Origin of the sequence: Rhizobium sullae (genome assembly GCF_900169785.1) — a bacterium.
In the GTDB taxonomy this organism is placed as follows: Bacteria; Pseudomonadota; Alphaproteobacteria; order Rhizobiales; family Rhizobiaceae; genus Rhizobium; species Rhizobium sullae.
Genome location: NZ_FWER01000008.1, coordinates 54,992 through 150,736, shown reverse-complemented (window position 1 = coordinate 150,736; position 95,745 = coordinate 54,992). Strand labels below are relative to the sequence as shown.

Below are 95,745 nucleotides of genomic sequence, written 5' to 3'. Positions count from 1 at the left end.
GCATCTCCGATGGCGACACCGACGAGGAGGTTCTGAACTACATCGTCTCGCGTTACGGCGAATTCGTGCTGCTGAAGCCAAGGCTCAGTCTTCGGACCATCCTGCTGTGGGGTGCCCCGGTGCTCTTGGTGGCCGCAGGCGGCGTCGCGCTCACGGTCTTTGCGCGGCGGCGGGCCGGCAAGCCGACCGGCAGCCGCCTGACAGCGGAGGAGCAGGCAAAGCTCGACGAACTGCTCGGCAAGTGAGCCGGCCTCGTCCCCTGACAGCATAATGGCTTCGCCAATCAACCTGCGGTAAGATGCCCGAGCGGACCATCGCAGATGCGGGGATGACATGGAGCGCCGTCTTGCAGCAATTCTGATCGCTGACGTCGCCGGTTACAGCCGTTTGAGCCAGATCGACGAAGAGGGCACGCGTCGCCACTTCCAGGCGGATATGGACGACATTATCCGGCCCAAGATTACCGAACATCATGGCCGGCTGGTCAAGACCATGGGTGATGGCCTGCTGGTCGAATTTCACAGCGTTGTCGATGCTTTGCATTGCGCAATTGACGTACAGCGCGAGAAGGCGGCGCGAAAGAAATCCGGCGATGGAGCGATGCGCCTCGATTTCCGCATCGGTGTGAATCTTGGCGATATCATCGTCGAAGGCGATGACATTCAGGGTGACGGCGTCAATATCGCTGACCGCATACAAGCGCTGGCCGAGCCGGGCGGGATCGCGATCTCCGGCACGACCTACGATCAGGTGAAAACCAAACTCGACGTCGGCTATACGTCACTCGGCATGCAGAAGGTGCGCAGCATCGTAGAGCCGATCCGCGTCTACCAGGTCGTGCTCGACCCGGTCTCGGCGAGAGCAGCGCCGAAGCGCTTCAAGCGCCTGTTGCGGAAACCTGCCGGCCTTACGGCTGCCATTGCCTTCCTGTTGCTGGCCGCTGCCGTAGCCTACTGGTTACAGCCGTGGGAGCTTGGCCAGACGCCAACGCTGGTCGAGCGCTTCGCCTATCCTTTGCCGGACAAGCCTTCGGTGGCGGTGCTGCCCTTCATCAATGTCAGTGGCGATACGGAGCAGGATCACCTGGCCCAGGGGCTGACCGACGACCTAATTACCGAGCTATCCAAGGTTTCAGGGCTTTTCGTCATCGCCAGACATTCGGTATTTGCCATCCAGAACAGTGCGGGCAAGATTCAGGACGTGGCGGCGGAACTCGGCGTGCACTACGTGCTCGAAGGCACGTTGCAGCGCGCGGGGCCACAGCTGCGGATCAACGTCAAGCTGATCGACGCGCTGAGCGGGCTTTCGGTCTGGGCTGAGCGCTACGACCGCCAATATGTCGATCTGTTCGCCATTCAGGATGACGTCACCGGTAAGATCATCTCTGCGCTTTCGGTTCAGCTCAGCGAAGGCGAGCGCACACAGCTGGAGCGGATACCGAGCGACAACCTGGAAGCCTACGATTACTACATGCGGGCGGAGCACGAGGGCATTGCCTACAGCGACGTGGATACCTATCGCCGGACGCTATCCTATTATCAGAAGGCCATCGACCTCGATCCGAACTTTGCCGATGCGCATGCTGGCATCGCGCGCGTTGCCGTCGACGTCTGGCGCAACGACTATAACTTCCTCTGGTCGGCGGCGGTGGCACGCAAGATCGCCTATGACGCCGCCGGACAGGCGCTCAAGCTCGACCCCGACAATGCGCGGGCCCACACCGTTCTCGCCCTGTTGCAGCTGGTGGACGGGCGCGCCGCCGAGGCACGGGATTCGGCAAACCGCGCGGTCGAGGCGCAGCCGAACAGCGCGGAGGCCTTCGGCAACCTGGCCTTGATCCTTGCCCATACGGGAAGCCACGACGAGGCGGTCACCGAGATGGAAAAGGCCCTGCGGCTCGATCCCGAGCCGCAGCCGAGCGTCCGGCTGCTGGCGGGGATCGTCTTTTACACGGCGCGGGACAACAGGCGCGCAATCCCGCTCATCGAGGCGGCACGGGATGCGCTGCCGAATGCGGAGCCTGCGCGCGAGTACCTGACGGCTGCCTATGCCTATGAAGGGGACCGGGTTCGCGCCGAGCAGGAGAAGGGCAAGCTTTTGGAGCTGTTTCCGGACGCCAACCTTACCTACTACAGCTATCTCTACGACTACTGGCGCGAAGACGACCTGGAGCACCATCTGAGCGGATTGCGCGCGGCCGGGATTCCGGAGTGGCCCTTCGGGTTCGTGGGCTCGGAGGTCGATCGACTGGACGTGGACGCCCTACGCGACCTGATCAGCGACAAGACGTGGAGCGGAAAACACAAGAACGGAACTGTGTTCGTCCAGTATTTCGACAAGGCGGGCAATACCGCCTACCGCAGCGCCAACACCAATATTACCGGCACGGTCGAGGTGCAGGGAAACAGGCTCTGCGAGCGGTTCGGCGGCTATTTCCTCGACCGCATGGTGTGCGGGCAGGTCTACAGAAGCAAGGACGCCGGACAAGCCGGCGCCCAGTATGTTCACGTGACCCCGCAGGCGCTGAAGTTCTTCTCGTTGGCGCCTTGAATTCACTCGGCCGCGATATGCTGCCAGTCCTTGTGCAACTTGTCGGAAATCAGGGTGCTCTGCACCTCCGACCAGTGCTTTTGGGAATCGACGACCTTGGTAGGTTTCTTTTCGAAGCCTTCCGCGGCACCGGGATCGTAACTGAGATAGAGCTTGCCATCGATGATCCGCCATGCCTTCGGGTCGATATTGGTCGTGACCGTCCCGAAGGACACGCCGTCGGCGCAATAGCCGCCGTATTGAGGCGCATATTTGCCGGGGTCGGCGATGAATCGGTCGCGGTTTTCGGAACTGGTGAAATGCCATTCGGCACCCAGCCACCGATGCGAATAGACCGGAGATCCTTCCACGGCCTTGTTTTCGGTGAAATAGGCCACCGGATCGTAGCCCTTGATCGCCACGTCCCCGAAATAGCCGGTATTCACCGGTTCTTCCGCCGATGCCGGCTGCGCGAACGCGAAGAGGATCGCGGCACCAGCGATAATGGAGGCGGCAGCGCCGCCTGTCTGCTTGCGATATGACATGTATCCATTCTCCCAGTTCGGGCGATGAGATGCAGCCAGCGCTATTTCCGCTTCGTGCACTCGCCGTACAGCCAGTCGCCGACCAGGTCGGCTTGCTGGCAAACAGCGCCCGCTTTCAACAGCAGGTCGGCGGCATCCCAGTGGGATCGCCATCCGGCCTGCGTCAACGGCGTGTAGCCGTTGCGTTCCTTTGCCTCTATGTTCGCCTTGTGTGCGACGAGAAAGGCGACGACATCGGCGTGACCTTCTTCGGCTGCAGCATGAAGCGGCGACATTTGGTAGAAGTTCTTTTCATCATTGATCAGCGCACCCTTCGATACGAGCAGTTCGACGACATCGAGATGTCCGCCATAGGCGGCTGCATGCAATGCCGTCAGCCCGCCCTTGTTTCTAATCTCGATATCGGTGCCTTTTTCGAGCAGAAGCGTGACGGTATCCGTGTTTCCGGCAAGTGCCGCGATTAGCAGAGGCGGCTCTCCCGACGCATCCGGCTCGGCGATGTTCGCGCCCTGATCGATAAGCTCGCCGACGCGTTCGCGATTGCCGTCCCTTGCCGCATCGTGCAGTGGACCGGCCCAGGCTGTCGAAAGCCCGAGCAAAATTCCCAGCAGAGATATGCCGACGACCCTCATCGCATGCCCTTGCCGCATATGCGGTCCCCGTACGAGCGGAAGGAATATTTAAGATATCATGAATATATCTAGGGGAGCAAGGATTACGGTGTTCAACCTGCTCAGGGTTGCACTGAAATTTATAGAGCGATCGTTCCTACATTACGAATTTTTCATTGTGCGGAAAGTTCGCAGTAAGGTGCGGCATCCTATATCTTCATTCATCGACCGAACCGGCAATGGCCGGGACGAAGACAAGTAGAAGAGAAGGTGCCGAAAATGTTCAAGACTCCATCCCTCAACACGATGCTGAAGGCGTCCACTGTCGCAGGTCTCGCTGCCGCCGTGTTTGCAACCGGCGTGCCGCTGGAGATCACGCGTTCCTACGCCGAAGCCGTCAATGTCCAAGCTCCGTCGGTCCCGAGTTTTGCGAATGTCGTCGATGCCGTTTCCCCGGCCGTCGTCTCCGTTCGCGTCGAATCCCGCATCAATCCGGCTGCCGACAGCACCGATGGCTTTGCCTTCGATTTCAACGGCCGCGGTTTCGACGATCTGCCGGACGACCACCCGCTGAAGCGCTTCTTCAAGCAGTTCGGCGAACAGGGCCCGAACGGTCCGCAGGGCGGCCCGAACAGAAGGTTTGGCCCGCCAGATGGCAAGGGCCGTCTGCGCCCGGTCGCACAGGGCTCCGGTTTCTTCATTTCCGAGGACGGCTATGTCGTCACCAACAACCATGTCGTTTCCGATGGCTCGGCTTTCGTTGCCGTCATGACCGACGGGACCGAGTTTGACGCCAAGCTGATCGGCCGGGATCCGCGCACGGACCTTGCTGTGCTCAAGGTCGATGGCAAGGGCCGCAAGTTCACCTATGTCAATTGGGCCGACGACAACAATGTCCGCGTCGGCGACTGGGTTGTGGCGGTCGGGAACCCCTTCGGTCTTGGCGGGACGGTGACGGCAGGTATCATTTCGGCGCGCGGCCGCGATATCGGCTCCGGTCCTTATGATGACTACCTGCAGGTGGACGCAGCCGTGAACCGCGGCAATTCTGGTGGTCCGACCTTCAACCTCAGCGGCCAGGTCGTCGGTATCAACACCGCGATCTTCTCGCCGTCGGGCGGTAGCGTCGGCATCGCCTTCGCGATCCCGGCTTCGACTGCCAGGGACGTCGTTGCCGACCTGATGAAGGACGGTGCTGTTTCACGCGGCTATCTCGGCGTGCAGATCCAACCGGTCACCAAGGACATCGCCGATTCGCTTGGCCTGTCGGAAGCGAACGGTGCGCTGGTCGTCTCCGCGCAGGACGGCACGCCGGGCCAGAAGGCCGGCATGAAGGCTGGCGACGTCGTGACCGCCGTCAACGGCGAAACGGTCAAGGATGCTCGCGACCTCAGCCGCCGCATTGGCGCCATGCAGCCGGGCAGCAAGGTCGAAGTGTCAGTCTGGCGCGATGGCAAGGCGCAGTCCCTCACCGTCGAACTCGGCACCTTGCCGGTTGACCAAAAGGACGCTTCCAACGGCGACGACGGCGGTCCGGCGCAGCCCGAGGCACCGGCATCCGAGAAGGCACTTGCCGATCTAGGCCTGACCGTCGGTCCTTCGGAAGATGGCAAAGGCCTGACGATCACCGGTATCGACCCGGACTCGGATGCTGCCGACAAGGGCATCAAGCAAGGCGAAAAGATCACCTCGGTGAACAACCAGCAGGTCGCGAACGCCGATGATATCGTCAAGGTTCTGAACCAGGCGAAGAAGGATGGCCGCACCCGGGCGCTCTTCCAGATCCAGTCCCAGGACGGCAGCCGCTTCGTTGCGCTGCCGATCAACGGCCAAGGCTGATCCTCCCACCTTGGTCTGAAAAGGGGAGCCGCGATCCGACCTCTCGCGGCTCCCTTTCTCCATCCTTTACAAGGACGACTGCGATGACCCCACTGCAACAGGACGACGCTTTGAGCCTTGCCCAAACGCAACCGGCAGGTAATGTCGGCCGCATGAAGATTCTCATCATCGAAGACGATCTTGAAGCCGCGGCCTACCTCACGAAGGCCTTTCGCGAGGCGGGCATCGTCGCCGATCATGCAAGCGACGGCGAAAGCGGCCTCTTCATGGGGTCCGAAAACAGCTACGACGTGATTGTCATCGACCGCATGCTGCCGCGCCGCGACGGACTTTCCGTCATCAGCGAGTTGCGGCGCAAGGGTATTCATACGCCGGTTCTCATCCTGTCCGCCCTTGGGCAGGTCGATGACCGCGTGACCGGCCTTCGCGCCGGCGGCGACGATTATCTGCCGAAGCCCTATGCCTTCAGCGAGCTTCTTGCACGCGTCGAAGTGCTCGGACGCCGCAAGGGCACGCCGGAGCAGGATGTGGTCTACCGGGTCGGCGACCTCGAACTCGACCGGCTTTCCCATGAAGTCCGGCGCGGTGGCAGGGAAATCCCGCTCCAGCCGCGGGAATTCCGGCTTCTCGAATATCTCATGAAGAATGCCGGGCAGGTAGTCACGCGCACCATGCTTCTCGAGAATGTCTGGGACTATCATTTCGATCCGCAAACGAATGTCATCGACGTGCATGTCTCGCGTCTGCGCTCGAAGATCGAAAAGGACTTCAGCCAGCCGCTGCTGAAGACGATCCGCGGTGCGGGTTACATGATCAAGGACGAGGGATGAACCGCTTCTGGTTTCTCTTCAAGTCCACCGCAGTCCGCCTTTCGGCACTATACATCCTGCTTTTTGCAATCTGCGCCGCAACGCTCGTCTTCTATGTGACGGCGATGTCTCAACGGCTGCTCAACGGGCAGATACGCGAAGCCGTCCAGCAAGAAGTCGACGTGGTCAGGCGCGCCTATGATCTGGGCGGCATTAACGCGCTGTTGCGCGCGATGGAGCGCCGCACGCGCCAGCCGGGCGCCAATCTCTACGTCATTGCCGGTCCGTCGGGCGATATCCTTGCGGGCAACGTCGCCTCGGTACAGGCGGGCGTCTTCGAGGAAACTGGCTGGACGTCTGTTCCCTTCTCCTATCAGCGCTACACCGACAGCGGCGGCGGCGAACGCCGCCATATGGCGATCGCCAATATCTTCGTGCTCGACAACGGCCTGCGCATTCTCGTCGGCCGCGATCTCGGCGAACCGGAGCGCTTCCGCGTGCTGGTGCGCCAGGCGCTGATGATCGCGCTGGCGATCATGGGCCTCGGCGCGATCATCATCTGGTTCGGTATCGGCCGCAACGCGCTGAAGCGGATCGATCGCATGTCGGCCGCAAGCAAGAAGATCATGGCGGGCGACCTCTCGCAGCGCCTGCCGGTCGGCGTGTCGGGTGACGAGTTCGATCGTCTGTCGGTTTCGCTGAACACGATGTTGGAGCGCATCGAAAAGCTGAACGAAGGGCTGCGGCAGGTTTCCGACAACATCGCCCACGACCTCAAGACGCCGCTGACACGCCTGCGCAACAAGGCTACGGATGCGATGGACACGGCCGATGAAGACCAGCGCCGCGCGGCTCTTGAGGGGATCATCTCGGAATCCGATCAATTGATCCGAACCTTCAATGCACTTCTGATGATCTCGCGCGTGGAAGCGGGCTCAGTCGCAGCGGAGATGTCGCCAATCGAACTGTCGGCGATCGTTGCCGATAGCGCCGAGCTCTACGAGCCCGTTGCGGAAGAGGCCGGGCTGGCGCTGACATGCAGCATCGAACCCGACATATGCGTGCAAGGTAACCGCGAACTGGTCGGCCAGGCGATTTTCAATCTGATCGACAACGCGATCAAATATTCCGGCGATGCCAAGGGCGGTGAAATCAGTCTGAAGCTGCTGCGCCGGCCCGACGGCATCTGCCTTTCGGTCACCGATCACGGGCCGGGCATTCCGGCCGACAAGCGCGCGGACGTCGTCAAGCGCTTCGTGCGGCTTGACGAGAGCCGGTCGAAGCCCGGCACAGGGCTTGGCCTTTCGCTGGTCGAGGCGGTGATGGAGCTGCATGGCGGCACGCTGGAGCTTTCAGACGCCGATCTGGAAAAAGAAGACGGCCGTGGCCTCACCGTCAGCATGATTTTCCCCGTCAAGCCTGCTTAGGGTTGGCCGCTCCAGATTGTGACCCTAGGTTAGGGGCTGGTACGGCGGCGCTGATTCCGGGTGCTGCCGTCCCCGGGGAGGTGGAATGCTGACGAAATCGACACATAGCCTGAAGGTTGTGCGCAGCGGCCTGCTGCGCCCATTGAACCAATCCGAACTCAAGCTGGCGCTCGCCCACCTTCAGGATATCGGCAGACACGAACCGGCGGTCGCGGCGATGCTGCAGGCCGGTGGCCCGATGTGCGATTTCATTGCTGCGGTGCTGACGCTTTCGCCCCATCTTCGCGACGTCGCGAATATTGACAATGCAGTTCTCGCTGCTGCGATTTCATCGCCGCTCGAGCCGCAGATCGACGTGCTGATCGCCGAAGCGCGCGGCTGCTGGAAACCGGAGGCCGGGATTTCGCCTTCCGAGTCTGCCGTCATGAGCCGGTTGCGGATCATCAAACGGAAAGTGTCCTTCCTTATCGCGCTTGCCGATCTCGCCGGGCTCTTCGATGGGCGGCAGACGACGGCCTGGCTGAGCGCTCTGGCCGAGGCCTCGGTCAAAGCGGCGATCGACCATCTGCTGCTGTCCTCCCATGAGAGCGGCAAACTGCAGGTGAAGGACATCGAGAATCCCAGCGAAGGCTCCGGCTTGGTCGTGCTCGGGATGGGAAAACTCGGCGCATCGGAGCTGAATTATTCGTCCGATATCGATCTTGTGATTTTCTTCGACGAGCAGGCCGGCATCGTGCCAGATCCCGAGGATGCGATCGACATCTTTCCGCGGCTGATGAGGCGGCTCGTGCGGATCCTCCAGGAGCGGACAGCCGACGGATATGTCTTCCGAGCCGATCTGCGCCTGCGCCCCGATCCAGGCTCGACGCCGCTTGCGATCCCGGTTGATGCGGCGATGGTCTATTACGAAGGACGCGGCCAGAACTGGGAGAGGGCAGCCTTCATCAAGGCGCGGCCCGTCGCCGGGGATATGAAGGCGGGCGAGGCGTTCGTGCGCGGGCTCGCCCCCTTCGTCTTCCGCAAATATCTGGACTATGCGGCGATCGCCGACATCCATTCGATCAAGCGGCAGATCCACGCTCACAAGGGCCACGGCGCCATTGCGGTGAAGGGGCACAACGTCAAACTCGGCCGCGGCGGCATCCGCGAGATCGAATTCTTCGTTCAGACGCAGCAGCTGATCGCCGGCGGGCGCATGCCGGCGCTGCGCAGCCGCGGTACGGAGGAGACCCTTGCCGAACTCACCAAGGCGAAATGGATCGATGCGGAAACACGTGACGAACTGACGGAGACCTACTGGTTTCTCCGCGATGTGGAACACCGCATCCAGATGGTGCGCGACGAGCAGACGCATCTGCTGCCGGAAACGGAGGCCGACCTGAAGCGCATCGCCTTCATGATGGGCTTCACCGATACGTCGAGTTTCGCCGAGCGGCTGGTGGAGGTGCTGCGGACCGTCGAGCGGCGTTATGCGCGGCTCTTCGAGCAGGAAACCAGACTGTCGACCGAGACCGGAAATTTGGTGTTCACCGGCCAGGCCGACGATCCGGATACGCTGGAGACCCTGAAGAAGCTCGGCTTCAAGCGTCCGTCCGACATTTCCCGTATCATCCGCACCTGGCATTACGGCCGCTATCGCGCGACGCAATCCGTCGAAGCGCGGGAGCGGCTGACGGAACTCGCGCCGGAGCTGCTTCGCGTGTTCGGTGAAAGCAAGCGGGCCGACGAGGCGCTGCTGCGCTTCGACAGCTTCATTTCCGGCCTGCCTGCTGGCATCCAGCTTTTCTCACTGCTCGGCAGCAATCCGGCGCTGCTTTCGCTGATCGTTAACATCATGTCCTCGGCGCCGAAGCTTGCTGAGGTGATCGCCGCCAAGCCGCACGTCTTCGACGGCATGCTCGATCCGGGACTGATGGCGGAGCTGCCGACACGCGACTATCTCGGCGAACGCCTGAAGGCATCGCTGGGGCAGGCGAGCCATTACGAGGAGGTGCTGGATCGGCTGCGCATCTTTGCCGCCGAACAGCGCTTCCTGATCGGCATCCGGCTGCTGACCGGCGCGATCAACGGGCTGATGGCGGCCCGCGCCTTCACCCATCTGGCCGATCTTGCGATCGAAGCCGCCCTCGAAGCGGTGAGGCAGGAAATGCGCGCGGCGCACGGCGATTTTCCCGGCGGAAGGGTCGCCATTGCCGGCATGGGCAAACTCGGCAGCTTCGAGCTGACGGCGGGCTCCGACATCGACCTCATCCTCCTCTACGACTATGACGACGCCGCTTCCGAGTCCGACGGCGCGAAGCCGTTGGACGCGACAAGGTACTTCACCCGTCTGACGCAGCGGTTGATCGCGGCGTTCTCGGCGCCGACTGCCGAGGGCGTTCTCTATGAAGTCGACATGCGGCTTCGCCCCTCGGGCAACAAGGGCCCGGTCGCCACGCGCATCAGGTCCTTCGAGAAATATCAGCGCGACGAAGCCTGGACCTGGGAGCATATGGCGCTCAGCCGCGCCCGCCTGATCTGCGGCGATCGGAGCCTGGTGAGCGAGGCGGAGCGGATCATCGGCGATGTGCTTTCAAAGAGACGTGACGTCACAAAGGTAAGCCGTGACGTCGCGGAGATGCGCGAACTGATCGACAAGGAGAAATCGCCGGACGGCCTTTGGGATCTGAAACTTATTTCCGGCGGCGTGATCGATATTGAATTCATCGCGCAGTATCTGGCGCTGATTGCTCCGGCCAGGGACGTGACTGCGAAGATGGGTGGAATGAACAATACCGGCGATGCACTGAAGACGCTTGGCGGCAACTTGATGCCGGCAGCCGACCTCGATCTCTGCCTGGAGGCGTTCACGCTCTACACGGAATTGTCGCAGCTGATCCGGCTTTGCATCGACGGGCCATTTGATCCGAAGGATGCGCCGTCCGGCCTGACCGAGCTGGTGTGCCGGGCCGGAGATTGCCCGGACATCAAGACGCTTCAAGGCGAGGTCAAACGGCTTTCCAAGGCTGTCCGGAAGATATTCCAGACGACGGTGAATTCTTAGCGCGCGCCGTCCGGAATGCGGAACGAGACGACAGTGCCGATCGCCTCGCGCGAGCGGATGCGCATCTTGCCGTCGTGAAGCGCCGTCAGCGAGCGGGAGATCGCGAGGCCGAGACCGGAGCCGCCCTTGCTCTTGGCATACTGGTTCTGCACCTGCTCGAAGGGCTGGCCGATCTTGGTGAGCGCTTCGTAGGGGATGCCGATGCCGGTGTCGGCGATCGTGACGACGACGCCTTCCGCATCGCGACGGGTGCGGAGCGCGATACGGCCGCCCTCGTTCGTGAACTTCACCGCATTGGAGAGAAGGTTGAGCAGGATCTGCTTCATGGCCCGGCGGTCTGCCGTCAGCGTCATGCCTTCGCAAACCCGCTGTTCGATAATGATGTTCTTCTTGGCCGCCGGAATGGCGGTGAAGCGCAGGCTTTCCTCGATGAGCGGCGCAAGATCGATCTTCTCGCGGTGCAGTTTCATGTGCCCGGCCTCGATCTTCGACATATCGAGTATATCGTTGATGACATTGAGCAGGTGCTTGCCGCTGTCATGGATGTCTCGGGCATATTCGTCGTATTTCAACGAGCCAAGCGGGCCGAACATCTGGTTCTGCAGGATTTCGGAGAAGCCGAGGATGGCGTTGAGCGGCGTGCGCAGCTCATGCGACATGTTGGCGAGGAATTCCGACTTTGCCTTGTTGGCTGCTTCTGCACGCTCCTTTTCGGCCTGATAATTGGCGTTCGCGACCGAGAGAGCCGCCTTCTGGCTTTCGAGCGTCTGACGAGATGCCTTGAGGTCGCCGATGGTCGCGATGAGGCGCCGCTCGGATTCGCGCAGGCGCTCCTGGTTGCGCTTCAGAAGCGTGATGTCAGTGCCGACGGAAACCATGCCGCCGTCGCGGGTGCGGCGTTCGTTGATTTGCAGCCAGCGCTCGTCGGCAAGCTGGACTTCTGTCGTGCGAGAATGGCCGGCGCCATCGGCATCGGCCATTCGGCGCTCGATGACCGGCCGGGCGGCGGCGGCGTTGACCACGCTGCGCTCAGTGCCTGGAACGAGGACGCTATCGGGAAGCCCGTAGGCCTGCTGGAAGTGGGCGTTGCACATCACCAGGCGGTCGTTCTTGTCCCATAAAACGAAGGCTTCCGACGTGCATTCGATGGCGTCCGCAAGGCGCTGGTCGGCCTCAGCGTAGCGCTGCGCGAGACGGTGCTGCTCGGTCACGTCCATCGCGATGCCGATCATGTGCACGCGGCCGGAATTGCTGCGGATCATCTGGGCGCGGGCACGCATCCACACATAGTGGCCGCCGGCATGGCGCATACGGAAGACCTGGTCGACCTGGCCGGAACTGCCCTTGGCGATCGAGCGCGCGATCTCGTGCAGCCCGCCGTCCTCAGGATGCATGAGCCGGGCCGCATCGCCGAAGGACATCGTCTTGTCGGAAGCCGGCAGACCGAGCATGTCGTACATTGAGCGCGACCAGAAGAATTCGCGGTTGTCGAAATCGAAATCCCAAAGCCCGCAGCGGCCGCGCGAAAGTGCCGTCTCGACGCGCTGGTTCGATTCGACGAAGATCTCGTCGGCGTCGCGGGCGCGCTTGACCTGCATGTAGTAGGCGTAAAGGATCACCAGCAGGATCGAGGAAATGCCGGCAAACAGCGTGACGTTAAGGGTCAGCTCTTCGCGCCACAGCCTTCCGATCTCGTCCAGCGAGGTTGCGGCGATGATATAGCCGCCGGTGCTGCCGACCAGGGTGATTTCGGCATAGTGCGGATCGCCGCCGATCGTCGTTTCGATGACGCCAGCGCGATCTCCGAAGCGGCGGATGGCGGAAACCTCGGGAAAGAAATCGCCAGCATTCGATCCGACATATGCAAGACCCGCGGTCGATGCTGCGAAGACCTTGCCGCTCGTCTGGACGAGGAGAACAAAGGAGCCGCGGCCGAGGCGGTCCTGCGGCAGGAATTTCGCCAGCTTCGCCTGCGCCTGCTCGGCGTTTCCGCTTTCGAAGAGGTCGGTCGAGTCGGCGAAGACGGCGGCTGCGGTCGCGGCCGAAAGCGCGGTCGCGTGCCGGGCGGCTGTGCCCATGCGAGCATAATCCGACATCATCCCGAAAAAATGCGAGGCCGCAACGACGGTCAGGAAGGCGACGATCAGAGCCGGGATGGCCCGTTTCAGGATAATCTCGGCTTGCGGAAGACGGTTAGCAATCGGCTTGGAGATCGCCGCGGTTCGCTTGGAGGCATTGCCGTGCCAGGCACGAAGCCCCTCGAAATCGACACGCAGCCGCCCTTCGGCCGCAGTTGCCCGCCGCACGTTCATCATCACCAGCTTTGATCCCTCGTGTGATTCGCGACGCCGCTCGCCCGAACCTGACTCAATGAATCACTACTGATTCGTCGTGTCCAGAGGGAAAGGTAAAAATCTATTAACCATTTATAAGCGCTGATTTTTTTGCCGAGTCATTTCGAAGCGCCGCAGGGTCGTGCGGCGTTCCTGGCGGGCAAATCACCCCTTCAGCGTGCGCTCGACAATGTCGCGCACGTCCGTCGAAAGGGCAGGTGCCTGTTCGATCTCCGTCAGGGCCGCGCGGGCGAAACCGGCGCGCACCGGTTCCAGTGCGCGCCAAGAACGCATGGAGGTCAGGATTCGGGCGGCGAGCTGGGGGTTCCGCTGGTCGATATCGAGGATCTCGCGCGCCATAAAGCGGTAGCCTTCGCCGTCGGCCCGGCCGAAGCCGGTGGGATTGGTGAAGGCAAAGGTGCCGACAAGGGCGCGCACGCGGTTCGGGTTGGTGCGTTTGAAAAGCGGGCTTTCCATGAGCTTGCGCACCCGGTCGAGCGTGGCCGCGCCCGGGATGGTCGCCTGTACGGAGAACCACTTGTCGATGACGAGCGCGTTCTGCGCAAAGCGGTCCCGGAACGCCGAAAGAGCGGTAATCGCTTCGCCGCTTTCGGGAAAGCGATGCGCCAGGATCGTCAGCGCGTGCAGCAGTTCGGTCATGTTGTTGGCAGCGTCGAAAGCGGCCTTGGCGTGTCCCGGGCTGCACTGGGCGTAGGAAAGGTAAGTCAGCGCGGCATTGCGCAGCGCGCGGCGGCCAGCGCTCCGTGCATCCGGACTGAAATCGCCGGGCGTGGTCATCGTCTCGAAGAGCTTGGCGAAAACCTCGGCGCCCTGATCGGCAATCTGCTTCATGACGGCCTGACGCCCGGCATGGATCGCGTCGGGATCGTTGTTGCTGCCGAGTTCGCGGGCAATATCGGCTTCGCTCGGCAGTGCGAGCGCCTGAGCGCGGAAGGCGGGTTCAAGGTTTTCGTCGGCAGCGGCAGCGAGCAGCGCATCAATGAAGGTCCGTTCGCAGACGATTGCTTTACCGTCGCGTGCATGACGCGCCGCTTTCAACAGGTTCGGCAATGCCAGATCGGTCAGCGCCTGCCAGCGGGCGAAGTGGTCGGTTTCGTAACGGGCGAGCAGCGCAAGGTCGGCGGGGCTCTGGTCGAAATGCAGGTTGATCGGCGCAGAGAAGCTGCGGTTGATCGAAACGACCGGCCGGGAGCCGACGCCATGGAAAACAGCGGTCTGCGTGCGGCCTGTCAGATGCAGCACTTCGCCTGCATATTCCGCGCCTTCGACGGAGGCCGGTTCGATCTTGCCGCCGTTTTCGCCGAAGAGAGCGAGGCTGAGCGGGACATGCATCGGCTTCTTGTCGGTCTGGCCCGGTGTTGCCGGAACCATCTGTTCCAGCGACAGGCTGAAGGTCTTGGCGGTCGCATCGTAGCTGCCGGAGGCGGTGACAAGCGGCGTGCCGGCCTGGTGATACCAGAGCGAGAACTGCGCAAGATCGCGGCCGCTCGCATCCTCGAAGCACTTGACGAAATCCTCGATCGTCACGGCCTGGCCGTCATGGCGATCGAAATAGATGTCCATGCCCTTCTTGAAGGTCTCCCTGCCGAGCAGGGTGGCGATCATGCGCGTCACCTCGCTGCCCTTCTCGTAGACCGTGGTCGTATAGAAATTGTTGATTTCCCGGTATTGCGTCGGTCGGACCGGATGGGCGAGCGGACCGCCATCCTCCGGAAACTGCTCCGACTTCAGGTGCCGGACCTCGGCAATGCGCTTGACCGGGCGCGAGCGCTGGTCGGACGAGAATTCATGGTCGCGATAGACGGTCAGGCCTTCCTTGAGGCAGAGCTGGAACCAGTCGCGGCAGGTGATGCGGTTGCCGGTCCAATTGTGGAAATATTCATGCGCGATGATCGCCTCGATATTGGCGTAGTCGGCGTCCGTCGCGGTTTCCGGGTCGGCAAGAACGTACTTGTCGTTGAAGATGTTGAGGCCCTTGTTCTCCATCGCCCCCATGTTGAAGTCGGAAACGGCGACGATCATGAAGATGTCGAGATCGTACTCGCGCCCGAAGACCTCCTCGTCCCACTTCATGGAGCGCTTCAGTGCATCCATGGCATAGGCGGCGCGCGGCTCCTTGCCGTGCTCGACATAGATCTTCATCGCGACGTCCCGGCCAGACATCGTCGTGAATGTGTCTTCGATGACGCCGAGATCGCCAGCGACGAGCGCGAAGAGATAGCTCGGTTTCGGATGCGGGTCGAACCAGGCGGCGAAATGTTTGCCCTCACCATAGCCTGCGCCGCCGAGGAAGTTGCCGTTGGAAAGCAGAAGCGGATTGGCGGCCTTGTCGGCGATGATGTTGACGGTGTAGGGAGCCAGAACATCCGGGCGGTCGGGGAAATAGGTGATGCGGCGGAAACCCTCGGCCTCGCACTGGGTGCAGTAGATGCCGCCGGTGCGGTAGAGGCCCATCAGCTGCGTATTTGCTTCCGGATTGATGATCGTCGTGATCGTCAGTTCGAAAGGCTCGGCTGCCGGGAGGTCATAAACGGTCAGGCTCTCGGCCGTTGCTGTATATTGCTCCGCCGACATTTCCACCTGATCGAACAGCAGGCCGGCAAGCGAAAGCTCGTCGCCGTCGAGAACAAGCGGCGCCTTCGGATTAGCACCTTCGCGGCGATGAAAGATCAAGCGCGCTTCGACTTTTGTTTCCGTGGGATCAAGCTCGAAGGTCAGGTCCACACGTTCCAGAACGAAGTCGGTGGGGCGGTAGTCTGCCAGGTTGATGACCTGGCCCGTGTCTGTACGCATAATGTTCCCTGAAGACCTTTATCGATATGGGCTGGGACAGACGCGAATGCTCTGCCGTAAGTTTTGCGGCATCATTACATTAAAGTCTGAACTAAACTTAAAGCGAAATGGAGGGAGCGCAAGTTTTGATGGCGCAATTGGCGGAGATGCTTGGCTGACGCGCGTGCACTATCTGAGATTGAGGGCGGCCCTAATGGCAGCATCGTCTTCTGTGCGCTGGACGACGACGCCGTGCCATCCGAGACCGTCGTAATCCTCGTATCCCAAAGTCTTTGCATAGGCGACGATCGACCCGTTATTGTCGTAGTAGCTGCCGCGGGATTGGCCTGCCTGATTTTGCAGCGCGAAGTGCGTGAAGAGAAGCGCCGGATTGCTTGCCGCGATGATCCTGTTTGCTCCATCGAGCAACATCACGGTCGTCTTTTCGGCGACCTGCGCCGGCAGGTTGGCCTCTTTCTCGACGATCGCCTGTCCCTGGTTCTGCCAGTCGAAATAAACGCCGAGCGTCCCGACGAGTTTGCCGTCGACTTTGCCGCCTTCGCGAACGCCTGTGGCGTAGACAAGGGCGTTCCTGCCGTTGTGCAGCGGGCTGGGCCGCACCTCGTCGACGATGTAATCGTCGCCGGACTTGCAATGGGCTGCCGCCTGGAACCAGGCGTCGCCGGCAAGCGAACGGCTGGTGATTTTGCGCTGGAACTCGGGATTGGCCGAGGCGACGACACGCCCGGAAAGATCGGTCAGCACGAGGTCGAGATAAACCGTATAGAAGCGGTTTATCATGCCCAGCCGCTCGGCCGCAAAGCTCGCCGTGCCGCTGCCCGGCCCCTGCACCGCCTGCCACAGCGCGGTATCGGTCGCCCACCACCGCACGTCAGCCGTCCGTTCGAAGAGGTTGCGCACGATAAGCTGGACGAGGGTTTGCGCAAGGTCCGTCAGCCTCACCCCCTCCATCTCGTTCACCAGCGATACCGCCATCGTCCGCGAAAGCCCGATGCGGCCAAGAACGTTGCTCTCGAATTTTCCAGCAATATCGCTGGCAACCTGCGCCAGCCGCTGCACTTCGTTGGCGACGACCGCAAAACCTTTGCCGGCTTCGCCCGCGCGGGCGGCCTCGATCAGCGCGTTGATCGCCAGCAGCTTGATCTGCTTCACCACATGCGTGTTGGCCGCGCTGAAATGCTCAAGATCGGTTCCGATCCCCTCCGTCACAACCCGCATGGAGCGTGGCGTTGCGTTCTGCTGCGTTCGATCGCCATCACTTGATTTAAGCGGCAACATGCAAATGATCCTGGCAATAATTCACGTGACTGTGAAAATGACGGCAGCGGTGCTGCTGAAAATCAATGCGAGCTTATGGTTTTCAAAAGATTAAGAGTTGAAATAGTCAGGCGAACATTTTTGGGCATATCCCTCATATGATGTTTTTTTGTGCAACTTTGAGCCGAAAAGCGTGGGAACTGAATCGGCTGGCGCCTTTTTTCACTTTTGGCCTGTTCTTCGAGCGCAACGCCTGCCACAGTCAGGTTGCGTCGAGTCTGACGTATTTCCCCCGCTTCAAACAACTGACGCACGAGTTTCTGACATGCAGTCGGCTTTCGAAAATCCGATGAGAGGAATCCTGATGAAGGTCTCATCGGTGGTGGTCTTCCTCGGCATGCAGACCTTCATCAAGCTCGCCGGTTCCGACATCGCGCCGGGGCAGGTGACCTTCTACCGCTCCTTCTTCGCGCTCTTCCCGATCATGGCCTATCTTGCCTATCGCGGACAGTTGCGGACGGCCTTTTATACGGCAAACCCGCTCGGCCATCTGAAGCGGGGCACGATCGGCATCCTTTCCATGGCCTTCGGCTTCTACGGCCTGCTACATCTGCCGTTGCCGGAAGCGATTGCACTTGGCTATGCGACGCCTTTGGTCGCGGTCATTTTCGCGGCGGTATTTCTTGGGGAGACGGTCAGAGCATATCGCTGGAGCGCGGTTTTCTTTGGTATCATCGGCGTTGCCATCGTCTCGTGGCCCAAGCTGACGCTTCTCAGACAAGGCGGCATGGAAGCGGAGCAGGCGGTGGGGGCGTTGTGCGTCCTGACGGCCGCCGTGCTCGCCGGCATGGCGATGATCCAGGTACGCAAACTTGTCGAAGAGGAAAGGACGGCGACGATTGTCCTCTATTTCTCGATGATTGCATCGCTTTTCTCGCTCGCGACGCTGCCGTTCGGCTGGGCCTCACTCGATCTCAACGCGGTGCTTCTGCTGGTCGGTGCCGGCTTCTGCGGCGGCGTCGGGCAAATCCTTCTGACAGAGAGCTACCGTCACGCCGACGTGTCGACGGTGGCGCCGTTCGAATATACGTCGATCCTGCTTGGCGGCGTTATCGCCTATTTCGTGTTCGGTGATGTCCCGGGCGTCCATATGATGGCAGGAACGGCGATCGTCGTCGCAGCCGGCATATTCATCATCTACCGCGAGCATCAACTCGGATTGGAGCGCCGCAAAGCCCGGAAAGCCGGCACGCCGCAGCCCTGATCGGATCAAGGCGGAAATCTGTCTGCTGATTGTGCCGCCCGTTGGCGAATGCACTGGCGAAATTTAAGGATACCAATCGGCCCCCAAATGTGGTTTCTAAATATGACGAAACTTCATTTATTCAAAGCCTTGCATGTCTGATTGGCCGCTAACGCCAGACTTTGGTCCCCGTGCTTAGCTGCTCCGAACGCTGGCTTGCGAGCGGGACGCCTATGGAATTTACGGCAGAAGAACTGGCGCGGCACCCTGATTTTCTGCTCAGCATCCGTCATCTGGCCGGGACTTTGCGCGGCATGTTCCAAGCCGGTCCGCGCCTTGCCCGTCTGCTCACCTCGCACCAGCGCTGGCTGCTTACCCAGACGGCCTATGCGCTCGCCATGCAGTACGATCCCGGCGATCCCTCTTCGGGTTTTTCCGCGGTTTCGCTGACGACGCTGATAACGCAGCACAAGGTCGCGAGCCGCAACACGGTTTTGAACTTCATCGAAGAACTCTTCACCTATCGCTTCATCGCCCACGCGCCGGGTGAGGAGCGCCGCCGCCCGCGCCATTTCGAACCGACCGAAGTCAGCAATCAGGCTATGTACGGCTGGCTTCTCGCCAATCTCGCCGCCCTCGACATGCTGGACGGCGGCGACCGCGCCGGCTGCCTGCAGGCCCATCCGGAGCTCCTTCGGATCGCCCAGCCGCTGGTTGCCCGCAGTTGCCTCGAAGATGTGGCCTGGCGGGAGCCGCCAGCGCCGATTGCGCTCTTCCTATGGACGGAGGCGGGCGGTCTGGTGGTGGACCATCTGATGGCCCGAATTGACCTCAGCGGCGCCGACACCAAGAGATTCGACGTCGGCCGCGTCGAAACGCGCAATCTCGCCGGCGATTTCATGATGTCGCGAACGCACCTGCAGCGCCTCTTTGCAAAGGCGGCGCAGCAAGGCTGCCTCGGCTGGCGTGATGAGCCCAAGAAGACGCAGTTATGGATATCGCGCGATTTCGTGAGGGAATATTGCGGATGGCAGGCGGTCAAGTTTGCCTATGTCGAGCAGGCCTTCCATTTCGCCAGGGCAACGCTCAAGGGTGTGCCGGCCAAAGTGCCCGCGGAAGCTTAGTCTCTAAAGCGCGATCGCCGCGATGTCCTTGAGCAGCGAAATCGGCTTGGCGGAGGAAAGCTCGCGCTGATACTCCTTTGCGGCGCAGACGGCAGCGCGGATATGCTCGATGGTATCAATGTTGCGCAGAAGCGAAATGAGAACTGCAGACATCACAAAACTCCGGTCGCGCGCCCGAAGCCGGGCTGCGCGCTCATCTCAGTATTCCTGGAAATCGACGAAGATTGCCGAGGGCCGCGTCGTACGTCCGCTGATGCCGGTCCCACGCGCGATCATCTGCTCGTTGGTTGCAAAGCCCAGACGGCTGTAGCCTTGCGTAGTACGAGCCGGATCGCCTGCCAGGCGGAGGGTTTCAAACCCGCAGTGGATAGGACGAAAACGTGCGTTCATTGCCTTGGTTCCTGTCACATTCCTCCCAAGACAAGACTATATATTGCAGTGCAGCATCGATTCTGCAATGCACCAAAATAGGATACAGCCATGCGATGAGCGCATGGGTTGTTTCATAAGAACTTAACATTTGTCTATTTTCTAATCAGGCCGAGCGACTTGAGCCGTGCCTGAAATGCCAGCAGGTCACTCCAGGCCAGCCGCTTGTTGATCGGCGCGGTCAGAAGATCCTGCGGGTGGAGCGTCGCGATCGCCGGTATCGTCAGCGGCCCGGCGCCGATTTCCTTCCATTGGCCACGCAGGCCGTGAATGGTGTCGTTCTCGCCGAAGAAGAAGCGGGCGGCGAAATTGCCGAACAACAGAATGGCTTTCGGTTCGGCAAGCGCGATCTGGCGTTCGATGAAGGGACGGCAGATTTCCATTTCGGCAGGCGAGGCGACCCGGTTGCCCGGCGGGCGCCAGGGGATGACCTGCGTCAGGAGAATGCCCTCGCGGTCGAGGCCGATCGCCATCAGCATCTTGTCGAGCAGTTGTCCCGCCCGCCCGGCAAAGGGCATGCCCTCGCGGTCGTCGTCGGCGCCCGGCGCCGAGCCGATCACCATGATGCCGCTTGCTGCGTTGCCCGTCGCAAAGATCGTCGAACGTGCGCTGTGCTTGAGGTTGCAGCCGTTGAAGGCTTCGATCGCGGTCTTGAGCTCGGCAAGCGATCGCGCACTCTCGGCCGCAAAGCGTGCCTGCTGCACAGCTTCGCCATCCGGAATGGCAGGTTGCGGACGAGGGGCTGCGCGCTCAGCCGGCGCTGCCGCCTGATGTTGCGCTGCCGGTTGGGCTGGGCTTTGCGGAGCAGCGGTGGCGTTGCGCCGGGCCTGCTTCATCGCCTCGAACTCGGCGAAGCGGTCGACCGCCTCCTCCTCCAGCAGCCATTCGACGCCGGCGTCCGCATGGAAATGCAGAAGTGCGGCAAGCTCGGCCGGGGAAAGTTCGTTGACGGAGACCATGCGGCGACCTTAGCGAAGTGGCGGCGGCAATGAAAGAGTGGGCGGCGTGGCCTGTGGCTATTGCACAGTCCATTGCGCGATGTCGTCGCGCTCGCCGATCAGGGCAAGACCGTGGGCGATCGAGAGAAGCTCGCCGCCGGTCTCGATCTTGCCGCTGTCGAAGCGTTCGTTGAAGATGCGGCGGACGGCGGGCACGAAGGACGTGCCGCCGGTCAGGAAGACCTTGTCGATCTCGCTGGGTCGGGTCTCCGTCCTTTCCAGAACGTTGTCGAGCGCGCCTTCGATACGAGCCAGGTCCTCCGCGATCCAGCTTTCAAAATCCTTCCGGCGAACGATGTGATGGCCGCCGCGGCCGAGCGGGCCGAAATCGAAGGGCGCTTCGTCTGCTGACGACAGCGCCATCTTGGTGGCCGAGATCGCCTGATACAGCGGATAGCCCTCGTCATGATCGACGAGATCGATGAAGATTTCGAGCTTCTCCGGCTCGAGCGCCGTGCGGACCAGTTTCTTCAGATCCTCGAATTCGCGCGAGGTCTTGAAGATCGAAAGCTGGTTCCAGCGACCGAAGCTCGAATAATAGTTCGACGGCACCTCAAGGATCTTGTCGAAGCTCCTGAAATAACTCCCCTTGCCGATCTGCGGCGCGACGATGTTGTCGATCATCCGGTAGTCGAAATGATCGCCCGCGACACCGACGCCCGAGTGTCCGATCGGCGCTGCCGTGAGCTTGCCGGCAACGGTTTCGAAGCGGATCAGCGAATAGTCCGTCGTGCCACCGCCGAAATCGGCAACAAGCACCGTGGCGTCTGACTTCAGGTTCTGCGCGAAGTAGAAGGCGGCGGCAACCGGCTCGTAGACATAGTGGATTTCCGGAAAGCCGAAGCGCAAGAGCGCTTTGTTGTAGCGTTCGGTGGCGAGAGCCGGGTCGGGATTGGCGCCGGCAAAGTGCACCGGCCGCCCAGTGACGATGCGTGTGACATCGCCCGACCAGTTTTCGCCCGCATAGGCGCGCAGCCGCCGGATGAAGATTTCCATCAGGTCTTCGAAGCTGTGGCGCTTGGCGAAGATCAAGGTGCCTTGGAAGAGGGTGCTTGCCGCAAATGTCTTGATCGACTGCAGGAAGCGGCAATCGCCGGGATTGTCGATGAACTGACGGATCGCCGCATGTCCGGCCTCGACTTTCGGGGTCGACGCGCCGAGCCGCGGATCCTTCATGAAGGACAGCGCCGTGCGCATGCTGTCGGCCGTGCCTTCCGCGTTTGTGAACGCCATCGAATGCGTTGTCCCGCCATTTGCCGTGGCGAGAACCGTGTTTGTCGTGCCGAAGTCGAAACCCAGCGCCTGAGCCATGCCCGCACCTCTTCATGCCGATTGTGATTGAGACCGGAGCCATGCTCCGCATGAAGGGCGCCCGCGCGCCCAGAATTAGGAGGGCGCGTGATGCCATAGAGGGACCACACATTCAAGGGGGCGCAGGATTGAGTGCAGGCGGAAAGTGAGAGGTTTTTGTGGTCTGAACGAGGATGGCGGGTGACGCGGCGGTTTGTTTCTTTTCCTCATTTCTGTGCTCGTCACAGAGATCCAACCACGGCGCGTCCGCGTCGTGAATAAGTCATTTGCCTTGAATGAGTCTCCTGCGCCCAAGGATTTTGGCGCTGCTGCTGGGTTCCTGCGACGAGCACAGAAATGAGGAAAGGATATATGGCGGCGCCAGACGGCAACCTCATGTCTGCCGTAGCCTTACCTAATCGAAGCGCCCGGAATGTTCCCCTCAACTGGCTCTGCGAGGGAAGGAGATAAGCCAACCACGACAGCAATTGCGCGTGTGCCGGCGCGCGTAGCGGATCTTCCGGCCAGCCACGCACCACCGACCGCTGCTTCGTCCTTACTCCGCCGCGATCGCCGTCGGTTTCTCTTCCTCCCGGACCGGCTTCCTTTGCCGTCCAAGGGTCTGGAGCCAACTGCTCAGCCGGTCCATCTCGATGAAGATGACGGGGGTGATGAAGAGCGTCAGAGCCTGGGAAACAATGAGGCCCCCGACGACGGCGATGCCCAGGGGCTGGCGCAGTTCCGAGCTGGCGCCGGTGCCGAGCGCGATCGGAAGGGCCCCGAGCAGCGCGCAGAAGGTCGTCATCATGATCGGCCGGAAGCGCCGTACGCAGGCCTCGTGAATGGCCTCCATGGGCGACATCGACGTGGAGCGCAGGTTCTCCAGCGCCACGTCGATCATCATGATCGCATTCTTCTTCACAATTCCGATCAGCATCAAGAGGCCGATGAGCGCGATGATCGAGAGGTCGAAGCCCATCACCTTCAAAGCCAGCAGCGCCCCGAGAGCGGCGGCCGGTAAGCCGGACAGAATGGTGAGCGGGTGGATGAAGCTCTCGTAGAGGACGCCAAGCACGACATAGATCGTCAGGACTGCAGCGAGGATCAGAAGCGGCGTATTGCCCTGCGACTGCTCGAAGATCTGTGCCGTACCGCCATAGGACGTAAAGACGTCCGACGGCATGTTGATGTCCTTCTTGATCTGGTCGATCGCGGCTGTCGCATCGCCGAGCGCCTCGCCGGCGGGCAGGTTGAAGGAGACGGTCGTCGAGACGAGCTGCCCCGTCTGATTGATCGTCACCGGACCGGTGTTGCGCTCGACCGTTGCGAAATTCGACAGCGGAACGAGCGTGCCGTTGGTGGAGGCGACGCGGATGTCCTGGAGCTTCTGATCATCCCAGGGCCTATTGGTATCGTATTCGACGATGACGTCGTAGCTGTCGCCGGTGGATTGGATTTGCGCTGCCGTATAGCCGCTGAACGACTCCTGCAGAGTGGTGCGCAACTGGTTGTTGTCGATACCGAAGGCGGCTGCCTTTTCGAAATCCACGACGACATTGGCCTGGAGCGCGTTGTTCTGCGCATCGGTCGTCACGTCGGTGAAACGCGGATCGCTGCGCATTGCCTGCTGGATCTTGTTGGCCCAGAGATTGGTCTGGTCGGCGCCGAGCGCCTGAACGACCAGCTGATACTGGCTCGCGGTCTGGCGGCCACCGAAACGCAGGCTCTGCTGCGGCGTAATAAAGGCCTGCAGGCCTGGTACATTGGCGATGCTTGCCCTGAGTTCGCGCAAGGTCTGGTCGAGCGGCGGACGCTGCTCCTTGTCTTTCAACTCGACAAACATCGTGCCGTTGTTGAGCGGGCTGCGGGCATTGCCACCGACGATCGACATGACGTGGCTGACGGCGGGATTCTGTTTCACGATCGCCGCCGCCTGGTTCTGCAAGGCTTCCATCGCCGGATAGGAGATATCCTGGCGTGCGCGTGTCGAGATGTTCAGGCGACCGATGTCTTCAGACGGAAAGAAGCTCGTGGGCAGCGCCACGAACAGATAGGCCGTCAACCCGACTGAGGCGAGGAACAGGCCGAGGATCGTAGGCCGGTGGCTGAGGCACCAGCCAATCGCCCGGTCGTAGCCTCTGAGCGTGCGTTCAAAACCTACGTCGAACCAGCGGATGAAGAAGGGCGGCTCGCCGTGACCGCTGGAAAGCCGTGAGCTGAGCATCGGCGTCACTGTCAGCGAGACGATGGCGGAAGCGGCGATGGCGATCGCAACGACCATGCCGAACTCGTTGAAGATGCGGCCGACGACTCCGCCCATCAGTAGGATCGGGATGAAGACCGCAATCAGCGACACCGACATAGAAATGATCGTGTAGCTGACCTCGCCCGCGCCTTTGATAGCTGCATCGAGGACCGGCATTCCTTCTTCGATATGCCTAAGAATGTTTTCCAGCATCACGATCGCGTCGTCCACCACCAGGCCGACCGCGAGCGTCAATCCGAGCAGTGAGATATTGTCGACACTGTAGCCGAGCACGTACATCATACCGAAGGTCGAGATCAGCGACAGCGGAACGGCAAGGCCCGGAATGATCGTTGCGGTCAGGTGGCCGGTGAAGAGATAGATGACGAGCACGACGAGGCCGATCGTCAGCAGCAGGGTGAACTTCACGTCGGAAATCGCGTCCCGGATCGGCGTCGCGGAATCGTTCATGACCTTGATCGTGACCGATGCCGGGATCTCGGCATGAAGCGTCGGCAGCTTGGCGTTGATCGCATCCACGACCTCGACCGTGTTCGCATCTGGCTGGCGTTGGATCGCAAGGACGATGCCGCGGTTTCCGTCGTACCAGCCGCCGGTGTACTGGTTCTGGACGCTGTCTTTCACTTCGGCGATGTCGCCGAGATGGATCGGCGCGCCGTTCGGATTTGCGATAACAAGGGAGCGGAATTCGCTCGCGTTGGTGCGCTGCGTGTCGGCATTGATCGTCATGCTCTGCGAGCTGTTCTGCAGCGTGCCGACAGGCACCTGGCTGTTTGCGGCGCTGATTGCCTGGTTGACCGTATCGATGCCGATGTTGCGGGCAAGTAGCTTGTTCGGATCGACCTCGACGCGGACCGCATAAGTCTGCGCGCCGAACACGGACACTTCGGCCACGCCGGGCAGGGTGGAGAGCGACGGTGATATGATGTTTTCGGCAATCGCGTCCAGTTTGGCGCGGGGCATCGTATCGCTCTGCACCGAAAGCAGCATAACCGGCGCGTCGGCCGGGTTCGTCTTGCGATAGCTCGGCGGCGTTGTCATGTTGTCCGGCAATTGCCGTGTCGCATTCGAGATCGCCGCCTGAACGTCGGCCGCAGCCGCGTCGATGTTGCGGTTGAGGTCGAACTGCAGGACGATGCTGGTATTGCCGAGCGAGTTGGTTGCGCTGATTTCGCTGATGCCGGGGATGGTCTCGAACTGCTTTATCAGCGGGGTGGCGACCGAGTTCGCCATGGTTTGCGGCGAGGCGCCGGTGAGCGCGGCCGAGACGTTGATCGTCGGGAAATCGACCTGCGGCAATGCCGCGACGGGCAGGAGCCGGTAACCGGCGAGGCCTGCAAGGATCACGCCGATTGCGAGAAGTGTCGTTGCCACTGGCCGCCGGATGCAGAAGTTCGGGATCATTGTTCCGCCCCCGCCAGGGTTTCGGTTTGATGGGCCGGCTGGATGGCGGAAGCGACTTTCAGCGCCTTATCGTCGAACTGTTCTTCGACCGCCTGCTGGTCGGCAAGCTGGGCCTGTCCCTCGATGACGACATGATCGCCTTCCGAGATCCCGGCGGAAACAGCGGTGAAACCGCCGTTCTCGCGGGCGACCGTGACGGGCGTCATCTTCACCTTGCCGTCTTTCACGACATAGGAAAAGAAGCCATCCGCGCCGGGGCTGACCGCGACGGTCGGGACGACGATCTGCTCCTCTTTGTTGTTGAAGTGAACCACGAGATTGACCGATTGGCCGGGCCAGAGTGCGCCGGATGCGTTTTCGAAGCGCGCTTTTGCGAGAATCGTGCCCGAGGCAACATCGACCGTATTGTCGTAGAAGCTGATCGCGCCGTGGCGCACGCTGCCGTTTGCCGAATCCGGCGCAGTCGTGACATCGACGGGGCCCGTGGCGAGCGACTGCTTCAATTGGTGCAGGTCGCGCTCCTGCAGATGGAATTTCACGTAGATCGGATCGTACTCGGCAATCGTCACGATCGCCGATCCGGCATCGAGGAACGCTCCAGGGCTGACGGTGATATCGCCAAGCCGGCCATCGAACGGTGCACGGATTTCGGTGTGCTCGAGCAGGACCTGATCGGCGGCGAGCGTGGCCTTGTCAGCCTCGACGGTGGCTGCGGCCGTATCGCGGGCGGCTTTCGCCTGGTCGTAAGCCTCTTGCGTGCCGACCCTCTGCGCCAGCAGATCGCCGGCGCGTTTCAGCGCGGTCTCCGCTTCCGAAAGCGTTGCGGTATCGCGGATGATCGTCGCGTTGTCCCTGTCGACTGCCGCCTGTGCGGTCCGGTCATCGAGCTTGACGATCAGGTCACCCCGCTTGATCGTTGCGCCATCAGCCGCAACAATCGACGTAACGAGGCCCTGTTCCTGCGCGGCGATTGTCGTGGTGTTGTTGGCATCCGCCCAGCCAGACGCCGTAACGTCCCGGGGCAGCACGGTTTTCATGGCGGCCACCGTCTTCACCAAAGTAGGTCCGCCGTTGCCCCGCCGGTTCCGCTGTCCGCCTTGCTGATCCGTTGGCGTCTGGCCGACCGCGGCCTGGCGCGTCCCGCCGCCTTGTCGCGCGGGCGCCTTGATGAATTGCGAGACATAGGGAAGCTCGGCGACGAACGGAATCCTGTTTCCGAACTGCCAAATGCCGGCGGCAGCAACAGCAATAACGCTGAGGGTGATCCAGAATTTCCTCATAGATGAGACCGGTCTTGACGGGTTGCGCTAAGTTCCGGCCCTAATTGAGACGCCAATATGCGGCGTGAAAAAGACATAATTTGCCGAAGGCGATCACTAAGCAGTTATAACGGCTAAAAGTTTTGTAATGATCGGCGCTTCGCGCCCGCTATCAAACCGAACGCGCCGCACCGCCGTCGCAACGGATCAGCGAGCCGGTGATATAGCTCGCCGGCTGGCTGCAGAGGAAGGCGGCGGTTGCGGCAAATTCCTCCACTTTGCCGTAGCGGCCGACAGGAATGCGGGCTTCCTTGTCGCTGCGGATTTCCTCCATGCTTTTGCCGGTGCGCTGGGCGGCGGCACCGTCGAGCTCGTCGAGGCGTCCGGTCAGAATGCTGCCGGGAAGGAGCAAATTGGCCGTCACGCCATGGCTTGCGACTTCCGAGGCGAGCGTCTTCGACCAGCCGGCAAGGGCAGGGCGCAGCGTGTTGGAAAGCGCCAGGTTGGCGATGGGCTCGATGACGCCCGACGATGCGACGGTGAGGATGCGGCCCCAGCCTTGCGCCTTCATGCCCGGAAGCAGGGCGTTGGTGAGAGAGATAACCCGCAGCACCATCGAAAAGAAATAGGTCTCGAGCCTCTCCGGCGTCATGTCTTCCGTGGTCCCAGGTGTCGGGCCGCCGGTGTTGTTCACCAGGATATCCAAGCCACCAAACTTTTCCTTGACGGCGGCAGCCACCGTCTCCACAAAATTCTCGTCGGAAAGGTCGGCCCAGATCCAGTCGGCCTTGCCGTTGCCGTTGGCGTTGATCGCTTTGCAGTTCGCCTCCAGCTGCTCGCCGCTGCGGCCGCAGAGAAGCACGTTCGCGCCTTCGCGCGCCAGCGCAACCGCGATGCCGTGGCCGAGCCCGCGCGACGAGGCCAGGACGAGTGCGCGTTTGCCGTTGATGCCGAGATCCATGATATCCTCCAAGTGCTTCGGCTTTCTCTATAAAGCGCAGCGCCCGGGAAAGGGAAGGCACATCCTGGTCGCATTGGCCGAAGAATAATTGACGTTAACGTAAGCGTTATATACGTCAGAGGAGTTGAGCATTGTGCGAAATGGAGGATCGGCTGTCGCTTCCCGGCTCGACAATGCTTTCCGGTTTTGACAAGACAATGACCCGACGAGGGGATTATGGCCGCATCGGCGGCCGAGCGGAGACGGATGAATGACCGACATGACTGAGTTGCCGGAACGCGAGAGCATGGAATTCGACGTGGTGATCGTCGGCGGGGGACCTGCCGGTTTGTCGGCTGCAATCCGGCTGAAGCAGGTCAACCCGGAGCTTTCGGTCGTCGTTCTGGAAAAAGGCGCGGAAGTCGGTGCGCATATCCTCTCCGGCGCCGTGGTCGACCCGATCGGCATCGACCGGCTGCTGCCGGATTGGCGCAGCGAAAGCGATCATCCCTTCAAGACGGAGGTGACCGCCGATCATTTCCTGGTACTCGGCCCGGCCGGTTCCGTCCGCCTGCCGAACTTTTTGATGCCGCCGCTGATGAACAACCACAGCAACTACATCGTCTCCCTCGGCAACGTCTGTCGCTGGCTGGCGGGCCACGCCGAAGCGCTCGGTGTCGAGATCTATCCGGGCTTTGCGGCAACCGAAGTGCTGTACAACGACGAAGGCGCCGTCATCGGCGTCGCCACCGGCGACATGGGCATCGACAAGAGCGGCGAGCCCGGCCCAAACTATACGCGCGGCATGGCGCTGCTCGGCAAATACACTCTGATCGGCGAAGGCGTGCGTGGTTCGCTCGCCAAGCAGTTGATCGCCAAGTTCGACCTTTCGAAGGACCGCGAGCCTCAAAAATTCGGCATCGGCCTCAAGGAGCTCTGGCAGGTAAAGCCGGAGCACCACAAACCGGGCCTCGTCCAGCACTCCTTCGGCTGGCCGCTCGGCTTCAAGACCGGCGGCGGCTCGTTCCTCTACCATCTGGAAGACAATCTCGTCGCCGTCGGCTTCGTGGTCCACTTGAATTACAAGAACCCCTATCTCAATCCCTTCGAGGAGTTCCAGCGCTTCAAGACGCATCCGGCGATCCGCGGTACCTTCGAGGGTGGCAAGCGACTCTCCTACGGCGCCCGCGCCATCACCGAAGGCGGGTACCAGTCGGTGCCGAAGCTCTCCTTCCCCGGCGGCGCGCTGATCGGCTGTTCGGCCGGCTTCGTCAACGTGCCGCGCATCAAGGGCAGCCACAACGCGGTGCTTTCCGGCATGCTGGCGGCCGAGAAGATCGCCGAAGCGATCGCTGCCGGCCGCGCCAATGACGAGGTCATCGAGATCGAAAACGAATGGCGCAAGGGCGATATCGGCAAGGACCTCAAGAAGGTCCGAAACGTCAAGCCGCTCTGGTCGAAGTTCGGCACTGCTGTCGGCGTGGCGCTCGGCGGCCTGGATATGTGGACGAACACGCTGTTCGGTTTCTCCTTTTTCGGTACGCTGAAACACGGCAAGACCGATGCCGCCTCGCTGGAGCCGGCCGCCCGGCACACGAAGATCGATTATCCGAAGCCGGACGGCGTGCTGACTTTTGATCGTCTCTCCTCCGTGTTCCTGTCGAATACCAATCACGAGGAAGACCAGCCGGTGCACCTGCAGGTCAAGGACATGGCGTTGCAGAAATCGTCCGAACACGACATCTACGCCGGCCCGTCGGCACGCTACTGTCCGGCCGCCGTTTACGAATGGGTGGAGAAGGACGGCAAGGACACCTTCGTCATCAACGCCCAGAACTGCGTGCACTGCAAGACCTGCGACATCAAGGATCCCAACCAGAACATCAACTGGGTGCCGCCGCAGGGTGGCGAGGGGCCGGTCTATCCGAACATGTGAGGTCGAGCAGGCTTGATTTTCAAGCATAAGGAGCCCGGCAAACGCCGGGTTCCTTGTTTTTGTTCAGCGCCGCCGGGCCGCGATGCCGGTCGACAATGCTACGCCGATCCCGGTGATGACAGCGGCGGCGATCTCCGCAAGGCCGATTTCCTCCCCCAGCAGGACTCCCCCGCCAAGCGTCGCAAGCACCGGCGTGATCGCGGTGAAGGCAGCCGCCTGTGTTCCGCCCAGCGTTTTGACGGCAGTACCATAGGCAACCATGGCGACAAGGCCTGACAAGATGCCCTGGCTCAGGACCTGCAGTCCGAGATCTTCAGCACTTGCCTGCGCCAGCGAGGTGCCGAAGACGCCGGCAAGTGCGGCAATGATCAGGAACGACCAGATGGCGATCAGCGCGCTCGCCTGGATGGCGGTGAGCCCGCTGCGGCGGAAGGCGTGCGTATAGCTTGCCCAGAGAACGGCGCCCGCCGGCAAAAGCACGAAGCTCGTCCATGGCAGCGATGCATCCGCAAGGCTCTGCACAAGCAAGATCAGCACGCCGCCGACGATCGCGGCGAGGCCGAGCTTGCGAGTAATATCGGGCCGCTCCCCGAAGATGAACACGCCGATCAGCGCCGTTGCAAGCGGCATGGAGCCGCCGAGCAGGATGCCCGACGAACCCGCCGGGGTCGCGTGGATGGCGAGCGTGGCCACGAGAAAGAAGACGGCCCCGGCGCCGGCTACCATCAATGCCAGCAGATGCAAGGGAACGCTCTTCGGAAGCAGGCCGATCTTGAGCCAAACGGGCGAAAGGGCAAGTGCCGGGACGCCGTAGCGGATGAGCCCGATATCGATCGAGCCGAGCGGCGTTGCCGCGCTGTGGCGGGTCGCAAGAAGCCACGTTGCCCAGATGAGCACCGTGACGGTTCCGCCCGCATAGCCAGTGATCAGGGATGGGGACTTCTCGTTGGTGACGCTGAAGCTGGTCATCGGTTTATCCTTCCTTGGTCCGGATCGGTTCCGGCTGAGGAAAAGACTATTCCGAAAGGCCGAAGCATGTCCTTGCTATCTATGGCGTGAAAAACATGTTATCAGCAATGATATGCCAATAATAAAAACAGAAGTTACTGAATATGCCAAATCTTGATAAATTCGATCTGGCCATCCTTGAATGTCTGCAGCAGGATGCGCGCGCCACCAACGTCGAAATCGCCGAAAAGGTAAACCTCTCGCCGTCGCCCTGCCTGCGGCGCATCCGCAACCTGGAAAAGGCGGGTGTGATCCGGGGTTACCGTGCCGATATCGACCGGAAGGAGGTGGGACTGGGGCTCACGGTCTTCGTCGAATTCAAGGTCATCCATCACAGCCGCGAAAATGCGGAGTCCCAGCAGGCGGCTCTCCTGGCGATCCCGGAGATCGTCTCCTGCTTCTTGATCTCGGGAAGCGCGGATTTTCTGGCCGAAGTCGTCGTCGAGGACCTTGCGGCGTACGAGCGGCTTCTCACCGACACGCTGCTGACGCTCCCGAATGTCAGCGACATCCGCTCGAACTTCGCCATCCGCAGCATGAAGACCCATGGCCCTTTGAAGCTGCCGAAGGGAAGGTAGGATCTTGCACGTTCGCCACGTCGGCCGCCAAGCGGACGCAGGCATGCGAGCCAGCCTTTGATGGTGCGGGGAGCTTGTCCCTGCCTCCCTCATCAAGTGAGTTGATGGGGAGGCATTTCAAGCGCTTCGGTCCCAGGCAAACCTGCGGCAAATACGAGCTTGCCGTCTGGCGCTGTCATATGTTCTTCCCTCATTCCTGTGCCTGTCACAGGAATCCAGCGCACCCAAATCCTGGGCGCGCAAGACTCCCTTCTCATTGAAGAACCAATCACGACGCGGACGCGCCGCGGCTGGATCTCTGTGACAAGCACAGAGATGAGGGAGAATGCGGAGACGCCGAGACCTTCTGCACCCTCGTCAGTCGTCTCGTTCTGAGGTGCCCAAAGGTGAAGCTGCGGAGCCTCGAAGGATCGGTTTGCCTAAAGCAACGTCCCGCTGAGGATGAGCAGCGCGACCGAGAAGTAGATCACCAGACCGGTCACGTCGACCAGCGTGGCGACGAAGGGGGCCGAGGCGCTGGCGGGGTCCAGGCGGAACCTTTGCAGCAGGAACGGCAGCATCGAGCCGCAGAGCGAACCGAAGGTGACGATGCCGATCAGGGCTGCGAACACGGTGACGCCGACAAGCAGCCAGTGCTCGCCATAGTCATAGAGCCCGATCTTCTGCCACAGCACGATGCGGGCAAGGCCGACGAGCCCGAGGATGGCGCCAAGCACGATGCCGGTCGGCAACTCGCGGAAGAGCACGCGCCACCAGTCCGAAAGCTTGAGTTCGCCGAGCGCCAGGGCGCGGATGATGAGCGAAGTTGCTTGCGATCCGGAATTGCCGCCCGAGCTCATGATGAGCGGCACGAAGAGCGTCAGCACGATCGCCTTTTCCAGCTCGCCCTCGAAATACTGCATGGCGCTTGCCGTCAGCATCTCGCCGAGGAAGAGGGCCGAAAGCCAGCCGGCCCGTTTGCGGATCATGCCGGGAAAGCCGATCTTCATGTAAGGCTTGCCGAGCGCTTCCATACCGCCGAACTTCTGGGCGTCCTCGGTCGTATCGGCAATCATCGTGTCGATGACGTCGTCGACGGTGACGATGCCGAGCATGCGACCGTCATCGTCGACGACCGGCAGCGCCAGCAGGTTGTGCTTGCGGATCAGCCGGGCGACGTCCTCCTGCGTCATCGACGGGTGACAGCGAACGAGGCCGCCCTTCTGCGCAACGGAAAGAACCGATGCCTGCGGTTCGCCGGTGATGAGGCGGCGCAGTGTCACGACATTGGTCAGCACCTGCGTTGCCACATCGAGGACGTAGATCGCATAGACCGTCTCGCGCGAGCGCTCGACCTGGCGAACATGGTCCAGTGTTTCGGCAACGGTCCAACTATCCGGCACGCTGACGAACTCGGTCGTCATGATGCCGCCGGCCGTGCGCGGCGGATAGCCCATCAGATGTTTGACGGCGAGCGCAGTCGGGTCGTCGAGCTTTGCGAAGAGGGTCGCGCGCGCATCCTCGTTCAGTTCAAGGAAGAGATCGGCGACGCGGTCGTTTGCAGTGGCGTTGAGGAGCCGCGCTGCATGCTCGACCGGCATCTTGGCGAGGATTGCGGCAGCGTTGTGCAGCTCCGGCCTGCCGAGAATACGGACGGCCTTCAGCTGCTGAAGCGCGGCGAGGATCGCCGCTGCCTCCGAGGCTTCGAGTGTATTTAGACGCTCGACGTGCTCTGCGGTGGTAACCGCTCCGAGGCTGTCGTTGGTGAAGAAACGGGCGGCATGGCCCGCCCGCAAGGGGAAGCGATTGAAGTTCATTGGCTCGCCTTTCCGTCGATCCGCCGCAGCGTCCGACGGGCGAGCCCGACAGGAGTCGGTCAGCGCACGGCGGCCGCGTACGGCAAGGGCAATCGACTGCTACTGTCGCTTGGCATCGTGTTGATGGCTCCATTGATTATTCGCGGAAAACAGCTGTCATCCGCGTGCCGCAAGACCTGCCCCTCCGATTGAGAAAAGTCAAGCGGCAGCGGTTGGTGAGCCACAATGCCGCACCTTCCGCGGCATTGTGCGTGAACATCGGCGTTGGTCAGAAACCGGCGAGTACCGCCTTGCCCTTCATCCTGCCGCTTTCGACCCTTGCATGCGCCTTCTTCAGATTGGCTGCATTGATCGTGCCGACGGTTTCGGTGAGCGTGGTGCGGATCTTGCCGGTATCGACAAGCTTCGAGATCCTGTTGAGCAGCTTATGCTGCTCGATCATGTCAGGTGTCGAAAAGAGCGAACGCGTGAACATCAGTTCCCAATGCACCGAAACTGCCTTGCGCTTGAAGGGCACGATATCGAGCACCTTTGGATCGTCGATTAGCGCGAAGCGGCCCTGCGGTGCGATCGACTCGACGATGTCGGCGATATGGCTGTCGGTGTTGGTTGTCGAGAAGACGAAGCCCGGAGCGCCGATGCTGAGGGCGCCAATCTGCGCCGCGAGCGGCTTCGAGTGATCGACGACGTGGTGTGCGCCAAGTTCCTTCACCCAGACCCGTGTTTCGGGACGGGAGGCGGTTGCGATGACCGTCAGATCGGTCAGCACGTGGGCGATCTGGATGGCGATCGAGCCGACACCACCGGCGCCACCGATGATAAGGAGCGAGCGTGCGGCCCCCGGCACGGGATCTTGAACCTTCAACCGATCGAACAAGGCTTCATAAGCGGTGATCGACGTCAGCGGCAGTGCGGCAGCGGCCGCGAAATCGAGGCTCTTCGGCTTGCGGCCAACGATGCGCTCGTCGACCAGATGAAACTCCGCGTTCGAACCCGGGCGATTGATCGCACCGGCATAGTAGACTTCGTCTCCCGGCTTGAAGAGCGTGACATCCGCTCCGACGGCCCTGACGATGCCGGCGGCGTCCCAGCCGAGAACCTTCAATTCATCTGCAGGCGGTGCCATATGCGCCCGCACTTTCACATCGACCGGATTGACGGAGACGGCCTTGATCTCGACGAGCAGGTCATGCCCGGTCGCTTCCGGGACTGGCAGGTCGACATCGATCAGCGAGGTTTCGGCGGAAATGGGCTGTGGGATATTGTAGGCGACGGCGCGCATGGAAAACTCCTGTGTTCGTTGCACAGAGGCTAGATGCGTCTTATGTTCCAAGAGTGCAAGAATGCACAAATTCTGTACGTAGTACCAAAAAGGATACTGTCAAATGTCGCTGCCCCGCGCCAAGCTGACGAAGAATTTCCCCGGCTGTCCGGTCGAGGCGGCGCTGAGCTATGTCGATGGAAAATGGAAAGGCGTGATCCTGTTCCACCTCATGGACGGAACATTGCGCTTCAACGAGCTGCGCCGGAAGCTGCCTGCGGTGACGCAGCGCATGCTGACCAAGCAGCTGCGGGAACTGGAAGAATCCGGCCTCGTCTCCCGCACCGTCTATCCGGTCGTGCCGCCGCGCGTGGAATATGCACTGACGCCGCTCGGCGAAACGTTGAAGCCGGTCATCCGAGCACTGGCGGCCTGGGGCGACGAATATGCTCTCTGCCGCCCGGAGGGCCACGAACTGCGCGATCCTTCATGCGCTCCGGCTGCTGCGCTCCAGGCGTAGCGACGCGAAATAGACGAAGAGGCCGAGGAAGGACAGGACGGCGCCGACATAACCCGTTGCCGCAAAGCCGTAGCCCCAGGCAATCACGAGGCCGCCGAGCCAGGCGCCGAGCGCATTGGCGATGTTGAAGGCGGAGTGGTTGGAGGCGGCGGCAAGTGTTTGTGCGTCGGCGGCGACATCCATCAGCCGCGTCTGTAGCGCAGGACCGGCCGCAAAGCCACAGCCGACGAGGAACACGCAGACTGCCAGCATGATAGGGCTTGATGCCGTCAGCGAAAATAGTGTCAGCACGGCAATGTTGAAAACCAGCGAACCGCCGATCGTCCCCATGATCGACTTGTCGGCAAGCCAGGAGCCGATGACGTTGCCGGCATTCATGCCGACGCCGAAGAGGACCATCATCAGGGCAACCATGCTCTCCGGCAGCATGGCGACCTTCGTGGTCGTGCCGGCAATATAGCTGAACATCGCGAACATGCCGCCATAGCCGACGGCTGCGATGCCGAGCGTCAAGAGGACCTGCGGCCGCTTGAAGGCGCCGAGCTCGCGCAGGAAGCTGGCGCCGTCCGCGACTTGGTCGCGCGGCACATAGTACCAGATGAGTGCCACGGTCACGAGGCCGATGACGCCAACAGAGGTGAAGGCGACGCGCCAGTCGAGCGACTGGCCGAAGAAGGTGGCGAGCGGCGTGCCGAGCAGGGTTGCGATTGTCAGACCCAGCATGACCCGGCCGACGGCGCGCGCCCGTTTGTGCACCGGCACCATCGAGGCGGCGACGATTGCCGCGACGCCGAAATAGGCACCGTGCGGCAGGCCGGTGATCAAGCGCATCACGGTGAAGCTCTGGAAGGTCGGCGCAAGAGCGCTCAGGATATTGCCGGCCGCGAAAATGCCCATCAGCAGCAGAAGCAGCGAGCGGCGCGTCATCCTGGCGGCGAGAACGGCGATCCCTGGCGCGCCGATGACGACGCCAAGCGCATAGGCGCTGATGACGTAACCTGCCTGCGGTGTCGTGACCGAAAATGTGTTCGCCACATTCGGTAGCAGGCCCATGATGGCGAATTCGCCGGTGCCGATGCCGAAGCCGCCACAGGCAAGTGCCAGTTGCACCAGAGCGACCGCCATCGGCGAGGGGGCTTCCGAAGCCAAACTGGAATCGATGGAATCGTCTACGGCGATCTGGCTCACGGGAGCTCCTGAGGCATGTCTGCAGGGCAACCCATCCGGAGAGCGGGCGCTGAGGCGGATGTCGGCCATTCTATGGCGGGAGGTGGAAACAAGGGCCTCCATCATTGAAGTTATGGGGGACCGCGCCATGGGCGTCGAGTGCGTTTTTTGCAGTGCAGCGTCCTGCTATGTGCATATGTCAATTGCAATATTTACGTTTGGGTCTCGCAGACAAACGGCCGCTAAAGGCATGCCGCGCTTGAAAACGAGGCGGCTCCAACCATCTTAAGGGACTTGGAACGAGACGCCACGACGCGAGGAACGGCACGCCTGATGAAGCTTGTAGGTTTTTTCAACAAAGACGGTGGTACCTTCCGGACCACCGATATGGAGGCCTACGAAAAGCGGGCAGAGGCGACCTTCCGGGAAGCGGGACATGACTTCGAGGCTATCGTCTTTTCCGGCAAGGAGATTGTTCCGGCGATGGAGCGCGCTGCCCGGCGCGACGACATCGACGGCATCGTCGCGGGAGGCGGCGACGGCACGATTTCGGCGGCGGCCTCGATCGCCTGGAAGAACGGCGTCGCCCTCGGTGTCGTACCGGCCGGGACCATGAACCTCTTCGCCCGCTCGCTGAAAGTGCCGCTCGATATCTGGCAGGCGCTGGATGTGCTGGCGACCGGCGAGGTCGATCATGTCGACATTGCTAGCGCCAACGGCCGGCCCTTCATCCATCAGTTCTCGGCGGGGCTTCATGCGCGCATGGTGCGCTACCGCAACTCCTTCAGCTATCGCTCCCGCTTCGGCAAGATGCGCGCCAGCGTCCGCGCAGCCATCGGCGTCGTGCTCAATCCGCCTGAATTCGAAGTCGAATTCCAGGCGCTCGGCATGCGCGAGACGCGTCGCGTATCGGCCGTTTCCGTCTCCAACAATCCCTTTGGCCAGAACGCGCTGCTGTATGCCGACAACCTGCGCAGCGGCGAGCTCGGCTTCTACACGGCAAAGCCGCTGAAGCCGATCGGCGTCGCCCGCCTTGCCATCGACATGTTGCGCGGCAAGGTGCGCGAAAACGCCGACGTGATGGTCATGCATCCGGCCGAAGTGCATCTGCATTTCCCGAAGCTGAGGGCAAAGGCCAATTGCGTCATGGACGGCGAGCTTCTGCCACTCGCACGCGACATTTCCATCAAGCTGCATCCCGAAGAGCTTAAGGTGCTGGTCAAGCAGGGTCTTGCCGCGCAGGTCAATGAGGCCGAGCGGCGGGAGCCTGCGGCTTAGTTTCCCTCTTCACGCCACCATCGGCCCAGTCGCATTGGAAGGCGAGCACGGGCTTCGAAAATCCCTTCAACCGCCGGCGCATCGCGTGCGTGAAGATATCGGTGGTGCTGTACTCCCGAAAAATGTTCTCCGACACCAGGATATGGTCGCTTGCGGCGGCTGCGCACAATCGTGCTGCAAGTTGCACCGTGGAGCCGAACAGATCGTTGCTATCCTCGACGGGTTCGCCGCAATCCAATCCGATGCGAACATGAATCGGCTCAGGATTTCCGCGGTTGTAACGTTTGAATTCCTGCTGGATGTTTCTTGCGCAATCGACGGCCGCAGCTATCGAGGCGAACGTCGCCATGATGCCGTCGCCGGTGTGCTTCACCTCGCGGCCTGACCAGTGGTCGAGGCATCTGCGCACAACCGAGTCATGCGCCCTGACCAATTCGGTCGCCATTCGGTCGCCGAGGCGCGTTGTCATCGCGGTCGAGCCGACGATATCGGTGAACAGGATTGCCCGGTGGCCCGAATCCACTTCGCTTGAGACTTGCCCAGGCGCCGGCTCAGGGTCATGAATGCGGCCGAGAAACGCCTCAACCGCCGACAGAGCGACTTCGACAACCTCACCGGCGACGAAGCCATGCGCTTCGCGGTGCACGCATTGAGCGGTTTCCGCGTCGGGCGCGTCCATGAGACAAAATGCGGTTCCACGCCGCTGGTCGAACCAGTAGGTGAGGAACTTGACCCCATACCGGTCCTGAATCTCGAGATCCTTGCGATGTGCCTCGGCAACGTCGGCGGCTGTGGTTCCCGTCAGTTCATGCCGGTCCATGAAGATAGCCATTTGCCGCGCTCCTTTCGGAAGCCTCCGCCTCAGGAAATTTATTCTACGACTTGTACACAGCCCGGTCCACCTTTGAGATGGTTATGGGGCAGGTGTTTGCCGCGCTGCGGCGCGTAACATCAACAGAGGGAGAGTTCTCGCTTTATCGCGTATCTCAGCAAGCTTTAAACCCTCGGCAGATAAGTCCGATAGTCGAAGTCCGAGACTGTGCGCAGATAGGTGACTGCTTCCTTGTGCTTGGTGTCGCCGTAGAGCTTCCGGTAGCGCTCGCCGAAGATGTCGGCGATGAAGGGTGATGCGCGAAAGGCTTCCACCGCCGTCAGGAAATCATGCGTCAGCCGCGTCGCGTTTGCCGGCACATGCGACGGCGTCGTCTCTTCGCCGGGGTCGAGCTCGTTATCGAGGCCGAGCAGCATGCCGCCGAGGATGGCGGCCAGCAGCAAGTAGGGATTGGCGTCCGCGCCGGCGACGCGGTGCTCGATCCGCGCTGCCGGTCCGTTCATGTCCGGGATGCGGATAGCCGTGCCGCGATGGCCGTTGCCCCAAGTGAGATCGATAGGCGCAAAGGAGCCTGGCTGGAAGCGGCGGTAGGAGTTGGCGAAAGGCGCGAAGATCAGCTGCGCTTCGCACATCGTCTTCAGCATCCCAGCGCAGGCGGATTTCAGCTTCGTCGGCTCTCCGCCCCTGGCGTCGAGGATGTTGCGGCCTTCTCTGTCGATGACACTGGCATGCACATGCAGGCCGGAACCGGCGTGTTCGGAATAGGGCTTGGCCATGCAGGTCGATTTGAGGCCATGCTTGCGAGCCGCCTGTTCGGCGATGCGCTTCAGGTAAATGCAGTCGTCGGCCGCCGCCAGTGCATCGGGCCGGTGCAACAGGTTGATCTCGAACTGTCCGGGACCGAACTCGGCCGTTGTCGCCTCCGCAGGCAGGTTCTGCGCCTTGGCATAGGCGCGCACCGTCTGCAGGTAATCGTCGAGCGCATCGACGGCGCTCATGTCGTAGAGCTGGAATCCGTTCGGCTCGCGGCGATAGGTCAGGCTTTTCGGCGGTGAAGGACGGCCGGTATCCCGCCAGTCCTGTTCCATCACGTAGAACTCGAGTTCCGTCGCGACGACCGGTGTGAGGCCGCGTTCGTCGTAGCGCTTCAGCACCGCTGCCAGGATCGCCCGCGGATCCATGAAGCTCGGGCTGCCGTCGAATTCGTGCATCGTCGCCAGCACCTGCATGGAGCCTTCCGGCGCCCAGGGCATCGGCGCAAGGCTGCGCTCGTCAGCTATGCAATTGCCGTCCGGATCGCCGATCGTTAGCGACAGGCCGGTGATGTCGTCATTATCGTCGCCCCAGATGTCGAGCGACTGCGTCGAGGAGGGGAGCCGCACCTCGCCTTCCCGGATCTTCTTCTGAGCGTCCAGTGGCATCTGCTTACCGCGCAAATCGCCATTCATGCCGACGAGCAGGATTTCGATCCGCGGTTCGCCCACCGCAGCTTTGCCGTGCATGATGTCAGCCGTCATGATCTTGAAAATCCCCTCGGACAAGCCCAAGGTCGTAGCTCATTGAGACGGGCCTTTCAATCTCCGCAGGTGTTTTGCAAATCATGTCCGATACTTACCAGCGCTCAAATCTCGCCGCCATTGACGCCGCCCACCATCTGCATCCCTTCTCCGACATGAAGAAGCTGAATGCCGATGGCACGCGCATCATCCAGCGCGGCGAAGGCGTCTATATCTGGGATAACCACGGCAGGAAGTATCTCGACGGTTTTGCAGGCCTGTGGTGCGTTAATGTCGGCTACGGCCGCAAGGAGATCACCGATGCCGTCGCGCGGCAGATGAACGAGCTGCCCTACTACAACACCTTCTTCGGCACCACGAGCACGCCCACGACCCTGCTCGCCGAGAAGGTGACCGCGCATGCCGGCCCGCGCTTCAATCATGTCTTCTTCACCGGCTCCGGATCGGAAGCCAATGATACATGGTTCCGGATGGCGCGCGTCTATTGGAGTGCCGTTGGCAGGCCGTCGAAGAAGATCGTGATTGCCCGCAGGAATGGCTACCACGGTTCGACGGTCGCCGGCGCCAGCCTTGGCGGTATGAAATACATGCATGAACAGGGCGACCTGCCGATCCCCGGCATCGTCCATATCGGTCAGCCTTATTGGTATGGCGAGGGCGGCGACCTTTCGCCTGCGGAATTCGGCCTCAAGGCGGCCCGCGAACTGGAGGCGAAGATCGATGAACTCGGCGAGGAGAATGTCGCCGCCTTTGTTGCGGAGCCGGTGCAGGGTGCGGCGGGTGTCATCATTCCGCCGGAAACCTACTGGCCGGAGATCGGCCGCATCTGCAAGGCGCGCAACGTCCTGCTCGTCACCGACGAAGTCATCTGCGGCTTCGGCCGCCTCGGCGCGTGGTTCGGCCATCAGTATTTCGGCGTCGAGCCGGATCTGGCGCCGATCGCAAAGGGCCTGTCATCGGGCTACCTGCCAATCGGCGGCGTGCTCGTCAGCGATCGCATCGCCAATGTGCTGATCAACGAGGTCGGCGATTTCAATCACGGCTTCACCTATTCCGGCCATCCGGTCTGCGCCGCTGCGGCGCTGGAAAATTTGCGCATCATCGAGGACGAAAAGCTGGTTGACCGCGTTCGCAGCGATATTGGCCCTTACTTCGCCGAAGCCTGGGGCGCGCTCGCCGATCATGACCTCGTCGGCGAAGCGGTCAGCATCGGCCTGATGGGCGCCCTGCAACTCACTGCGGATAAGAAGATGCGCGCCCGCTTCGAAAAGCCCGATGCGGCTGGCGCGCTTGTCCGCAACCACGCGCTTGCGAACGGCCTCGTTCTGCGAGCCACTGGCGACCGCATGCTCGCTTCACCGCCGCTGGTCATCACCCATGAGCAGGTCGATGAAATGGCGCGGATTGCAAAGATTGCGCTGGATGCGGCGTGGAAGGAGCTGAAAACCTAATCCGCCGGGGCGACCCACGCGTAGCCGAAACGATAGGTATCGCCGTTCCGGGCGTAGTAATACGGAACCTCGATCATCGAAATCTCCGGCGCGATGCTGCTGAGTTCTGGCACCGATTTCAGCCATTCGGCCGCTCTGCCGGGCAGGACATTACCTTCCGTAGCACCGAGCGGCCAGACAATGAGAAGCGGGTGTTTTTTCGAGATCGAGACTGCAGGCTTGAACCCTGGATAGTCCGTTGAAATCACGGTCGCCGGAAGAAGGTCCTTCCGCAAATTCCCCGCAAGCAGGCTGCCTTCCGCCAAAACCGCGGCAGGCTCACCCTGTTGCCGGAGTACGGCCGCGAGTTGGGCGTAGGGCATGTTCAAGCGCTCGTAGTCGCCGTTCAGGGTGGCAGCCGCAATGCGTCCGAAGAGAATACCGGGAACGGCAATCATGATTATCGCGAGGATCGGCAAAAGACGGCGCAGAGGATTCGAATACTCGACATGCGATGCCTCGATCTTCAGGCACAGATAAAGCGGGATGATGAAGAAGAGCGGCACCAGCCAGCGGTCCTTGACATGGGCCGCTCCGCCGAAGAGGACGAGAAGCAGGATGCCGAGGATGGAAAAGAGCATCATGCGCTCAAGGAGCCGTGTCCATGCCGATCTGCCGGAGAATGCCGAGAGAAACGGCTTGCCGAATGCGATCACGAAGACAAGTAACGTGACCGCACAAAAGCCAATCACGGCCAGAACGAGCGACCCTGAACCCATGACGACCTGCATGGCATAGCTCGCGTTGCCGCTGTCGGTCAGCTTTTCCAGTGTCCGGGCCGTGGCGAAGCCGAGATTGTCCTTTAGCCAGAAAAGATGCGGCAGGGTGATAAGAAATGCTGTGACCGCGGTCACGACCGTACGCCAGTCGAAGACGCGCTTGCGCATCGGCGGATCGAGCAGTGCCGCCAGAAGCGCCGAGGCTGGTAGCAAGGCGAAGTTATATTTCGACAGCAGGCCGATGCCGATGCCGACGCCCGTCACGAGATACGAGAGCATATCCGGCTTCTTGAGCGACCGGATAAATCCGTAGAGGAAGACTGAGCCGGAGAAGAACACCGCGACCGTATGCGTCAGGTCGCGCTGCATTTCGAATGCGACCTGCGGAAGCGTCAGAAGTCCCAGCGTCGCGATTGCGGCGAGCGTGCTGTTTTTCAGGATCATCCGTGCTGTCAGGCCGTAAAGCAGGTAGGATGTAAAGAGCAGGGCATTCTTGACGACGGCAAGCGAAAGCAGCGAGACGCCGCCGAGCGAAAAGACGGCATATTGCAGCCAGTTGTAGAAAGGCGGCTGGGGTCCATAGCCGGCGGCGAGCCATTGCGAGCGGAAGGCCTGCTCGGCTTCGTCGAGTCCGAGCGTCGGCGGCATGGCCAGGCGGACCGCGATCTGCACGAGAAAATATGCGGCAAGCAGCGCGAAAACCCACCGCATGTCGGTGTCGCGGGCCTTGTCCATGTCCTCGTTCATTTCATTTCCGTTCAAGCCAGGCAAAGCCGAGCGCATAGGTGTCGCCGCTCTTGCCAAAGTGGTAGGGGAGCGCCAGCGAGCCGATCGCGTCGGGTTCCAAGCCGTTTTGCTTCAACCAGGTCGAGATTTCCGGTGGCATCGGCGCTTCTTTCGGATTCGGCCCCCGCCAGGCGACGAGGATCGGCCGCGCGGCCGCAGCGTTCATCGCGATTCCGGGGTTTGGAAAGCCGGATATTATCACGGGCACGTCCGGCAGTTGGAGCCTGAGATTGCCGCCGACATAGCGATCGCTCGCAATGATGAGGGCGGGAGGCTGCCTGTTGTCCGTCATCGCCTTGGCGAAATCAGCGAAGGGAACGTTCAGCTTCGTGTAGGAACCGATGAACTCCGCCCCGATTACCCTTGCCGCAAGCGCGATCAGCACGAGTGCCATCAGCACGGGAACGACGTTGAGAAAACGCTTGAGCCCAAGCGAGAGATCGGCGCCTGCCACTTCGAGCTTGCGGAAGATGTAAATGGGCAGAATGAGCAGGAACGGATCGAGCCAGCGTTCGCGGATATGGGTTGCGCCGGTCACGAGGATCACCGCGACGACCGCGATCAGGCTGATGACTATCATGCGCTCCATCAGTCTTGTCCAGCAATCGCCCGCCGAAAGTGCATGGATGAAATCGCGCCGGAAGGCAGCGGCGAAAATCGCGATCGGCAGGGCCGCGAAAGCAATGATTGCAATAAGAAGGGAGAGTAGGCCCTTACCTGCCGGGAACAGGTCGCTCGCCTCGCGGCTATCGATCATCTTGCTTAGCGTGCCGTGGGAAGCCAGCTCGACGTTGCCGTAAAGCCAGTGGAGATGCGGCAATGTGATTGCCAGCGCAATCGCAAACGCCGGCAGAATCCGCCAGTCGAGGAGACGCTGCCGCCATTCCCGATCCGGGATCACAGCCGCCACCGCGATGAGCGGCATCAGTGCGAAATTGTATTTCGCGATGATGCCAACCCCGGTTGCGATGCCGAGAATGAGATAGCTGAGGAGACTCGGGCGCTCCAGCGTCCGGAAGAAGCCGAAGAGGAACAGCGAAGTGGCGAAAAGTAGCGCCACCGTATGAGTCAGGTCCTGCTGCGCCATGTAAGAGACCTGCGGAAGCGTAATCAGCGCGAGCATCGCCGCAGCCTGTAGCGTGCGGTCCTTCAGCATCTCGCGCGCGGCAAAACCGTAAAAGAGGTAACATAGAAAGAGCAGGACGTTTTTCGGAATGCTCAGCGCCCAGATCGACGGTCCGGCAACGGCATCGACGGCATACTGCATCCAATTGTAGAACGGCGGTTGTGGACCGTAGCCTGCCAGCAGATATTGCGCGTAGAAGGTCTGCTCCGCCTCGTCGAGCTCCAGCGAGTGGGGCAGGGCGGCGCGCAGTAGGATGTTCAGCAGGAAATAGCCGGCAAGCAGCATGCTCGCGCTGCCAATCGTGCCGCAGAACCGTTGCATCAGCGGGTCGCCCCGCCGCCTGTCAAACGTCGCTTCCATCGAAAATCTGCCGGACGATGTAATTCGGCGAGGCGTCGTCGCGATAGTAGGTGCGGGCGATCATCTCCGCCAAAATACCGGTGGTGATTAATTGCACGGACGACAGCAGCAGGACGACGCCGACCATGAGCATTGGACGGGTTCCGATATCGTTTCCGAGAATGAACTTGTCGAAGAACAGGTAAAGCAGGATCAGCGCCGCGAGCGCGCCGAGGCCGAGGCCGAGCGAGCCGAAGAAATGGCCGGGCCGCGCCTTGTAGCGCATGAAAAACATGACCGACAAAAGGTCGAGGATCACGCGGAAGGTCCGCGAGATGCCGTATTTCGACTGACCGTGCTGGCGGGCGTGATGACTGACGGCCATTTCGCCGATGCGCGAGCTCGGGACGACGCCGGCAACCCAGGCGGGGATGAAGCGGTGCATTTCGCCCATCAGCTTCACCTGCCTGATGATCGAGGCGCGGTAGATCTTCAGGCTGCAGCCGTAGTCGTGCAGCTTCACGCCGGTGATACGGCCTATCAGGTAATTGGCGCACCAGGACGGGATCTTTCGCAGCAGCAGAGCGTCCTTGCGGTTCTTGCGCCAGCCGACCAGGAGATCGAGTTCGCGGCGCTCGAGTTCGGAAACCATCGACGGAATGTCTTTCGGGTCGTTCTGCAGGTCGCCGTCCATCGTTGCGATCAGCCGGCCCCGCGCCGTGTCGATGCCGGCCTGCATCGCGGCAGTCTGGCCGAAGTTGCGCTGCAACTCCACGATCCTGAGCGCCAGCCCTTCACGGCCGAGATACTTGCGGGCATTGACGAGTGTGGCATCCGTGCTGCCGTCATCGACCAGGATAAGCTCCCACCGGCAAGCGTATGTCACCATCGCATCGCATATCCGTTCGACAAGCGGGCCGACGCTTTCTTCCTCGTTGAAAACCGGCACCACAAGCGAAAGTTCGAGCGATTGGTCTAGATCATTTGCGCTTCGAAGCGACTCTGACGTTGTCTGCAACTCTTATTGCTCCTAAAAGGCCGTAACGGCCAGTCGAGCGGCGTTTTGGCCGCTGAAGTCAGGAAGCCTAGTACATGAACTCTCCGGTTGGCGCTAGCCGACAATCCTGGTTAGCGCGCAATCGCATGACGCTGCTGACGGTCGTAATCGTCGCAGCCTATGCGCTTTTCATCGAGTGGTTCTGGGGATGGTCGGCCATCATCGCCCAGTGGGCCACCGTCGGCGCGATACCGATCCTTGTGGCGCTTTCCTTGTTGACCAGCACCTACTTCCTGCGGACGTGGCGCATTCTCGATTACTTCCCGCGGGAGACGGCAGGCCAGTTCCGCACGCTTTTCCGGGTGACGCAGATTCATAACCTGCTCAATATCATGCTGCCGTTCCGCACCGGCGAGACGAGCTTTCCGGTTCTCATGCGCGCGGAATTCGGCATTCCGCTGACGCGGGCAACCTCCGCTCTTCTGGTCATGCGCCTGCTCGATCTGCACGCGCTGCTCGCCGCAGCTGGCATCGGATTTGCGGCAGCCGCTCCGAACGCCCTTCTGGCCTGGCTTTTGTGGGCCGCATTCCTGCTTTTGCCGGTCGCGGCTTTCGTGATCCGCAGGCCGCTGCTTCGCTTCGGCTTCAGACTTTTTCCCGCCAAGGCGCAGGGCTTCCTGTCGGAAATCGAAATCGGCCTGCCCGCAAATGCCAGAGCCTTCGCACGCGCCTGGGCCATGACGGCGGTGAACTGGCTGGTGAAGGTCGTCGTGCTCGCCTGGGCGCTCAGCCTCATGGGAATTTCGCCGCTGACGGCGAGTTTCGGCGGTGCGCTCGGCGGCGAGCTTTCCTCAGTACTGCCCGTCCATGCGCCGGGCGGCGTTGGCACTTATCCGGCAGGCATTACGGCAGGCGCCGTTGCCCTGGGCGCATCGACCGGCAAGGCGGCGCTCGATGGGCTTGCTCAGGCAAGCATCAATGCGCATCTGCTGATCATCGTTTCCGCTCTGACGGGAACCGCGATCTCATTGCCGCTCGGACGCCGCCGTCAGTTCTGATATCCGCTTGCGCAGAAAAGCCTGCTCTGGCCCTTGCTGACAGAGGGACAGCGCGCGTTCATAGGCAGCGATCGCCTCTGCCCGGCGGCCGAGCTGGCGCAGGAAATCGGCGCGTGCGGCATGCGCAAGGTGGTAGCTGCCGAGTTTCCCGGATGCCAGGATGCCGTCGACGATCTCAAGGCCTCTTTGCGGCCCCTCCGACATTGCGATAGCAACCGCCCGGTTGAGCTCCGCGATCGGCGAGGGCTGTGCCGTAGTCAACAGGTCGTAATAGGCGGCGATGCGCGGCCAATCCGTGGCCTCCGGCGTCTCGGCCTTAGCATGTTCGGCGGCAATAGCGGCCTGGACGGTGTAGAGACCGACTTCGCTGGGCTCCATCGCCCGCCGCAGCAGGTCCAGGCCTTCCTCTATCTTCCTGCGATCCCAGGCTGACCGGTCCTGCTCGGCAAGTAGGATCAGGCCGCCATCCTCAGTGCGCCGCGCCCGCCCGCGGGAATCCTGCAGCAGCATTAGCGAAAGCAGTCCCTCAACATCGGGGTGCGGCAGCAGGCCTTCCACCAGCCGCGCCAGCCGGATCGCCTCGGCCGTCAGGTCCGTTCGGACCACTTCCGTGCCCGAAGACGCTGAATAGCCTTCGTTGAAGACGAGATAGATGACGTGCAGCACGCGGTCGAGCCGCTCGGGCAGTTCGTCGAGGTCGGGAACTTCATACGGGATGCGCTCCGTCCGTACCTTGCTTTTCGCCCGCACGATCCGCTGTGCCACGGTCGGTGCCGGAACGAGGAATGCATGGGCGATCTCCTCGGTCGTCAGCCCGCAGACTTCACGCAGCGCCATCGCCATCTGCGCATCCGACGGAATGGCCGGATGGCAGCAGGTGAAGATTAGCCGCAGCATGTCGTCGCCAATAAGCTCCATGTCGCCGATCTCCGTCGTATCGGCCTCGCCGTAAAAACTGTCCTCGATATCCTGCAGTGACGCATCGAAGCGCCTGCGTCGCCGGATATGGTCTATCGCCTTGTGGCGGCCCGTGGAAACGAGCCATGAAAACGGGTTGGCGGGAACACCGTCGCGCGGCCATGTGCGAGCCGCCGCCGCAAAGGCGTCGTGCAGCGCTTCCTCCGCCCGGTCGAAATCACCGAGCAGGCGGATGAGCGTTGCCAGAACCCTGCGCGATTGCGACCGGTATATGTCCTCGATCAGTTTCTCCAAGCGCTACTCCGGTAAAGTCAGTATCCGCACCGGCCTGAGTTCCACGGCGCCGACACGCGCGGAGGGGATGCGTGCCACAATCTCCTTCGCCGCTTGATCGTCCCGTGCTTCGATGACGTAGAAACCTGCAAGATGCTCCTTGGTTTCGACATAAGGGCCGTCGGTCGCCTGCAGCATGTTGTTGCGGACTCGCAGCACGGTCGCTTTCTCCGGCATCTCCAGCGCATCGGAGTGGATCATGATGCCCTCGCGGCTCAGCTCTTCATCGAAGCTGAAATGCGCCTTGACGGGCTCTCCTTCGGCGTCAGCGTACCGTCGATGTCGGCGGGATTATAGATCAGGCAGAGATAGCGCATTGAGCTATCTCCCGTCCGTGATCGAATAGGCGGGGCGTATTTCGACCGAAGCGTATTTCAGGATCGGGAAGGTCGAGACGATGGACTTCGCTTCCTCCATATCCCTGGCTTCGAGCAAGACGAAGCCGCCGAGGTGTTCCTTGATTTCGGCAAATGGACCATCCGTGGCGACTGTCGCTCCCTTCCGGATTCGCAGCGTGACGGCTGACGCCGGCTCGCGCAGCGCAAGTGCTTCCTGAAGGAAACCGCGCTCCTGCCAGAGGTCGTCGCTGGCGATGCACTCCTGCGTCAGTGCATCCCATTCCTCCTGCGGAACCAGCTTGCTTTTCTCGGTATCGAACCAGAACTGGCAAAGAAACTTCATGGATGCCTCCTCAGCCGAACGTGTAGATGGGGCGAACTTCGATGCTGCCGAGCTTTGCCAGCGGAATGCCGGCGGCAACGCGTATGGCATCGTTCAGGTCTTTCGCGTCAATGAGGATGAAGCCGCCGAGTTGTTCCTTCGTTTCGGCATAGGGGCCGTCGGTCACCGACATCTCGCCATTGCGAACGCGAACGGTCACGGCACTCTTCGGCGATTGCAGCGCCTCGGCCCGGATCATGTGACCGCTGGCGACGAGGTCCTCGTCATAAGCGAGCGAATCCTTGTCGAGCCTCGTCTTCTCCCCTTCGCTCATGCGCTCGAGCACAGACGGCTCGAACCAGACCTGGCACAGATATTTCATGGCTACTTCCTCCCGGCTTCCTGTCACAGCCTGTAGACGAAGAGACTAGACGCAATTCGACAGCAAAGAAAAAAATCTTTGTTCAGGCCTGAATGTCGAAATCGCCGTCGCGGATTCGACAAAGCTCCATCGATAACCTCGAAGGAGTGAAGGACATGGGAGTTTTGGAAGTCGCCATTGCAAGTTTCATCTGGGCGCGGCGCAACGAGCAGGCTCGCGAAGAATTTTACGAGACAGATATCCGTTCGTTTTTTGCGCGGCTCGTGGTTGCTTTCGCGATATTTGCGGCAGTCATCGCCGGCCTGCAAGTTGCGGACTCACGCGATGCCGATCCGCAGATGGTTGCGGATCGCACAAAGTTGGAGACGGCGAGGTAAGACCTTACTGGAAGGCAGTCTCGAAGAAGCTGCGCAGCTTGCGCGAATGCAGTGCTTCCGGCGGCATTGCCGCGAGCTTCTGGATGGCGCGGATGCCGATCTGCAGGTGCTGGTTGACCTGCGTTCGGTAGAAGGCCGTCGCCATGCCCGGCAGCTTCAGCTCGCCATGCAGCGGCTTGTCGGAAACGCAAAGCAGCGTTCCATAAGGCACGCGGAAGCGGAAGCCGTTGGCGGCTATCGTTGCCGATTCCATGTCGAGTGCGATGGCGCGCGCTTGCGACAGCCGCTTCACCGGGCCGCGCTGGTCGCGCAGTTCCCAGTTGCGGTTGTCGATTGTGCCGACGGTGCCGGTGCGCATGATGCGCTTCAGCTCGAAACCTTGGTAGCCGGTGATTTCGGCGACGGCCGCTTCCAGCGCCACCTGCACTTCGGCAAGTGCGGGGATCGGCACCCAGACCGGCAGGTCGTCGTCGAGAACATGGTCCTCGCGCATATAGGCGTGCGCCAGCACGTAGTCGCCGAGCCGCTGGCTGTTGCGTAAGCCGGCGCAGTGGCCGAGCATCAGCCAGGCATGCGGGCGCAGCACGGCCACGTGGTCGGTGATCGTCTTGGCGTTGGAGGGGCCGACGCCAATATTGATCATGGTGATCCCGCCATGGCCCTTCTTCTTGAGGTGATAGGCCGGCATCTGGGGCAGGCGGGGGGGCGTGGCATCGGTTTCCGGCTGGCTCGATCCGGCGTGTGTGATGATGTTGCCCGGCTCGACGAAGGCTGTGTAGCCGTCCTCGCCGCCGCCCTTGGCGATCGTCTCGCGCGCCCAGGCGCAGAACTCATCCATGTAGAACTGGTAGTTCGTGAAGAGCACGAAGTTCTGGAAGTGCTGCGCGCTCGTTGCCGTGTAGTGGGCAAGCCGGGCCAGCGAATAATCGATGCGCTGCGCCGTGAAAGCCGCAAGCGGCGAGGGTTCGCCCGGCGGCGGGATATATTCGCCGTTGGCGATCTCGTCGTCGGTCGTGTTTAGGTCCGGCGTGTCGAAGAGATCGCGCATCGGGATGTCAATGAAGGTCGAGGCGGAGGCTTCGACATGCGCGCCTTCGCCGAAGGCGAAATGCAGCGGGATCGGCGTCGAGGATTCGGACACGACGATTGGAACGTTGTGGCTCCTCATCAAGAGCGCCAACTGCTCCTTCAGGTAATGGCGGAAAAGCTTCGGCCGGGTGACCGTTGTCGTATAGACGCCCGGCGCCGTCACATGCCCGTAGGACAGGCGGGAGTCGACATGGCCGAAGCTAGTCGTTTCGATACTGACCTGAGGGTAGAAGGCGCGGTAGCGCGAGGTGATCGGCGCGCCCTTGGCAAGCTCCGAAAAACTGTCGATCAGGAAGGTGGTATTGCGTTCGTAAAGCGCGGTTAGCGCGTCGACCGCCTGTGCCGGATCATCGAAGCTTTGCGGTTCAAAGGCAGGCGGCGAGGAAATATCAAGAGGTAATGGAGAGATTCTTTTGCTCATGGCGCATTATAGATTGCCCTTACTAACAAGCAAGCGACGCGCCTGCAGCCCGCCGGGGAATATTTTAGCGCATACCGGTGCAGAAGGGGCTGGTCACGTTGAGGCACGTGTAGTTCGCGCCAAAATGCGACTGCGCGCCGCCCCCGCCGCCGCGCACGACGGCTGCGGAAAATGTGATCGCGAAAACCGCCGCGAACAGCGTGATGACGGTGAAGCGTCTTGCCAGAATAAGCACGTCCATGTTCCTTGGGCCGAGATGCGTCTTATCGTTGAGATAAGTCTTGCCACACCCCGGCTGAACGGGTGCTGAGGTCCCGGTTCATTTGGCGTTCACAATGGTTGACGGCTTGAAGGCGGCGCCCTGCCACTTATGTGTTGAGTCCCGCAAAGGAGATTTTGATGACGGCACCGATCGAACTTTATTACTGGCCGACCCCGAACGGCTTTAAGATCAGCATCATGCTCGAGGAACTCGGCGTTCCCTACGAGGTGAAGTACATCAACATTGGCAAGGGTGAGCAGTTCGCGCCGCACTTCCTGAAGATCGCGCCGAACAACCGCATGCCGGCGATCATCGACCCGGACGGCCCCGGCGGCGAGCCTATCTCGGTCTTCGAATCCGGCGCCATCCTCCAATATCTCGGCCGCAAATACGGCAAGTTCTATCCCACGGACGAGCGGATGCGCGTGCAGGTGGAAGAATGGCTCTTCTGGCAGGTCGGCGGCCTCGGCCCGATGGCCGGCCAGGCTCACCACTTCCGCAGCTATGCGCCGGAGAAGATCGAATACGGCATCAACCGCTATACCAACGAAGTGAACCGCCTCTACGGCGTCATGAACAGGCGGCTGGAAGGGCGGGACTATCTCGCCGGCGAATACTCGATCGCCGACATGGCCTCAATCGGCTGGGTCATCCCCTATGAACGCCAGGGCCAGGACCTCAACGAGTTTCCGAACCTCAAGGCCTGGTTCGAGCGCATGCACCGGCGCCCGGCGGTTCTAAGGGGAATCGAAGTCGGCAAGGAAGAGCGCGAACGCCAGGCGAATATTGCTGACGACAAGGAAGCGCAGAAGATCCTCTTCAACCAGCGCGCCCGCTGATATGCGAAAGCCCGAGGGCTGAAAGCGACGGTCACTCGAAGCATGGTGCTGAGGGCGGCCGTCGCTGCTGAAGGTATTTCGGCGCGGGTGGAGGATTGGTTTTGCAATGTTCAAAAGTCAGACACACAAGTGTCGCTTTAATCGGGGGATTCTGCGACAGCTTGACGAATCGGCACTTGCCCGACAATTTTGTTCTGGCGTGGCCTGCGCCTAACCTCCCAGACCTTCCCCAGCATGGTCTTGAACGGAGGCAAAGGGACTTCTGTCTCGGGTCGCTGTCTTGGTCCGATCGTTTCGGGTGGGTTGCTGGGGAACTGCGTCCGGGACGTGAAAGGCCTGACAATGACGCAAAACGGAAATCTCAAACGCCGTGTACGTGCTCGCGCGGCCAAAACCGGCGAATCATACACCGCAGCTCTCCAACATATTCGCCAGCCGCCAGGCAAGCCCGCTATCCATTCAATGCGGATCGCTGTAGCGCAAACATCACTGTTCAACGATCCCCGTGACATTCCGGCGCTTCATGCCAGCGCGGCAGAAATGCGTCGCCTCATGGAGGAAGCTCATAAAGCCGGGGCTCGCCTGTTACATTTCCCGGAAGGCACGACCTGCTGGCCACATAAACGGATCATGTCCGAAACCGGACCTAGAGAAATCGGGCCTTCCGACTGGACGCGCTTCGAATGGGGCGCTTTGCGCGAGGAACTGGAAGCGACCAGAAGACTTGCGAACGAGCTTAAGCTTTGGACGATATTCGGTTCCGTCCATCAACTCACCTCGCCGCACCGGCCGCATAACAGCCTTTATGTCGTCTCCGACCGTGGGGAGCTGGTGACGCGCTACGATGAGCGCCTGCTATCGAACACGAAAATCTCGTTCATGTACTCGCCAGGGAAGATCCCAGTGACTTTTGAGGTGGATGGCTTCCGTTTCGGCTGCGCGATCGGCATGGAAGCGCACTATCCCGAGATATTCATCGAATACGAGAAACTTAATGTCGATTGCGTCCTTTTCTCGACAGCAGGAGACAGCCCTTCTAATGCTCCGGCATTTGCCGCTGAGGTATTGGGGCATGCGGCAAGCAATATTTACTGGGTCAGCTATGCCAACCTTGCACCCCAGAGCACGGCCGTTCCCTCGGGAATTGCCGCTCCAGATGGTCAGTGGGCAGCACAATGCCCTAAGAACGGTATGCCCGCTATTGCTGTCGCTGACATCGAAATTGATCCGGAAAATCTTGCAAGGCCATGGCGGCGACGGGTCCGGACCGATCTTTACACGCCTCATCAGGTAAACGGTGATCCGAGGAGCGACGGCAAAAACCTATTCTAAATGATCTCCGACCGTTTCGGGGCCGACTGGGTCCCCTGACACCACGATGTTGTCGTGGGTTCCTGACATTCGTGCCAAACTCGTTGTCAGTAAATTCCAAGGAAAATGTCCGTCGCAAAAAAATCAGCGCAAGGTCGACTTTGCGACGGACTGGGCGTCTTAAAGCCGCGTCCAGCTCTGCGACTTGCAGAGCACCTTGAGCACGCAGCCCTTCATCGTCAGCGAATTGCCGGTAACGCTTCCCGAGCCGCTGTAGGTCTTGTCGTTTTTCGGGTCGGTGATCTCGCCATTATAAGTGCCGCCGGTGCCGGCAAGCGTTCCGATCTTCTTGCCGGCGAATTTGCCGGTCTTCAGCGTGACGCAGTAGCTGCCACCGCAAGAAGCGATTTGGGCGGTTTCGCCCGAGTCCGTCTTCCAACTGCCAACGATGGGCTCCTCCGCATAAGCAAGGCTGGCCGAAAGCGCCATTGCGCTGGCAAGAATAAGTGTGCGGATCATCTTTTCCTCCCTGATGTCCTGAGCGCGGCGAAAATAACTGACGCGAACGTAAAGGTGAATATCCGCGTCGGTGAAAATCGCCGATTTCCAGCGTGCTTTTGCGCCGGATTTTTCCATTTCTCTTTTTGCAGGCTGATTTTGTGGTGAACGAAAGGTTGATTTTCAAATATGAATCTTTCGTAAAATTGTGCGAAAAGTCCTTAATGCGCAGGGACTCCGATGTTTAACAAAAACCCAATTTTACCAAGTGTTTGCACTTTGTTTGTCTCAAATTAATCATGCATTTTAGGCGTTTTTTGAAAGCGTGCCGGCATAGTGGAGCCATCAAACGAGCGGGCAAACCCGCCACACCGACGGGACCGAAAGCTGCGATAGACGGCACGGCGCGGAAGGTAAAACAGGGCAAGTCGATAACAGGCTAAACAGGGATTAAACCGATGGCACGCTTTGAAATGCACAATGCTGAAATGGCCACCATGGGTGGCGACAACAACGCCGATATCTTCTGCGAAATGGGCCTGATGTATGCAACGGGCCGCGGCTGCGACGTCGATCTCGTCGCCGCCCACAAGTGGCTGAACATCGCCGCGATCAAGGGCAATGACCGTGCTGCCGAGCTTCGCGCCGATGTCGCCGCCACGATGGACAAGATGCAGCTCGCCGCGGCACTCCGCGCCGCCCGCGAGTGGATGACGGTCCACTGAGACCGTCTCCGGCACGAAGGAATAATCGAGAGAAATAACAACCTCAAAACGAGGGGCTGGCGGGCGCTTTGGACAAAGCCTGAGCCGGGAGAACGGAAACCGCGACCGGCAGAAACAAGGCCGGCGCGGTTTTTCCGTTTAGAGCCAAGAGAACGCTTCAATCTAACCCAGCGAGCGGAGAACCTGGGGCAGGGCGTCCTCGAAGCGGGTCATATCCCGCTCCGGCCCGACGCTGACGCGGACGCAGCGGTTGAGCGGCGCGACCCCCGGCATGCGGATGAAGACGCCATGTTGCATCAGTCCTTCGACGATCGAGCGAGCATAGGCACCGTCGCGTCCGGCATCGATCGCGACGAAGTTGGTGGCGGACGGCAGCGGCGACAGCTGGTTGGCGCGGGCGATTGCGGCGATGCGCTCGCGCGCGGCATGAATATTGCCCACGACCTCAACAAGATAGGTTTGATCCTTGAGCGCGGCGCGTGCTGCCGCTGTCGCCAACCGGTTCATGCCGAAGTGGTTCCTGATCTTGTCGAAGGCCAGAGCCGTGCCGGGCGTCGAGATTGCATAGCCGACCCGGGCTCCTGCTAAGCCATAGGCCTTGGAAAAGGTCCGGGTGCGGACAACGTTCGGCAGGCCGATCAGTGCCTCGATCGAGGGAAGCGAGCCGGCAGGGCCGGTTTCGCTATAGGCCTCATCGAGCACCAGCAGGCAGGTTTCGGGAAGGGCGCGGGCGAAGGCGATGATTTTGTCCGCATCCCACCAGCTACCCATCGGATTGTCCGGGTTGGCGAAGTAGACGAGCGGTGCGTTCTCGCGCTTCACCGCATCGAGCAGGCCGGAGAGGTCCTCGCGGTCGTTGGCGTAGGGCACCGTCACCAGCCGCCCGCCGAAGCCAGCGACATGGAAGTTGAACGTCGGGTAACCGCCGAGCGACGTGACGACCGGCATTCCCGGCTCGATCACCATGCGGGCGATCTGGCCGAGCAGTTCGTCGATGCCGCCGCCGATCGCGATGTTAGCAGCCGTCACGCCGAGATGGGCGGCCAGCGCCTCGCGGAGATCGAAGTTTTCCGGATCGTTGTATTTCCAGATGTCGCCCGCCTGCTCGCGCATCGCGGCAAGCACGGAGGGCGCGGGGCCGAAGCCGTTTTCATTGGCGCCGATGCGGGCCTCGACCTTGAGGCCGCGCTGGCGCTCGATGGCCTCGGGACCGACAAAGGGAACGGTGGAAGGAAGGGCGCTGACCAGTGGCGTGAAGCGCGAAAAGGCGGACATCGAAATGCAGATTCCCGGGATGATGAAAAATCGCGCCAACAATAGGCGCTGGCATCCTCAAGGCAAGGAAGATTATTTCATAGCGCGCGGACTGACTTACGGTCTGCTTTCGATGCGCGTCGAGCGGCGCGCTTCCATTGCCTCTATGTTGCCGGCCATGAAATCGGCGCGCACGACGCGTCGAAGGATTTCAGGATCCATGACGTTGATGAAGCGGACGCCGATGCGCTCGTTGTTGCGGTAGACCTCCGCGCAACCGATGCGATAGGCAAGGCCGAGAATGTTGAGATAGTAGTGTTTTGGCAGCCCGGCCGTCGACGAGACGACGAAGGTGGCACCGCCGCGGGAAATATCGAGGATTTCAGCGCTTCGAAGCGAGATACCTGTCAGGCATGGACGGACGGCGACGATGCGGGCCGGGCGCTGCACATTGAACTGCTCCCAGCGTACGTCGTAGACTTCCGATCTGACCGTAGCAAGGTGCGTTGCTCGGAGCATGGACATGACGCGGCTCTCCCTAGGCCAGCTCATCCTGGCCCTGTTGTCGCATAGCGTCACATGAATGCTTTTCGCATTCGTCAAACGGATCGGGACAATTTTAATGAAAGCTAATTTTGTTTTTAGGCGCACAAGCCTGATTTCGCGAGTTCAGGTATCGGATCACCTCTCCGAATCGATTTATGCGTGGACCCTCCGAACTCTTTCAATTACTGTACGTTTTGCCTCTGTCGATGAAGCGTTTCGCTTCGAATAATCCATCAAGAGGAAACGAAAATGGCTGACATCAAAGTGCCGTGGGAATCATGGGTTGTGGTCTGTGATGGTGCGAAGGCTTTGATCATGCGCAATGCAGGCAATGCGCTTCTCATGAACCTGCAGGTGTATGAAACGCTGAGCCAACCCAGCGAGCCCACCCGCGAACTCGGCTCCGATAAGCCGGGACGGGCCCACGCTCCGGACGGCACGAGCGGCAGCGCCATGGAGCAAACGGACTGGCAGGCGCAGGCGGAAGCAGATTTTCTGAGGCAGATCGCTGCGAAGCTGGATAAGCTGGTCCGTGAAAAAAACGCTCGCCGCATCATCCTGGTGGCGCCGCCCAAGGCGCTCGGTACTTTGAGGCCGAACCTGAGCGCCGAAGCGCTGGCAGCTATCTCGGCGGAAGTCCCCAAGGATTATACCAACATGCCGGTCGATGAGATCGAGCGCCGCCTGGTTGCCTGATCGGTCCACCGGAAGAAGAGCGTGTACAAGGGCTCGCGCTCTTCTCACCCGCCGCTGTTCCGTCCCGCGAACAAATCCTCATTCTCGCCGAATAGCGCTGCCAGTCTGTCGATGACTGCGCGCACCTCCGGCCGCTGGCGTTCGTCGTCATGCGCGGTGATCCACATGTCATAGGTGAGCGGCTCGATGATCGGTCCGGCGCGTGTCAGGCTGGGCTCCGCATCGCCTATGAAGCACGGAAGCACGCCGCGCCCGGCGCCGCCGCGGATCAGGTGGAAAAGCATGTGTGGCGTATTCGTCCAGCCGGTAATCCAGGAGTCCGGCTGCTCGAAGGTCCATTTGTCCGCCGGCGTGATGGCGCTGTCGGTGCCGAGCGAAATCCAATTGCGGTTGTCATTATCGAAGCTTGCCGCCTGGTAGGCGGCGTGCGCGACCGTCACTGATCGCCGGATTGCGATATTGCCGTTTTCCGGGCGGCTGTGCCGGATGGCGATATGCGCTTCGCGATAGGTGAAATCGATATTCACATCGCAGGTCTTGTAGCACATGCGGAACCGGTCTTTCGGCGTCCAGATTCTTGCCAGGTGGTCGGCGATGAAACGCGACGTCCAGCTGTCGGCCGCCGTCGAAACGATCGGCAGGGTTAGCACCTCGCCGCGCCAGTCGGAGATCGATTGCGCGGCCTCCTGCATCAGGCGCACGCGCTCCAGAAGCGCCGTGCCGTCCTTTGCCAGCAGATAGCCGGTCGGACCGCGTGTGAAAAGCGCGCGGCCCGTGGCGCGCTCCAGCGCCAGCATGCGCCGGCCGATCGTCGGCGGGCTGAGGCCGGTCTTTGCCGCAGCTGCCGACAGTCCGCCGGCGGTCGCCACGTGGAAGAAGAGTTGCAGATCGTCCCAGTTCGCGTCTTTCATTTCTGAAAACCCCCTTTCTTCCGCAAGCTCTACATTCGGCGACGGCGAAGGCTTAGTTCAAGTGCTCCAACAGATAGATGGAGAACCTGACAATGCTTCTCAACTGGGTAGCTCTCTGGAACGGGCTGGAGACAAGAAACAGAAGCGGCCGCCACGACCCTTTCGCAGACCCGCTCGACGGGCCGGATTGGGACGGCCTGCGGTGGCTCCTGCCGTTGATCGTGTGGTTTGCCGCGCGCGACAGCGCCCGCCGTCCCGACCGTAAGGCGAAGCGCGTCAGACGTCCGCTTCGAAGCTCAGGCGCAGCACATGGTGCAGGAATTCCGCATTGATCAGCATGTTGAAGCTGATCGTCACGAGCTCGCCTTCCCGCTTGACGACCGTCGAGCCGATCTCGTCGCGGATGCCGAGAATTTCGAGGAAGAAGTGGTTCGGAACCTCGATCGTCGGGCTCACTTCGAGGACGGCGCCGGCGAGATTGATGGTGCGGATCAGGCAGCGGACCTGCGTGCCGGTGCTGAGGTGATGGCCGACGAAAATGATCTTGCCGGGCCGGTCGAGCGAGAAATCCCGGTAGGATTTCTCCTGCTTGTTATTGTCGTCGTTGAGGTGCGTCTGAAAGGCCATATTAGCCTCCACTCGTTGTCCGATTGAAAGGTAACGCAAGAATGCTGACAGGTATTGAACAGGATCAATAGAATTTGAGCCTTATGCGTGGCTGGACAAGAAATCCCTTGATTTTCAGCGATCGGTGGAGGCAGGACGGTCCATTCTGGGGCGTTCTTGACAGGACGAGCGGCGTCGCCCATATCAGGCGCTGGTTCGAGGCGCCGGCCGCTCGCGGATGAAAGTCCATGGTGAAGTCCTCGAAGTTCACATCGCAGCCAATTGGTGCATGCTGACTGACGGCAATGCGAGCTCCCCTTTGCAGTCGAAATGGCATGCCTTCCGAAAGGCTGAACACATGACGACCTATCTTCCCATCGATGAACTGAAGGCGCAGGCAAAGCGGCTTCGCCAGGCGATGGAAACGCGCGGTAGCGCGATTTCGCACAGCGCCGCACTCGAACTCGTTGCCCAGCAGCATGGCGTGCGTGACTGGAACACACTCTCGGCTCTCGCAACGAAACCGAACGCCGATCCCATCACAGCGCTCTCCGTCGGCTCGCACGTGCGCGGCCGCTACCTGAACCAGCCGTTTACCGGCAAGATTCTGGCACTCGCAGAGACCGGCGGCGGGCTTCACAAGATCACAATCCATTTCGATGAACCGGTGGATGTCGTGACCTTCGAGAGCTTTTCCGCCTTCCGCCAGCGCATCAACGCGCAGGTTGACACGAACGGCGTCTCGCCGCGCAAGACATCGAACGGCCGGCCGCATCTGGCGCTCGATATCTAGCCCGGAAAGGCTCTAGCTGCCGGAGAGGTCTAGCTCTTGCCGGTCGCCGCTGTGGTTGCAGCGGCGTCGGCCTCCTTCAGCGCTGCGCCGCATTCTTCGCAGCAGACCTCGACGATCTTGCCGCCGAGTTTGACGCTAATGGCTCCGGGACCGAGTTCGCAGTCGCAGGCAGCGCATGTGGTCTTCTTCATCTGATGATCCTCCGGTTGATCGTCCCCTGATCGGGACGGGACCATAAGATCGCAGTGAACCACCTGCGCGGCTTTCGCGCTGTCAGATTATTTAGCGATCGAACGCGGCGCTAGGCCTTCAGCAGCCATTCGTGCTCGGGTGCGTTGTAGAATTTCCAGATGCGCTTCGGACCGGCCATGACGTTGAGATAGTAGAGGTCGTAGCCATGCGTCGCGGCGCAGGGGTGATAGCCCTTGGGAACGAGCGTCACGTCGCCGTCTTCCAGCACCATCACCTCGTCCAGCGACCGGTCGTCGGTGTAGACGCGCTGGAAGCCGAAGCCCTGCGGCGGGTTCAGGCGATGATAATAGGTCTCTTCGAGGAAGCTTTCGTGAGGCAGGTTGTCCTGGTCGTGCTTGTGCGGCGGATAGGAAGAGGTATGGCCTCCGGGCGTGATGACTTCGACGACCAGCAGCGAATGCGCCGAGCCGTCGTCCTCCGGCATGATATTGTTGACGTAGCGGACATTCGTGCCCTTGCCGCGTGTGAGCGACGGATGCGTGCCGGGCGGAATCGCCTTGGCTTGGTAAGTGCCGCCGCCGGGAGCGGAGCAGACAGCGAGCTCCAGATCGGTCTCGGCCGTCACCGACCAGGTTGATTCCATCGGGATATAGATCGCATGCGGCGCCCCCTCGAACGGGCTCATGCGCTCGCCGAGCGTACCGAAATCCTTCGTGCCGGCCGTCGCCTTGCCCTTGCCGCTTACCCAGACGAGGCAGATCTCGCGGTCGCCGGTCTCGCCGGACGCTGTTTCGCCCGGCTTCAGCCGGTGGAGGTCGAAGCCGACATAGGTCCAGCCGGCGCTTTCCGGCGTGACATGGATGACGCGGCCGCTCGTGCCGGACGGCTTCACCTTGAGGTTTGGCATGGTGTGTCTCCTCGTGCGTTAGTGGGGGCGGCCCCCTCATCCGGCTGCCGCCACCTTCTCCTCGACGGGAGAAGGGATGTGCCGCGCTGCGTCTTGCTCCGAAGACCCGGTAGGTCTCCCGTTACCCCTTGGGAAAACCTTCCGTTTCCACCGTGTAACCCGCAGCCGTCATGACGCGCATCAATTCAGCATGGCCGATCTCGGCCATCTTCTGCGGGGGCGCTTTACGCGGGTCCTGTTCGGCCTCGACCACGAACCAGCCTTCATAGCCGTAATCGGCGAGCCGCTGGACGATGGCGCCGAAATCGAGCGAGCCGTCGCCAGGCACGGTGAAGGCGCCAAGCGCCACCGCGTCGAGGAAGGACTGCCGGCTGCGGTCCAGTCCATCCACGACAGGTCTGCGGATGTCTTTGACGTGAACATGGTTGATACGGGCGTGGTGGTTGTCGACAGCGCGCAGCACGTCGCCGCCGGCAAAGGCCAGATGCCCGGCATCGAGCAGCAGCGGAATGCCTTCGCCGGAATTGTGCATGAAGGCGTCGAGCTCCGGCTCGGTTTCGACCACGGCGGCCATGTGATGGTGATAGGAGAGCGGCATGCCCTGGTCGGCACACCATTCCCCGAACTCGGTGACGCGGCGCGCATAGGCCTTCATCTCGTCATCGGAGAGGCGCGGCTTGGTCGCGAGTGGCTTGGAGCGGTCGCCCTGTATGGAGCGGCCGACCTCGCCATAGACGATGCAGGGCGCATTGACCGCTTTGAACAACTCGATCATCGGGGTGATGCGGTCTTTGTTCGCGGCAAGTTCCTCGTCGACTAGCGTGCCTGAGAACCAGCCGCCACACAGCGTCACGTCGGCGGCGCGCAGGATGGGCAGCATCACCTGCGGGTCTTCGGGGAAACGGCGGCCCTTTTCCATGCCGGTAAAGCCCGCGCTGCGCGACTGCCGCAGGCATTCCTCGAGGGACACATCGTCGCTGAGCTCAGGAAGATCGTCGTTCCACCAGGCGATGGGCGACATGCCAAGTTTGGCCTTCATCAATAGTCTCCTTAAAGGCATTGTTGGACGAGCGGGACCGCTCTTCCGGTAAAATGGCAGCAGCCGATCAGCCGACGCGCTGGGCGGCGCGTGCCTTTACGTAAGCCGCATGCGCCTTGTTGACCTGTTGGCGAGGGCTCACTTCCGGCACTGCGACATCCCACCAGTGGCCGCCGGCTTCCGTCGTGATCAGCGGGTCGGTGTCGATGACGAAGACCGAGGTGCCCTCGTTATTCTTCGAATCGGCAATCGCCTTTTCCAGTTCGGCAATCGAGGAAACTTTGACCGCGATGGCGCCCATGCTCTCGGCATGCGCCCGGAAGTCGATTTCCGGCATCACTTCGTGATAGGAGTCCTTCAGCAGGTTGTTGAAGTTCGCGCCGCCCGTTTCCATCTGCAGGCGGTTGATGCAGCCGTAGCCGCGGTTGTCGAGCAGAACGATATTCACCTTGATGCCCATCATCACCGAGGTCGCAAGCTCGGAGTTGAGCATCATGTAGGAGCCGTCGCCGACCAGAACGAAGACCTCTTTGTCCGGGTTCGCCATCTTCGCACCGAGGCCGCCGGCGATTTCGTAACCCATGCAGGAAAAGCCGTATTCCATATGGTAGCTGCCGGGGGCTGTGGCTGGCCACAGCTTGTGCATCTCGCCCGGCAGGCCGCCTGCCGCACAAAGGCCGATCGCCTTTTCCAGGTCGATCGAGCGCGTCACCGCGCCGATAACCTGCGCATCCGAGGGCAGGGCGGCATTGGTGGAAGCCATCGCCTTGTTGGCTGCATCCATCCAGACGTTCTTTTCCTTCGTCGCCTTTTCCGCAAGTGCTGCCGGCGCCTTCCAGCCGCCAAGCCCCTTCGACAGCGCCTTCAGGCCCTCGCGGGCGTCGGTGACCAGCGGCTGACCGTTATGCTTATAGGCATCGTAGGCGGCGATGTTGAGGCCTAGGATCTTCAGCTTGTCGTTCTTGAATAGCGCCCAGGAGCCGGTGGTGAAGTCCTGGCAGCGGGTGCCGACGGCGATGATGAGATCGGTTTCCTCTGCCATGGAGTTGGCAGCCGACGTGCCGGTGACGCCGACGGAGCCGAGCGCCAGCGGGTGGCGCTCGTCGATCGACGATTTGCCGGCCTGGCTGACGGCGACAGGAATGCCGTGCGCCTCGGCGAAGGCTGTCAGTTCCTTCGTCGCCTGTGAGTAGAGCACGCCGCCGCCGGCAATGATCACCGGTTTTTCGGCCGACTTGATGAGCGCGATCGCGGAAGCGAGCTCATCGGTGTCCGGATGCGGACGGCGGATCGTCCAGACTTTTTCTTCGAAGAGGCTCTCCGGATAATCGAAGGCTTCCGCCTGGACGTCCTGGCAGAGCGAGAGCGTCACCGGGCCGCAGTCGAGCGGATCGGTCAGCACCTGCATGGCACGCTTGAGCGCCGTGATGATCTGCTCGGGGCGGGTAATGCGGTCGAAATAGCGCGAGACCGGGCGGAAGGCGTCGTTGGCCGAAACCGTGCCGTCGCCCCAATCCTCGATCTGCTGCAGCACCGGATCGGGCGCGCGGTTGGCGAAGATGTCGCCGGGCAGGAAGAGCACCGGGATGCGGTTGACATGCGCGACGCCGGCTGCCGTCACCATGTTCAAGGCGCCGGGGCCAATCGAGCTCGTGCAGGCCATAAAGCGTTGGCGGAAGCTCGCCTTGGCATAGGCGATCGCCGCATGCGCCATGCCCTGTTCGTTATGTGCGCGATAGGTCGGCAGCTCGCCGCGCACCTGATAGAGAGCTTCGCCCATGCCGGCGACATTGCCGTGGCCAAAGATCGCCCAGACGCCGCCGAAGATCGGTACCTTCCTGCCGTCGATCACGGTCATCTGCTTCTTTAGGAAATGCGCAACAGCCTGCGCCATCGTCAATCGGATTGTCTTGCCCATCGGGCACCTCCCAAATGCTCTTAATTAATGCAGCCCGCGGGTTTTCAACCAGGCCTCGGTCAGTCGGCGGAAGCGTCCGGCCATATCGGCGATCGCTTCCTCATCATTCATGTTGCCGGAGAGCCAGGCGCGCGCCGCGTCGGCAAAAATGGTGCGGCCGACGGCAAAACCCTTGACGGAGGGCGCGGCGAGCGTGGCCTCGAAGCCTTTCACGAGCTCTTCGGCGGGCGCCTCCAGCCCCAGCAGCACGATACCGCGGCACCACGGATCGTTCTTGGCGATCACGGCCTCGATCTTCTTCCAGGCAGCTGTCGAAGCCTGCGGCTCCAGCTTCCACCAGTCGGGTTTGATACCGCGCGCGTAAAGCTCTTCCATGGCAGTCGAGATCGTGCCGTCGGTCAGTGGTCCGTTCTTGCTGGCAATGATTTCGACCAGCAGTTCGCGGCCCACCTTGCGCGCCGCCTCGAAGAGTGTGCGCAGCTTCTCCTGCTGCTCGCTCTTCAGATCGGCCGGATCGTCCGGATGATAGAAGCAGAGGCACTTGATACAGTGGTCGAGCGGCCATTCGACGAGTTGCGAGCCGATGTCCTGGCTAAACTCGAAGCGCAAAGGCTTTGAACCCGGCAATTCGACGGGCCGTCCGATCCAGGAGAAGTTTTTGGCCGCCGCATCGAAGAAGGCATCGCGGCCGAACCGTTCATCGATCAGCATGCCATAACCATCGCGGCCATCGGCAACGCGTGCCGCCGCCTCGACGGCCAACCGCTTGAAGGCGACGATCTTCTTGTAGTCGATACCCAGCTCGTCGCAGACGCTGGTGAGTTGCGATCGATGGTCGATGGCGAGCGCCATCAGCAACGGAATGTTGCCCTTGCGCGTCGATGCCCAGTGGATGTGGTTGATCGCCTCGTCCTTGCGCAGCGCCCGATGCTCGCTGCCGTTCTTCAAAAAGAAGTCGAGCTCCGCCCAGGTCGGATATTCCGGTGAGCAGAGCAGGCGGGAGACGGCGAAGGCCCCACAGGCATTGGCCCAGGTCGCGCAGGTCTTCAGCGGTTCGTCCTTCAGCCAGCCGCGCAGGAAGCCGGACATGAAGGCGTCGCCGGCGCCGAGCACGTTGAAGACCTCAATCGGGAAGCCCTGGCCGATGATGCCCGCTTCCAGATCGTTGGCAATCGGCCCATCGTAGACGATGCAGCCCATCGCGCCGCGCTTCAGCACGATCGTTGCCGCGGAAAGGCGGCGGATCTCCTTCAGTGCTCCAAGCACGTCGTCCGCGCCGGAAGCAATCAGGATTTCTTCTTCCGTGCCGACGATGAGATCGCAATCCGGCAGCGTCTCTTTCATTTTGGAAGAGACGCGGTCGGACTTCACATAGCGCTCGAAGCCTTCGGCATGGCCGGCAAGCCCCCAGAGATTCGGCCGGTAGTCGATGTCGAAGATCACCTTGCGCCCATTCGCCTTGGCAATACGGATCGCCTTGCGCTGCGCGGCCTCGGTATTCGGGCGGGAAAAATGCGTGCCGGACACGAGAACCGCGTGCGACGACTTGATGAAGTCCTCGTCAATATCGTCTTCGTCGAGCGCCATGTCGGCGCAGTCCGAACGATAGAAGATCATCGGTGAAACGCCTTCGCCTTCCACCGCAAGCAGCACGAGCGCCGTCAGCCGTTCCTTGTCGGTCTTGATGCCCTTGGTCGCAACACCTTCGCGCGCCGACTGCTCGATGATGAAACGGCCCATCTGCTCATTGCCGACGCGGGTGATCAGGCCGGACTTGAGGCCGAGGCGAGCTGTGCCGATCGCGATATTGGCCGGGCAGCCGCCGACGGATTTGGCGAAAGAGCCGATGTCCTCCAGCCGTGAGCCGATCTGTTGGCCATAGAGATCGACGGACGAGCGGCCGATGGTGATCACATCAAGAGACGGCTCGGGCCGCGGACCCGGATTCGGTTGTGCCATGATGTCCTCCCGCTGGATTCGTGCAGGGCATTGCCGCCTGCAAATTTTGAATAATGAAACATTAGTTCCGTATTTTTGTCAATTCGGAATGTTTATTCCATTTTCTCTTTTGCGGTTTTCGGGTGGTGAAACTTGCGTCGGCGCTCGGCGATCGCCACAGGCAGCGCCATTGCCAGCGCCATGGAGGCGGAAAGCGAGCGGAAGCCGGCAAAGTCGGCTTCGGCAACTTCGAACCAGCAGGCAGCGCAGGCCGCAAGCGGCGAGAAAGCCGAATCGGTGATCGCGACGACCGGCACGCCGCGATCAGCCAGCCCTTCGGCCTGACTGAGGCTATCGGCAGCATAAGGTGAGAAGCTGGCCGCGATTGCCGCATCCTTCGGCGTTGCGAACTGTACCATCTCCGGATCGACCCCGTTCGGTGAGGCCACGATCTGGTGGCGGATGCCGAGTTTCGAAAAGGCATAGGTCATATGCGCCGTCAGCGGGTAGGAGCGGCGTTTCGCTATAAGATATATGGTATCCGCCGCAGCCAAGATGTCGACGGCCCGGGTGAATGTTTCCGTCCCGACCGTCGCCGCCATGCGGTTGATGGATTGGGTGGCCGCGGCGATGAACCCTGAAAGCAGATTGGCGTCCTCGTCGGCGCCGCCGGATTGCTCCAGCGTGGCAAGGCGCTCCTCATAGCTCAGCGTCCTGTCGCGCAGCCGCTCGCGGAAAATGCTCTGGAGATCTGAGAAGCCCTCATAGCCGAGGTGATGCGCAAGTCGCACCAGCGTCGACGGCTGAACATCCGAAGCAGCAGCAATGCTTGCCGTTGTGCCGAAGGCGATCTCGTCGGGATGGCTGAGCGCAAAGGCGGCGACCTGCGCCAGCCGCTTCGGCATGCTTGCCTTGCGCTCGATGATCGTGCTGCGCAGGCTTTCGAAATCGCGGGGCACGCGCACGAATCTCTTGGGGTCGTTATCCATGCAGGCGGTCCAGAAGATGAAACAAATATTCCATATTCAAAAGCATAAATGATTTCGCTTTTCGATCCTAACTGTTTTTAATCCCGTGGAATTGAAGGGTTTTGAACAGTGTTCGGCGTTGCCTGGCGCAGATGACGCAGCCATGCCGGCTTGTCAAAACGGTCCAAATATTCCAAAAATCGCCACGGACATGGAGGAGGTGGTGGAAATGAAGCCAATTGGCATCGGTTTGATCGGCACCGGTTATATGGGCAAGTGCCACGCGCTGGCCTGGAATGCGGTGAAAACTGTCTTCGGTGATGTCGAGCGCCCAAGGCTCGTGCACCTCGCCGAAAGCAATGCGGACCTCGCAAAATCGCGCGCCGCCGAATTCGGGTTTGAAAAGGCGGCGGCCGATTGGAAGGCGCTGATTGCCGATCCGGAGGTCGACATCGTCTCTGTTACTACACCGAACCAGTTCCATGCCGAAATGGCGATTGCGGCGCTCGAAGCCGGAAAGCATGTCTGGTGCGAAAAGCCGATGGCGCCCGCTTTTGCCGAAGCCGAGCAGATGCTGAAAGCGGCAAAGGCCTCCGGCAAAGTCGCCGTGCTCGGCTACAATTATATCCAGAACCCGGTGATGCGGCACATCAAGACGCTGATCGGCGAGGGCGCGATCGGCACCGTCAACCACATCCGCGTTGAGATGGACGAGGATTTCATGGCCGACCCGGACGGCGTCTTCTATTGGAAGAGCGAACTGTCTTCCGGTTACGGCGCGCTTGACGATTTCGCTGTCCATCCGCTGTCGCTGCTCTGGTATCTCTTTGGCCACGTCGAGGCCGTCATTACAGATATGGTGAAGCCTTATGCCGACCGCCCCACGAAGGAGGGAGGTCGCCGTGCCGTCGAGAATCACGATGGCGCGAACGTCCTGATGCGACTTGGCGGCGGCATTTCCGCCGTGCTGATGGCAAACCGTGCCGCCTGGGGCCGCAAGGGCCGCATCGCACTGCAGATATTCGGCTCGAAAGGCTCAATCGCATACGATCAGGAACGCATGAACGAATTCGAACTCTACCAGGCCGAAGGCCGTGGCACGGAGCAGGGTTTCCGCAAGATCCTCGCGGCACCCGCACACCAGCCCTACGACCGCTTCATTCCCGCACCTGGCCATGGCCTCGGCTTCAACGACCTGAAGATCATCGAATGCCGCGAACTGATCCGCGCCATTTCCGGCGCCCCGTCGTCCTTGGTGACATTCGAAGACGGTCTCAGGATAGAGAAGTCTGTTCACGCCATGGCACAGTCGTTCCACGAGCGCCGCTGGATCGAGATCGGCTGACAGGCAAGATCGGCTTCCTGTTGACGGCGCCAGGGGCGGGGGGTACCTCTCGCCTTTATATAATGACGCTGCTTCTGGGAGTGGGATCGTGACGGACAGACTGGTAATCATCGGCGCGGGGCAGGCTGGTTTCGCGATGGCCGCAAAGCTGCGCGCTCTACAGGACACCCGCCCGATCACCATCATCGGCGCCGAGGACGTTCTGCCATACCAGCGTCCGCCCCTTTCGAAGAAATATCTGCTCGGCGAGATGACCTTCGATCGCCTGCTGTTCCGCCCGGAACACTGGTATCCGGACAACAATGTCGAAATCCGTCTCGCGACCTGGGTCGAGCAGATCGACCGCGACAAGAAGCAGGTGGCGCTGCAGGATGGCTCGATTCTTGACTACGGCACGCTGGCACTGACCACGGGTTCGGCGCCGCGCAAGCTGCCGGCAGCCGTCGGCGGCGACCTTAACGGCGTCTATGTCGCCCGCGACAAGCGCGACGCGGACCTTCTGGCTGACGAGATGCGCCCCGGCCGGCGCGTTCTTATTATAGGCGGCGGCTATATCGGTCTCGAAGCGGCAGCCGTCGCGCGCTATCGCGGCCTCGAAGTGACCGTCATCGAAATGGCCGACCGCATCTTGCAGCGTGTCGCCGCCAAGGAGACGGCCGACATCATCCGCGCAATCCATGAGAGCCATGATGTGGTGATCCGCGAAAAGACCGGACTCAAGCGCCTCATCGGCAAGGATGGACATGTTTGTGGCGCCGAGCTCTCTGATGGTTCCGTAATCGACATCGATTTCGCCATCGTCGGCATTGGCGTCGTGCCGAACGACCAGTTGGCCAAGGAAGCCGGCCTCGACGTTGCCAACGGCATCCTCGTCGACGAATTCGCCCGCACCTCGGACCCTTCGATCTTTGCCGCCGGCGATTGCGCAGTGCAGCCCTGGCAGGATGGGCAGATAAGGCTCGAATCGGTGCAGAACGCCGTCGACCAGGCCGACGCCGCAGCAGCAGTCATCGCCGGCGGTCATGCGCCCTATGAGCCGAAACCGTGGTTCTGGTCCGATCAGTATGACGTGAAGCTGCAGATCGCCGGCTTCAACCTCGGCTACGACGAAACCCTCCTTCGCCCCGGCGCCCGCGAAGGCGCCCATTCCATCTGGTATTTCAGGAACGGCCAGTTCATCGCCGTCGACGCGATCAACGACGCGAAAGCCTATGTGACGGGCAAGAAGCTGCTGGAAACGGGAATCAATCCCGACAAGGCCGTGCTGGCGGACGCCGCCGCCGATCTCAAGCAGTTGCTGGCCTGACATCGCAGCATCGTTTTCTTCCGGGGCGGAAGCCGAAAAAGCACTTGCTTCACCTGCCGAATGACTCTATCAGGGCTCCCACCGGAGAGGTGGCCGAGTGGTCGAAGGCGCTCCCCTGCTAAGGGAGTATACGTCAAAAGCGTATCGAGGGTTCGAATCCCTTCCTCTCCGCCATCCAATCAATCATAAAATCGCTTTTGCCTGCACGACCGTCCGGACGATGCGCATGCCGTGAAACCGAATCCATCCGCGAGTGGAATCGGCTGGAGAGAATCAATCCTCGCCGGCAAGCGATTCCGGCGGCGGAAGCGTTGGTCCATTCGGGTGTCGGTCAGCGATGGCCCAGTCGCGGGCTGTCATAAAAGCCCCCCGAATCTGGCCGGAAATTGGTATCAATGCGGCACAGCAGGCGTCGCGCCATATATGTGAGGTGATGCTAAACCCCTGCAAAAGCGGCAGTTTCTTAACAAACCATAAAGAAATGCGGCGGCGCCTGCCCAACTTGTGGCCTTTCAGCAACAGGACGCCGGTAAGGCGGATGCAAATACCACAAAGGCGTAAGTTGGTGATTGCGTGAGAGGCGCGGTCTTGTATTTTCAACTTCGGAAGCGAGGGCGGTTGATCGTCCGACTTCTTGAAACATGGGGATGGGGCAGGGAACGCTGCTCTAACGGCGAAAAATCCCAGACCCGATCGAAACTTTGAATTGGAGGTCACTATGACAATCAAGAGCCTTCTTCTCGGCTCCGCTGCTGCTCTCGCAGTAGTTTCCGGCGCCCAGGCTGCCGACGCCATCGTCGCTGCCGAGCCGGAGCCGGTTGAATACGTTCGCGTCTGCGACGCTTACGGTACTGGTTATTTCTACATCCCAGGCACCGAAACCTGCCTCAAGATCCAGGGCTACATCCGCTTCCAGGTTGACTGGTCTGCTGGTGACGTTGCTGACCAGACCTACGGCGGCGAAGATTGGTCTGCCCGTACCCGCGGTCAGGTCGCCTTCACGGCCAAGAGCGACACCGAATACGGTCCGCTCACCGGCGTTATCGTCTATCAGGCGAACTTCCGTCCGAACGGCCCTGCTAACAGCCAAGACGTTCAGAACGACACCGTTATCGATGAAGCTTACATCGACATCGCTGGCTTCCGCGTTGGTAAGTTCGTCAACTGGTGGGATGCCGACTTCTCCGGTGAAACTGAATCCATCAACAACAACACCAACTTCAACGCGATCCGTTACCAGTATGACTCTGGCGACTTCTACGCAGGTATCGCAGTTGAAGAGCTGACAAACACCGGTACGGAAAGCCGTTTCATCGACGGTGTCCTTACCCCCGGCCAGTACACTGATGGCGGCAACAACGTCGGTATCGATGCTGCTGTCGGCGGCAAGTTCGGTGCCATCAGCTGGGAACTTCTCGGCGGTTACGACATCGATCGTGAAGAGGGCGCCATCCGCGGCATCATCTACGCAGACATCGGCCCGGGCACGTTCGGTCTTGCCGGTGTATGGGCAAGCGGTGTGTCGGACTACTACGCCAACGGCGAATGGGCAATCGCTGCTCAGTACGCTGTCAAGGCAACCGACAAGTTCACCATCACCCCGGCTGTTCAGTACACCAACAACATCGAGTCCGACGTTGAAGGCGAATTCGACGGCGGCAGCGAATGGCGCGCTGGTGTCACGCTCGACTACGAAATCGTTGAGAACCTCTCCACGAAGGTTACTGTCAACTACGTCGCCGAGGATTTCGACGATGCTGAAGACGTTGACGGCGTAACGGGCTTCTTCCGCCTGCAGCGTTCGTTCTAATCTGATCTGACTTCGGTCAAATCGGGAAGCCCGGCTTTCGAGCCGGGCTTTTTGTTGTGCGGTTGTCTGCATCCGAAGGTTCGGAAGCGGCTTTGCCGTCAGAGATCTTGGAGAAAACGACGGATTTCCGCTTCCACATCATCGCGGTGCAGCAGCGGTACGTGTCCCTGATGTCTTGCAATGAGTTGCCGTGCTGCCGGATGCCGCCTCAGCATCTCTTCGACCGTTGCCTTTGACAGCAGCTTCGAGTTCTCGCCGCGGATAATCAAAAGCGGTATCTCCGCCATTGCGTCGAACTGTTTCCAGAGATCCGGCACCGGCTTGCTGAAGTCGGCGGCGATCATCGCCTCTGCGATCGCCGGATCGAAATCCGCGGCCAATCCATCGCCAGTCTCGCGATAGATCGCGTGAGCCATGCCGCGCCAATCGTCGGCGGAAAGAGCGGGAAATTCCGCTTCGTGCAGTTCGCGAAGCAATCTGGTCGCCTCATCCCAGTCGCGGGGTTTTGGCGGATTTGCGAGATAGTTCTGAATATGCCGAAGCCCTTCCGGTTCGAGCACGGGGCCGACATCGTTCAGGACGACGGATGCCAGCAATTCCAGCTTCATCTCGGCGACCAGATGAAGGATCAGCCCGCCGCGCGAGGTGCCGATGAAGGCTGCGCGTTGAATGCCGAAGGCGGCGCAGGCGGTCAGGACGTCGTTCGCCTCCACGGCGAGATTGTAATTCTGCTTGTTGTCATCCCACTCGGATCGGCCGCGGCCGCGATAATCGAGCGTGATCACGCGCCTGGGATGTTCCAGATCCTTCGAAAAGATCAGTGCAAGCTGGTGAAAATCGCGGGAACTGCGCGTCAGGCCGGGAAGGCAGATCACCGGCGGGGAGGCGGATGCCGCCGGATTCCCGGCGCCGTAGTCGCGGGCGTAGAGCGTGAGGCCGTCGGCCGATAGGTATGTCTTTTCCTCGGAGCCATCGGTGTTGTTTGAAAACATTGCGATTTCCCAATTGAGCCTTGGGAAATCTAGCCCGCTTCAGGAGATAAGGAAATCGATCAGGATGAAGATCGTCCGCCGATTAGGTCGCGCTCGATATCCGGCGTCTGCCCGAGCCGCGCCTTGTAGACCTCGTAATTCTCCATCACGCGCTGCACGTAGTTGCGCGTCTCGGGGAAGGGGATGCGCTCGATCCAGTCGACGATCTCGTTGATGGATTTGCCGCGCGGATCGCCGTAGCGGGTGATCCATTCGGGCACGCGCTTCGGCCCGGCATTGTAGGCAATGAAGGTCAGGATGTAGGAGCCGCCGAAGGCGTCGATCTGTTCGCCGAGATAATGCGCGCCGAGTGTCGCGTTGTAGCCGGCGTCTGCCGTCAGCTTGTCGGCGGAATAGGTGATGTTGTGGCGCTTGGCGACGGACTTGGCAGTCCCGGGCAGCAACTGCAGCAGGCCGCGGGCATTGGCGGCCGAGACGGCGGCGGGGTTGAAGGCGCTCTCCTGCCGGGCGATGGCATAGGCAAGCGCCTTGCCGGAACCTGAGATATTCGCGTTCGCGGGGATGACGCCCACAGGAAAGGCAAGGGCGGCGACATCCATGCCGCGCGAATAGGCGATCTTGCCGACCTGGAGCGACAGGTGATGGTCGCCGGAGCGTTCGGCCTGCGCCGTCAGGATCGCAAGTTCGCCGGCGCTTTGCAGCTGCTCGGCGAGCGCCAGGTAAAGGCTGGCCGCGCGCCAGCCGTGGCCCGCGGCCTCAAGCCGTGAAATCGCCTGCACCGCCTCGCGGGACTGGAGGCGTTGCCGGTCTTCGGCGCTCGGCGACGGATAGGAGACGTTAAGCGTCTTGCGGCCCAGCCTCTCGGCCGCGAGCTGGCCGTAGAAAGTGCTCGGGAAGTTTGCTGCCTTTGCGTAGAATTCAGCGGATTTGCCAGGCCCGCCCGCTTCGGCCGCGCGACCCAGCCAATACCAGGCCCGCGAAACGGAGATCGGACCGTTCGAAACTTGCAGAATCTTGCGGAAATGCGTCTCGGCCGTTGCCGGATCCTGCAGTCCGCGCAGCGCGTACCAGCCGGCATGGAATTCGGCTTCGACGATGTCCGTCGGGTTCGTCGCGACATGGTTGGCGACAATGCGGTAGGCTTCCTTGAACTGGCCCTGGTCGACGAGGCCGCGGCTGACGATACGCTGCTCGTTCCACCATTCGCCGGAATTGACCAGCGCGTCGCGCACGGAGGGCATCTGACCCAGAAGCTTGGCGGCTTCGACATATTTGTCTTGCTTGCGCAGATATTCGATGCGGGCGAAGAGATAGCCCGGATCCTTCGACCACTTGCTGTCGACTCCATTCAGAAGCGCGCCGGCATTGGCAGCCTTGCCTGCGACTGCCGACCACGCCTTGTGGAGAGACTGCGCCTGGCCCATGTCGCCGAAGCGCTTGGCCTGTGCCGTCCGGCCGCGATACATCAGATATTCCATCCGCGCCTTGTGGTCGGCCGCACCAAGTAGAGCGGAGAACTCCGTCAGGATCTTGTCTTCCGTCTCCTTGTCCAGCGCTTCGCTGCGCCAGACCTTGCGGATATATTTCTCGGCCTGCGCCTGCTTGCCCGCAGAAACCAGTGCGCGCGAAAGGATCATCGCGCCCGGGGTCGTTTCCGGTGCGGTATCGCCGAAGGCCGCAAGGACCGCTGCCGGGTCCGGATTTTCGTCATAGAGCGCGCGCTCGGAATTCGCGCGCAGCTTGGAAAGCCCCGGCCAGCCCTTGAGTTCCTGTGCGGCGCCGGCAATCTCGTAGGAAGGCACGCCCTTGATGCCGGAAACGGCGATCGCCCATGTCAGGATATGCCGGTCGAGCGTCCCCTTGCCCATGCCGTTGCGGATCGAGATGGCCTGCCCGGGATTCTTGCCGGAAAGTGCGTCTAATCCGGCCTTCAAGCTGCCGCTCACGGGCGCGACGGTCGTGCTGCGCGGAATGGCGCCGGTCATGATCGATCCCGGCACGGAGGTTTGCGGCACGAAGCCGAGTGGCTTTACTCCGGGTGCCGGAGTGCCCGCTTCAGGCAGCGGCGCGGCGACGCTGCTCCACGCGGCGGCCGCGAGGCCGAGGGCGGAGAAGATCAACACAGCTCTTTTCATCCGGGATACTCGCGAGGAAAATATGCCTTGAGTTTCGCAACAGGCCTCTTAATGAAACCTTACCGAAACCGGTAAAATTCGTTCACATTTGATGTCGGAATTTGCCCTAAACCGATCTATGCGCGCTTGTCGCGGCGATTTCGCCGCCTTATGGTGCGCAACCTATATTCAAGGAATGCGGCTGAAGCGTGGATATCAGCCGTGAGGAGTTGCGCATGTTCCAGGGATCCATTCCCGCCCTCGTCACCCCCTTCACTGATGCCGGACTGGTGGATGAAGCCTCCTTCGCCGCCCATGTCGATTGGCAGATCAGGGAGGGCAGCAGCGGTCTCGTTCCGGTCGGCACGACCGGCGAGTCTCCGACGCTGTCGCATGCCGAGCACAAACGGGTCGTGGAAATCTGCATCGAAGCGGCGGCCAAGCGTGTGCCGGTCATGGCAGGCGCAGGCTCGAACAATACGCGCGAGGCGATCGAGCTTGCCCAGCACGCCGAGAAGGCCGGTGCTGATGCCGTGCTCGTCGTCACGCCTTACTACAACAAGCCGACGCAGAAAGGCTTGATCGCGCATTTCTCGGCCGTCGCCGAGGCCGTCAGGCTGCCGATCTATATCTACAACATTCCCGGCCGCTCGGTGGTCGACATGACGCCGGAAACGATGGGCGCGCTTGCCAAGGCGCATTCGAACATCGTGGGTGTCAAGGATGCGACCGGCAAGATCGAGCGCGTCTCCGAACAGCGCATCACCTGCGGCAAGGATTTTCGCCAGCTCTCGGGCGAGGATGCGACGGCCCTCGGCTTCAACGCCCATGGCGGCGTCGGCTGCATTTCGGTGACGGCGAACGTCGCACCACGTCTTTGTGCCGAGTTCCAGGCGGCGACGCTTGCGGGCGATTACACGAAGGCGCTCGAATACCAGGACCGCCTGATGCCGCTGCACAAGGCGATCTTCCTAGAGCCCGGCCTCTGCGGCGCGAAATACGGCCTCCATAAACTCGAACGCATGAGCCGCAACGTGCGCTCCCCGCTCATCTCCACGCTAGAGCCGGCGACGGAAGCGGCAATCGACGCCGCCATGCGCCACGCCGGTTTGCTGAACTGAGCGGAGCGTGAAGGCGGGCGGCGTCCGTCTTCACAAGTTCCGGCTGTTTCCCTACATAAGGGCAGGAAATGAGGGCGCGGTTTTGCGCGCGCCCCTGCAAGGAATTGGAATAAATCATGGCCCCCAGAGGCAGCGAGCGCGTCGTCAAGAAGGTCGTGGCCGAAAACCGCAAGGCCCGCTTCAACTACGAAATCATCGATACGTATGAGGCCGGGATCGTCTTGAAGGGCACCGAGGTCAAGTCGCTGCGCGAAGGAAAGGCCAATATCGCCGAATCTTACGCGTCGGATGAAGGCGGCGAGATCTGGCTGATCAATTCCTATCTGCCGGAATACCTGCAGGCCAACCGCTTCAATCACGAGCCGCGCCGTCGCCGCAAGCTGCTGCTGTCGAGTCGCGAGATTAACAGGCTGCGCGCTGGCATCAACCGTGAAGGCATGACCCTGATCCCGTTGAAGATCTATTTCAACGACCGCGGCCGGGCGAAGATGGAACTGGCGCTCGCCAAGGGCAAGAAGCTGCATGACAAGCGCGAGTCCGAGAAGGAACGCGATTGGAATAGGCAGAAGAGCCGCCTGCTGAAGGACAATCGCTGACCGATGCGAAGTTTGAAGATTTCGGTCGCGTCGCATGTCTTCGTGGCGAAGCTGGAGATTGAGAGGGCGCCGAAGACCTGCGCGGCGTTCGCGTCGCTGCTGCCTTTTCGAAATCAGACCATCCATTCGCGCTGGAGCGGGGAGGCGGTCTGGGTGCCGCTCGGCGATTACCAGTTCGGCGTGGATTTCGAAAACCACACCCGCCATCCGTCGCGCGGCGATATCCTGCTTTATCCGGGCGGACACAGCGAGACGGAACTGCTCTTTGCCTATGGCAGCTCGTCATTTGCGAGCAAGATGGGCGCCCTTGCCGGCAATCATTTCCTGACGATCGTCGAAGGCCGCGAGCAGCTCGCGGATATGGGCAACCTAGTGCTCTGGAAGGGCGCCCAGCCGATCCTGTTCGAGGCTTTGGATTGAGGATTACTCCTCGAAGTCGCTCGCCGGGGCGATCTCGACAGGCTTCTGCGGGCGTTCGGACGGGTCGCGGCCGATCTCGCTTTTCAGCGACAGCAGATCGATAAAGTGATCCGCCTGGCGGCGCAGGTCGTCGGCAATCATTGGCGGTTGGGTGGCCATCGTGGAGATGATCGACACCTTGCGGCCCTTGCGCTGAAGGGCTTCCACCAGAGTCGTAAAATCGCCGTCTCCGGAGAAGATGACCAAGTGGTCGACGGTTTCGGATTGCTCCATGGCGTCGATCGCCAGTTCGATATCCATGTTGCCCTTGATCTTCCGGCGGCCCATGGAGTCGGTGAACTCCTTGGCAGGCTTGGTGACGACCTTGTAGCCGTTGTAGTCGAGCCAGTCGATCAGCGGGCGGATGGAGGAATATTCCTGGTCCTCGATCAGCGCGGTGTAATAGTAGGCGCGCAGCAGGTATCCGCGTTTCTGGAATGCTTTCAGAAGCTTGCGATAGTCGATATCGAAGCCAAGGCTCTTGGATGCAGCGTAGAGGTTGGCGCCGTCTATGAAGAGTGCAATTTTTTCGCGTGGGTCGAACATCGCTTGCCAATCCAATTAGAGTAATCCAAAATTTCTTCGGTCAAAATTCCATAAAAACAATGGCTTAATTAAACGAAGAAAGAATAATTCTTAATTTATGAATTATTCATATAAAGGAGATTTAGGGCACGATTCGGCATATTCCAAGCAACTAACGGTGGAATTGTCACATTCCTCCGAAAATTTTAGCAGGACGGCGCATAAACGGCGGGGCCGTGCACGAAAAACTTGAATTCGCCGGCTTTTAATTGTATCGGGCATGCTAATCCCGAAATCACGACCGTAAAGGACAGGCAATGGCCCGTGTCACAGTTGAAGATTGCATCGACAAAGTTGAGAACCGCTTCGAGCTGGTTCTACTTGCCAGCCACCGCGCCCGGCTGATTTCCCAGGGTGCCTCGATCACCATCGATCGTGACAACGACAAGAACCCCGTCGTGGCGCTGCGTGAAATCGCCGACGAGACGCTGTCTCCCGACGATCTGAAGGAAGACCTGATCCACTCGCTGCAGAAGCACGTCGAAGTCGACGAGCCTGAGCCTGATCCGGCCAGCCTTATTGCCGCTGGCGGCGCTGCTGCTGCGGACGGCGAGGAGCAGGACGATCAGCCCGAGACGGTTACTTTCGATCAGATGTCGGAAGAAGAGCTCCTTGCCGGTATCGAAGGCCTCGTGCCGCCGGAAAAGAGCGACGACTACTAAGAAGTCGCGGGACGATTACCAATCGTCAATCTTGCGCCTTTAGTGCTAAGGCATATTATTGCCTGTGCGTGCGCCAATCGGTGATTGGCGCGCTTTTGTTTTTATTGGAGTAGTTCCGGGATGATGCGGCAGTACGAGCTCGTGGAGCGGGTGCAGAAATACAAGCCCGACGCCAATGAAGCTCTGCTGAACAAAGCCTATGTCTATGCCATGCAGAAGCATGGACAGCAGAAGCGTGCCAGTGGCGATCCCTATATCTCGCATCCGCTCGAAGTCGCCGCGATCCTGACTGACATGCATCTCGACGAGTCGACCATCGCCGTCGCCCTGCTGCATGACACGATCGAGGATACGACGGCGACGCGTGCCGAAATCGATGAGCTCTTCGGCGAGGATATCGGCCGGCTGGTCGAGGGCCTGACGAAGATCAAGAAGCTCGATCTTGTCACCAAGAAGGCCAAGCAAGCGGAGAACCTGCGTAAGCTGCTACTCGCCATCTCCGACGATGTGCGCGTGCTGCTCGTCAAGCTGGCCGACCGCCTGCACAATATGCGCACTCTCGACCATATGACGGCGGACAAGCGCGCCCGCATCTCCGAGGAGACGATGGAGATCTATGCGCCGCTCGCGGGCCGCATGGGTATGCAGGACATGCGCGATGAGCTGGAGGAACTCTCCTTCCGCCACATCAATCCGGAGGCCTACGAAACCGTCACCAAGCGTCTGCAGGAACTCTCGCAGCGCAATGAGGGCCTGGTCAAGAAGATCGAAACGGAATTGCATGACCTGCTGGTGGCCAACGGCCTGACGACTGCCAAGGTCAAAGGGCGCCAGAAGAAGCCTTATTCGGTTTTCCGCAAGATGCAGTCGAAGTCGCTCTCCTTCGAGCAGCTTTCGGATGTCTACGGTTTCCGTATCCTCGTCGAAGACGTTCCGGCCTGTTATCGCGCGCTCGGCATCGTCCATATGCGGTGGCGCGTCGTGCCTGGCCGCTTCAAGGATTACATCTCGACGCCGAAGCAGAACGACTACCGCTCGCTGCACACGACGATCGTCGGACCCTCCAGCCAGCGCATCGAGCTGCAGATCCGCACCAAGCGCATGCATGAGATCGCCGAATACGGCATCGCTGCGCATGCGCTTTACAAGGACGGTGCGACCAGTACCGAGGGCGACCTTCTCTCGCGCGAATCCAATGCCTATTCATGGCTCCGCCACACGATCGAGGCGCTTGCCGAAGGCGACAGCCCCGAAGAATTCCTCGAACACACCAAGCTTGAGCTGTTTCAGGACCAGGTCTTCTGCTTCACGCCGAAGGGAAAGCTGATCGCCCTGCCGCGCGGCGCAACGCCGATCGACTTCGCCTATGCCGTCCATACCAATATCGGTGACACCACCGTCGGCGCCAAGATCAACGGCCGCATCATGCCGCTGGTGACGCGGCTTGCAAACGGCGACGAGGTCGAGATCATCCGCTCCGGTGTGCAGGTGCCGCCAGCCGCCTGGGAAGAGATCGTCGTGACCGGCAAGGCGCGCGCGGCCATCCGCCGCGCCACGCGCCTGGCGATCCGCAAGCAATATGCCGGTCTCGGCCATCGCATTCTGGAGCGCACTTTTGAGCGGGCGGGAAAGATATTTTCCCGGGACGCGATGAAGCCGGCGCTGCACCGCCTCGGCCAGAAGGATGTCGAAGACGCGATCGCCGCCGTCGGCCGGGGTGAGATGTCGTCGCTCGATGTGCTGCGCGCCGTCTATCCCGACCATCAGGATGAGCGCGTTACCGTCAAGCCGAGTGGCGATGACGGTTGGTTCAATGTCCGCAGTGCCTCCGGCATGATCTTCAAGGTGCCGGACAAGGCCAAGACGGAGGCGGAGACTGATGCCGATATGGGCCCGATCCGCGGCATTTCCGGCAATATCGCCGTGCAGTTCGCGCCGGCGGGCGCCGTGCCCGGCGATCGCATCGTCGGCATCATGGAGAAGGCGAAGGGTATCACGATCTACCCGATCCAGTCGTCCGCGCTGCAGCGTTTCGATGATCAGCCCGATCGCTGGATCGATGTGCGCTGGGATCTTGACGAGGCCAACAAGTCGCGCTTCATGGCGCGCGTGCTCATCAACGCTTTGAACGAGCCGGGCACGCTGGCCAAGGTGGCGCAGTCCGTTGCCGGCCTTGACGTGAATATCCGTTCCCTGAACACGGTGCGCGTCGCCGCGGACTTCACTGAAATGGCGGTCGATGTCGAAGTCTGGGATCTCCGCCAGCTCAACCAGCTGCTGGCCCAGCTGAAGGATCTGGATTGCATCGCGACGGTACGGCGCCTCTACGACTGAGGCGTCTGCACATTTTATGATCGCTTTATTGCAGAATTCGCGCGCCAGAAAGGCGAGGCGTGCATCCTCTGCATGGCTGCACCTATATTAGAGCGTTGGTAATTGTGCACTGCAGCACCTATCTTCGGATCATCAGAGAATGAACGAAAGAAAAGAGCCAACGCTATGTTTACTCCGATCAAGAAAATCGCCCGCGCTCTTCGCGCTCCGAGCGTACAGGAACGTGAAATGGCATACCTCAACGGTTCGTATGACCGTATCGATCTTGAATACCGTCAGCGTCAGGTCGACCGGGGCCTGTTCCGTAGCCGTTGATTGCGGGTCTATACTTCCAAGGATGCGAAAGGGCGCCATGCATGACGCGCGCCCTTTGGTGGAGAGCTCCGACGGCGGCTGAGGCGAGCCCCGTGAGTTTACCGCTCTTGTCATGGCGACGTGCGTTGCACTAAATAGCCGCCATGCTGTTTCGCCGCAGAAAATCTGCAGGATTTTACGAAAGGATGCGGGCACTCTTCTGGCCCCGCAAAGGCTTTCAGCGTCCGCTGCGCTATTTGAAGATGCGCATTCTTCGCCTGACGGCTCCGCCGCACGCCGTGGCAATGGGCGTTGCTGCCGGCGTCTTCGTATCCTGGACGCCGTTCATCGGCGTGCATTTCATCATGGCCTTCGTGCTCGCCTATGTCCTTTCCGGAAACATGGTGGCGGCGGCACTCGGTACGGCAGCCTTCGGCAACCCCCTCACTTATCCCTTCATCTGGGCGGCGACTTGGGAAATAGGTCATCGGCTTCTCATGCGCGAAAATGCGATGACCGGGCAGTCCGTCGATCTGACGGAGCTTTTTCATAAGCTCCGTTTCACCGAGCTCTGGAAGCCGGTGCTGGAGCCCATGCTCGTCGGCGCCATTCCTCCGGCCGTCATCACGTCCGTTGTGCTTTATGTCCTGACGTTTTACACCGTGAAGGGCTTTCAGGTCCGCCGCCGCGAGAGGCTGATGGAGCGGGCGCGCCTTCGCCTTGCCCATCCCGCGCAGGATATTCCGACCGTATGATTTCGTTTCGACAGGGAGGCATCGCATGATCATCGGCATTGGCAGCGATCTCATCGACATCCGCCGCGTCGAAAAGTCGCTCGAGCGTTTCGGCGAGCGCTTCACCCATCGTTGCTTCACGGAGATCGAGCGGGCGCGTTCCGACCGCCGCGCCAACCGCGCCGAATCCTATGCGAAGCGTTTCGCCGCCAAGGAAGCCTGCTCGAAGGCGCTCGGAACGGGCATGGCGCAGGGCGTTTTCTGGAAGGATCTAGGCGTCGTCAATCTGCCGAGCGGCAAGCCGACGATGCAGCTGACGGGCGGTGCCGCCGTCGTGCTTCAGTCCATGCTGCCCACCGGGCACAAGGCAATGGTCCATTTGACGATCACCGATGATTACCCGCTTGCTCAGGCATTCGTGATCATTGAAGCCCTGCCGGAAAGCGCATGAGGAACAGCGTGCCGTCGCTTTTAATGTTCGCGGCATTGCCGCCACCGGCCGAAGCCGCTAGAGAGAAGCAAATAGAGAATACGCCGCTGCGGCGCCCTTAAGGAACAAGACTGCGTGTCCGAAAAAGCCGAAACCAAGCCGAACGCCCTTTGGGAAAATATTAAAGTCATTATTCAGGCATTGTTGCTGGCGATGGTGATCCGGACGGTCTTCTTCCAGCCGTTCACCATTCCCTCTGGCTCGATGATGCCGACCCTGCTCGTCGGGGATTACATCTTCGTCAACAAGTTCGCTTACGGCTATTCGAAATACTCGCTGCCTTTTTCGCCGAACCTTTTCAGCGGCCGCATCTTCGGCTCCGAGCCGAATCGCGGCGATATCGTGGTCTTCCGCTTCCCGCCGAACCCGGACATCGATTACATCAAGCGCGTCGTCGGCCTGCCGGGCGATCACATCCAGGTGACGGATGGCGTGCTTCATATCAACGGCAAGCCGGTTCCGAAGGTGACGGACGGCGCCTTTACTTCGGATTACAAGCTCGATCCGGGCGAAGACGTGCCGGTATTCCGCGAAACGCTCGACAACGGCAAGACTTACGACACGCTCGACCAGTCGCCCGTTTCGCGTGGCGACAACACGCAGGACTTCGTCGTGCCGGAAGGCCATTACTTCATGATGGGCGACAACCGCGACAATTCCCTCGACAGCCGTTTCGACGTCGGCTTCGTTCCTGCGGAAAACCTTGTCGGCCGCGCCAGCGTCATCTTCTTCTCGCTCGGCAACGACACATCGTTCCGCGAAATCTGGAAATGGCCGGCCAACATGCGGTGGGACCGCCTCTTCAAGGTTGTTGAATGAGCAAAGTGCAGACGCTTTCGGCGGCGGACCGGATGAGGCTTGCGGCCTTGATCGGCCACGAGTTCGCCGAGAAGGAGCGCCTGGACCGGGCTTTGACGCATGCGAGCGCCCGCGCTCAGAAGGGCGGCAATTACGAACGCCTGGAATTCCTGGGCGACCGTGTGCTCGGCCTTTGCATCGCCGAACTGCTTTTCCGCACCTTCGGGACGGCCGGGGAAGGCGAACTGTCGGTGCGCCTGAACCAGCTCGTCAGCGCCGACACATGCGCGGAAGTGGCCGACGAGCTTGGCCTGCATCTCTTCATCCGCACAGGCGCCGACGTAAAGAAACTTACCGGCAAGCGCATGATGAACGTGCGCGCCGATGTAGTCGAAAGCCTGATCGCCGCGCTCTATCTCGACGGCGGCCTCGAAGTCGCCCGCAGCTTCATCCTGAAATACTGGGAGAAGCGGGCGGCCCGCGCCGATGGCGCAAAACGGGACGCCAAGACCGAGCTGCAGGAATGGTCTCACGCGAAATTCGGCGTCACGCCGCAATATCGGGTTGAAGAACGCACCGGGCCGGATCATGATCCGCGTTTTACGGTGACGGTGGAAGTCGCCGGCGTGAAGCCGGAAACGGGCGTCGAGCGCTCGAAGCGTGCGGCCGAACAGGTCGCCGCGACGAAGATGCTGGAACGCGAAGGCATTTGGCAGAAATCCTCTGCCGGAAATTGAACGGGACAATGACCGAAGAAAACGACATGGCGCATGAAGTCGCCCCTGAAACCAATGGCGAAACGCATTCCGGCTTCGTCGCCCTGATCGGCCCCACCAATGCCGGAAAATCGACGCTGGTGAACCGCCTTGTCGGCGCAAAGGTGTCGATCGTCAGCCATAAGGTGCAAACGACGCGCGCCATCGTCCGCGGCATTGCGATCCACAACAATGCGCAGATCGTCTTTATGGATACGCCCGGCATCTTCAAGCCGCGCCGCAGGCTGGACCGCGCCATGGTGACGTCGGCCTGGGGCGGCGCCAGGGATGCTGATCTCATCGTGCTGCTGATCGACAGCGAGCGCGGCCTGCGCGGCGACGCGGAAGCGATCCTGGAAGGGCTGAAGGAGGTGCGGCAGCCGAAGATACTCCTGCTCAACAAGATCGACCGCGTCAAGCGCGAGGACCTTCTGGCGCTGGCCGCCGCCGCAAACGAAAAGATCGCCTTCGACCGAACCTTCATGATCTCGGCGGAGAACGGCTCCGGCTGCGACGACCTCATGGATTACCTGGCAGAGACCTTGCCGGCGGGGCCGTGGTACTATCCGGAAGACCAGATTTCCGATCTGCCGATACGCCAGCTCGCGGCCGAAATCACCCGCGAAAAGCTCTTCCTGCGTCTGCACCAGGAGCTTCCTTATTCCTCCCACGTCGAAACGGAAAAGTGGGAAGAGCGCAAGGACGGCTCAGTGCGTATCGAACAGGTGATCTATGTCGAGCGCGACAGCCAGAAGAAGATCACGCTCGGCAAGGGCGGCGAGACGATCAAGGCGATCTCCTCGGCGTCCCGCAAGGAACTCGCCGAAATCCTCGAGCAGCCGGTCCACCTCTTTCTCTTCGTCAAGGTTCGCGAGAACTGGGGCGACGACCCGGAGCGATTCCGGGAAATGGGGCTCGACTTTCCGCGTTGACCGATTGAAAGAGGCCGCCGGCTTGGCCAAACGAAGCGACCGCCCATAAAATTTCTGCGGTCGCGTCTTTTTTGAATGCAAATCGGTCAAACTAAAAATAAGGTCAGTCTGCCACCTTTCCTCCGATTTTGCTGCCTATCGACAAAAATCGGAAAAGCGGCTCACTCAGGTCGCATGGCTATGGCCCGGCAGTCGGGTTATTTGGGGTACCAGAGGTAGAGATGCGGGTTAAGCAGGCGGTGTGCGCCGTACGCGGCGTTCAGCGAAGGGCGCGGAGATCATGAACGCAAGCCGTGTTCTGGTCCTTGAAGACAGTCTCATCATCGCGATGGAAGCGGAAGATATGCTCCGCGCCGTCGGCGTGGAGGCCATCGATATCGCAAGCGGCCTCGATCAGGCGATGGATGCCGTGAAGTCGGAAAACTATGATTTTGCGCTGCTCGACGTCAATCTGGGCGAGACGATGAGCTTCGGCTTTGCGCGGCATCTGAATGACACGGGCATTCCGTTCGGCTTCGTCAGCGGCTATTCCGATACGCAGGATTTCCCGCCGGACCTCCAGGACGTGCCGCTTCTCGTGAAGCCCTTCGACGAAAGCGCGATGCGCGAATTCCTCGAGAAGCTGTTTCCGACGGCCGAACTGGGCCCGGCTTCATGACATAAGGCCCGGCCTGCGTTAGGATTGATGCCCAGGGCTAAAGGTTCGTTTTCTGATGCAGTGGCAGGATCATGCAATCATTCTTGGCGTCAAACGCCACGGTGAGACCAGCGTCATCGCCGAGGTGATGACGCGTGCTCGCGGCCGGCATCTCGGCCTCGTGCGTTCCGGCCGCTCACGAGCGATGCAGCCGGTGCTTCAGCCCGGCAACGAGGTGGATGTCATCTGGCGCGCGCGCCTCGACGAGCACCTCGGCGAGTTCCGCGTCGAACCGCTGCGGTTGCGCGCCGCGCGTCTTATGGAGACGGCCACCGCTGTCTACGGCGTGCAGGCGATGGGAGCGCTTTTGCGGCTTCTGCCAGAGCGCGACCCGCATCCGCATCTTTACGATGCGCTCGAAGTCATCCTCGACAATCTCCACAATCCAGCGGATGCCGGCGAGCTCTTCGTCCGCTTCGAACTTGCCGTGCTCAACGATCTCGGCTTCGGCCTTGATCTTGCCGAATGCGCCGCAACCGGTGCGCGGACCGATCTTGCCTACGTCTCGCCGAAATCCGGCCGGGCGGTCAGCCGGGCAGCCGGTGCCCCCTGGGCCGACAAGATGTTCGTGCTTCCGGCCTTTCTGCGCGCCGACGGCAATGATGCCGCAGACGTCGACAGTCTGAGCGCGGCCTTTCGGCTGACGGGCTTTTTCCTGCATCGCCATGTCTACGAGCCGCGCGGCATCGAACCGGCCGTCGCCCGCGAGGGGTTCATTCAGGCTGCCCTGAAGGCGCTCAATCCATCTCTCACGGCGGCCGTTCCTGCCGCGCCGGACGAACTCTCGGTCTGAGAGCCGTTTTTCACTGCTGAAAAACATGTTGCGGAATTGGCGGTTTATCCGGTCCGGCGCTCTCCCTATGTCTGCCCGTATTGTTCAAGGAGGATTTTCATGCTCACGAAAACAGATAATGCGACAACGATCATGCTCTGGAATGGCCGCGAGATTCCGCGGCTCGGCATGGGTTGCTGGGCGATCGGCGGGCCCTTTTTCGCAGGCGACGTGCCGCTCGGCTGGGGGGAGGTCGATGACGAAGAGTCGATCGAGGCCATTCACCGCGCCCTCGATCTCGGGATCTGCTTTTTCGACACGGCTTCGAATTATGGCGCCGGGCATTCGGAAGAGGTCGTCGGCCGTGCGATCGGCAACCGCGACGATATCGTCATCGCCACGAAATTCGGCTTTGCCACCGACGAGAAAACGAAGCAGGCAACGGGCGCCTTTGCCGATCCGGCTTTCATCCGCAAATCGGCGGAAACCTCGCTGCGCCGGCTGAAGCGCGAGCGGCTCGATCTCCTGCAATTCCACCTGAACGACTTTCCGCTGGAAGCTTCAGACGAAGTTTTCGGCGTGCTCGAGGCCTTGAGGGCCGAAGGCAAGATCGACGCCTTCGGCTGGAGCACGGATTTCCCGGATCGCGCCGCCCGCCACGCAGGCCACAATGGTTTTGTTTCCGTCCAGCATACGATGAATGTCTTCGAGCCAGTCCCGGCCATGATCGATGTGATCGAGAAGAACGGCCTGCTGTCGATCAACCGCGGCCCCTTGGCCATGGGGCTTCTCACCGGCAAGTTCACCGCAGACAAGGCAGTCGGCGCCAAGGATGTCCGCGGCGCAAGCCTCGACTGGATGGTCTATTTCAAGGATGGGCGCATCGCGCCGGAATTCGTCGCAAGCCTGGAGGCCGTTCGCGATCTGCTGACCACCGGCGGCCGCACGCTGACAAAAGGGGCTCTTGCCTGGCTATGGGCACGCTCGCCGCGCACGCTGCCCATTCCTGGCTTCCGCACCGTCGCCCAGGTTGAGGAAAACGCCGGCGCCTTGGAAAAGGGACCGCTGCCTGACGAGGTGATGACGAAGATCGATGCCGCGCTTGCGGGCCGTTAATCCGCCGCGCGCACCTTGAACGCCCAGCCTTCTGGCCGTTCCTCGACGACGGTCACAGCGTCGCCGATCGCGATGCTGCCGGTGCCGCGCGGCGTAACGTTCCAGCCGAAAATCGGGCCCGGCACGCGGCGGTCTGCCGACATGCGGATGCGGCCCATCGCGGGCATCGGGCTTGGAACCTCGCGCGAGCCGGTCATCTGGTCCTGCGTCGTCATGATGCAGCGCGCGCAGGGCTTCACGAGATCGAAGCGGATGCCTCCGATCTCGATTGCCGCCCAGCGGTCTTCCGGCCAGGCTTCGTCGGTGTCGATGACGATGTTCGGCCGGAAGCGCTCCATGCCGACGCTGCCTTCCGCATGCTTGGCGAGATTGGCGTTGAGCGCTTTCAGCGAACCGGTCGTTGTCACCAGGATCTGATAGCCGTCGGCGAACGTCACGGGCGTCCCATCACCCGCCCATTCGGCACTTGCGATGCGTCGCGCCTGGCCATCGAAGAAAATCAGCTTCACGTCACGTCCGAGCCATTCGGAAAGCCGCGCATTGCTTTCGTCGTCGGCAACTGCGGCATTTACCAAGGATTTCCAGACGACGACATCCATCCGGCGGTCCGGCTGCGGCACTGGCACGGCAATATCCGGCTTTCCGGCCATCAGCAGCCGGAAAGCGTTCGGCTCGGGTCGCACTTCGATCCGGGCAAGTGCGGGCAATTCGCGCTGCGTGATGAAATGACCGGCCGGATCCGTCACCATGGCGCGGCGGTCGCCGGGAAGGCCGAAGGCGTCGACCGCCGAGAAAGGAATGGCGATGCCGCGGGCGCTCTTGAGCGGATAGATAAAAAGATCGCTGACGCGCATTCTGTTCCCCTAAATCTCGTCCATGAACGCCGCGAGGAAATCCCGAAGACGTTTGTCGCGTTCGGCTGCAAGGGCGCGTCCTGCCGCCGTCTGAAATCCGTCGGCAAGTTTGAACAGCTTTGTCTGGAAATGGTCAATGGCGTAGCGCCGGTCGTCGAGCGGGCGGTGTTCGGCAGCCGGGTCGAACGGATCATAAAGGCCGGAAGCCATGCGCCCGCCGATATAAAAACAGCGCGCCGCGCCCACCATGCCGATTGCGTCGAGGCGGTCGGAATCCTGCAATATCCGCGCTTCGAGGGTTTCCGGCGTGATGTTGGCGGAAAAGCTGTGTGTGGTGATCGCATGTGCAACGGCCGCAATTTCCTCTGCCGTCCAGCCCAGTTCCTTCAGGATGCCGGACGCCTTTTGTGCCGCGAGCGCCGAAGCTTTGGAGCGCAGCGGCGAACTTTTTTCGACCGCGACGCAGTCATGGAGCAGCACTGCGGCGGACAGGATTCGACCGTTTCCGCCCTCTGTCGCGTGTATGCGCATCGCATTGCGGAAGACGCGCAGGATATGGGCAAGATCATGAGACCCATCATCGCCCTCCGTGGCATAGGGAATGAGTTCGGCCGCAAGGCTTTCGAAGGGAGAGAAGGCCTTGGCCTCGAACATGCGTGTCACCGGAATTTCGCAAAAACTGGGCTACCGCATAAAGCTTCCGGACACGAGTCGCAATGAAGCACTCAGCTCGCCTTCGCCATGGATCCGGAGCGTGATGCCGAAAGCAGGCGAGCGACATCAGGTGCCGGCGCCGGCGGGCTGATATAGTAGCCCTGAATTTCGTCGCATTCCTCGCTTTCGAGCAGGCTCTTCTGCTCGGCCGTCTCGACGCCCTCGACCGTGACGCGCATGCCGAGCGCATCTCCGAGCAGGATGATCGCGTGCATGATCGCGTAGGCTTCCTTGTTTTCGGCTATACCGCTGACGAAGGACTTGTCGATCTTGATTTTGTCGAAGGGAAAGCTGCTGAGGTAGCTCAGCGACGAATAGCCGGTGCCGAAATCGTCCATGGAAATCCTGGTGCCGCGCTCTTTCAGGGCATGGAGGATCGGCAGCGTATCGCCGAGGTTTTCCATCAGCACGCTTTCGGTAATCTCCAGTTCCAGCCGCGCCGGCGATATCGCCGCCTCCGCGACTGCCTCATCGACATCGGCCAGCAGATCGCTGCTGGTGAACTGGATCGCCGAGACGTTGACGGCGATCTTGATGTCTTCCGGCCAGCACGCTGCTTCGCTGCACGCTTTTTTCAGGACCCAGCGCCCGATATCGACGACAAGGCCGACCTCTTCGGCGAGCGGAATGAACTCCATCGGCGCCACGCGTCCGCGCGTCGGATGGTTCCAGCGCACGAGCGCTTCGAAGCCGCAGATGCGCTGTTGGCGCAGATCGTAGAGCGGCTGGTAGTGCAACTCGAATTCGTCGTTCTGCAGCGCTAGGCGAAGGTCGGCTTCGAGCGCGTGACGGGCCTGGATGCGGGAGGCCATCTCGCTCGTGAAGAAGCGCTCGCGTTTGCGCCCGTCCGCCTTGGCCTGCGAGAGCGCGACGCCGGCGTTGCGGAGCAGCACGTCCGTCTCGGCGCCGTCCTCGGGAGCGACTGCGATTCCCATCGAGACGCTGAGTTCGATCTGCTTGTCGCCGCGAAAGAAGGGCTCGGAAAGTTCGCGGCGGATCTGGTCGGCAAGCGCGGTAACATTCCACGGCTGCTGCCTTCCGCGTTGAAGGATCGCGAATTCGTCGGAGCCGAGGCGGGCCAGCATGTTCTCGCTGCCAGCCGATGCGCGGATGCGTTCGGCAACTTGGCGGAGGATGGTGTCGCCGGTCGAAACGCCCATCGTATTGTTGATGGATTTAAATCGGTCGAGGTTGAGGTGTACGAGCGCGATCTGCTCGTCCGGCGCACGCTCGGAAAGGGCAGCATCGACCTGCTCGCGAAAACGGATGCGGTTCGGCAGCCCGGTCAGCGGATCGTGATGGGCAAGATGTGCGATCCGCTCGGCTGCCTTTCGTTCTTCGGTGATATCGGAATGGATCGCGATATTGCTGCCGTCCGGCAAGACGGTCACAACACTCAAGATAACGCGGCCGTCGTCCATCAGCCATTCGCGCCGGCGGATTTTCCCTTGGCCGGGCGGCGCGGTACGCTCATCTTTGGAGCGGAACGCGGATCGGGCCACCTTCCTCTCCTTTCCGTGGATATTGGTGCTGAGAGCCTGCACAGGAACGCCGGGGACTGCCTGATCGTCGGAGAAACCGAAGATCTGACGGAATCGACCGTTGCAAAGGGTCAGGCGTTGTGCCGAATCGAAGACGCTGAGACCCAGCGGCAGGTTGTCGAGCACGAGTGCGAAAAGGGCCCGCCCGCGGCCATGGCTTCGATAGGTCTCGATGACAAGCGCCATCAGGCGCTGCGCATCGACAGAACCGTCTTCATTTACGGCTTGGGTGCATTGCTGCCAAAAGAGCGTTTCAGCATCCATGAGGGTAATATCCTGCATGCAGACCGCTGCAACTCATCGCAGGCCCCATCACCTCAAGTCTGGGCAGGAAGCGCTGCGCTTTGCACCGCGCATGCAAAGGCCTTTCTGAAAATCTTTGAAATAATCGATTTAAACAATGCCGGAAATGACCGGTCCTGCTGCGGCAACCCGTTGCAATCATTATTTGTTAGCCGAATTAACAATCGGTTGCCTGCAAAACATATAGGAAATCGCATATGTCATGCCATGCCATGCGCACGCGTTGGATGCAAGGCAGCAAATCTCGTATAAAGGCTTTGTCAATCTTGGTTACTGAGAAGTTAACAGCTTATTGACCCGACTCGCAAATCAGTTTATCCACCGAGTCAGTTTTGATTGTTTCCTATCGTATTGCGTACAGACATCACCGGCAAAAGGCGGTGTACGGAGGTTTGTATGACTCAAGTTTCATCTGTTTCAGAAACATCCTATGCCTATTTGGCAACCCTTTCGCGGCTGGACGCGAATGGCGACGGCGTGTTGAGCCGCGGGGAGCGTGCAGCTGATGAAAAGCCCGGCATTCTCAAGCAGTTCGGCGAAGACGACGCGGAACGCCAGTCGCGCTCCAAGGCTGGCGACAATGCTCTTGCACTCATGATCGGTCTAGGCGACCGCGACGCCGGGAGCGTTGCTTCGAATTCTCAGGATACGGCAGGTCAGGCCGATGATCATGCCTTCGAACTCTACCGCAATACATACGGCCAGTACGACCTCGATATTGCGTCCTGATCCTGACCTGCGGCAATTGAAGCCGACCCGCGTGGCCGGCTTTTTGTTTGCCTGATCTGCGGCAGGAACACCTTCCTCCATGAGGCGTTGGGAACAATAAGCTCCCAAAAATGGAAGGAATCGCGATGGCAAGGATAGTCACGATTGCGGTATTCGCAGTTGCCGCATCAGCGTCGATGGCATTTGCGCAGGATAAGCAGACAGCGGTTGCAAATTTTGTCGGCGAAGACGGCAAGGAGAACGGCCGTGCGATGCTGACGGCTGCGGCAAATGGCGGCGTGTTGATCGAACTCGAAGTCTCTGGACTTCCGGCAAACAGGTGGGTGGGTTTTCACGTCCACGAAGTCGGCAAATGCGACGCGGCCACCCATCATGAATCGGCTGGCAAGCATTTCAATCCGACGCAGGCCGAGCACGGCATGCTGACCGCCAAGGGTCCGCACGCCGGTGACATGCCGAACCAGCATGTCGGCCAGGATGGCGTCCTGCGCGCGCAGGTCTTTGACGGCATGGTGTCGCTCGATGATAAGAAGGATGGCATTCGCGGCCGCGCGCTGATGATCCATGCGAATTCGGACGATTATCGCAGCCAGCCGGCGGGCGATGCGGGCGCAAGGCTCGCTTGCGGTGTTGTCGAATGACAGTGAGGGCGGCTGAGACCGCCTTTTTCAACTGTAGTAGAAACGCTCGGCGTACCAGTCCGTCGAAGCCATAGGCTTTTCCTGCGCAACCCAGCGGGCGATATCGCTCTCCTCCAGCAAATCGGCCGTTATCTGGTCCTCGAGGCCGACGAAGATCAGATTGGTATTTTCCCGAAGACGCGGATTCTCCGCACGGCCCATCCGGCTGTCGTTGGCACTGTGAAGCAGGTCCATCCGCACATAAAAGAACTCCGGCTGGTAGCTCATCTCGCTTGCCTCATTGAAGGCATGCGCAACATCGATGACAGACTTCGCCGGACCGCCATACGCCGTAATCGCCTCGTTAAGCCCGAAAGTTGCTCCGTAGAGACCGGCGGAGCGGGCGGGAATGATGGTGATTTCGCCGTTCGTCAGATCGATCTGCTGGCCGGAAAAGCCGGCCGTTTGGCCGTCGGACGCGCCGCGGAAGAAATAGGAAAAGCGGCCGCGCGTCAGATAGATCGCCTGCCAGCGGAAACGGGCATAGTCCTCCGACCGCCCGGTAAGACCCTTCAGGGTTTCCAGGCACTGCAGAAACGTATCGCGGTAGTTCGGCAGCGGCATCGGTCAGTCTCCTTGGGAAGTTAACCGATGGCGAGTCAAAACGTTCCGTGCGCCAGTGGCCTACCGGCTTTTCCGTTCTCGCATTTTTGGCTCGTCTGCTGTCATTTCGGCATCGGCGGCGGCCGGTCCGGGCTGCGCTTCAGCGCCGGATGGAGGAATGAGATGCCCGGCCTCATCGATCGCAAGCTTGGCGCGCTTGATCATGTCGCGGCTCACGCCCCACCAGTCTCCGGTCTTGGCCCAATAGCGCAGGGTGAGACCAATCGTGGCGCCGCTCATGCTGTCGATGAAGACGGCCGGTACTGGCGTTTTCAGCACGCGCGGATCGGCTTTGGCAAAGCCGAGCAATCGCTCCATGGCCACATCGGCATCGTCTTCGTAGGCAAGGCTTATCTTCAACTCGTTCTGGCGCGTCGGTTCCCGGCTGTAATTGGTGATCGGCGTGTTCCAGAGGATCGAATTGGGCGCGAGGCGATAGAGCCCGTCACCCGTCTTGAACTCCGTGGCGAAGAGACCGATCTCGCGCACCGTGCCCGAGACGCTGCTCGTCTCGATATACTCGCCAACCCGGAAGGGGCGCAGGATGAGCAGCATGATGCCCGCCGCGATATTCTGCAGCGTGCCCTGCAGCGCAAGTCCGATCGCCAGGCCCGCAGCACCAAGAGCGGCGATGATCGACGCAGTCTGAACGCCGAACTGGGCAAGAACCGTGACAAAAACGAGGATCAGCAATGCATAGCGCAACACATTTGTGAAGAAACGCACCAACGTTTCGTCGATGCCGCGCACCCGCGACATGCCTTCATAGGCCCAACGGCTCACGAAACGCGCCATGAGCCAGCCGCCGATCAGAAGGATGATCGCCCCGAGGATCGAGAATGAGTATTGCACGGCCAGCGCGCTTGCTTCGTTGAGTGCCGTTCGGGTTGCCGCGATGACGTCGGTTGCCTGCTCCATGCCAAGGCTAGATGGGGCAGGCGGCAGAAGCGTCAACCGGCGAATTCCGCGGCGAACGGCAGCACGAAAGGCGCATTGCCGTCGGTATCCGCGCCACGTCCGATGGCCCGGACGGCCTCCACCAGACGGCCCTTTCTCTGAAGAAGCACATCGCCGATCTCGACGATGCGCGCATTGGGCGTCGCATAGGGCGAGGCGCTGCGCAGGCACCTTGCCAGCGCAATCTCGTCCTGGTCCGGCGCAAGCGAAAGCGCCGCGATCAGGGCGGCTGCGGGGGAGCGCGAAACCCCCATCCAGCAATGGATGAGCAAAGGCGAGCGTTGATCCCAGGCGGCGGCGAAGTCGATCAGCTGGCGCACATGCGCCTCCTCGGGCGCAACCAAGTTTCCCGTTCCCTTGAAGGCGATGTCGTTCATGTGCAACAGCAGATGACGGTCGGCAGCAATCACGCCCGGACGGTGAAAGGCCTGTTCCTTCGCCATCAGGCTGATCATCTCCCGCGCCCCGTAGCGCACCGCCATTTCGGCGATCCGCGAAAGCGGTGAAACGACGATCCTTGTCATGGTTTCGCGCGCCTACGCATCGTTTCGATCGCTTCGAAGCGTTCACAGAACAGCCGCTGCGCCTCCAGCGCCGGAAGCGGCTCGATCAACAGCATGTCCTTGCTGACGCCACGCGGCTGGCCGAAGAATTTCTGCGCTTCGACCGGCGTGAAACCGGCAAGGCAGGTCGCCTCGAAATAGGCGGCGATCGTATCGGCCTTCTTGATCTTGTCCTTGAGTTCCCGCGAAGGATGCGGCGGCAGGCCAAAGCGCAGGTGAACCGCCGCCTCGAGCCGCCTCTCCACGACCTTGTAGCCGCCGCCCACCACCGCCTTGAAAGGCGAGATCATATCGCCGATCACATATTCCGGGGCATCGTGCAGCAGGGCCATCATGCAGTCGTCCGGCGTCGCATCGTTGAACCGCCGGAAGATGTCCTCGACGACGAGGCAGTGCTGGGCGACGGAAAAGGCGTGGTTCCCGGAGGTCTGGCCGTTCCAGCGCGCGACACGTGCCAGACCATGGGCGATATCACTGAGTTCGACATCAAGCGGCGAGGGATCCAGCAGATCGAGGCGCCGGCCGGAAAGCATGCGTTGCCATGCACGCGGCTCCTTGCTCACGCGCTCGCCTCGTCGGTGCTGGCAGGGAAGGTGAGGCCGGACCAGGGCGGCAGCGTCAGCGAAACTGTCGTCTCTCCCGCCAAGAGCGGAGTGCCATTTGCGATCGCTTCGCCAACGCGATCGATGCGGACGATCGCAAGTCCATTTCTGCCGGCGACCGTGCCCAAAGTGCCGACCGGCTTTCCGGTCGCGGTGATTTCGGTCCCTGTTGCCGGAAGATCAGCATCCGCGCTGACCGATACGACACGCCGCCGCGCGGTGCCGCGATGCTGCATGCGGGAAACCACTTCCTGACCGACATAGCATCCCTTCCTGAAGGAAAGCCCGCCGTTCAGATCCAGCAGCACGTCATGCGGAAACGCGTCCTGCAGGGCGAAATCCGCACCGGAAATCGCAACGCCGTGCGCAGCGCGCAACGCATCGTAAAGTGCGGCATCCGCCGCGCCGTGATTGCCGCCGCGGCGCAGAAGCACCACCCCGGCCTTCGCAAAGCGGCTGTCGGCCACGCCTTCGGCGGTGTCTTCGTCCCAAGAAACGGTAACGCCAGGCTCTTCGACTACCTCAAGTGTCACAGCGGCACGCAGCTTGTACATGGTAAGCCGCTTCACGAGCGCTTCCCGCTGCCCCGCGTCCGTCTCGATGACGAAATCGGTGCCGTCGCGCCAGATCATGAAGTCGAACAGGATCTTTCCCTGCGGCGTCAGCAGTGCACCCGGCCGCGCTTCGCTCGCGGAAAGCGAGATGATGTCGGTCGTAATGAGATTGTGCAGGAAGGATTCGGCGTCGGCGCCGCAGACGCGGATAAGCGCGCGATCGTTCAGAAAGACGGCTGGCATGGCGAAACCTGTGCGTTCGTTATCGCTCAGAAGTAGGTCTTCCGTGCACCTGCTGCAAGCGGGATTGAAAGGTTGAAGTCAGTCGCCGGCGGTGAAGAACTTCCATTTGCCAGCAGGCGTGATGCCGAGACGATAGAAGTTGTAGCCTCCGAATTCCTGCATGTCGGAAAGATCGCCCGCGGTAACGATGCGCAGCAGTTCCACCCGCTCCGGCGGCGTCAGCGTCTTGAGGTCCTTCTCGGCGAAATAAGGCCAAACATACATCTCGTCCGGCGTGCCTGCGCCGACATGCACGAGGCCGGTCGAGATCACGTCGAGCATGATAGCAAGGATCTCGTCGCCGTCTGGATCGCCCGAAAGGTCTTTCAGCGTGCCGATCGGGTCGTCTGTCGGCTCGCCCACTGTCACCTGCGTCTGCTCGGCACCAGTGCCGAAGAGCGGTCGCAGGCGTTCCAGATCGCCGGACGCGGCGGCTTCCACGATCTGCTCGCGCATGCGGCGCACGGGTTCCGGCACCTTGCTGATGTCGTAGATCACGTCGACCGGCTTCGAATCGTCGATGGCGCCGGGTGTCGTGTCCGCGCTTTGGCTGCTGTCCTTGTTGACGAGGGGATCCGGCATCGGCACGCCGGGGGACGTGGAAGGCGGTGTCTGGGACTGCTCGGGGTTTTCCTGATCGGCCGCCTGCGGATCGGCTTGGCCCGGAATCTTCTGCAGTTCAGAAAGAGCATTTGCCGAAGGAGCCGCCAGAATGCCGGCGCTGAAACAAACAGCGAGGAGGAGCGGCGCGATCGAAGGCCGCGATACGGTGTCCTTACCGGTACGCATGGGACTCTCTATTATTGCAGGGTGCGGTTCGGAGAAAATTCGCCACCCAACATACGTTCACGCAACGAATCAAGCAGTGCCTCTGCGCCCTTTTCGCCATGACGGCGGATCGTTTCGCGCAACGCTTGAACGATTGCCGTATCGGCAATGATCTCTGGCTCGATACCATCAGCCATACCGTCGGCCCAGGCTTCGTTGTGGTACTCCAGAGCCGCCTGCATCTTTTCGTGGACGATCATATCGTCGATGTCATTGAGGCTTGGTTCCATCATTTCTTCCTCAAATTGCATGCCTTACTGCCTGGTTAACAAGTCTATCAGCCTTTTCCCAAAACGACACGCGCGCGAGTGAAAACAGGTTAATTAAACGCTAATTTCCAAAGCGCGAGGTAATTTCTGTGGCGAGTGTTGCACCTTCGTTACGGTAGCGCTCTTCTGCCACGATGGCCGATGGAGTGCAATCGGTGTAGACCGAAGCAAAAGCGCGGTAGCCGTGGTTGAACGCCGCCGTC

Annotated in this window: 89 protein-coding genes, 1 tRNA gene and 2 pseudogenes (1 of these 92 running past the window's edge); 40 read left to right on the top strand and 52 right to left on the bottom strand. The window is 61.0% G+C overall.

The window, feature by feature from the left end; translation table 11 throughout:
* A partial coding sequence (locus tag BN1800_RS09395; RefSeq protein WP_143533923.1) for a cytochrome c-type biogenesis protein occupies positions 1–245 on the top strand: 245 nt, incomplete at its 5' end.
* A gap of 88 nt (positions 246–333) precedes the next feature.
* Positions 334–2,550 (top strand): adenylate/guanylate cyclase domain-containing protein, encoded by a 2,217-nt coding sequence (locus BN1800_RS09390; protein ID WP_086996710.1) that lies wholly within the window; start codon positions 334–336, stop codon positions 2,548–2,550.
* A 2-nt stretch (positions 2,551–2,552) separates the two neighbouring features.
* Here the strand turns inward: BN1800_RS09390 and BN1800_RS09385 are convergent, their stop codons facing one another.
* A complete protein-coding gene (locus tag BN1800_RS09385; protein ID WP_027507498.1) occupies positions 2,553–3,074 on the bottom strand; it encodes a YHS domain-containing (seleno)protein in 522 nt (173 codons plus the stop codon).
* 41 nt (positions 3,075–3,115) lie between these two features.
* Positions 3,116–3,706 carry an ankyrin repeat domain-containing protein gene (locus tag BN1800_RS09380; protein ID WP_086996707.1) on the bottom strand — a complete coding sequence of 197 codons (591 nt, stop codon included), beginning with the start codon at positions 3,704–3,706 and terminating at the stop codon, positions 3,116–3,118.
* A gap of 258 nt (positions 3,707–3,964) precedes the next feature.
* Here BN1800_RS09380 and BN1800_RS09375 point away from each other — a divergent pair, with 258 nt between their 5' ends.
* The 4 genes from BN1800_RS09375 to BN1800_RS09360 all read left to right on the top strand — a co-directional run bounded on the left by BN1800_RS09375 (position 3,965) and on the right by BN1800_RS09360 (position 10,803).
* The gene (locus BN1800_RS09375; RefSeq protein WP_027507496.1) at positions 3,965–5,524 is read left to right on the top strand and encodes a Do family serine endopeptidase; all 1,560 of its coding nucleotides are present in this window, start codon (positions 3,965–3,967) and stop codon (positions 5,522–5,524) included.
* Between the two features lie 152 nt (positions 5,525–5,676).
* A complete protein-coding gene (locus BN1800_RS09370) occupies positions 5,677–6,354 on the top strand; it encodes a response regulator transcription factor (protein WP_198521654.1) in 678 nt (225 codons plus the stop codon).
* Complete coding sequence (locus BN1800_RS09365; RefSeq protein ID WP_086996703.1) at positions 6,351–7,760, top strand: sensor histidine kinase; 1,410 nt, start codon at positions 6,351–6,353, stop codon at positions 7,758–7,760. The genes BN1800_RS09370 and BN1800_RS09365 overlap by 4 nt, the downstream gene beginning before the upstream one ends.
* An 85-nt stretch (positions 7,761–7,845) precedes the next feature.
* Entirely contained in the window at positions 7,846–10,803 is a 2,958-nt protein-coding gene (locus BN1800_RS09360; protein ID WP_086996701.1) for a bifunctional [glutamine synthetase] adenylyltransferase/[glutamine synthetase]-adenylyl-L-tyrosine phosphorylase, read from the top strand.
* On the opposite strand, the gene BN1800_RS09355 is transcribed toward BN1800_RS09360, so the two are convergent.
* The 3 genes from BN1800_RS09355 to BN1800_RS43400 all read right to left on the bottom strand — a co-directional run bounded on the left by BN1800_RS09355 (position 10,800) and on the right by BN1800_RS43400 (position 17,228).
* Entirely contained in the window at positions 10,800–13,118 is a 2,319-nt protein-coding gene (locus BN1800_RS09355) for a PAS domain-containing sensor histidine kinase (RefSeq protein WP_027507492.1), read from the bottom strand. The genes BN1800_RS09360 and BN1800_RS09355 overlap by 4 nt on opposite strands.
* A 183-nt stretch (positions 13,119–13,301) precedes the next feature.
* Positions 13,302–15,950, bottom strand: coding sequence for an aminopeptidase N (pepN, locus tag BN1800_RS09350; RefSeq protein ID WP_086996698.1), 2,649 nt, complete (start codon positions 15,948–15,950; stop codon positions 13,302–13,304).
* Positions 15,951–16,118: 168 nt separating this feature from the next.
* Positions 16,119–17,228, bottom strand: coding sequence for a methyl-accepting chemotaxis protein (locus BN1800_RS43400; RefSeq protein ID WP_086996695.1), 1,110 nt, complete (start codon positions 17,226–17,228; stop codon positions 16,119–16,121).
* A gap of 304 nt (positions 17,229–17,532) precedes the next feature.
* Here BN1800_RS43400 and BN1800_RS09340 point away from each other — a divergent pair, with 304 nt between their 5' ends.
* Both BN1800_RS09340 and BN1800_RS09335 read left to right on the top strand, forming a co-directional pair.
* Positions 17,533–18,471 (top strand): DMT family transporter, encoded by a 939-nt coding sequence (locus BN1800_RS09340; RefSeq protein WP_086996692.1) that lies wholly within the window; start codon positions 17,533–17,535, stop codon positions 18,469–18,471.
* Positions 18,472–18,683: 212 nt separating this feature from the next.
* Positions 18,684–19,574 (top strand): hypothetical protein, encoded by an 891-nt coding sequence (locus BN1800_RS09335; RefSeq protein WP_086996689.1) that lies wholly within the window; start codon positions 18,684–18,686, stop codon positions 19,572–19,574.
* A gap of 3 nt (positions 19,575–19,577) precedes the next feature.
* Here BN1800_RS09335 and BN1800_RS40235 read toward each other — a convergent pair whose 3' ends face one another.
* The 7 genes from BN1800_RS40235 to BN1800_RS09305 form a co-directional block, all read right to left on the bottom strand.
* Positions 19,578–19,727: a hypothetical protein gene (locus BN1800_RS40235; RefSeq protein WP_244564474.1), complete on the bottom strand. Its 150-nt coding sequence runs from the start codon at positions 19,725–19,727 to the stop codon at positions 19,578–19,580.
* A gap of 45 nt (positions 19,728–19,772) precedes the next feature.
* Positions 19,773–19,964 (bottom strand): hypothetical protein, encoded by a 192-nt coding sequence (locus BN1800_RS09330; RefSeq protein WP_027507487.1) that lies wholly within the window; start codon positions 19,962–19,964, stop codon positions 19,773–19,775.
* Between the two features lie 134 nt (positions 19,965–20,098).
* The gene (locus BN1800_RS09325; RefSeq protein ID WP_086996686.1) at positions 20,099–20,962 is read right to left on the bottom strand and encodes a uracil-DNA glycosylase; all 864 of its coding nucleotides are present in this window, start codon (positions 20,960–20,962) and stop codon (positions 20,099–20,101) included.
* A 57-nt stretch (positions 20,963–21,019) separates the two neighbouring features.
* Positions 21,020–22,312: an Hsp70 family protein gene (locus tag BN1800_RS09320; RefSeq protein ID WP_027507485.1), complete on the bottom strand. Its 1,293-nt coding sequence runs from the start codon at positions 22,310–22,312 to the stop codon at positions 21,020–21,022.
* A gap of 535 nt (positions 22,313–22,847) precedes the next feature.
* Positions 22,848–25,961, bottom strand: a complete 3,114-nt coding sequence (locus tag BN1800_RS09315; protein WP_086996682.1) for an efflux RND transporter permease subunit — start codon at positions 25,959–25,961, stop codon at positions 22,848–22,850.
* Positions 25,958–27,241: an efflux RND transporter periplasmic adaptor subunit gene (locus BN1800_RS09310; protein WP_027507483.1), complete on the bottom strand. Its 1,284-nt coding sequence runs from the start codon at positions 27,239–27,241 to the stop codon at positions 25,958–25,960. The genes BN1800_RS09315 and BN1800_RS09310 overlap by 4 nt, the downstream gene beginning before the upstream one ends.
* A gap of 151 nt (positions 27,242–27,392) precedes the next feature.
* Entirely contained in the window at positions 27,393–28,181 is a 789-nt protein-coding gene (locus BN1800_RS09305) for an SDR family oxidoreductase (protein ID WP_027507482.1), read from the bottom strand.
* Between the two features lie 250 nt (positions 28,182–28,431).
* Between BN1800_RS09305 and BN1800_RS09300 the strand changes: the two genes are divergently transcribed.
* Positions 28,432–30,096, top strand: coding sequence for an electron transfer flavoprotein-ubiquinone oxidoreductase (locus BN1800_RS09300; RefSeq protein ID WP_086996679.1), 1,665 nt, complete (start codon positions 28,432–28,434; stop codon positions 30,094–30,096).
* Positions 30,097–30,159: 63 nt separating this feature from the next.
* On the opposite strand, the gene BN1800_RS09295 is transcribed toward BN1800_RS09300, so the two are convergent.
* Positions 30,160–31,065, bottom strand: coding sequence for a DMT family transporter (locus tag BN1800_RS09295; RefSeq protein ID WP_086996676.1), 906 nt, complete (start codon positions 31,063–31,065; stop codon positions 30,160–30,162).
* A gap of 143 nt (positions 31,066–31,208) precedes the next feature.
* On the opposite strand from BN1800_RS09295, the gene BN1800_RS09290 reads away from it, so the two are divergent.
* Complete coding sequence (locus tag BN1800_RS09290; protein ID WP_027507479.1) at positions 31,209–31,682, top strand: Lrp/AsnC family transcriptional regulator; 474 nt, start codon at positions 31,209–31,211, stop codon at positions 31,680–31,682.
* 419 nt (positions 31,683–32,101) lie between these two features.
* On the opposite strand, the gene mgtE is transcribed toward BN1800_RS09290, so the two are convergent.
* Positions 32,102–33,478, bottom strand: a complete 1,377-nt coding sequence (mgtE, locus tag BN1800_RS09285; RefSeq protein WP_086996673.1) for a magnesium transporter — start codon at positions 33,476–33,478, stop codon at positions 32,102–32,104.
* A 268-nt stretch (positions 33,479–33,746) separates the two neighbouring features.
* Positions 33,747–34,760, bottom strand: coding sequence for a zinc-binding alcohol dehydrogenase family protein (locus BN1800_RS09280; protein ID WP_086996670.1), 1,014 nt, complete (start codon positions 34,758–34,760; stop codon positions 33,747–33,749).
* 103 nt (positions 34,761–34,863) lie between these two features.
* On the opposite strand from BN1800_RS09280, the gene BN1800_RS09275 reads away from it, so the two are divergent.
* Entirely contained in the window at positions 34,864–35,259 is a 396-nt protein-coding gene (locus tag BN1800_RS09275) for a winged helix-turn-helix transcriptional regulator (RefSeq protein ID WP_027507476.1), read from the top strand.
* On the opposite strand, the gene BN1800_RS09270 is transcribed toward BN1800_RS09275, so the two are convergent.
* Positions 35,227–36,447, bottom strand: coding sequence for an MFS transporter (locus BN1800_RS09270; RefSeq protein ID WP_086996667.1), 1,221 nt, complete (start codon positions 36,445–36,447; stop codon positions 35,227–35,229). The genes BN1800_RS09275 and BN1800_RS09270 overlap by 33 nt on opposite strands.
* Positions 36,448–36,759: 312 nt before the next feature.
* Between BN1800_RS09270 and BN1800_RS09265 the strand changes: the two genes are divergently transcribed.
* Positions 36,760–37,704 (top strand): diacylglycerol/lipid kinase family protein, encoded by a 945-nt coding sequence (locus tag BN1800_RS09265; protein ID WP_086996665.1) that lies wholly within the window; start codon positions 36,760–36,762, stop codon positions 37,702–37,704.
* On the opposite strand, the gene BN1800_RS09260 is transcribed toward BN1800_RS09265, so the two are convergent.
* On the bottom strand, positions 37,670–38,536 hold the full coding sequence (locus BN1800_RS09260; protein WP_051336413.1) for a nickel-binding protein: 867 nt from the start codon (positions 38,534–38,536) through the stop codon (positions 37,670–37,672). The genes BN1800_RS09265 and BN1800_RS09260 overlap by 35 nt on opposite strands.
* A gap of 164 nt (positions 38,537–38,700) precedes the next feature.
* A complete protein-coding gene (locus tag BN1800_RS09255) occupies positions 38,701–40,053 on the bottom strand; it encodes a glutamine synthetase family protein (protein ID WP_086996750.1) in 1,353 nt (450 codons plus the stop codon).
* An 83-nt stretch (positions 40,054–40,136) separates the two neighbouring features.
* Here BN1800_RS09255 and BN1800_RS09250 point away from each other — a divergent pair, with 83 nt between their 5' ends.
* A complete protein-coding gene (locus tag BN1800_RS09250; protein ID WP_086996662.1) occupies positions 40,137–41,504 on the top strand; it encodes an aspartate aminotransferase family protein in 1,368 nt (455 codons plus the stop codon).
* Here the strand turns inward: BN1800_RS09250 and BN1800_RS09245 are convergent.
* The 3 genes from BN1800_RS09245 to BN1800_RS09235 are packed head-to-tail and all read right to left on the bottom strand — an operon-like array spanning position 41,501 to position 45,531.
* Positions 41,501–42,997: a glycosyltransferase family 39 protein gene (locus BN1800_RS09245; RefSeq protein WP_086996747.1), complete on the bottom strand. Its 1,497-nt coding sequence runs from the start codon at positions 42,995–42,997 to the stop codon at positions 41,501–41,503. The two genes, BN1800_RS09250 and BN1800_RS09245, sit on opposite strands and share 4 nt — an antisense overlap.
* A gap of 13 nt (positions 42,998–43,010) precedes the next feature.
* Positions 43,011–44,498 carry a glycosyltransferase family 39 protein gene (locus BN1800_RS09240; RefSeq protein ID WP_086996744.1) on the bottom strand — a complete coding sequence of 496 codons (1,488 nt, stop codon included), beginning with the start codon at positions 44,496–44,498 and terminating at the stop codon, positions 43,011–43,013.
* A gap of 19 nt (positions 44,499–44,517) precedes the next feature.
* The gene (locus BN1800_RS09235; RefSeq protein ID WP_086996659.1) at positions 44,518–45,531 is read right to left on the bottom strand and encodes a glycosyltransferase family 2 protein; all 1,014 of its coding nucleotides are present in this window, start codon (positions 45,529–45,531) and stop codon (positions 44,518–44,520) included.
* Between the two features lie 74 nt (positions 45,532–45,605).
* Here BN1800_RS09235 and BN1800_RS09230 point away from each other — a divergent pair, with 74 nt between their 5' ends.
* A complete protein-coding gene (locus BN1800_RS09230) occupies positions 45,606–46,568 on the top strand; it encodes a lysylphosphatidylglycerol synthase domain-containing protein (RefSeq protein WP_086996656.1) in 963 nt (320 codons plus the stop codon).
* Here the strand turns inward: BN1800_RS09230 and BN1800_RS09225 are convergent.
* The 4 genes and pseudogenes from BN1800_RS09225 to BN1800_RS09210 all read right to left on the bottom strand — a co-directional run bounded on the left by BN1800_RS09225 (position 46,536) and on the right by BN1800_RS09210 (position 48,861).
* The gene (locus BN1800_RS09225) at positions 46,536–47,780 is read right to left on the bottom strand and encodes an RNA polymerase sigma factor (RefSeq protein WP_027507467.1); all 1,245 of its coding nucleotides are present in this window, start codon (positions 47,778–47,780) and stop codon (positions 46,536–46,538) included. The two genes, BN1800_RS09230 and BN1800_RS09225, sit on opposite strands and share 33 nt — an antisense overlap.
* A gap of 3 nt (positions 47,781–47,783) precedes the next feature.
* Positions 47,784–48,136, bottom strand: a pseudogene (locus BN1800_RS09220) (YciI family protein).
* 4 nt (positions 48,137–48,140) lie between these two features.
* Entirely contained in the window at positions 48,141–48,500 is a 360-nt protein-coding gene (locus BN1800_RS09215) for a YciI family protein (RefSeq protein ID WP_086996654.1), read from the bottom strand.
* A 10-nt stretch (positions 48,501–48,510) separates the two neighbouring features.
* Positions 48,511–48,861 (bottom strand): YciI family protein, encoded by a 351-nt coding sequence (locus BN1800_RS09210; protein ID WP_086996651.1) that lies wholly within the window; start codon positions 48,859–48,861, stop codon positions 48,511–48,513.
* Between the two features lie 155 nt (positions 48,862–49,016).
* Between BN1800_RS09210 and BN1800_RS09205 the strand changes: the two genes are divergently transcribed.
* Complete coding sequence (locus tag BN1800_RS09205; RefSeq protein WP_027507463.1) at positions 49,017–49,238, top strand: hypothetical protein; 222 nt, start codon at positions 49,017–49,019, stop codon at positions 49,236–49,238.
* A 4-nt stretch (positions 49,239–49,242) separates the two neighbouring features.
* Here BN1800_RS09205 and BN1800_RS09200 read toward each other — a convergent pair whose 3' ends face one another.
* Positions 49,243–50,748 carry an AMP nucleosidase gene (locus BN1800_RS09200; RefSeq protein ID WP_027507462.1) on the bottom strand — a complete coding sequence of 502 codons (1,506 nt, stop codon included), beginning with the start codon at positions 50,746–50,748 and terminating at the stop codon, positions 49,243–49,245.
* A gap of 64 nt (positions 50,749–50,812) precedes the next feature.
* Positions 50,813–50,983 carry a hypothetical protein gene (locus BN1800_RS41345; protein ID WP_165928101.1) on the bottom strand — a complete coding sequence of 57 codons (171 nt, stop codon included), beginning with the start codon at positions 50,981–50,983 and terminating at the stop codon, positions 50,813–50,815.
* Positions 50,984–51,147: 164 nt separating this feature from the next.
* On the opposite strand from BN1800_RS41345, the gene BN1800_RS09195 reads away from it, so the two are divergent.
* Together BN1800_RS09195 and BN1800_RS09190 are read left to right on the top strand one after the other, a co-directional pair.
* Positions 51,148–51,849 carry a glutathione S-transferase N-terminal domain-containing protein gene (locus BN1800_RS09195; protein WP_027507461.1) on the top strand — a complete coding sequence of 234 codons (702 nt, stop codon included), beginning with the start codon at positions 51,148–51,150 and terminating at the stop codon, positions 51,847–51,849.
* A 342-nt stretch (positions 51,850–52,191) separates the two neighbouring features.
* Positions 52,192–53,181 carry a carbon-nitrogen hydrolase family protein gene (locus tag BN1800_RS09190; protein WP_086996646.1) on the top strand — a complete coding sequence of 330 codons (990 nt, stop codon included), beginning with the start codon at positions 52,192–52,194 and terminating at the stop codon, positions 53,179–53,181.
* 159 nt (positions 53,182–53,340) lie between these two features.
* Here BN1800_RS09190 and BN1800_RS09185 read toward each other — a convergent pair whose 3' ends face one another.
* Positions 53,341–53,679: a DUF2147 domain-containing protein gene (locus BN1800_RS09185; protein ID WP_086996741.1), complete on the bottom strand. Its 339-nt coding sequence runs from the start codon at positions 53,677–53,679 to the stop codon at positions 53,341–53,343.
* A gap of 437 nt (positions 53,680–54,116) precedes the next feature.
* On the opposite strand from BN1800_RS09185, the gene BN1800_RS09180 reads away from it, so the two are divergent.
* Complete coding sequence (locus BN1800_RS09180; protein ID WP_022714612.1) at positions 54,117–54,383, top strand: sel1 repeat family protein; 267 nt, start codon at positions 54,117–54,119, stop codon at positions 54,381–54,383.
* A 162-nt stretch (positions 54,384–54,545) separates the two neighbouring features.
* Here BN1800_RS09180 and BN1800_RS09175 read toward each other — a convergent pair whose 3' ends face one another.
* Positions 54,546–55,658: a pyridoxal phosphate-dependent aminotransferase gene (locus tag BN1800_RS09175; RefSeq protein ID WP_086996738.1), complete on the bottom strand. Its 1,113-nt coding sequence runs from the start codon at positions 55,656–55,658 to the stop codon at positions 54,546–54,548.
* Positions 55,659–55,754: 96 nt separating this feature from the next.
* Positions 55,755–56,162, bottom strand: a complete 408-nt coding sequence (locus BN1800_RS09170) for a hypothetical protein (protein WP_027507457.1) — start codon at positions 56,160–56,162, stop codon at positions 55,755–55,757.
* Between the two features lie 270 nt (positions 56,163–56,432).
* On the opposite strand from BN1800_RS09170, the gene BN1800_RS09165 reads away from it, so the two are divergent.
* The gene (locus tag BN1800_RS09165; RefSeq protein ID WP_027507456.1) at positions 56,433–56,879 is read left to right on the top strand and encodes a baeRF12 domain-containing protein; all 447 of its coding nucleotides are present in this window, start codon (positions 56,433–56,435) and stop codon (positions 56,877–56,879) included.
* Between the two features lie 44 nt (positions 56,880–56,923).
* On the opposite strand, the gene BN1800_RS09160 is transcribed toward BN1800_RS09165, so the two are convergent.
* The gene (locus BN1800_RS09160) at positions 56,924–57,790 is read right to left on the bottom strand and encodes a LysR family transcriptional regulator (RefSeq protein ID WP_086996643.1); all 867 of its coding nucleotides are present in this window, start codon (positions 57,788–57,790) and stop codon (positions 56,924–56,926) included.
* A gap of 276 nt (positions 57,791–58,066) precedes the next feature.
* Entirely contained in the window at positions 58,067–58,417 is a 351-nt protein-coding gene (locus tag BN1800_RS09150; RefSeq protein ID WP_086996637.1) for a hypothetical protein, read from the bottom strand.
* Between the two features lie 337 nt (positions 58,418–58,754).
* On the opposite strand from BN1800_RS09150, the gene BN1800_RS09140 reads away from it, so the two are divergent.
* Positions 58,755–59,189, top strand: a complete 435-nt coding sequence (locus tag BN1800_RS09140; protein WP_027507452.1) for a glyoxalase superfamily protein — start codon at positions 58,755–58,757, stop codon at positions 59,187–59,189.
* Positions 59,190–59,218: 29 nt separating this feature from the next.
* On the opposite strand, the gene BN1800_RS41340 is transcribed toward BN1800_RS09140, so the two are convergent.
* The 6 genes from BN1800_RS41340 to BN1800_RS09115 form a co-directional block, all read right to left on the bottom strand.
* Complete coding sequence (locus BN1800_RS41340; RefSeq protein ID WP_167333877.1) at positions 59,219–59,380, bottom strand: hypothetical protein; 162 nt, start codon at positions 59,378–59,380, stop codon at positions 59,219–59,221.
* 110 nt (positions 59,381–59,490) lie between these two features.
* Positions 59,491–60,288 (bottom strand): 5-deoxy-glucuronate isomerase, encoded by a 798-nt coding sequence (gene iolB, locus BN1800_RS09135; protein ID WP_027507451.1) that lies wholly within the window; start codon positions 60,286–60,288, stop codon positions 59,491–59,493.
* A 121-nt stretch (positions 60,289–60,409) separates the two neighbouring features.
* A complete protein-coding gene (gene iolE / locus BN1800_RS09130) occupies positions 60,410–61,327 on the bottom strand; it encodes a myo-inosose-2 dehydratase (protein WP_027507450.1) in 918 nt (305 codons plus the stop codon).
* A gap of 67 nt (positions 61,328–61,394) precedes the next feature.
* Positions 61,395–63,245 (bottom strand): 3D-(3,5/4)-trihydroxycyclohexane-1,2-dione acylhydrolase (decyclizing), encoded by a 1,851-nt coding sequence (iolD, locus tag BN1800_RS09125; protein WP_086996633.1) that lies wholly within the window; start codon positions 63,243–63,245, stop codon positions 61,395–61,397.
* Between the two features lie 24 nt (positions 63,246–63,269).
* Positions 63,270–65,204 carry a bifunctional 5-dehydro-2-deoxygluconokinase/5-dehydro-2-deoxyphosphogluconate aldolase gene (locus BN1800_RS09120; protein ID WP_086996630.1) on the bottom strand — a complete coding sequence of 645 codons (1,935 nt, stop codon included), beginning with the start codon at positions 65,202–65,204 and terminating at the stop codon, positions 63,270–63,272.
* Between the two features lie 92 nt (positions 65,205–65,296).
* Positions 65,297–66,172 (bottom strand): MurR/RpiR family transcriptional regulator, encoded by an 876-nt coding sequence (locus BN1800_RS09115; RefSeq protein WP_086996626.1) that lies wholly within the window; start codon positions 66,170–66,172, stop codon positions 65,297–65,299.
* 208 nt (positions 66,173–66,380) lie between these two features.
* On the opposite strand from BN1800_RS09115, the gene BN1800_RS09110 reads away from it, so the two are divergent.
* The 4 genes from BN1800_RS09110 to BN1800_RS09095 all read left to right on the top strand — a co-directional run bounded on the left by BN1800_RS09110 (position 66,381) and on the right by BN1800_RS09095 (position 70,612).
* Entirely contained in the window at positions 66,381–67,496 is a 1,116-nt protein-coding gene (locus tag BN1800_RS09110) for a Gfo/Idh/MocA family protein (protein ID WP_086996623.1), read from the top strand.
* Between the two features lie 88 nt (positions 67,497–67,584).
* The gene (locus BN1800_RS09105; protein WP_086996620.1) at positions 67,585–68,802 is read left to right on the top strand and encodes an NAD(P)/FAD-dependent oxidoreductase; all 1,218 of its coding nucleotides are present in this window, start codon (positions 67,585–67,587) and stop codon (positions 68,800–68,802) included.
* 83 nt (positions 68,803–68,885) lie between these two features.
* A tRNA-Ser gene (locus tag BN1800_RS09100) sits at positions 68,886–68,976 on the top strand.
* A gap of 544 nt (positions 68,977–69,520) precedes the next feature.
* Positions 69,521–70,612, top strand: a complete 1,092-nt coding sequence (locus BN1800_RS09095) for a porin (protein ID WP_086996617.1) — start codon at positions 69,521–69,523, stop codon at positions 70,610–70,612.
* A gap of 98 nt (positions 70,613–70,710) precedes the next feature.
* Here BN1800_RS09095 and BN1800_RS09090 read toward each other — a convergent pair whose 3' ends face one another.
* Positions 70,711–71,604, bottom strand: coding sequence for an alpha/beta fold hydrolase (locus tag BN1800_RS09090; protein WP_086996615.1), 894 nt, complete (start codon positions 71,602–71,604; stop codon positions 70,711–70,713).
* A gap of 59 nt (positions 71,605–71,663) precedes the next feature.
* A complete protein-coding gene (locus BN1800_RS09085; RefSeq protein WP_086996611.1) occupies positions 71,664–73,739 on the bottom strand; it encodes a lytic transglycosylase domain-containing protein in 2,076 nt (691 codons plus the stop codon).
* Positions 73,740–73,954: 215 nt separating this feature from the next.
* On the opposite strand from BN1800_RS09085, the gene dapA reads away from it, so the two are divergent.
* The 3 genes from dapA (at position 73,955) to BN1800_RS09070 (ending at position 75,855) form a co-directional block, all read left to right on the top strand.
* Positions 73,955–74,839, top strand: coding sequence for a 4-hydroxy-tetrahydrodipicolinate synthase (dapA, locus tag BN1800_RS09080; RefSeq protein WP_027507440.1), 885 nt, complete (start codon positions 73,955–73,957; stop codon positions 74,837–74,839).
* Positions 74,840–74,955: 116 nt separating this feature from the next.
* On the top strand, positions 74,956–75,435 hold the full coding sequence (gene smpB / locus BN1800_RS09075) for an SsrA-binding protein SmpB (protein ID WP_027507439.1): 480 nt from the start codon (positions 74,956–74,958) through the stop codon (positions 75,433–75,435).
* A gap of 3 nt (positions 75,436–75,438) precedes the next feature.
* Positions 75,439–75,855 carry a DUF3830 family protein gene (locus tag BN1800_RS09070; RefSeq protein ID WP_086996607.1) on the top strand — a complete coding sequence of 139 codons (417 nt, stop codon included), beginning with the start codon at positions 75,439–75,441 and terminating at the stop codon, positions 75,853–75,855.
* Between the two features lie 3 nt (positions 75,856–75,858).
* Here the strand turns inward: BN1800_RS09070 and BN1800_RS09065 are convergent, their stop codons facing one another.
* Positions 75,859–76,440: a LabA-like NYN domain-containing protein gene (locus BN1800_RS09065; RefSeq protein WP_022714635.1), complete on the bottom strand. Its 582-nt coding sequence runs from the start codon at positions 76,438–76,440 to the stop codon at positions 75,859–75,861.
* A 296-nt stretch (positions 76,441–76,736) separates the two neighbouring features.
* On the opposite strand from BN1800_RS09065, the gene rpoZ reads away from it, so the two are divergent.
* The 11 genes and pseudogenes from rpoZ (at position 76,737) to BN1800_RS09010 (ending at position 86,063) form a co-directional block, all read left to right on the top strand.
* Entirely contained in the window at positions 76,737–77,141 is a 405-nt protein-coding gene (rpoZ, locus tag BN1800_RS09060) for a DNA-directed RNA polymerase subunit omega (protein ID WP_027507437.1), read from the top strand.
* Between the two features lie 120 nt (positions 77,142–77,261).
* Positions 77,262–79,475, top strand: coding sequence for a RelA/SpoT family protein (locus BN1800_RS09055; protein ID WP_086996604.1), 2,214 nt, complete (start codon positions 77,262–77,264; stop codon positions 79,473–79,475).
* Between the two features lie 165 nt (positions 79,476–79,640).
* Positions 79,641–79,790, top strand: coding sequence for a DUF3563 family protein (locus tag BN1800_RS09050; protein WP_084606358.1), 150 nt, complete (start codon positions 79,641–79,643; stop codon positions 79,788–79,790).
* Between the two features lie 143 nt (positions 79,791–79,933).
* On the top strand, positions 79,934–80,524 hold the full coding sequence (locus BN1800_RS09045; RefSeq protein WP_086996602.1) for a DUF2062 domain-containing protein: 591 nt from the start codon (positions 79,934–79,936) through the stop codon (positions 80,522–80,524).
* Between the two features lie 25 nt (positions 80,525–80,549).
* Positions 80,550–80,954 (top strand): holo-ACP synthase, encoded by a 405-nt coding sequence (gene acpS, locus BN1800_RS09040; RefSeq protein ID WP_027507433.1) that lies wholly within the window; start codon positions 80,550–80,552, stop codon positions 80,952–80,954.
* Positions 80,955–81,068: 114 nt separating this feature from the next.
* Positions 81,069–81,812, top strand: a complete 744-nt coding sequence (lepB, locus tag BN1800_RS09035; protein ID WP_027507432.1) for a signal peptidase I — start codon at positions 81,069–81,071, stop codon at positions 81,810–81,812.
* Positions 81,809–82,528, top strand: coding sequence for a ribonuclease III (gene rnc / locus BN1800_RS09030; RefSeq protein ID WP_027507431.1), 720 nt, complete (start codon positions 81,809–81,811; stop codon positions 82,526–82,528). The genes lepB and rnc overlap by 4 nt, the downstream gene beginning before the upstream one ends.
* 8 nt (positions 82,529–82,536) lie before the next feature.
* Positions 82,537–83,478: a GTPase Era gene (era, locus tag BN1800_RS09025; protein WP_086996600.1), complete on the top strand. Its 942-nt coding sequence runs from the start codon at positions 82,537–82,539 to the stop codon at positions 83,476–83,478.
* A 232-nt stretch (positions 83,479–83,710) separates the two neighbouring features.
* Positions 83,711–84,136, top strand: a pseudogene (locus BN1800_RS09020) (response regulator); the annotation flags it as partial.
* Between the two features lie 55 nt (positions 84,137–84,191).
* Positions 84,192–84,968, top strand: coding sequence for a DNA repair protein RecO (gene recO / locus BN1800_RS09015; RefSeq protein WP_086996594.1), 777 nt, complete (start codon positions 84,192–84,194; stop codon positions 84,966–84,968).
* 99 nt (positions 84,969–85,067) lie between these two features.
* Positions 85,068–86,063 (top strand): aldo/keto reductase, encoded by a 996-nt coding sequence (locus BN1800_RS09010; protein ID WP_086996590.1) that lies wholly within the window; start codon positions 85,068–85,070, stop codon positions 86,061–86,063.
* Here the strand turns inward: BN1800_RS09010 and BN1800_RS09005 are convergent.
* The 3 genes from BN1800_RS09005 to BN1800_RS08995 form a co-directional block, all read right to left on the bottom strand.
* Positions 86,060–86,917, bottom strand: coding sequence for an MOSC domain-containing protein (locus BN1800_RS09005; RefSeq protein ID WP_027507426.1), 858 nt, complete (start codon positions 86,915–86,917; stop codon positions 86,060–86,062). The two genes, BN1800_RS09010 and BN1800_RS09005, sit on opposite strands and share 4 nt — an antisense overlap.
* 9 nt (positions 86,918–86,926) lie before the next feature.
* Positions 86,927–87,571 (bottom strand): HD domain-containing protein, encoded by a 645-nt coding sequence (locus BN1800_RS09000; RefSeq protein ID WP_027507425.1) that lies wholly within the window; start codon positions 87,569–87,571, stop codon positions 86,927–86,929.
* Between the two features lie 71 nt (positions 87,572–87,642).
* The gene (locus BN1800_RS08995; RefSeq protein ID WP_086996587.1) at positions 87,643–89,436 is read right to left on the bottom strand and encodes a putative bifunctional diguanylate cyclase/phosphodiesterase; all 1,794 of its coding nucleotides are present in this window, start codon (positions 89,434–89,436) and stop codon (positions 87,643–87,645) included.
* A 435-nt stretch (positions 89,437–89,871) separates the two neighbouring features.
* Here BN1800_RS08995 and BN1800_RS08990 point away from each other — a divergent pair, with 435 nt between their 5' ends.
* On the top strand, positions 89,872–90,204 hold the full coding sequence (locus tag BN1800_RS08990; protein WP_086996584.1) for a hypothetical protein: 333 nt from the start codon (positions 89,872–89,874) through the stop codon (positions 90,202–90,204).
* 125 nt (positions 90,205–90,329) lie between these two features.
* The gene (locus BN1800_RS08985) at positions 90,330–90,845 is read left to right on the top strand and encodes a superoxide dismutase family protein (RefSeq protein ID WP_086996736.1); all 516 of its coding nucleotides are present in this window, start codon (positions 90,330–90,332) and stop codon (positions 90,843–90,845) included.
* A 27-nt stretch (positions 90,846–90,872) separates the two neighbouring features.
* On the opposite strand, the gene BN1800_RS08980 is transcribed toward BN1800_RS08985, so the two are convergent.
* From BN1800_RS08980 to BN1800_RS08945, 8 genes are all read right to left on the bottom strand, one after another.
* Positions 90,873–91,448, bottom strand: a complete 576-nt coding sequence (locus tag BN1800_RS08980) for a hypothetical protein (protein WP_086996582.1) — start codon at positions 91,446–91,448, stop codon at positions 90,873–90,875.
* A 60-nt stretch (positions 91,449–91,508) separates the two neighbouring features.
* Positions 91,509–92,405 (bottom strand): mechanosensitive ion channel family protein, encoded by an 897-nt coding sequence (locus BN1800_RS08975; RefSeq protein ID WP_086996733.1) that lies wholly within the window; start codon positions 92,403–92,405, stop codon positions 91,509–91,511.
* Positions 92,406–92,437: 32 nt separating this feature from the next.
* Entirely contained in the window at positions 92,438–92,968 is a 531-nt protein-coding gene (locus tag BN1800_RS08970) for a tyrosine phosphatase family protein (protein ID WP_086996580.1), read from the bottom strand.
* Complete coding sequence (locus BN1800_RS08965) at positions 92,965–93,540, bottom strand: HD domain-containing protein (protein WP_086996730.1); 576 nt, start codon at positions 93,538–93,540, stop codon at positions 92,965–92,967. The genes BN1800_RS08970 and BN1800_RS08965 overlap by 4 nt, the downstream gene beginning before the upstream one ends.
* A 26-nt stretch (positions 93,541–93,566) precedes the next feature.
* Positions 93,567–94,406, bottom strand: a complete 840-nt coding sequence (gene ygfZ / locus BN1800_RS08960; RefSeq protein WP_086996577.1) for a CAF17-like 4Fe-4S cluster assembly/insertion protein YgfZ — start codon at positions 94,404–94,406, stop codon at positions 93,567–93,569.
* A gap of 78 nt (positions 94,407–94,484) precedes the next feature.
* Positions 94,485–95,234, bottom strand: a complete 750-nt coding sequence (locus tag BN1800_RS08955; protein ID WP_086996574.1) for a hypothetical protein — start codon at positions 95,232–95,234, stop codon at positions 94,485–94,487.
* A gap of 11 nt (positions 95,235–95,245) precedes the next feature.
* The gene (locus tag BN1800_RS08950; protein WP_027507415.1) at positions 95,246–95,503 is read right to left on the bottom strand and encodes a hypothetical protein; all 258 of its coding nucleotides are present in this window, start codon (positions 95,501–95,503) and stop codon (positions 95,246–95,248) included.
* A 100-nt stretch (positions 95,504–95,603) separates the two neighbouring features.
* Positions 95,604–95,745 carry the final stretch of a TIGR02301 family protein gene (locus BN1800_RS08945; protein WP_027507414.1) on the bottom strand. 314 nt of this gene lie beyond the right edge of the window, so the window shows 142 of its 456 coding nt (coding positions 315–456); the start codon falls outside the window, past its right edge; it ends in the stop codon at positions 95,604–95,606.

What these genes read in the sequence shown, in the direction of transcription:
- BN1800_RS08950 (WP_027507415.1), bottom strand. Translation starts at nt 95,503, where the DNA reads ATGGAACCAAGCCTCAATGACATCGACGATATGATCGTCCACGAAAAG.
- BN1800_RS09365 (WP_086996703.1), top strand. Translation starts at nt 6,351, where the DNA reads ATGAACCGCTTCTGGTTTCTCTTCAAGTCCACCGCAGTCCGCCTTTCG.
- BN1800_RS09205 (WP_027507463.1), top strand. Translation starts at nt 49,017, where the DNA reads ATGGGAGTTTTGGAAGTCGCCATTGCAAGTTTCATCTGGGCGCGGCGC.
- BN1800_RS09140 (WP_027507452.1), top strand. Translation starts at nt 58,755, where the DNA reads ATGACGACCTATCTTCCCATCGATGAACTGAAGGCGCAGGCAAAGCGG.
- BN1800_RS09120 (WP_086996630.1), bottom strand. Translation starts at nt 65,204, where the DNA reads ATGGCACAACCGAATCCGGGTCCGCGGCCCGAGCCGTCTCTTGATGTG.
- BN1800_RS09305 (WP_027507482.1), bottom strand. Translation starts at nt 28,181, where the DNA reads ATGGATCTCGGCATCAACGGCAAACGCGCACTCGTCCTGGCCTCGTCG.
- BN1800_RS09245 (WP_086996747.1), bottom strand. Translation starts at nt 42,997, where the DNA reads ATGGACAAGGCCCGCGACACCGACATGCGGTGGGTTTTCGCGCTGCTT.
- BN1800_RS09045 (WP_086996602.1), top strand. Translation starts at nt 79,934, where the DNA reads ATGCTGTTTCGCCGCAGAAAATCTGCAGGATTTTACGAAAGGATGCGG.
- BN1800_RS09115 (WP_086996626.1), bottom strand. Translation starts at nt 66,172, where the DNA reads ATGGATAACGACCCCAAGAGATTCGTGCGCGTGCCCCGCGATTTCGAA.
- BN1800_RS41340 (WP_167333877.1), bottom strand. Translation starts at nt 59,380, where the DNA reads ATGAAGAAGACCACATGCGCTGCCTGCGACTGCGAACTCGGTCCCGGA.
- BN1800_RS08955 (WP_086996574.1), bottom strand. Translation starts at nt 95,234, where the DNA reads ATGCGTACCGGTAAGGACACCGTATCGCGGCCTTCGATCGCGCCGCTC.
- BN1800_RS09085 (WP_086996611.1), bottom strand. Translation starts at nt 73,739, where the DNA reads ATGAAAAGAGCTGTGTTGATCTTCTCCGCCCTCGGCCTCGCGGCCGCC.
- BN1800_RS09265 (WP_086996665.1), top strand. Translation starts at nt 36,760, where the DNA reads ATGAAGCTTGTAGGTTTTTTCAACAAAGACGGTGGTACCTTCCGGACC.
- BN1800_RS09110 (WP_086996623.1), top strand. Translation starts at nt 66,381, where the DNA reads ATGAAGCCAATTGGCATCGGTTTGATCGGCACCGGTTATATGGGCAAG.
- BN1800_RS09195 (WP_027507461.1), top strand. Translation starts at nt 51,148, where the DNA reads ATGACGGCACCGATCGAACTTTATTACTGGCCGACCCCGAACGGCTTT.
- BN1800_RS09170 (WP_027507457.1), bottom strand. Translation starts at nt 56,162, where the DNA reads ATGTCCATGCTCCGAGCAACGCACCTTGCTACGGTCAGATCGGAAGTC.
- BN1800_RS09230 (WP_086996656.1), top strand. Translation starts at nt 45,606, where the DNA reads ATGAACTCTCCGGTTGGCGCTAGCCGACAATCCTGGTTAGCGCGCAAT.
- BN1800_RS09295 (WP_086996676.1), bottom strand. Translation starts at nt 31,065, where the DNA reads ATGACCAGCTTCAGCGTCACCAACGAGAAGTCCCCATCCCTGATCACT.
- BN1800_RS09375 (WP_027507496.1), top strand. Translation starts at nt 3,965, where the DNA reads ATGTTCAAGACTCCATCCCTCAACACGATGCTGAAGGCGTCCACTGTC.
- iolB (WP_027507451.1), bottom strand. Translation starts at nt 60,288, where the DNA reads ATGCCAAACCTCAAGGTGAAGCCGTCCGGCACGAGCGGCCGCGTCATC.
- BN1800_RS09385 (WP_027507498.1), bottom strand. Translation starts at nt 3,074, where the DNA reads ATGTCATATCGCAAGCAGACAGGCGGCGCTGCCGCCTCCATTATCGCT.
- BN1800_RS09310 (WP_027507483.1), bottom strand. Translation starts at nt 27,241, where the DNA reads ATGAGGAAATTCTGGATCACCCTCAGCGTTATTGCTGTTGCTGCCGCC.
- BN1800_RS09320 (WP_027507485.1), bottom strand. Translation starts at nt 22,312, where the DNA reads ATGGCTCAGGCGCTGGGTTTCGACTTCGGCACGACAAACACGGTTCTC.
- BN1800_RS09215 (WP_086996654.1), bottom strand. Translation starts at nt 48,500, where the DNA reads ATGAAGTTTCTTTGCCAGTTCTGGTTCGATACCGAGAAAAGCAAGCTG.
- BN1800_RS08970 (WP_086996580.1), bottom strand. Translation starts at nt 92,968, where the DNA reads ATGACAAGGATCGTCGTTTCACCGCTTTCGCGGATCGCCGAAATGGCG.
- smpB (WP_027507439.1), top strand. Translation starts at nt 74,956, where the DNA reads ATGGCCCCCAGAGGCAGCGAGCGCGTCGTCAAGAAGGTCGTGGCCGAA.
- BN1800_RS09210 (WP_086996651.1), bottom strand. Translation starts at nt 48,861, where the DNA reads ATGAAATATCTGTGCCAGGTCTGGTTCGAGCCGTCTGTGCTCGAGCGC.
- BN1800_RS09275 (WP_027507476.1), top strand. Translation starts at nt 34,864, where the DNA reads ATGTCGCTGCCCCGCGCCAAGCTGACGAAGAATTTCCCCGGCTGTCCG.
- BN1800_RS09095 (WP_086996617.1), top strand. Translation starts at nt 69,521, where the DNA reads ATGACAATCAAGAGCCTTCTTCTCGGCTCCGCTGCTGCTCTCGCAGTA.
- BN1800_RS09380 (WP_086996707.1), bottom strand. Translation starts at nt 3,706, where the DNA reads ATGAGGGTCGTCGGCATATCTCTGCTGGGAATTTTGCTCGGGCTTTCG.
- BN1800_RS09175 (WP_086996738.1), bottom strand. Translation starts at nt 55,658, where the DNA reads ATGTCCGCCTTTTCGCGCTTCACGCCACTGGTCAGCGCCCTTCCTTCC.
- dapA (WP_027507440.1), top strand. Translation starts at nt 73,955, where the DNA reads ATGTTCCAGGGATCCATTCCCGCCCTCGTCACCCCCTTCACTGATGCC.
- BN1800_RS08995 (WP_086996587.1), bottom strand. Translation starts at nt 89,436, where the DNA reads ATGGATGCTGAAACGCTCTTTTGGCAGCAATGCACCCAAGCCGTAAAT.
- BN1800_RS09315 (WP_086996682.1), bottom strand. Translation starts at nt 25,961, where the DNA reads ATGATCCCGAACTTCTGCATCCGGCGGCCAGTGGCAACGACACTTCTC.
- BN1800_RS43400 (WP_086996695.1), bottom strand. Translation starts at nt 17,228, where the DNA reads ATGTTGCCGCTTAAATCAAGTGATGGCGATCGAACGCAGCAGAACGCA.
- BN1800_RS09005 (WP_027507426.1), bottom strand. Translation starts at nt 86,917, where the DNA reads ATGCGCGTCAGCGATCTTTTTATCTATCCGCTCAAGAGCGCCCGCGGC.
- BN1800_RS08990 (WP_086996584.1), top strand. Translation starts at nt 89,872, where the DNA reads ATGACTCAAGTTTCATCTGTTTCAGAAACATCCTATGCCTATTTGGCA.
- BN1800_RS09000 (WP_027507425.1), bottom strand. Translation starts at nt 87,571, where the DNA reads ATGTTCGAGGCCAAGGCCTTCTCTCCCTTCGAAAGCCTTGCGGCCGAA.
- rpoZ (WP_027507437.1), top strand. Translation starts at nt 76,737, where the DNA reads ATGGCCCGTGTCACAGTTGAAGATTGCATCGACAAAGTTGAGAACCGC.
- iolD (WP_086996633.1), bottom strand. Translation starts at nt 63,245, where the DNA reads ATGGGCAAGACAATCCGATTGACGATGGCGCAGGCTGTTGCGCATTTC.
- BN1800_RS09065 (WP_022714635.1), bottom strand. Translation starts at nt 76,440, where the DNA reads ATGTTCGACCCACGCGAAAAAATTGCACTCTTCATAGACGGCGCCAAC.
- BN1800_RS09355 (WP_027507492.1), bottom strand. Translation starts at nt 13,118, where the DNA reads ATGATGAACGTGCGGCGGGCAACTGCGGCCGAAGGGCGGCTGCGTGTC.
- BN1800_RS09055 (WP_086996604.1), top strand. Translation starts at nt 77,262, where the DNA reads ATGATGCGGCAGTACGAGCTCGTGGAGCGGGTGCAGAAATACAAGCCC.
- BN1800_RS09330 (WP_027507487.1), bottom strand. Translation starts at nt 19,964, where the DNA reads ATGAACGCACGTTTTCGTCCTATCCACTGCGGGTTTGAAACCCTCCGC.
- pepN (WP_086996698.1), bottom strand. Translation starts at nt 15,950, where the DNA reads ATGCGTACAGACACGGGCCAGGTCATCAACCTGGCAGACTACCGCCCC.
- ygfZ (WP_086996577.1), bottom strand. Translation starts at nt 94,406, where the DNA reads ATGCCAGCCGTCTTTCTGAACGATCGCGCGCTTATCCGCGTCTGCGGC.
- BN1800_RS09180 (WP_022714612.1), top strand. Translation starts at nt 54,117, where the DNA reads ATGGCACGCTTTGAAATGCACAATGCTGAAATGGCCACCATGGGTGGC.
- BN1800_RS08975 (WP_086996733.1), bottom strand. Translation starts at nt 92,405, where the DNA reads ATGGAGCAGGCAACCGACGTCATCGCGGCAACCCGAACGGCACTCAAC.
- BN1800_RS08985 (WP_086996736.1), top strand. Translation starts at nt 90,330, where the DNA reads ATGGCAAGGATAGTCACGATTGCGGTATTCGCAGTTGCCGCATCAGCG.
- BN1800_RS09290 (WP_027507479.1), top strand. Translation starts at nt 31,209, where the DNA reads ATGCCAAATCTTGATAAATTCGATCTGGCCATCCTTGAATGTCTGCAG.
- mgtE (WP_086996673.1), bottom strand. Translation starts at nt 33,478, where the DNA reads ATGAACTTCAATCGCTTCCCCTTGCGGGCGGGCCATGCCGCCCGTTTC.
- BN1800_RS08965 (WP_086996730.1), bottom strand. Translation starts at nt 93,540, where the DNA reads ATGCTTTCCGGCCGGCGCCTCGATCTGCTGGATCCCTCGCCGCTTGAT.
- BN1800_RS09335 (WP_086996689.1), top strand. Translation starts at nt 18,684, where the DNA reads ATGGAATTTACGGCAGAAGAACTGGCGCGGCACCCTGATTTTCTGCTC.
- BN1800_RS09150 (WP_086996637.1), bottom strand. Translation starts at nt 58,417, where the DNA reads ATGGCCTTTCAGACGCACCTCAACGACGACAATAACAAGCAGGAGAAA.
- BN1800_RS09190 (WP_086996646.1), top strand. Translation starts at nt 52,192, where the DNA reads ATGACGCAAAACGGAAATCTCAAACGCCGTGTACGTGCTCGCGCGGCC.
- BN1800_RS09325 (WP_086996686.1), bottom strand. Translation starts at nt 20,962, where the DNA reads ATGGTCTCCGTCAACGAACTTTCCCCGGCCGAGCTTGCCGCACTTCTG.
- BN1800_RS09260 (WP_051336413.1), bottom strand. Translation starts at nt 38,536, where the DNA reads ATGGCTATCTTCATGGACCGGCATGAACTGACGGGAACCACAGCCGCC.
- BN1800_RS09300 (WP_086996679.1), top strand. Translation starts at nt 28,432, where the DNA reads ATGACCGACATGACTGAGTTGCCGGAACGCGAGAGCATGGAATTCGAC.
- iolE (WP_027507450.1), bottom strand. Translation starts at nt 61,327, where the DNA reads ATGAAGGCCAAACTTGGCATGTCGCCCATCGCCTGGTGGAACGACGAT.
- BN1800_RS08980 (WP_086996582.1), bottom strand. Translation starts at nt 91,448, where the DNA reads ATGCCGCTGCCGAACTACCGCGATACGTTTCTGCAGTGCCTGGAAACC.
- BN1800_RS09255 (WP_086996750.1), bottom strand. Translation starts at nt 40,053, where the DNA reads ATGACGGCTGACATCATGCACGGCAAAGCTGCGGTGGGCGAACCGCGG.
- rnc (WP_027507431.1), top strand. Translation starts at nt 81,809, where the DNA reads ATGAGCAAAGTGCAGACGCTTTCGGCGGCGGACCGGATGAGGCTTGCG.
- acpS (WP_027507433.1), top strand. Translation starts at nt 80,550, where the DNA reads ATGATCATCGGCATTGGCAGCGATCTCATCGACATCCGCCGCGTCGAA.
- BN1800_RS09160 (WP_086996643.1), bottom strand. Translation starts at nt 57,790, where the DNA reads ATGAAAGACGCGAACTGGGACGATCTGCAACTCTTCTTCCACGTGGCG.
- BN1800_RS09390 (WP_086996710.1), top strand. Translation starts at nt 334, where the DNA reads ATGGAGCGCCGTCTTGCAGCAATTCTGATCGCTGACGTCGCCGGTTAC.
- BN1800_RS09360 (WP_086996701.1), top strand. Translation starts at nt 7,846, where the DNA reads ATGCTGACGAAATCGACACATAGCCTGAAGGTTGTGCGCAGCGGCCTG.
- BN1800_RS09090 (WP_086996615.1), bottom strand. Translation starts at nt 71,604, where the DNA reads ATGTTTTCAAACAACACCGATGGCTCCGAGGAAAAGACATACCTATCG.
- BN1800_RS09280 (WP_086996670.1), bottom strand. Translation starts at nt 34,760, where the DNA reads ATGCGCGCCGTCGCCTACAATATCCCACAGCCCATTTCCGCCGAAACC.
- BN1800_RS09370 (WP_198521654.1), top strand. Translation starts at nt 5,677, where the DNA reads ATGAAGATTCTCATCATCGAAGACGATCTTGAAGCCGCGGCCTACCTC.
- BN1800_RS09050 (WP_084606358.1), top strand. Translation starts at nt 79,641, where the DNA reads ATGTTTACTCCGATCAAGAAAATCGCCCGCGCTCTTCGCGCTCCGAGC.
- recO (WP_086996594.1), top strand. Translation starts at nt 84,192, where the DNA reads ATGCAGTGGCAGGATCATGCAATCATTCTTGGCGTCAAACGCCACGGT.
- BN1800_RS09185 (WP_086996741.1), bottom strand. Translation starts at nt 53,679, where the DNA reads ATGATCCGCACACTTATTCTTGCCAGCGCAATGGCGCTTTCGGCCAGC.
- BN1800_RS09070 (WP_086996607.1), top strand. Translation starts at nt 75,439, where the DNA reads ATGCGAAGTTTGAAGATTTCGGTCGCGTCGCATGTCTTCGTGGCGAAG.
- BN1800_RS40235 (WP_244564474.1), bottom strand. Translation starts at nt 19,727, where the DNA reads ATGTCTGCAGTTCTCATTTCGCTTCTGCGCAACATTGATACCATCGAG.
- BN1800_RS09200 (WP_027507462.1), bottom strand. Translation starts at nt 50,748, where the DNA reads ATGAGCAAAAGAATCTCTCCATTACCTCTTGATATTTCCTCGCCGCCT.
- BN1800_RS09250 (WP_086996662.1), top strand. Translation starts at nt 40,137, where the DNA reads ATGTCCGATACTTACCAGCGCTCAAATCTCGCCGCCATTGACGCCGCC.
- BN1800_RS09010 (WP_086996590.1), top strand. Translation starts at nt 85,068, where the DNA reads ATGCTCACGAAAACAGATAATGCGACAACGATCATGCTCTGGAATGGC.
- BN1800_RS09340 (WP_086996692.1), top strand. Translation starts at nt 17,533, where the DNA reads ATGCAGTCGGCTTTCGAAAATCCGATGAGAGGAATCCTGATGAAGGTC.
- BN1800_RS09165 (WP_027507456.1), top strand. Translation starts at nt 56,433, where the DNA reads ATGGCTGACATCAAAGTGCCGTGGGAATCATGGGTTGTGGTCTGTGAT.
- era (WP_086996600.1), top strand. Translation starts at nt 82,537, where the DNA reads ATGACCGAAGAAAACGACATGGCGCATGAAGTCGCCCCTGAAACCAAT.